This window comes from Shewanella sp. A22 (assembly GCF_053850585.1).
The window spans coordinates 1-115,343 of the sequence record NZ_JBSQBN010000001.1 but is presented as its reverse complement, the minus strand read 5'-3'; the positions used below and the strand labels follow the sequence as shown (position 1 = coordinate 115,343).

Genomic DNA, 115,343 nt, shown 5'->3' with positions numbered 1-115,343 from the left:
TTCTTTAATTACTTCAAGCCGCGCCCCGCTACCAGCTATTCCTTCACAAACTGCACAATTCACACAATAATCTTGATTTATCCAAACTCGTACTCGCCTACCATTTTCGTCAATTGTTACATCGCCACCTTCACGGGTGGTTATATAATAAGTAACAACTCCAGAAACTATGGAAGCAACAACCGTTACAATTATATCGATCCAAGCTTTTGCGTCTTTACTATACGTAAGGGTTAAAGGTAGTGTTGATATGGCAGCAATCGTAGCAGTTTGCTTAATAAACTTTCGTCTGCTTTTAAACAGATATTCTTCATGTGTAATTAATTCCATTTGTGTGTTCATTTAATTTCCTTTTAATTTAACCGTCAAAAAATTATATTCTGATTCTGTCAAAGGTAACTTTGACTGGTTAATATAGTCCAAAGCCATATTCCCATTTTTATCTGCAATAGAGATATCAGCACCATTTTTTAATAACAAATCTATATATGCTAAGTGTCGAAATTTTACCGCATACATTAATGGAGTTACTCCGGAAAAACCTTTTTGATTAATATTTTCACAATTTCTTAGTATTCGAAGTATATTTTCTTCAGACACATCTTTATTTAATGCAAGTGCATGAAGTGCACTAAAAAGACGCTCAGCAGAGCATAATTCTTTTATAACATTTTCGGAAATTGATGCAATTAATTCATCAGAGGCTCCATTCTTTATCATTAACTCAAGAATATTAAGTTTCTTGCCATTCTCTTCAATGGTTGATATTTGTGAAAGGAAGTTTTTATTTTTTTCTAAATGAGAGTTGAGTGACATTGTAGATATGAATTGGTCGTAGTCTGAGTTAAATCCTATGTTGATATTAGTAAGGTAGTCTAATATTTTGTTCCTGTCTTCTATGCTTTTGTTGTGAGAAGCCGCTTTCATAATATTGTTATTGGGATTCTCATCAAACCCCAAAGGAATCTCGACCCCAATTTGAATTAAATAAATAAAAAAATCAAAGCTAGAATATTGTGCTGCCTGAACTATAGGTAGAATTCCTTTTTCATTCTTTTGATTCAAATTTATCCCGGCGTCGATAAATGACCCAATCAGTGAGAATTCGTTTTTTGCTATCGCGTATTCAGAAAAGAGCAAGCCATTTTCTAACTTTAGGTTATAAATTAATTCAAAGGATACTATTTTCTTGAATTCATGCCATTGCGTTAAATTGATTTTTTCAGGTACAAAGCCCTTATCTTCTAAATCGCTGTATATAAATTGAGGAAAACTAAATATTGAAGTGTCTAAAGAGTTTTGCTTTGAATCGGGAACCTCTATTTTTGGTTCTACTTTCATGTTTTTGTGCGGTGTTATTTCCTCTGATCTCGGTGATTCATTCTTGCTAATATTGGGGGATATGCTTGACATAAAGTAACCACATAGAAAAGAAGTTATTACTGCTAACGTCAAGAATACAAAATATTTCATGATTGCATATTATCCTTAATCTTATTTGCTTTTCCATGCTATTTAACTGAAATTTTATTATTAAACAATTAACAATATCAACCATTTTTATGATAATTTACATAACTGCTTTTAAGTTTAATTGCGATAACCTTCTGCACTATTCAAATGTATAAATTGAATGGGAATTATCAACAAACTGAGCGCTAGATGGAAAGTGGTGAGCAAGGTGGCAAATCCAACACAGCACTAGTGGCTTGATTGATATCAAGCTGGCAATCAGGTTCTTTTTTAGTGTTAGTTCTAGTTTTGAAATTAAGCCTTAAGCACACAACCAGCGTTGGCAGTTTGATGCACCTTGTCGTCGCTTTCGCTCTAGATGTTGGCAATATTCCGTTAATGCAGGTAAAGACCCTACTGCACCTTTGAATAATAAACTAAACTCAGTAGTGATTTTTAGCCAGTTTTTAGCTGAAATATTGAGTCTATTGAGAATATCTTGGCTAGTTGAGCTAATTGCACCGCGTTTATCTTCTCGAATAATTCGCCCGGAATCTTCCACCAGCACAATATAGTCTTTAACGCTGAACATCAGTCCAATTAGGGTGTTTTAATAACCTATATCGTTAGATGTTCATATTTTTATCTTGCATGCAATTGGTGTGATTCAACTTTGAACTTGAGGACGCTGAAGAAAATAGCGTGAGCATGACATGGATGTCAGGCTAGCTTTCGCGGGGAAGGGACGCCCCATCGGAAGCGTTAGCATTTTCATTCTTTACCATAAAAAGGTGGCCGAGGCAGAATTCAAACGAAGCCAAAAGCTGGATCAATTTCCGTCGCGACTTTTTCGCTGTTTGAAAATGTTGCCGGAACGGCAGGGGTGATCCAAGAGGGGATTGCTGTTGATCCCCTCTTGGCCAGTGCAGGGTGGAACCTTGCGATCTCAATTCAAACGAAGTTTGAAATAGTCTGGTGTGGGCGAAGCGCCACGACCTTAGTGGCCGTAGGCCATTTCAAATAAAAATATACTACGGTTATTTACCGTCTTGTGCTCGACGCTTTTTAAAGTCTGAATCTTCAAGCCATTTTGGCCAGTCGTTGTTGTTGGCTAGCTTTTCAATAATATCGCTGATTAAGGCTAAGTCTTGCTCTACCCCGCCTAAATCCCAGCTTGCATCGTAGTCATCGGCAGCTTGGTGGTACTTATGGGCGATGTAGTCTGGGTCGGTGTCACCTAAGCTCATAAACATTAAGCCGGGTACGCCTTGTTGGGCTAAGGCAAAATGGTCTGAACGGAACATTAAACCATTTTGTGGACGAGGATCGGCTTTTACCGTACGACCTTGAGCTTTAGTAGCATCATCTAAATAGTTTTCAAGCTCTGACACGCCTTGGCCGTAACGCAAGATGTAATCCACGCCTTTGCCTACGTTCATGCCATCTATGTTTAAAAATGACACCAATTGCTTGGTCGGTACTGGTGGATGGGCGGCAAAGTATTGCGCGCCAATAAGGCCCGTTTCTTCAGCGGTAAAGGTTGCAAACAAAATAGAGCGTTTTGGTGCTTTGTTTTGCTGTTTAAAATGACGAGCAAGTTGTAATACCCCCGCAACACCGGAGGCATTGTCAACGGCACCGTTATAAATACGGGTCTTGCCATCTTGAACAGTTTTACCTAAATGATCCCAGTGGGCATGCATGACCACCCATTCATCGGCTTGAGTGGTACCAGGTAATAACCCGGCGACATTATATGAGGTGGCTAATTCTATGGTATTTTTCACCGCTAGATTAGCTTTAAGCTTTAAAGGAATAGACTTAAAGCCAGCCTTAGCCGCAGTTAATTTTACCTTGTCATAATCTAGCCCAGCTGCCTGAAACACCTTTTGTGCAGTTTGATGTTGAATCCACCCCATAACACCAATGTGTGATTGGTTTTTATGTTCATCAACTAAGGTGTACTTAGTATTGGTGTTGCTGTTTTCTACGACGTTCCAGCCATAAGCTGCTGGTGCGGTTTCATGCACAATAAACACCGCTTTAGCGCCCTGCCTTGCTGCTTCTTCGTACTTGTAAGTCCAACGCCCATAATAAGTCATGGCATTGCCTTTAAAGATGGCTGGGTCTTGGGTGGCAAATCCTGGGTCATTGACCAGCATGATCACTGTTTTGCCTTTTACATCGACATTGGCGTAGTCATTCCACTGATATTCTGGCGCATTAATACCATAGCCAACAAACACTACATCGCTGTTATCTAAACTGACTTGAGGTAACACTTGCTCTGTACGTGCGGTGAAATCAGTGCCGTTATTAAACACTATATCACCCATAGTCAGCTGCATTGTTTGATCGGCAGTAATTTTAGCCATCGGCACAGCTTGGCGATAACTGTCACCAAAACCAGGGGCAAGTCCCATCGCTTTGTATGCACTTTCTAAATACTCAACTGTCAGCTTTTCACCATGAGATAACGGTCCACGCCCTTCAAACTCATCGCTCGCGAGGGTTTGTACATCTTGACGGTAGGTTTTTTGATCAAATTGAAATGGCGTAGCATTTACGCTTGGTAGCAAAAACACACCAAACACGGCCAACAAACGAAAAGTATTCACAGACTACATCCTTTGTTAATAATTAGAAAAATCATTGTAACAGCAAGCTTACAAAGGGAAAGCAGCAAAATGTAACGGGATAATAAGCAAACGCTTTGCTCATGAAACAAACAATAAAGACCAGATATTAATACAGGCCCTAGGATGTTTTAAAAAGCGGAAAACTGACCCCTTGCTGCCCTGTTTGCGCTAAATAACGTTTGTCTATCCATAATCCGATGGCGGCAACGAGTATGTCATCATAAAAAACCAATGGGATTTGCTGGCGACGCCAAGGTGGGATATTGCATTCTTGCCACAGCTTTTTTAATTCACGCGGTTTTTGACGTTGTGATGAGGCAAATTGAGGCTGACATTTGATAGATCCCGCCGCGCCAAAACGTATGCTCACGGTTTTGTCATGAGGTAATGCGAGTAATAGCGCGTTATCGGTCGCCGTTTGCACGCTTACTGTGAATAACTTATGTCCAATGTTACACGTCATCTCAAGCTGTTCATTGTTAAGCAGAGAATCAAATGCTTGTTGAACACCTTTGGCATCAATATTACCTAACTCGTGACCACACAATACATAAGCGACGCCAGCGAAACGCTTAACATAATAATCGCTCCATTGAATCGACACATTTGCATCATCTTTAGCAGCCACTAGTTGTGATAAAATCTGCTGCAACTGCCCTTGCGAAGGTAAACTGACACCGCAATGACTCAAATACCCGCGAAACAATAATGCTTGCCACGCTGCCGTTAATTGCGCGAAGCCGGTTAATACAAAACCTGTGGATTCGGTTGTTAATGCTTTTGCATCGCTTGGTAATACTAACCATTGGGGTAAGCGATGACTGACTTCGTCATCGATAACCTGTTGCTGCTCAGCACATAATGCGGCGCTGCGGGCAGCAGTAGTGGCGATACTCGGCCAACGTTGCTTTAATCGTGGAATGATATCAAGACGTAAAAAATTTCTATCGAAGCTGTCGTCTTGGTTACTTTCATCCTCAATATGAGGGAGTTGTTTTTGTGCAGCAAATTGCTCTATCTGGTCGCGGCTGATGTCTAGCAATGGCCGCATTAGCCAAGCTTGTTGGTATACTTGCATTGCCCCCATTGCAGCTAGTCCTTTAGGGCCTTGGCCACGTTTTAGCGCTAATAATAGGGTTTCTAGTTGATCGTCTTGATGATGCGCAGTCAGTAAAATATCACCGGGGTTTAGATAACGATCAAACGCTTGGTAACGGGCATCGCGGGCTTGTGCTTCTAGACTTTGTCGCGGACCTTTTTCTACATTAACACGCTCAATTTGCAACGGTAACTGGTAATGATTAGCACGACGAATACAATGTTCAACCCAGTTATTCGCATTCAAACTTAAGCCATGATGAACATGGATCAATAAACACGCTATGTGTGGATATTTTTGTGCAAAAGCACTCACCCCATAAGCAAGTACTTCAGAATCGACCCCACCACTGTAAGCCAGTACTAACTTAGGTAAGCCATGACTTAGCGCTTGCTTCTGTTGATAAATCGGCAGAATGGCCTGTTCAAGTAAGCTTACTAGCTGTTCTGCTGTCATATTGAGCGCCTACCGTTAATTAAATACAATTTTAACGTTATTGGAACCGAGCATGCTTTCTAGCGATAGCATTAACTCATCGCTTGGATTTACCCGCCATTCATCCCCTAAAGTGAGCTTACCGCTTGCTTCAGGCTTTGAGTAATGAATCACTACGGGAACAGCACCGTTACGCCAAGGCGTCAGTGTTTGTTCAAAGGTTTCTAACCAATCTGATGTAATATCGTTGGCATGAATATTAATTTCAACGGCACGTGCAAAGTGGCTACGGGCTTCACCTATTTCAATGATATTTCGCGCATTCATGCGATTGCCACCAGAAAAATCATCAAAACTGACATCACCTTCACAAATAAGAATGCGATCTTTTTCAAGCATATGGCCAAACTTTTCAAACGGTTCGGTAAATAGCATGACTTCTAAGCGGGCACTTTTATCATCTAACGTGACTAAGCCCATTTTTGATCCACGTTTGGTGATCATCACTCGTGTAGCGACCACTAATCCAGCAACTTTCACCGTTTTACCACGCTCAGTAGGATGAATGTCTTTTAAGCGGCCATTAGTGTATTGCTTAAGTTCTTTTAAATATTGATTAATGGGATGACCCGTTAAGTAGAGCCCTAAGGTTTCACGCTCCCCTTCTAACCAAATTTTATCCGGCCATGGGGTACATTGTACAAAGTTTTGCTTACTGTCTTCTGGTTCACTGTTGAGCAAACCAAACATATCATGCTGACCAATGGCTTCTGCTTTTGCGTGTTGCGCAGCGGCGCTAATGGCCTCCGGTAGAGTGGCCATCATTGAGGCGCGGTGCGGGCCTAACGTGTCTAAAGCGCCTGCTAGAATCAGTTTTTCAATGACGCGTTTGTTGAGTTTTTTCAAATCAACACGGGCACAAAAGTCGAATAAATCAACAAAAGGTCCGTCATTACGAGCTTCTAAAATTGAGTCTACGGGGCCTTCACCCACGCCTTTAATTGCACCGATACCGTAAACAATATTAAGATCGTCATCGACAGTAAACTTAAATAAGCCCTTGTTCACATCTGGCGGAATTAACGGTAGCCCCATGCGTTCACATTCATCAACCAAGGTGACGATTTTATCGGTGTTATCCATGTCGGCTGACATTACCGCGGCCATAAACTGCGATGGGAAGTGAGTTTTCAACCACAAGGTTTGATACGACACTAGGGCATAAGCGGCTGAATGCGATTTGTTAAAACCGTAACCGGCAAATTTTTCTACCAAATCGAAGATTTTCATCGACAGGTCGCCGTCGATGCCGTTATTAATTGCGCCCTCTTTAAAGGTGCCACGCTGTTTGGCCATTTCTTCAGGTTTTTTCTTACCCATTGCACGACGCAGCATATCTGCGCCGCCTAGGGTGTAACCTGACAATACCTGAGCAATTTGCATCACCTGCTCTTGATACAAAATGATGCCATAGGTTGGTGATAGCAATTCTTTTAAAGATTCATGTTGGTACTGAGCGTCTGGATAAGACACTTCTTCACGTCCATGCTTACGCTCAATAAAGTTGTCAACCATGCCTGACTGCAAAGGCCCCGGGCGGAAAAGTGCCACCAATGCAATCATGTCTTCAAAACAGTCAGGTTGCAGACGTTTAATAAGGTCTTTCATACCACGAGATTCCAGCTGGAATACCGCGGTGGTTTCGTAGCGCTGCAGTAGTCTAAAACAAGCTGGATCAGCAAGTGGAATGGCTTCGATACGTACTGGTTCTTTTCCTTCTTTAATTTGGCGCGGATTAATCATCTGCAACGCCCAATCAATAATGGTTAAGGTACGTAAACCCAAGAAATCAAACTTAACCAAACCCGCCGTTTCTACGTCATTTTTATCAAACTGAGTAACGGGGTTTAAACCTTCTGCATCACAGTATAACGGTGCAAAATCGGTAATTCGTGTTGGTGCAATAACCACACCACCGGCATGTTTACCGGCGTTACGTGTCACGCCTTCTAAGCGGCGGCACATGTCGATTAGTTCTTTAACGTCTTCATCGCCGTCATAGGCTTCAGGAAGCGCCGGTTCAACTTCAAAAGCTTTAGCCAATGTCATCCCAGGTTCTGCGGGGATTAATTTGGTTAAACGTTCAACAAAGCCGTAAGGATGCCCCAATACGCGGCCGACATCACGCACCACGGCTTTAGCTGCCATGGTACCAAAGGTAATAATTTGTGATACCGCTTCTCGGCCATAAAGTTCAGCTACGTGGTCAATCACCTCGTCACGACGATCCATACAAAAGTCGACGTCAAAATCGGGCATGGAAACACGTTCAGGGTTCAAAAAACGTTCAAACAGTAAATCGTATTCGAGTGGGTCTAAGTCAGTAATTTTAAGCGCATAAGCGACTAACGATCCGGCGCCAGAACCTCGACCAGGACCGACGGGGATACCATTATCTTTACCCCATTGAATAAACTCCATCACGATAAGGAAGTAACCAGGGAACCCCATTTGGTTAATAACTTTAAGCTCAATCTCGAGGCGCTCATCATACTCTGGCCGTTTCTCAAGACGAACTTGTGGGTCTGGGAATAAAAATTCGAGACGTTCTTCTAAGCCTTTTTCTGAAGCGGCAACTAAAAAGTCTTCTATCGATAAATCGCCGGTCGGGAAATTAGGTAAAAAGTATTCATGTAAGCGGATGGTAACATTGCAACGTTTAGCAATTTCAACGGAGTTTTGGATCGCTGACGGAATATCAGCAAACAGTGCGATCATCTCGTCTTCGGTACGCAGGTATTGTTGATCGCTATATGTTTTAGGACGACGAGGATCGGCTAATGTAAAACCATCGTGAATAGCTACACGGATTTCATGGGCTTCAAAATCGTCTTGCTTTAAAAAAACCACTTGGTTAGTTGCTACAACAGGTAAACCCTTTATTGATGCTAACTCAACTGCCATGTGTAAATAGCGTTCTTCATCTGCTCGGCCTGTACGAATGAGCTCAAGATAATAGCGGTCTTCAAAGTGCTGTTGATAAAAAGCAATCAACGATTCGACTTGCTGTTGATTACCTTTTAATAAGGCCTTACCCACATCGCCATCTTTCGCGCCCGAGATAATGATCAAACCAGTGTTAAATTTGATTAACCAATCTTGATCAATCACAACTCGGTTATCAACATGACCTCGAAGATAGGCTTCACTGATCAATTGAGTGAGGTTTTGGTAACCTTCATTGTTCATCGCAATAATGGTTAAAGCACAAAATTCTTTTTCAAAACCAGGAGTTTGCACCCAAAAGTCGGCACCTACAATAGGCTTTATACCTGCACCATGACACCCACCATAAAACTTTACTAAACCACAAAAATTGTTTTGATCGGTTAGCGCTATCGCTGCCATCCCCTGACTTTCAGCCGTGGCAATAATAGGTTTGACTTTGGCAACGCCATCTGACATTGAAAAATCACTGTGAACGCGCAAATGAACAAAACGAGGATCGGACATAGATTATTTTTTCTTCGAAAAAGATGAATGTAATAACACGAAAAATGCGGAATTTAGACTACCAAACTAAGTCACTTTCGCCAATGGCTAAGTCTGTTAATCTATTATTTGCCTTGGAGTAAACGCTCTGCAACCGGTTTAAAACTTTTACGATGCTCGGGTAATACACCATGTAGGGTTAATGCTTCAAAATGTGCTTTAGTCGGGTAGCCTTTATGCTGAGCAAAACCATACTCTGGATATTGACTGTCTAACGTATCCATCTCGGCATCACGAGTCACTTTGGCAATAATGGATGCTGCACTAATCGCTGTCACTAAGCCGTCGCCTTTAATTATCGCATGACTAGCAATACCAAAATCCGGCACCCGATTACCATCAACGAGTACCCGTTCAGGCATAATAGACAAGCCCGCTACTGCACGTTGCATTGCTAGCATGGTGGCATGCAAAATATTTAACTCATCAATTTCTGCCGGACTGGCACGCCCGACACAGACAGATAACGCGTTTTCCATAATGTCTTGATATAAGGCATTACGGCGTTTTTCGCTGAGTTTTTTAGAGTCATTGAGTCCAGCAATGGGCTTGCTAGGATCGAGTATTACCGCCGCGGTAACCACATCACCAATAAGCGGACCACGCCCAACCTCATCAACACCAGCAACAACCCCTTGTGAAATAATGGCAACTTGTTCAGGCGTAATATTTTTTATCACAACGGGTAATGCGTTAAGAGAAGTCATTTATTTATCCTACGACACTAAGGTGTTTCAATAAGCGCCACTACAGCATCTGCAGCTCGCTCACTAGCATTGCACTTAAGCAGCTGGTGCAATTGTTCAAAGCGGGCTTTTAATGGGGAAAAATCTTGATTAAGTTGTTTGATAACGGCATCAGCAATAAGTTGTGGCTGGCAATTAGCTTGCATAAGTTCTGGTACGATGGTTTCGTTAGCTAATAAATTTGGTAACGAGTAATTGTTAATTTTCATCATACGGATTGCTATTGCATAGGTAATTGGACTGACACGATACGACACTACCATAGGTCGCTTAACCAGCATGGCTTCTAATGTCGCAGTGCCCGACGCTAACAAAATACAATCCGCAGCAGCCATAACTTCACGCGATTGGCCTTCAACAATAGTCACTTCTAAATCAGGAGCAAACGCTTCAAGTGCGGCAACAAACTGCTGTCGACGAGCATCATTCACTACAGGGGTAACAAATTTAATGTCTGGAAATGTTTGTTTAACTAACAAAGCCGCTTTGACAAACGGTTCAGCCAATTGCTTTAACTCTCCGCCTCTTGACCCTGGCAACACGGCTAAGTATTCAGCATTAGGATCTAACCCTAATTGCTCTCGGGCGGCAAGTTTATCACTGCACATAGGAATATCATCTGCCAGAGTATGCCCTACAAAGGTACAAGGTACTTGATGCGTATCGTAAAACGCTTTTTCAAATGGCAATAAAGACAACACCATATTTGTCGCTTTAGCAATCTTAAATATTCGCTTGGGACGCCAAGCCCATACTGACGGGCTGACATAGTGGACCGTTTTAATCCCTTTAGCTTTTAATTTAAGCTCAAGGCCAATATTAAAATCGGGCGCATCAATACCAATAAAACAGTCTGGCGCTAATGCGGTAATTTGTTGCACTAGGCTTGACCGAATATGCAGCAGTCTTGGGAGGCACGATAACACCTCAACTAACCCCATAACTGACAACTCTTCCATAGGGAATAAGCTTTCAAACCCAAGAGCTTGCATACGTGGGCCACCGATACCAATAAAACGCGCATCAGGATAGCGTTGTTTGAGCGATTGGACTAAACCAGCACCTAAAATATCGCCGGAGATTTCTCCGGCGACAATGGCAAATATTTTTGGGGAAGTGTGAGTCATTGTTTCCGTCTATCGAATAATGCCACGAGCTGAGTGGTTAATAAATGCCATAAATGCTTTTACATTGACGTCACTTTCGGCTACTTCAATAAGTTCCGCGTTGGCTTCTTCAATGGTTAAACTCTTACGGAAAACCGCTTTATATGCATTTAAAATCGAACGTTGATCCGCTTTACTAAATCCACGACGTTTTAAGCCTTCAAGGTTCAAGCCGCGTGGCGCTGCGGGAGAACCGGCTGCCATAACAAAGGGAGGCACATCTTGTAGAATAAGCGATGCTCCCGCCGTAAATGCGTGATCGCCAATATGAACAAATTGATGAACACCAGTCATGCCACCTAAAATAACCCAATCACCAATATGAACATGACCAGCAATAGAAGCGTTATTAGCCATAATAACGTTGTTACCGACAACACAATCGTGGGCAATATGAACATATGCCATCAACAAGCAGTTAGAGCCTATGCGTGTTTCACCCTTATCTTGCGTTGTGCCACGGTGAATGGTAACTGACTCACGAATTATATTGTTATCGCCAATAACTAAGCGAGTTTGTTCGCCTGCGTACTTCTTGTCTTGACACTCTTCGCCAACTGAAGCGAATTGAAAAATACGATTACCTTTACCAATAACGGTTGGGCCTTTCACGACGACATGAGAACTTATCCATGTATCATCACCAACCTCAACATTTTCACCAATATAAGTCCAAGGACCAATAGTGACATTATGACCAATTTTGGCTGTTGGGTGAACAAACGCTAATTTATCTATCACTTTTTAATCTCTCTACGTGCGCACATGATTTCTGCTGAACAAACCAATTCACCATCAACCAAAGCTTCACCAACAAACACACCAATACCACGGCGCTCTTTAATCATTTTCACGTGAAAATGTATTTGATCGCCCGGCTCAACAACGCGTTTAAAACGCGCTTTATCGATACCAGCAAAATAATACAACACCTCTGGAGATGGCTGAGTACTCATGGTTTTAAAAGCAAGCAAACCCGTTGCTTGCGCCATTGCTTCTAAAATTAATACGCCAGGCATAACCGGTTGTATAGGGAAGTGTCCCTGAAAAAAAGGTTCATTAATCGTAACATTCTTTATCGCATGTAATTGCTCACCTACGGTAAAATCTAAAACACGATCAATTAACAAAAATGGATATCTATGAGGTAGATATTGAAGGATCTCTTTAATATCCATGGTGTTTAGTTGGTTTGACACACTACATTCCTTAAATAAGGCAGAATTACAATTATTCTGTGCCTTTAGCACTTTTTTCGAGATGTTTAACTCGATTAAAAAGCTCATCTAATTGACGGAAACGTACAGTGTTTCGACGCCATAATTTATTTTCCATCGCAACAGTCGCCGACGAATACACGCCTTTGTAACGGATAAGGCTAGTGACATTTGTACCGCCGCTGACATGTACTCCGTCAGCAATGGTCAAGTGACCCGCTACTGCGCTATTACCGCCAATAATACAGTATTTTCCAATGCTCGTACTGCCAGCAACAATCGATCCACCTGCAATAGCAGTATGTTGGCCTATCACAGCATTGTGAGCAATTTGTACCTGGTTATCGATAATCACACCATCATGTATTTCGGTATGGGATAATGCACCACGATCAATACTAGTACATGCACCAATTTCGACATTGTTACCAATCCGAACACCGCCCGTTTGGGGGATTTTGATCCAATTACCACGATCATTGGCATAACCAAATCCATCGGACCCAATCACAGATCCTGAATGGATAATGCAATCATGGCCAATATGCACATTATGGTATACCGTCACATTTGCCCACAGACGCGAATTTGAACCAATAATACTGGTTTCACTCACGACACAGCCTGGACCAATTTGAACATTTTCACCCAAAATAACCTTGGCACCAATCACCGCATTTGCACCAATAGCCACACCGTCGCCAAGAATGGCTGATGGGGCTATTTGTGCGGAAGGATGAATACCCAGTGCTTCATTAGGGGTATTATCCAGTAACTGCGCCACACGAGCGAATCCAACATATGGATCAGCAACGATGAGGGCATTACCATCATAATGATTTGCATCTTTTTCGCTCAGCAATACCGCACTCGCTTGAGTTGCCTCAAGCTGAGTACGGTACTTACTGTTGGCTAGAAAAGAGAGTTGGCCTGAGGTTGCATCTTCAAGGGTCGCCACGCTTGTAATTTCCAGCGTTTCATCACCTTTAATCGTTGCGCCCAGCAATTGACCAAGCTCTTTTAAAGTCACTTTCTGCATACTTATTATTTGCCTTTGCTTAAGGCTTCTACCACTTTGCTGCTAATGTCAGCTTCTGGCTTCACAAAAATAACCGCGCCACGTTGTAGCACCATGTCATATTGTTCTTTCGCAGCAATAGTATTAATGGCTTTTTGAACTTGAACTAATAGTTTGTTTTGCTCTTCACCTTGACGACGACGCATGTCTTCATCTAATGCTTTGCCTTTTAACTGAAATTCAGATTTCAATGATTCCATTTTACGCACGAGTTCAGTCTTTTGTGTGTCGTTCATTAAGGCGCCATCACGCTGTTGCTTTTCAACCAAAGTACGCATTTCTTCCTGCATTTTTTGGACTTCAGCAACACGGTCACCAAACTCAGCTTTTAATGATTTAGAAATTTGTTCGCGCTGTGGCAGTTGCTCAAACACTTCACCCATATCAACTACAGCGAGTTTTTCCGCTTGAGCTAGCATAGGGGTTGCACAAAATGCCAATGTAATTAATGCGCGATTTACCATCTTTTTCAAAGTAGACTCCTTGTTAAACTTGTTGTTATCAGCAAAACTTGCCGAGTGTATTTGTTTTAGAACGTTTTGCCAATATTGAACGAGAAAATCTCTGTCTCGTCATCTTCATATTCTTTCAGTGGCCAAGCTAAACTGAACACCATAGGACCCATTGGAGATAACCACTGTACGCTCATACCCCATGAGGCACGTAAGCGTTCTGGATCGCTATAGTCTTCTAACTTAGAGAACTGATCTGCTGGCAGATATCGGTAAGAATCATAATCAAACTCGGTATCCCATACGTTACCTGCATCAACGAAGAAACTTGTACGAACTGAGTTAGTATAAGCTTCATCTAAAAATGGCGTAGGAACAATCATTTCGAAGCTTGCTGTCGCAATGGCATTACCACCAATTGAACGACCTTGACTAACTTCAATGGTATTCTGCTCACCAGGTAAGCTACAACCGTCACCCGAAACATCTGGAGAACACGGCTCGCTACCACGGTATAAATAGAACGACCTAGGGCCTACTGAATTAGACTTAAAGCCACGTAACGAACTGCTACCACCGGAATAATAGTTTTCCCAGAACGGCAAGATTTGATCGTTGTCGTTAAATTTACCATAACCGTTCGAATAACCTAAACGGGCACGTGCCAAAAACACAAACCCATGCTGACGTGATAAAGGAAAGTAAAAGTTGGTGTCGAAATCTGTTTTAAAATACTGTAAATCAGATCCTGGCACTGTCATTTTACCGCTTAAACGTTGTGACGAACCATCAGTCGGGAACGTACCGCGGTTAAGAGTACTGCGATACCAGCCTGCATTTAGCTCAAAGTTATCAAAGCTTAGGTCAGAGTTGGCATCATCGCTTTCACGATACACATTATAGAAACGCAATGCTTGTTCATAAGCAGAGATTTCTGAAATAGTATTATGACGATAACCAATACCACCGTTTAAACGGTTATCTTCGTTGATCGGAAACCCTGAATTTAATGCAACGCCATAAGATTTATTCTTATATCGTTCAAGGTTTGCCTCGTTTGCGTCAAACTCATTCCAGTAAATACTGCCACCTAAACTAACGCCATCTTTAGTAAAAAATGGATCGGTATATGACAAGTTAGCACTACGAGAATACTTGTTAGTATTGATGCTAATACCCGCTTGATTACCAGTACCAAGGAAGTTATTTTGCTCAACACCAAACTGCAAGCTCACGCCTGATTCGGTACCATAACCAACACCTGCGTTAAATGAACCAGATGCTTGTTCTTTTACTGTGATGGCCACATCAACTAAATCGTCGCTGCCTGGCACTTGAATCGTTTCAGCATCTACGGTTTCGAAGTAACCTAAACGGTTTAGGTATAATTTAGATTGCTCAACTTGAGCCGAATTTAACCATGCACCTTCCATTTGTCTAAGTTGGCGGCGCATAACTTCATCTTTAGTAACAGTATTACCCGTAAAGTTAATTGAGCGAACATAAACACGCTTACCCGGTTTGACATTGATGTTTAATACAACTTCTTTGTTTTCATCATCAATTTCAGGGTAGGTTTTCACTTCTGGATAAGCATAACCAAAGCGACCAAGGTATTTACTGTACATTTCTTCGGTGAATGTCACATCAGCACCGTTGTACATATTGCCTGCTTTAATTGGCAAAATAGCCTTCATTAACTCTTCACGACCCATAAGATCGCCCATTAAGTTAACTTCTTTGACCTTGTATTTTTCACCTTCGTTCACATTAATGGTGATGTACAAACCTTTGCGGTCTGGGGTCATCGCCACTTGTGTTGAGGTCACTTCAAAACGAATATACCCTTGGTTGTGGTAATAGGTTTTAATGGTTTCTAAATCGGCTTGTAACTTCTGCTTTTGATAGCGACGTTCACCAAATAAATCCCACCATGCTACATAATCTTTAAGCTCAAGCATGCTGATAAGCTCTGAATCACTAAACACAGTGTTACCCACCACGTTTATTTGGCGGATTTCAGCAGCTAACCCTTCAGTAAACTTAAATTTAAGCTCAACACGATTACGTGGTAAGTTGATGATTTGCGCTTCAACTTTGGCACCGTATTTACCCACACCATAATAGAAATCTTGTAGGCCTTTCTCAATGCCTGACAACATGGTTCTATCAAGTGATTCGCCCATTTTAACACCAGAACCATCAAGACTTTCTTGTAACTGTTCGTCTTTAATATCTTTATTACCTTCAAATGAGATAACACTGATAGTCGGACGCTCTTTAACCGTTACAAAAAGTATTCCGTCTTCATGACTGACACGAATGTTTTCAAAATTGGTTGAACCATAAAGGCTCTTAATCGCTTGCTGTAATTTAAGTTCATCTATTGTGTCACCTACTTTCACAGGTAAACTCAATAGTGCTGCACCGAGAGCAACTCGTTGCAAACCTTCTACTTGGATGTCGGTCACTTCAAAAGGTTGGAAAGACTCTGCCCAACCATTCCCTGAAAAAGACGCGCCGACGAATAACATCGAGGCAAAAATTTTATTAAATCTCATAGAGCACTTCTAATTATTTGTCTGTCCTTGCTCAGAGTCGGGCAAAATCGTTGAATAAGGCTACGCCCATCAACATTAGCAGCAAAGCTGCGCCAAACCTGAAACCTATTTCCTGTACCTTTTCGGGTACAGGCTTACCAGTAATCACTTCTATAAAGTAATACAGCAAGTGTCCACCATCGAGCACTGGCAGAGGCATTAAGTTAATAATGCCTAAGTTAACGCTGATGAGCGCGATAAACCCTAGAAAGTACACTAAGCCATAACTTGCACTGGCGCCTGCGCCTTGTGCAATCGAAATAGGACCACTAAGGTTTTTCACCGACACATCGCCGGTAAATAATTTTCCAATCATCTTAAAACTGACGTCAACAAGTTGCCATGTTTTGTCTGTTGCCGCGATAACCGAATCTACTATGCCATACTCAAGCTCAAAGCGCATATTATCAGGCCATGGCGCTTGGGTTGGACTAATTCCGACAATCCCAATAGTTTTACCATCAGGATTTTGTTGTGCTTTTGGCACCACATTAACATTGATGGATTCACCTTGGCGCATCAATGTCATATTAATATTTTTGTTGGCAGAGCTTTGTACCACATCAACAAACTCATTCCAATCGCTGTATTGAGTACCATTTATCTGGACGAGTTTATCACCGACTTTTATGCCTGCTTTTTCTGCAGCGCTGCCTACACTAACAGCAGCAATAGTGGGATCAATCCCTGGGCGGAAAATACCTAACCCCAGCGAGGTGATTGGTGATTCTTTTTCTGGATCAAATACCCAATTTTTCGTATCAAGTGTTACCGTTTTAGTCGGCATATCCATGCCAGATAATGTCGGCAATGGCGCTAAGGTTAACTCGATACTGTTGTTACCAATATGGCTAACTAAGGCTAAGTTTACTTCTTCCCAAGTGCGTACTTTCTGCCCTGATACAGCCATAATTTGTTGTGGCTCAGCCAACTGAATAACACTAGCAGGACTCCCTAGCTTAGTACTGTCAATAACCGGTTTAATCGATGGAGTACCTATCAGGTACATCACATACAAGGCTGCAATAGCAAAAATAAAATTAGCAATAGGGCCTGCTGACACAATCGCAATACGTTGCCATACCGTTTTACGGTTAAAAGCTTGGTCGACTAACTCGGCAGGGACGTCTTCAACCCGCTCATCAAGCATTTTAACGTAACCACCTAACGGGATCATTGCGACCACGTATTCGGTACCATCTTTACCCATTTTGCGCCAGATGGCTTTACCAAAACCAATAGAGAAGCGTTCAACTTTAACGCCACAACGACGCGCAACCCAAAAGTGGCCATATTCGTGTGCTGTTATTAAAATACCTAATGCAACAATAAAGGAACCTAAGCTCCAAAAAAAATCTATCATCATTCCCCTGAACTAATTAAGTGCGTTAATGGCAGAAATCGCTGTCATACGAGCTTGTGCATCTAACTGTAAAATATCATCTATACTCGCTAAACGAGTTTGTTGTACTCGGTCTAAACAACCTGCATTGATATCTGCTATATCGGTAAAGCGTATTTGTCCCTTTAAGAAAGCATCAACGGCAACTTCATTGGCTGCATTTAATACTGTAGTCGCCTCTTGTCCGTGTTCACATGCTTGCATGGCAAGACGTAAACATGGGAAACGGCCGAAATCAGGTTCACAAAAGCTTAATTGTCCGACTTTGAAAAAATCCAAAGGTTCAACGCCAGCGTTAATTCTTTGCGGATAGCTCATACAATGAGCAATAGGAGTACGCATATCAGGGTTGCCCATTTGCGCAATCACAGAACCGTCTCGGTACTGCACCATAGAATGAATCACACTTTGAGGATGTATTACAACTTTCAGTTGTTCTGCTTGAGTGTTAAACAACCAGCGGGCTTCAATATACTCTAAACCCTTATTCATCATAGTGGCTGAATCTACCGAAATTTTAGGTCCCATAGACCAATTGGGATGATTACATGCTTGAGCTGGCGTCATGGCACTCAATGTCGATAAGTCTGTTTGTAAAAATGGGCCACCAGAGCCAGTCAATAAAATATGAGCGATACCTGACGCGGCTAAATCGCAATAGCCTAATTGTGATTGAACATTGGTGGGTAAACATTGAAAAATAGCATTGTGCTCGCTGTCGACAGGTAACACTGTTGCACCAGATGTCTTTGCGGTGTGCATAAATAACTCACCCGACATCACTAATGCTTCTTTGTTGGCTAATAAAACCCGTTTACCCGCTTTAACAGCATCAAATGTCGGCACTAGACCAGCCGCACCGACAATAGCGGCCATAACGGTATTTGTAGCACTGTCGGTAACTAACCCATGTAACGCCTCAGCGCCTGTGGTTACCTGAGTCACGCAGTCTTGTGGTAATAACGCATTAAGTTGCTTAGCTGCAGATTCATCGACCATATGAGCATATTCGGGTTGATGGGTAATGCACAAGGCTAACATTTTGTCTACGCTGGCATTTGCCACCAATCCGTAGACCTTAAATTCCGTTGGGTTATTCGCAATCACACTTAACGTGCTTGCGCCAATAGAGCCTGTGGCTCCTAAAATCACCATATTTTGCATTGGCATCACATCCACATTGCAATGTAGATAAAAGTAAACACAGGTAATGCCGCAGTTAGACTATCTATGCGATCTAAAATTCCACCGTGTCCCGGTAAAATAGTACCAGAATCTTTAATGTTAGCAGCACGCTTAAACATACTTTCAGATAAATCACCAAACGCAGACGCTAACGCGGTAATTAATGTGACCACAATAAGCAAACCGAGCTCTTGTTCCGGAGCTACATACATAATACCAGCCACCACAATCATAGTGGTCACTAATCCACCAGCCAGACCTTCTAACGTTTTTGCAGGACTCACACTAGGCATTAGTTTATGTTTACCTAACTTACGACCCGCAAAATAAGCCCCCGTATCGGTAGCCCATACCACTAACAAAACCAAGAACACTAATGCGCCGCCATAATAAGGATGTACATTACTGCTTAAGGATTTAAGCGCAATCAAAGACGTAAAACACGGTATGAGGGTTAACTGTCCAAACATGGATTTTAGCATCGGGCTATTTTTCCATATTTTGGCGCTTTTAGGAAAACTAAACACCAAGGTAATGCTCACTATCCACCAAAATACACCGATAGTGATAATGGCAAGATACATAGGATGTAATTGCCCCTTAAACCACAACACATCGATAGGTACCGCGAGGTTAAGCGCTACCAGTAAAACACCTAATGTGGCCGTAAAAGACCATTGAGTAATATTGCAACTTGGGTCAATAAAACTGCCCCACTCTTTTGCTGCAATTAAAAAAACTGGCACTAACACCCATGCAAAATAATTTGCAGGTAGTAAAAATATTGCCCCGAGTACAATTGGGATTAACCACAATGCTGTTATTATTCGTTGTTTTAGCAAAAACTAACCCTCTTAATATTTATATTGCGCGTATTTCTTCAATTTGACTCCCAGTCAAACCAAAACGGCGCTGCCGACTGGCAAAAATGGCAATAGCATCACGAAATGCTTGCTCATCAAAGTCAGGCCACAGGGTGTCAGTAAACACCAACTCGGCATAAGCGGCCTGCCATAAAATAAAATTACTGATCCGGTAATCACCACCGGTTCGGATCATTAAATCAACTTCGCTCTGATTTTGCATGCACAAATGTTCATTTAATGCGTCTTCGGTCATCTGACTGCTGTTGATTTCACCACTTTTAACTTTTTCGGCTAATTTTTGTGCAGCTTGTAAGATATCCCAACGGCCACCGTAGTTTGCAGCCACATTCAAAATTAGACCAGTGTTGCTCATGGTTTTCTCTTGAGCGGTAGCAATCTGTTTTTGCAAACGAGTTGAAAAACGACTGGTATCACCAATAATATTGAGCTTAACTTGGTTTTTGTCGAGCAGTTTTAATTCTCGCTGTAACACAGTAAAAAACAATTCCATCAACAAGCTGACTTCTTTATCTGGTCGACGCCAGTTTTCACTGGAAAAGGCAAACAAGGTTAATGACTCAATACCAAGCTGACTGGCCGTACTCACAGCACGACGAACCGCTTTAACGCCGGCCTTATGACCAAATACACGCGCTTTACCCTGCAGTTGTGCCCAGCGGCCATTACCATCCATAATAATCGCAACATGCTTTGGCAAAGATTGTTTTACTACATCAGATAATTGTCCAGGCAACGATTGCGAAGTCATGTGCTCCGAATCGGCTTTAGGGTCTGATTCAAACTCAACTGTAGATGACATCTACGACAATCCTTTATAAAAACAAACGCCGTGTAGTATACCCTTACACGGCGTGTTAACTCTAGCGTCTAAGTTGACAGATTATACTTCCATCAACTCTTTTTCTTTTGCAGCGAGAATTTGATCAATGTTTTTAATCGCTGAGTCAGTGTGCTTTTGCACTTCATCTTCACTACGACGGACATCATCCTCTGTACATTCTTTGGCTTTTTCAAGCTTCTTCACTTCGCTGATAACATCACGACGCACGTTACGAATGGCGATACGCCCGTTTTCAGCTTCGTTACGAACAACTTTGATGAAGTCTTTACGGCGCTCTTCTGTTAATGCAGGGAGCGGAATACGTAACGTTGCACCAGCAGACATAGGGTTTAAACCTAGATCAGAACTCATAATGGCTTTTTCTACTGCTTGCACCATTGTTCTATCAAACACGTTAACCGTTAATGTACGCGAATCTTCCACGCCCACGTTTGCCACTTGCTTAAGTGGTGACATAGAACCGTAACAAGCAACTTGAATAGAATCTAATAAACTTGGATGAGCACGACCAGTACGAACTTTTGCCATTTGGTTCTTAGTCACATCTACGCATTTACCCATGCGCTCTTGCGCATCTAACATAATAGTATCAATCACAATAATTTCCTTTTTGTCACAAATTCACGTTTGTTTGAGCATTAGCCTAAGAATGACACATGCGATAAAACCGCTCAAACAGTTAAATTATATAATGTAAATATTTTCTGTGTCTGTGATTAAGCAGGTTGTTTACTGCTAATAATCGTACCTTCTTCTTCACCCATAATCACGCGGCGAAGTGCACCAGGCTTGTTCATATTAAATACAAGAATTGGTATATTGTGATCACGAGCCATAGTAAATGCAGCAAGGTCCATTACTTTTAATTCTGATTCAAGGACTTCGGCATAGCTTAGCGTGTCATATTTAACCGCTTCAGGATTTTTCATCGGGTCAGCAGAGTATACGCCGTCTACTTTAGTCCCTTTTAATACTACTTCTGCTTCAATTTCAATACCGCGTAAACACGCTGCTGAATCGGTTGTGCAAAAAGGATTACCTGTGCCCGCAGCAAAAATCACTACACGACCAGATTTTAATAAGCTAATCGCTTCGGCCCAATTATAGTCGTCACACACACCTTTAAGTGGGATTGCGGACATTAGACGAGCATTAACATATGCACGGTGCAACGCATCACGCATGGCTAAACCATTCATTACGGTTGCTAACATACCCATGTGATCGCCCACTACGCGGTTCATACCAGCTTTTGCTAAGCCTTCACCACGGAACAGATTGCCACCACCAATAACCACACCGACTTGAATGCCGAGTTCAACAAGCTCTTTTACTTCTTGTGCCATACGATCAAGTACTTTAGGGTCAATGCCGAAGCCTTCTTCACCCATTAATGCTTCACCGCTTAATTTAAGCAGAATACGTCTAAACGCTGGTTTTGGATTGGTGCTCATAATTTTCATCCTGATCATAACAAAACCGCAGCGGCTGCTGCGGTCTTAGGGTATTTAGAGAAAAGCGATTAGGCTTTTTTAGTAGCTGCGATTTGTGCTGCAACTTCGGCAGCAAAATCTTCTTCTTTCTTCTCGATACCTTCACCCACTTCTAAACGAATAAAGTTGGTCACTTTAGCGCCTTTCTCTTTAAGAATAGCACCAACAGTTTTCTTAGGTTCCATGATGAAAGCTTGACCAGTAAGAGAGATCTCACCAGTGAACTTCTTCATACGACCAACAACCATCTTTTCAGCGATTTCAGCAGGCTTGCCTTCATTCATCGCGATTTCGATTTGTAGCGCTTGCTCTCTTTCAACAAGATCAGCAGGCACATCTTCAGGGTTAACAAACTCTGGCTTAGATGCAGCTACATGCATTGCGATGTGCTTAAGTGTTTCTTCGTCAGCTTCGCCTGCAACAACAACACCAATACGCTCACCGTGACGGTAAGACGCAAGGTTTGAACCATCAATATATTCAACACGACGGATATTGATGTTTTCGCCAATTTTAGTCACAAGTGCAACACGTGTGTCTTCAAACTGTGCTTTTAAGTCTTCAATTGTCACTTTAGATGCTGCAGCAACATCTAACACTGCGTTAGCGAATGCTAAGAAGTTTGAATCTTTAGCAACGAAGTCAGTTTGACAGTTAACTTCTAAAAGTGCAGCGAAACCTTCGCCATTCTTGATTAGAATAGTACCGTCTGCAGCGATGTTACCTGCTTTCTTAGCAGCCTTTGCAGCACCGCTCTTACGCATGTTATCAATTGCTAGTTCGATGTCACCGTCAGTTTCTGTCAGTGCATTCTTACAGTCCATCATGCCAGCGCCAGTGCGGTCACGAAGTTCTTTAACTTGGGCAGCAGTAATTGCCATTGTTAAATCCTCTAATTTAATTCGTCTAATTTTGCATTTATAAAACAGGGGCCCAAAGGCCCCTGTTCACCAATTATCTTATTGGCAAATAAGGGGGATGCTGAGCATCACACCTTATTAAACAGCTTCTACGAAACCGTCTTGCTCAGCTTGAACAGCTAAATCTTGACCACGGCCAGCATTAGCAGCTGCAGCAACAGAAGAAGTGTACAAACGGATAGCACGCATCGCATCGTCGTTACCAGGAACGATGTAGTTAACACCGTCTGGAGCAGAGTTAGTATCAACAACTGCAACAACTGGGATACCTAGGTTGTTTGCTTCTTTAATAGCGATATGCTCATGGTCAGCACCGATAACGAATAATACGTCAGGTAAACCGCCCATGTTCTTGATTCCGCCTAAAGACTTTTCTAACTTGTCTAATTCGCGTGAACGCATTAACGCTTCTTTCTTAGTAAGCTTGTCGAAAGTACCGTCTACAGACTGGCTTTCTAGCTCTTTAAGACGCTTAATTGACTGACGAACAGTTTTCCAGTTGGTTAACATGCCGCCTAACCAACGGTGATCAACATAGTACTGATCACAAGAAAGTGCAGATTCTTTGATAGCTTCGCCAGCAGCGCGCTTTGTACCTACGAATAATACTTTACCTTTCTTAGAAGCAATATTGCTAATGAAAGCTAACGCTTCGTTGAACATTGGTACAGTGTGCTCAAGGTTGATAATGTGTACACCATTACGAGCACCGAAGATGAAAGGCTTCATCTTAGGATTCCAGTAACGAGTTTGGTGACCGAAGTGAACACCAGCTTGAAGCATGTCGCGCATTGAAACAGTAGTCATTGTATATACCTTTATGTATGTAAGGGGTTAGACCTCCACGCATCCCATGTTTCGACCCTCTAACTTCAATAAGAATTAGAAAGCACCCCGAAAAATGTGTCGATACGTGTGTGATTTAGTATTTAAGTTAATTGCCATGTATAATGGCCGCCATATTTTACGGTTTACCGAACTAACATGTGAATTCAGCCTTAAAAAGCGGTATCACACATTGAATTAACTCGAACCGTACAACAACGATCTTATACATAACGGCGCGCTTTATACCATAAACGGCAGCTAAATACAAATTTTTGCTATAACATCCTTGGGTAAAACGGGCCAATTTTGACCGCCAAAAGATAGAGAGTTTTCATGAGTATTGTGATTAAAAATGCAGACGAAATAGAAAAAATGCGTGTCGCTGGTAAGTTAGCAGCACAGGTATTGGAAATGATAGCCCCCCATGTGAAGGCTGGGGTCACCACAAATGAATTGAACGACCTTTGTGCCAAATACACTGAAGATCAAGGTGCTATTTCTGCACCACTCAATTATCACGGTTTTCCAAAGTCAATTTGCACCTCTGTTAACGAGGTGGTCTGTCATGGTATTCCTTGTGATTACGCCTTAAAAGATGGCGACATGATTAACCTAGATATTACGGTTATTAAAAACGGATATCATGGTGATACATCTAAAATGTTTTTAATTGGTGACGTTAGCCCAAAAGACAAACGTTTAAGTCGCATTGCTCAAGAAAGCTTATATTTAGCCATTCGTAAAGTGCGCCCTGGTTTAAAATTAGGCGAAATTGGTACGACCATCGAAAAATTCATCAAAGCCAGTAAAACAGGACTTGATAAGTACTCTATCGTGCAAGATTATTGTGGACATGGTATCGGCTCAGGTTTCCATGAAGAGCCACAAGTCGTACATTATAAAAATAACGACAAAACCATACTAAGACCTGGTATGTGCTTTACGATTGAGCCGATGATCAATGCGGGTCGACATACAACGGTTTTAGATAAAAACGATAATTGGACGGTGACCACATCAGACGGTAAAAATTCTGCACAATGGGAACACACGTTATTAGTGACCGAAACGGGTGTAGAAATCTTAACGTTACGTGATGAAGAAGATTTTCCACGTATCATAAACCACTAAATCTTTAAGAAGTAAATAAGGATATCAATGAATACTGCGTTGGCGGCTAAAAATGCATTAATTGACTTAAACCAGCGCTTAGTTGAGCAGTTCACAGCAAAACGTCCTATTGCTGATATTGTTAAACACCGTAGTCAATTTGTTGATTCCTTACTCTCCGAAACATGGCGCGATTTTGGCCTTAATAATGGCCATTTAACCTTGGTTGCTGTTGGTGGTTATGGTCGAGGCGAACTCCATCCTTATTCAGATATTGACTTGTTGTTTTTGGTAGACGATGAACCGCTATCAACAGAAACTGAAACTCAATTAAGCCAATTTATTACCTATCTTTGGGATACAGGCCTTGAAATAGGTCACAGTGTGCGCACAATTTCGCAAACCATTGAACAAGGTAAAGCAGACATCACCATTGCCACCAATCTTATTGAAGCAAGATTACTCACCGGCAATGAATATCTGTTTGACGAGCTATACGATGCCATTCGTCAACATGACTTTTGGCCTTCTTATGACTTTTATAATGCCAAAAAAGATGAGCAAACGGCTCGTCACAGTAAAGCCAGTGCCTTCGACTTGGAACCCAACATTAAAACCTGTCCTGGTGGATTACGCGATATCCAAACGATCGCATGGGTCGCGATGCGCCATTTCGACGCGGCCACACTTGAAGAGCTTGTTGAACACGAGTTTTTATCACCAGCAGAATTAGCAGAACTACTAGAATGTCAAAATTTTCTGTGGGAAATACGCTTTGCATTGCACATCACCGCTAACCGTAATGAAAATCGGTTACTATTTGATTTACAGCGCCAAATTGCCAGTCTACTCGGTTATGAAGATGCCACTCAGCTAGCCGTTGAACAAATGATGAAGCGATATTATCGTACAGTGCGCCGCGTGATGGAGCTTAATCAAATGCTACTGCAATTGTTTAAGCGCGCGACATTAGGTCACACTCAAGCATTAGAGATATACCCAATCAGTAATACTTATCAACGTCGCGGACGTTACATTGAAGTGTTAGATGATGATATATTCAGCCAACATAACGAAGAGATATTACGCTTATTTTTACTGGTGGCCAAAAACTCTAACATTCAAGAAATATACGCACCAACATTAAGATTATTGCGTAATACCCGTAGAGCGCTCACCTCCCCTTTGCAAGACAACCCCGCATGTCGAAAAGTGTTTATGGAGATCCTAAAGCATCCTCGTGGGATTGCTGCATTTTCTTTGATGCACCAACACGGTATTTTATCGTCTTACTTACCTGCTTGGCGCAAAATCGAAGGCCAAATGCAGTTTGATTTATTTCATGCCTATACCGTTGATGAACACACCCATAGATTACTGCTTAATATTGATCGATTTTCACAAGCTGAACAAAAAGATGAATTTCCACTAGGCGCCATTTTAATTAACCAATTACCAAAAAAAGGTTTATTAGTACTCGGGGCCATTTTTCATGATATCGCCAAAGGTCGTGGCGGTGATCACAGTAAATTAGGCTCAAAAGATGCCATCGATTTCTGTAAATTACATGGGATGAATGACCATGACGGTCGTTTGGTCGCTTGGTTAGTTGAAAATCACTTAGTCATGTCTGTCACTGCCCAACGCAGAGATATTTCTGATCCCGAAGTGGTAAGCCAGTTTGCAGAGAAAGTACACGATGCTGCGCACTTAAGTTATTTATATTGCCTCACGGTAGCTGACATTTGCGCCACTAATGAAAAAACGTGGAATAACTGGAAAGGCTCCTTGCTACGTGATTTGTATTTTTCAACCCAACGAGTATTGGCTCGGGGTAAAGAAAAACCGATTGATGTCAAAGCGCGTGTTAAAGAGATCCAAGCCAAAGCTAAAAAAGAGCTTATCCGGCGTGGTCTAAAAGAAAAAGATATGGATACACTCTGGTCTCGATTCAAGTCTGATTACTTTTTACGCCATCAGCCAGCCCAAGTTGCTTGGCACGCTGAAGCCATATTAAAACACCATCACGACGAACCATTAGTATTAATGTCTAAACATACAACGCGTGGTGGGACGGAGCTTTTTGTCTATAGCAAAGATAAACCCAAACTGTTTGCCACGGTAATGACCGTTTTAGACAATAAAAACATCAATGTTCATGATGCTAACATCATGACATCAAAAGATAATTACGCATTAGACACCTTTGTTATTTTGGAACAAGATGGCGAACCTATTATTCAATTATCACGTATTCAAAGTATTCGAAAAGCACTCGAAAAAGCCTTAGCCAGTGAAAATCCAAAACTGCCGAAGTTTAGAAAATTAGCACGGATCATGAAACCTTTTAATGTTGCGACTCATGTGAGTTTCTTACCTAGTGCCCGTCATGGTACAAGTATGATGGAATTAATTACTTTAGACACACCCGGCTTATTAGCCAAAGTAGGTGACACCTTTTATCGTTGTAATGTGACATTGTTAGCGGCCAAAATTACCACTATTGGCGAACGTGCAGAAGACTTTTTTATTTTACAAAACCAAAGTGGTGCGGCACTTAATGAGCCACAACAGCAACAATTAGCAGACGCGCTAACACTCGCATTAAAGTCATCTAATTAATGTTAATCTTGAAACACGCTACTTATAATCATTTAACACTGGGAGAAAACAATGGAGGCTTTACGCCAACGCATTGAAGCAGCATTTGAAACACGTCAAGACATCTCACCTTCAAGCGTCGAACCAAGTGTTCGCGCCGATGTTGAAACCGTCATCAATATGCTCGATAAAGGCCAAGCACGAGTTGCTGAAAAAATTGACGGTGAATGGCATGTTCATCAGTGGCTAAAAAAAGCGGTATTACTGTCTTTCCGCATTTTTGATAACGGTGTGATAGAAGGTGGTGACACTAAATATTTCGACAAAGTGCCACAAAAGTTTACCCAATATGACGAGGCTCGTTTTAAAGCTGAAGGCATTCGAGTTGTGCCACCAGCCACAGTTCGTAAAGGTTCATTTATTGGGAAAAATACCGTATTAATGCCATCTTACGTTAACCTAGGTGCCTATGTAGATGAAGGCACAATGGTTGATACATGGGCGACGGTTGGTTCATGTGCCCAGATTGGTAAAAACGTACACTTGTCTGGCGGTGTTGGTATTGGCGGCGTTTTAGAACCATTACAAGCAGGGCCAACCATTATTGAAGACAACTGCTTTATTGGCGCCCGCAGCGAAATCGTTGAAGGTGTGGTAGTTGAAGAAGGCAGTGTAATTTCAATGGGCGTGTACATTGGCCAAAGCACGCGAATTTTTGATCGTGAAACAGGCCAAGTACATTATGGCCGAGTTCCTGCCGGTTCGGTTGTCGTATCAGGTAACTTGCCATCAGCTTGCGGAACATACAGTTTATACGCAGCGATTATTGTTAAAAAGGTCGATGCTAAAACCCGTGGTAAAGTGGGTATTAATGAGTTATTACGTATCGTTGACTAATTTACTGTCAACGATAAAACAAAGAAAAGGCTCCTAGGAGCCTTTTTTTTGTCAAAAATATCGATGTAACACCAAATATGCAAAACAAAATAGGTGTTTTTTTACTACTATCATCTCTATCTATTTAGCAATGCATGCGCCAATATTTTCCACGTTAGCATACCAATGACCTGTTGCTTATCATTATGAACAATCATGTAATTAACATTGATTTTTTCCATCGCCAATTTAGCATCATTCAAAATGGTATGATCGGTAATCATATTGATTTTATGTTGCATCACTTGATGCACTCGCTTGTTAAGTAAGCTCCTATCCGCTGCACGTTCTGCTGCTGTATTTAAAAATGGGCTGTGCCAAAATGCTAAAATATTGTTGTCTATCACACCAATAGGACTACGGTTTCTTTCTGACAATACCACTGCAACATCCATTTGAGCTTTTTTCATCATCGACTCTGCGTGCTCAAGGGTGTGGTATTCCTCAAGAAACACCACTGGCGCTAATGACAAACCACTGACGTATTCCTCTTCCTTAAAATCTTCAACAGCCAAAATATCAAGACAAGTATCAACAATAACCTCATCGTACTCTTTGCCTCTGCCTTTAAGTAACTCTTGGGTTAACACTTCCATTCCAAGTGAAGGTCGATACGGTCGATGACTGAGAATAGAATCTGCAACGTCAGCCACTGCAATGATTTTAGCTTCAAGTATAATGTCATCAGCTTTTAATCCTTTGGGGTAACCAGAGCCATCTATGCGCTCATGATGTTGAAGGATCATTTGCTTGATAGGCCATGGGAACTCCACTTCATCAACGATTAATGCACCATGCTCTGGATGCTGCTTAATTAGACCAAATTCAGCATCACTTAATCTAGCTGGTTTGGATAAAATTTGGCTAGGAATAGCCAGTTTGCCAATATCATGGATTAACGAACCCAGTTTTAACCCTTCCAAAATCTCCGGTGCTAATCCCATTTTTTCGCCGATTAGATAACTTAACTGTGCTACTGACTTTTGATGCCCAGCGGTATACGCATCTTTGAGTTCAAGCGCTTCAGAAATGGCGCCAATGAGCTGAACCAAAATTAATGTCATCTTTTCTTTTTGGGATTTAATAATACTCGACTGCCTTGATACAGCTTTCATGGTGCGAGGCAGCTCTACGCTATGCCATAAAATAGTGGAAAATATCGTCAACGATTTGGCATCAACTTGAGTATAAGGTTTATCGCGATTGCCAACCCCAATAATACCAACCAATTTTTTTCGGTAATGAATGGGGATACATAAATGGTTTTTAAAAGCGAAAAAACCTTCTTTTTGAGTTTTATTGTTAATCAACTCAGTTAAGTCATTGTGAATAACCGCTTTGCGAGTGTTAATGGTTTCAGCCCATATCCCCGTATCAGCACGATATTCCTGCTGTTTAGGGATATCAAAATAATCAGCAACCGATTCATTCCAAGCCGTCTTGGTTATTTGGTTATTTTTTTCGTCAACAATATGTACATAACCGACTTTCGATTGCGTTAACGACAAACCTTGTTTTATCGCGGTAGCAAATACCATATTACCGCTAGCATTAATAACTTCTTCAATCTGATTAAGCCAATCATCACTTGATTGTATCGCTTGGTGATAATCAGGATGTAATTCGGTGAGCCAAGCTTTATCTAACTCGATTTCAACTACTGAAATACACCAGTGTTCATCACTTTCTTCTATTGGGATGATAGTGGCTTGTAACGCACGACCTTTATCATCCACAAAATTGAGAATATGACGACCTTGGCGTTCTTTAAAGTTTATATCGTCTAGTTTTAATGTGGAAAAAGTATTTGAAAGCGGTTGCCTTAAAATAGCAGAGATAGGTTTTTTAACGAATGTATAAAGTGATTCGCTCAGTTTAATCAACTCAAGCCTATTATTAAAAATCCCCCAGCACAGCCCAATACTTTTAGGTAGCTCTGATGGTTTTAAGAAAAAATTAGCTTTCTGTAACATCCTGTCCCCTATTCCCTACTTAAACAGACCGATAAATTCATACCAATTGAATAGAGTATTGGATGATGTCTAATATCGTCATACTGTCATTTACGGGTAATTAATAAAATTAATTTACCTTAAAAATAGCATCATCGGATGTTATATCAAATGATGCATTTCTGTGTTATTTAAAACACAACTGTTTTATTACCGTACACCACAACTTGTTCATTTAATACTAATTGAAGTGCTTTACTTAATACACTTTTTTCAACATCGCGACCATTGTGCGCTAATTCGGCAGCACTAAAGCTGTGATCTACCGAAATGACATCTTGCTTTATAATCGGTCCTTCATCCAAATGATTATTAACAAAATGGGCGGTTGCACCAATAATCTTCACGCCACGATCCCAGGCTTGCTTATAAGGTGAAGCGCCAATAAATGCAGGGAGGAATGAGTGATGAATATTGATAATTTTATCTGCAAATGCTGATACAAACTCAGGGGTTAACACGCGCATATACTTTGCTAATACTACAAAATCAGGATCATACGGTTTAATGACTTTTAGCATGGCTTGTTCGTGCTCTTGGCGATTTAAGCCTTCATGAGTCACATAGTGAAATGGTATGTCAAACTTTTCAGTTAATGGCTGTAATACATCGTAATTACCCACAACGGCAGCAATTTCAACATCAAGACCGCCATAATACGACTTCATTAAAATATCACCCAAGCAGTGGGCTTCTTTTGTCACCATGATCACGATACGTTTTTTACCCATATCGACTAGTTTCATATGATTTTTTGCCGGTAAGACATCACGAAGTTCACTTAACAAACGTTCATCATCAAATTGGCCCTCGAGTTCAGCACGCATAAAAAAGCGCCCTTGGGCATGGTCAACAAATTCAGTGTTTTTAATAATATTTAGCTGATTGGCAAAACACACGCTAGTAATTTTTGCGATTAATCCTTTGGCATCTGCACAATCGGTAATTAATACTTTGCGCTGCAGTTGCTTTGGGTTGGTTTCAATGGATTGATGACTCACGCTTACGACTCCTCTATAACGATTGTCTATTAGTGTGCCATTGAAAAGGAAATTTGGGTGATGTTTTTAATAAAAAATTATCATAAATGCCAAAAAGAGCACAGAGTTCTGGGGCGGTGTATCTTCTGCGGTCAAAACTCACTCAAAATATAGAGAGTGCAATCACTCTAGCGTGTAGTAACGGGTAAACAAACTCCCCTATCGACGTGAATCGAGATACTTTTGTAGCAATTTTCGTAATGATTCAGCTTTGGTGCCATAAACCACTTGAACACCTTTCCCCATAACGACAACACCTTTAGCGCCTAAACGCATCAGTCGCGCTTTATCAATTAAGTTAGCTTGATTAACACTGATACGTAAGCGGGTTAAACAAGCATTTATTTCGACAATATTATCTCGACCGCCTAAAGCTGAAATCATCGATATCAAGCTTTCTTTAGGTTCCGCAGGTGCATCGTTTTGTTCGATTCGCCCAGGCGTTTTTAAATTAAATGCCAAAATACTTGCCCTAAAAATTGCGTAATAAATAATGGCTGTCAGTGGACCCAAGATCCAAATCCAATGGGTGTTGGCAGAGCGGGAAAACAATAAACTGAAATCAACCAGACCATGTGAAAATACTATGCTGTGGTGCACTTCTAACAAAATACACACGCTATAGGCAATACCAGTCAATAATGCATGAACAATAAACAAAATAGGCGCAACAAACATAAATGCAAATTCAATGGGCTCCGTTACTCCCGTTAACCAACTTGCTGTTGCGGCGGAAAGCATAATACCTGCGACGCGATTGCGCTCAGATTTGTCAGTACAGCGCCAAATAGCTAATGCAGCAGCGGGTAACCCCCACATTTTAATAAGGTAGCCCCCAGCAAGATTCCCCGCCAGTGGATCCCCTGCTAAGTAGCGCGCAACCTCACCCCGAACAACTGTTTCTTGATTAATATATTGCCCCACTTCGAGATAAAATGGTGCGTTCCAAATATGATGTAGCCCCAATGGAATCAGCAAACGTTCGACCGTTCCATAAACCCCAAAGGCAATAGCTGGATCTTGATATACAGCCCAATCCGACAGATGTTCAATGATGGTCGACAATGGTGGCCAAACATGAACGAGTAAGTACGCCAACAACATAGACAAGGGGATAACAATTATAGGGGCACTACGACGACCTTCAAAGAATGAAAAAATAGCAGGAAATGTAATATGTTGGCTAATATTGACGGCTAAACATGTTATTGCGCCAACGAGCATTCCACCAGCAATTCCAGTATCAATGGTTTGCATTCCCCATAAAGGCCGAGAAACAAGACCATAAATATTCGTCAGCGCCCCCATCGTCGATAAGAACACCCCAAAACCAAATACGGCTGAAAATGCAGCGATACCTTGATCACGGCAAAAACCAATGGCTATCGCAACACTAAACAGTAAGGGCATCATGGTAAAAACCAGATTACCCACCGCAGACAACACAGTATTTAATTCTGTTGGAATAAAAGGTAACGGATTAACAGTTAACCCCAACATCACCCCTGCGGCAGGTAAAATAGCAATAGGAATAAGCAGAGCCTGACTTAGACGCTGGGCAAATTTAAACCACTGTTGCGAAAAATAACTTACGCTACGTCGACCGAGGTGACGGCTTTGTGCCAACTGGCTATCCATGATTTAGCATCTATTTCGGGCTCCATCGTTTCACAGGCATCAATCTCTAATCGTTCGGTAAGTGGTTGTGCACCTAACTCAATGAGTAATTCATCAAACTGCTTTATTGCTCCGCAAAAGGTTTCATAACTTGAATCGCCTAAGCCAATTAGGCTATATCGTAGTGAGGGTAAATAGGGAGCATTGGATTTAAGCTCATTAAACCATGGCGCGATATCGTCAGGTATATCGCCATGCCCTGTAGTCGATGACACGATAATCAAGAACTCATCTTGAGGAGGTACAAAACCTGATAATTCATTAGGTTGCCAAAGTTTAGCTGTAAAACCTAATTTTGCAATTGTCTTAGTCACTGTTTCTGCAGTAAATTGCGCACTACCATAAACGGTGCCAAAAACAATATTGACCTTTTTCATGGTATACTTTCCCCTTAATTGTAATACGATATAAAATACCTTGAGTCTTAGTAACTTACCTTACTGTATTCTTTTTGTCTCTCACAAGTATCTTTATTAAGTAATTTAAATCGATATGATCAACATCGGTTGATCCAAATAAAACAACGCAATAACGGAATCAAGACGATGCGACAAGTGAGCAGAAAGCGAAAACTAAAATTACAACACAAATTCGCCCACATTCGCCGCAACTATTACTTCCATATAGAACAACAGCAACACGACCCTTTACCTAGTATTCCTGAGTTTGAAAAACTAAAAGCATTGCTTATTAATCGAATGAATTAACATAATATTATACTTTCTTCCGATGATAATTGATCATCGTTCCAGCCAAATGCAGTGAAAACATCTAACCACTGCCGTTCTAATTCTGTTTCTATATGCATTGGTTGTTGAGTCACAGGATGAATAAACTGCAGACTTTTTGCAATCAACCACAAACGATTAATATTAAAATGTTCACGGAAAAACTTATTTTGCTTGCCATCGCCGTGAGTTGTGTCCCCAACGATTGGGTGGCGTAAATGGGCCATATGACGACGTAATTGATGTTTACGGCCAGTCTGAGGACTTAATCTTATCAGCGCATAACGGCTTGTTGGATAACGGCCAGAACTAAAAGGAATTTCGGTATTCAATAACGGTTGAAAGTCAGTCACCGCATCTTGCGCCGCTTTGTTAGGATCAACGTGTTTATCACCTAAATCATCAAACTCTTGCTTAAGAGCATAATCTAACGTGCCAGACTCATGCATGTTGCCTCGAACAATAGCCAAATACAGCTTTTTAATTTGATGTTCAGCAAACTGCTCGCAAAGTAGACGCGCCACTTCACTGGATTTAGCAAATAACAAAACCCCTGATGTAGGTCTATCTAAACGATGCACAGGGAAAACATGACAACCCACAATGTCACGGGTCATTTGCATCGCAAAAAAACGTTCTCTACGAGCAAGATAGCTACGATGAACTAATAAACCAGCAGGCTTATGAATTGCCACAATATGCTCGTCTTCGAATAACACCTCAATATGAGGCGGTTGTTCATCTGACACATGATTATGCTCTATATCTGTCACAGCCGTTTCAATATCGTCAACATTAAGTGGATCATACAACTCATCATTATCTAATGGATATTGTGCCTCGTTATCTTTTGATATCATGTTGTTATCGCTTTAGTTCTCTAGTATTAAAATAAGTTGATTACTGACCCATTGCTCGGGCTAAGAAATGGGTATACGTATGTAAAAATTTGATTAGCAAGCCTAATGCTGATTTAACAGCGAATCAAAACGTCGTAATAAACAAATCACGTCATGATAATGAGCCATATTTTGCCATACTTGCTCAGCCATTGGCGCAAGTGCCATATTCGTTGGTAAAGGATGCTCCTGAACAATTATCTCGGTCATCTTAGGAATAAAAATAAACTGTAACCATTGCTCGAACGCCATGGTATCGCAAGCAAAAGGGGCACTACTGGCTAACGCTAATGTCGTAGGCGGCTGTTCAGACCAAAGCTGACTATCTTTAAGTAGTTGTTCTAATTTAATTAAGTGATTTTGACTGGTTAAATAAAGCATAAACGTTAACGACAATATCGAGGCTATGTCGGAATATGATATCATTTACCCTCTTGAATACCCATCCAACTCGTTTGATTTAGTGAAGATACCATGACCGAAATAACCACCTTAAGCCAATTTCTAACCACAGCAAACACCCAATTTCAAATTTATGATTTAGGCCGTCGGGTTCAGCATATTGATATGTTGGCATTTCACCAAATCGATTCTTTATTGGCACCATATCCCTATCCTATTCAAGGGCATGCACAATTTGCCATCGTGTTTTGGCAACAACAGCAACAGCCGTATATTTGGTTTGTTAAATTACCTTTAGACGAGCAAGGTTTGTTGTCACCTGCGCCACGCACGCAATTTATAAAAATGATACTAGAAGCTCTGGGACGTGATCCAACTCAAGCATTAACTGAGCAACAGCAAGAACAATTGGCTAATCATCCTTTCAGCTTTAAACCCAGTCAACACAAGTTAGCGCTGTTTAATGCTCTCGTTAGATTGCAACTAGGTCAGCCAGCATCAAGTCAATATGAATTTGCTGCACAGTATTTGTCTGGTCAAGCTGCAACCGATTCATGGCCACAATTAGGCTTACAGGGATTAGCTGATATTTGCGTACGCGCACATCAATTTAATCATCTTGATGACATAATAAATGCTCTTGATAACACGCCTATTGAACTTAAAGCGGCACTTTGCCAGTGCTTAGAACACATTAACATTGAAGAACGACTTGCTAAGCAATTATTGAAACAATTCACACAAGCAGACGCCTCTATTAAAGTGATGTATTTAGCGGCATTAGCAGCTAATGTTCAATACAGCATGGCAGCAATTAAACTCTTAAATGAACAACAATTATTAAATGACAACGCACTGATAACCATTGCAGCACGCAACTGGTTAGCTTTAAAAGATGATGTCACTCGTAAACTTTATTTAGAAGCATTAGCAAAACAACCACAGCACTTCTTTAATCAAGTATTTGCTGATATCGTGGCAATACCTAGCTTACGTTCAGGATTGTTAGCAGATTTAAGGCATCCTGACAGAAGTGTACAATTAGCAACCGCTATTGGCGGATTATTCAGAGCAACCAGCCTATGATGAGTGATTTTTTATTAATTGTTGCTTTAGTCGTGGTAGCGGCTTTTTTTTGGCAACTCCGACAAATGGCAGAATTAAGCCGAACGCTTACCGAGCAAGCTTGTAAAAAACAAAACGTTCAACTGCTTGCCATAGCCATGGTCTCTGCACGCCCTAGTATTGGTGGTAATACCGGGATTTGCTGGAAAGCTAAATTTATGTTCGAATTTAGCACCGACGGTATCAACCAATATCGGGGCCATATTTTAATGCATGGTAATCGAGTCACAAAAATTGAATGGCCAATTTTTCCAGAACCAGAATGGATGGATGCCCCGATGGCCAGTGGTAAATTTGGTGGATGTGGCAGTAGTAAAAGTTGTGGTTCAGGCAAATGCCATTAAAGATCTGTATGAGGCTTAATACCAATCTCATTAAATATCTGGTCAGTTCAGATTCTCTCAGGTTTTTCAATTCAAGGCACATTGATGTAGAAATGGTTGTTCCCTTTTAAATCGATGTAACACAGAAGTGGAATACCTGAGAGATTCCATTCTGGCGGGTTTCAAAGTCCTTTATGCTTCGTTAGATGCTTTCAAAATACGACGGCATGGTCTATTTTTTTCCATAAAAAATAACACATTCCCACCATCCATGGCGGTCAGATGCTGGAGGTAGAGTAACGCAGGAGCTTGTTACCGAGGATCACTATTCGCTTCAATCATCTGCCTTGCCTACTGCACTTTGAACTCCCGCTGAAAGATCACATATTTAATAGGATTGGTATAAAAAGCACTGACACAGAAAAATGCCAAAAGAAAGGCCACGACAGTAACTGCCGTGGCCTCTTTTATCTCTTGTTAAGCTTTCCTGCTATAACTGTGCTCCCTGCACCATCCATGCGTATCGCTTGCTTCCTGCTCTATCCTTGTTCAATCCTTGATGTTCCATGTACAGTTAAGTACTTTCCTTCTTACTCGATTATCCTTTGACCGAGCCTGCTCCATCCTGAGCGTGTCCTTATATCATCCATGAAATTCTTAACAACATATCCTGTCGCAAGTCATTTGCGTAGAATCTTGCATCCATTGCACACTATCATCCTGATAATGTTATAAAACTCACTTAATCCGCTGTTGCGTCCATTGAGCAAGTTTAACGTTTCATCCTGAAACTCAATACTGTCCATTATGTCCATATACTCATGGTCATCCGAGACCTCTTTACTGCCTTGTTATGTTCCGTCCTAGGAACGAGATAAATAATAATTCATTTACCTCTACGTAAACAGGTACCTCTAAATGATTAAAAATGCCCACTAAAAACAGGAAATAAAATATACAATTAAATCAATAATTTATACGTGTCAGCGTAATATCCGCTGCCATTTAGGTGATTCGTCTCACACGCTTTGTGAGATATCTCTCACAAAAACGCAAGCTAAAAAGGTAAACAACAAGTTAACCATTAACATTCACGAAACAAATAAACATACTCAACTTACCAATAAGAGCATGTTTTTCCAATCCAACGAACAGCCTTAAAGGTTGGTATTATACCAATCTTATTAAATATGTGATCTTTCAGCGGGAGTTCAAAGTGCTGTAGGCAAGGCAGATGATTGAAGCGAATAGTGATTCTATTTTGAAAGCATCTAACGAAGCATAAAGGACTTTGAAACCCGCCAGAATGGAGTCTCTCAGGTATTCCACTTCTGTGTTAAATCGATTTAAAAGGGAACAACCATTTCTACATCAATGTGCCTTGAATTGAAAAACCTGAGAGACTCTGAACTGACCAGATATTTAATGGGATTGGTATTAACAATACTCTTGAAGATAGATAATGTTGTCACAAACTTTTTTAAGTTGTATTTCATCATGACTTATCAGAATGAGTGCACATTGTTTTTGACGAGCAGCGTTGACGAGTAATAACATAATCTGCTGTGCAGTGATGGGGTCAAGCCTAGACGTAGGCTCATCGGCAACCAGTAATTTGGGAGATAACAACATTGCTCTCAACAACGCTACCCGTTGAAGTTCACCCCCACTTACATCATGACTGCAACGACCTAAAAGCGCGTTAGATAAGTTCAATTGTTGTAACATTGGTGCAATATTTTTAGCGTCCACCCCATGAAGACGAATAACATCCTGAAGTAACGTTTGCAGTGGTACAGCAGAACTAAAACTACTTGGCGGATCTTGATAAAGCTTTAACTTTTGTTGTCGAGAAACCTCTTCATTCCAATGAATTACGCCAGAATGAGGCGCTAACAAGCCAAGTAGTGTATCTCCCAAGGTGCTTTTCCCACAACCGCTGTCACCGTAAAGCCCAATAATTTCACCTTGATGCAAAGTAAATGAAAGATCGCGAAACAGCATTTTACCATTACGTTGTTGTTCTAAATCCTTAACAACAAGTAATGGCTGTTTAACATCATTGTTACCCATGAAAGGCCAATGACAAGGAGATGCTGCAATTAATGCCTTAGTGTATTCTGTACGTGGAGCACCTAAAACCGCTACCGCCTCTCCCTGCTCTAATACCTGCCCATGACGCATCACGATAATTCGACCACCTAATTGCCGTGCTACATCGACATCATGGGTAATAGTGAGAAGGCCACCATCCTTTGTTTGTGCTTGAAGTAGCCGAACAATACTATCTCGTTGACGAGTGTCCAATCCTTTGGTTGGTTCATCAGCTATAATAATACTTGCACCTGCGGCAGTTGCAGCAGCAAAAGCAAGCCTTTGAGCCATGCCGCCGGACAGTTGTGATGGTAGTTTGTGCAACATATCAGTCAGTCCAAGCTTTTCTAACTGTTCCTGTGCAGCATCATTGGCTTGTTGAGAAGACAAGCCCAAAACGTCTTTGTGTACTTCAGCAACTTGTTCATGGCCTTTCATAACAGGATCAAGCGACTGCCAAGGCTCTTGCGGTAACATGGTCAAATAACGCCCCCAATATTGGCGTCGTTGAGAGGCGGTCATTGGTTGATGGTTAAGCGAAATAATGCCTTCATAACTCAAGCTGTGAGACAACGTGCCCATAATCGCATGTGCTAATAAACTTTTACCAGAGCCCGTTTCTCCCAGAATGGTCAAAGGTTCCCCGCGCACAAGCGTCAATGAAAGTGAATGCACCAAGGTATTTGATGCTGAAAAAATATTCAGGTCCTTAATAGTAATAAGTTCATTCATATTTTCTGTCCAGCGAGCAAATTAAAACCCAGCACCATCAACACCATCACACATAAAGGCTGTAACAATACCCATGTTGCTTGGGCAAAATAAGGGAACAGTTCGACAATCATCAATCCTAATTCAGATGTTGGCGGTTTGAGTCCTGCATAAACAAAGCCCGTTGAAGCCATCATTAAAATAGATGTCGCGGCACCAAATACCGCCAATGTCAGGACGTTACCTGAAATAGCTGGCCATATATGGCGGCGGAACAGATACCAACGGCCAAAACCTAACATCATAGAAGATTGCAGTTCAGGGCCATTAATCAAAGGTTGTACTGTTGCTCGTACCACTCGGAAATATTCCACCCAGAGCGTCATTGAAATACCAAGATAAAGCATTAAAAAAGATCCTGGAGACAAGCCTGCAACTAGCAGCACAAGAACTAACCCTGGCAACGACATTACAATGTTAGCAAAAAAATTGATTGTGGCATCAACCCGCGGACGACTCCATGCAGCAATAACCCCTAATGAAATACCCACAAAAGCGGCTGAGGCAACACAGAGAAAACTAAGTCCAAATGATAATCTAATTGCAGCAGCAAGCCGCGCTAGCATATCGCGACCAAACTGATCTGAACCGAATGGAAACTGTTTACTACTGTGAGCAAAGCTATGCTGTAGATGTTGAACATTAGGTTGATCATACCCCAACAAAGGCACAACCCATGCGCTAAGCAACAACATCAACAATATTGCACAGCCAACCCATTGGCTAAGACTAAGACGATTTACAAAATCTCTTATCATGTCGTCTTACTCCTAGGATCTAACAGATAACAACAACTATCTACCAGGGTATTGATCATCACAAATAGCATTCCACAAATCAGTGCGGTGCCCTGTAACATCGGAATATCACGGGAAAATACGGCATGAGAGAGCCCATGACCAATACCAGGCCAAGCAAACAAGCTTTCGACCATGATGACCCCTTCGATTAGCCCCACAAGCTGGATCCCCATAAAAGCGACTACAGGCAAGGCTATATTACGTATCCCATGTCGTTTAAATGCTTGCAGATTACTCAGCCCTTTTATCTTAGAAAATAAATAATAATCACTGCGGATCACGCTAAGCGTACTGTTTCTGATAACTCGACTTGAAAGTGCAGCAAGACTTAGTGCCAGCGTCAATGCCGGTAGCACAAGATGGGGAAATGAATCAAAACCAGCAACCGGAAACCAGTTCAATTTTAACGAAAACAATAAAATTAAAATAAGTCCAAGGCAGAAAACGGGTTGCGATCTGAGTAACGTTGAAAGAAATAATCCGCCGTGATCAATCCATTTATTAGCCTGAAAACCACAAGCAAGCCCCAGGGGTATTGCAATAAGCACTGACAATATTATGGCCGCAAACGCCAATAGTAAGGTATAGCCTAACTGGTGTTGTAGTTCAGTTATTATCGGATTACCGCTCACCAAGCTGGTCCCTAAATTGAATTGCAGCAATTCGCCTAACCAGTGAAAATATTGTAGCCAAGCGGAGTTATTTAATCCTAATTCTTGGCGAACCGCTGCCGCCGCAGAGGCTGTCACAGCGTCCTCTCCATAGCGCCCAGCTGCTATTCTATATCCCATATCACCAGGTAGCATGCGGCTTAACATAAAAGTGATTGTCCCGACACTCCATGCCATCATTAACAATTGAATAAGACGTTTAATTAAGATGTCTTTCACTGCTGCAATTCCATATCTGCGATGTGAAAAGAGCGTTCATATGGATCAAAACTAAATCCATTCACGCGCTTAGCAACTGCAGATTGCTGAACATAGTAGAGTACAGGGATCATCGGTAAGGCATCAGCAAGATGAAGACTCAATTGCTGGGCATCGCTAATGTAATCTGCATCTGCAACCTGTGTTGCATGATCTAGCAACTGAAAAAAAGCAGGATCATTCCAGTTCATTGGCCCCCAACCTCCGCCTTGAGGAGTACTAAAGTCTGCTAGCAGTACCGTCAAAGGATCTGGAATATTGGCAAAATTACGTGCCATTAATGCGGTTTGCAAAGAACCATCCGCATGACTAGAGGGAATCGCACTAGCATTTTCCATTTGCACATTAAGTGTCACACCAAGTTTGGCCCATTGTGCTTGTATTGCTGTAGCAATCACAATGAGCTCGGGTCTATTGGCATATGTCACCATATTGATGTTGAAGTGTTTTCCTTGTTTAAACAGCATCCCTTTACTGTCCAATTGCCACCCTTCATTAGCTAACAACATTTGTGCTTTAGCAATATTCTGATCAGGTACATCCAGAGTAGACACATGCCAATTCCCCATTGCGGGACCAAAAATTTGATTAGCTTCCGAGCCAGGAAGATGCATGATGCCCTCTGCAATGCCTTTACGGTCAATGGACAAGCTTAGCGCTTGGCGTACTTGTGGTGAACACAACAACGGATCGGCAATATTCAACTTAATAAGAATGGTTCTAGGTATTGCCGTTGAATTAACGTTAACCTCAGGTGCATTTTTTAATAACTGAACACTAGCTGGGTCCAAGTTGTAAACAACATCAGCGCTCCCCCCTTGCACCATCAATGCCCGACTTTCAGAACGATGGCCAGTAATATAATTAACGAAAGGAATATGCGCTTTGGTCCCGTAATATTGCTCAAAGCGACTCACATTGGTCATATGAGGCGGCTCAAATTCGCTCATCATATAGGGCCCAGTTCCGAGTAAGTGAATAATCTGATCATTCTCATCGAATGACGCTGGCGCCAAAATTGCGGTGGTATAATTGGTCAGTACCGCAGCAAAAGGACGGTAGGTATGTTTTAGTTTAAATTCAACGGTATGAGGATCGATAGCTGATACTTCTGCGACAAGATGAGTATCAAATGGTGCAGGTTTACTGAGGCCTATTTGCAAACTTTTCACCACTGCGGAAGCATCCATAGGCGTTCCGTCATGAAACACAACATCTTTCCTGAGGAAAAAACGCCATACGTTTGCTTCTTTGTTACTTTCCCAAGCACTGGCTAGCCCAGGTTTCAGCTCACCACTATTGCTCACATCAACTAGGGTTTCAGTAATTTGCAAACGGCTAAAAATATACCCTGCTTTAGCCAAATCCAGGCTAATAGGTTCAAATGGACCACTAATTGTCAGCAAGTCTTGTCTAGGTGGTTGTGTGCATCCATATATAGAGGACAAAAGGACAAAGGAAAGTACGATAAAAGCAATCTTGTTGAGTAAATACTTAATTATGAGCCCCGGGGAAAAGCTAAATTGAATGTCGCTCATTTTTTCCTAAAGCGCATAAAATTACTGCCAAAGAGGTCACATTATTTTGAAATTAGTTAAACAACTCATGTATTTCCACTGTCCATGAGCCATACCCCCTCTCTCACAGAACTTTTTAGACTATGGTTTTAGGCCGAGTTTTAACCTATTTATTGACAAATGTATATTCCATACTCACACCCACACATCATTACTCGCTTTAAGGTCGCTGTCTGCATTCCCCGTATTAACAACCCCCTTTGGCTCAATAATCATAATTTTACATTCATGATCAGCGACAGGTTTATGCTCTTTCCCCATTGGAATAACAAACATTTCACCCGATTCTAACGTGACTTTTCCGTCTCGAAACTCAATCTCTAAAATACCTTCAATGACAATAAATACTTCATCTGTATCAGGGTGATGATGCCAAACAAACTCTCCTGCCACTTTGACTAATTTAAACTGATAATCATTCATTTCTGCAATGACACGAGGGGACCAATGCTCGGTAAATTTAGAAAATTTATCTTTAAAATTAATAGTTTCGAACTGCATGTCAACTCCATATCTTGATTTGTCACTAACAATCCTAAACAATTTAAAAATATAAAGACAGTCTTTATACGCGCACGCTTCTTTATTAGTCTTTTTTGACGTAGAGAACGTATGCCTTCAAAAACAGCCTCAAATAACATTTCCGCTAAAAACAAAAAAGCACAACCTTAAATGATTAAGGTTGTGCCCGTAACGCTTTTGTCAGCAATCCTACTGAAAATTTGCTCCCTGCATCATCCTTGTAAAGATGCTTCCTGCGGTCCTTTCCCTGTGCTCATTTCCCTGATGCTATATTAAACCAAGCTTCTTATGAGTTTAACTCCATTGAACAGTCTATCCATTAACTGAGTGGCCAAACGAGTCCATCCATTGACTTATCCATTCTGCATCCAGCAGTCATTTCCATTTTTCCTTGTGTTGACAAATTAATGTCTTCACTCATCCTTGATTCGGCTATCCATTTACCGAGCTTATGCCCTACACCATGGGCGTGTCCTAGTATCATCCTTGATATTCTTAAGCACCATAATTCTTATTTCTCATCCTAAGAAAACCAAATAATGAAGCGCTTTCGATAACAATATAGTAACTCAAACCTGAAGCCAGAAAAGCCACAAAATGGAACAGATATAATTATTTTACCTATCTAAAAAAACAGCATAAACTTAACACTTTGATTTTAAATAATTAATACACGACAATTTTGCTAAACACTGACAACTTGAGATAAAATACCTTACAGGCTTGTAAGAGATGGCTTACAAAAGTAAGAGCAAGTTAATACTGAGGATTTATTTTCGCCATAAGCGCGATATCATTTGCCCAAACATGACCCAATCGGCTAATAAACTGTATAACGGATAAGTAAATGTGGCAGGTCTGTTTTTTTCAAACATAAAATGCCCTACCCACGCAAAGCCATATCCAACAACAGGTAACCACAGTAGCTGCCACCAATGTTGGTTTATCAGAGTATTGACGACAATCACTAAAATAATACTACTGCCAACGTAGTGTAATCTTCGACATATAGGATCTTGATGTTGCGATAAATAAAATGGATAAAACTCTGCAAATGAAGAATAACGCTTAGATTCCATTACTCACTCCTTGTTAATAACCCCAGCCAATAAATCAACTTGTTGGGTAAGAGGTTATTCTATTATTAGATTATGGATTACTATAAAACAAAATTTCTCCGTCAACGTTACCAATACTAACGGTCGAAATACTGTTAAAACCTTGCTTTGTAAACGCTTGATGATGCAGAGAATTACTAACAAAAACGCCTATTCCATCTAATCCTGGTTGTTCATCACACCAACTCAATACAGCTTGAATTAACTTTGCTCCGAAGCCTTTCTTCTGTTCATTGGGTGATAACGCAATAAATTGTAAAATGCCGCATTTTTGAGATGGCAGATGTTCTAAAATACGTGTTTCTTTTTGCATTAACCCTTGAGTTGATTTCCAACCCGTTCCCATCATCATTTTAAAACGCCAATGCCAATAACGCTCTTCTCCTAAAGGTACTTGTTGGGTAATAACGCACACAACACCAATCAGACGACCATCATCAAATAGGCCTATCAAAGGCTGTTCTTGTTGCCACAATTCATTTAATTCTTCACGAATTGCAGCCCGTAATTTTTGTTCATATTGTTGGTTATCATCTTGTCCAAGTATTTCCATAAAATATGGATCATCATGATAAGCGTTATAAAGAATAGAAGCCGCTACGCGCAAGTCTTCGGCTGTCAGGTACACTGCTCGTAAAGATTCCAAGGTGTTATTATCCATTTTTATTCCTTGTTTATTAACTCTCCAAACTTAACTTAACAAGTTTGAAACATTCTACAAGTTTTGTTTACGCATTAAGCCCATTAAAGGGGTTATCAATTTGAGTCGTTTGCAATTTATCCCGCCAAGACTGATACTAAAATTGTTTATATATTCATCAAGAGGAATACACCGAATGGACACTACATCAAATGATCTAAGCCACTTATTTCAACAATTGGGTTTACCTCATCATCAAGAAAACATTGAAGACTTTGTTAACAAAAATAAACTTGAAAAACACACGCTGATGATTGATGCAGATTGCTGGAATCCAAGCCAAAAAGCATTTTTGAAAGAAGCATTACTAGAAGACGCCCAATGGTCAGAAGTGATTGACCAATTGGACGTAATGATGCGGACTTAAATGTGAGCACTAGGTGACACAACTCGAGACTTAAATTTGTTTGTAGGCAGTGTCACCCCACCCGATTAAAGCATCATCACTAAATACAATTGGCGTACATTCATCTTTGGTTGTTTTACCATCACCTTCTGCCCACTGTGTTCGATAAAATAATACTTTAATGGACTGTTCGCCATGGTGTTGAGTTGACTGAGTATAGGCTTCATTAAAATCAGCACGGCCCATTAGCGTTGTCACTTGATCGCTGCTCATCCCCATAGAAAGTTTAGTTAAAAAGTCACGATTTCTATCTTGTTTTACTTGCCAGTAATCTGCATTTTTACCCAATTCATGATCACCAACACTAATAACACAACCGCTTAAACCTAGTGATGTTGTGGCGATTAATCCTGCTGCGATAAGTTTTAATTTCATATTGCATCCTTTTTGTTAAAATATAATCCACACTGTATTTACAAATTAGTTAAGCTAAAATCGTGCCAAACATTAACACTATGATTTATATGGACTTATATTTTACTGCGACGATAATTAGTGAATTTCACCCTCTATAATTAAGGAATTAAGCCAACAATGAGTCCAATTGAACAAGTACTTGCGGCAGCTAAGTCAATTGCCAACAATGGGCATTCCCCTAGCTTGGCACTGATAAAAGGTCGTTTAGGTAATAGCATTCCAATGCCAGTCCTAATCCAAGGATTACAACAATTTAAAGCACTGCCGAAGTCTGAGTGGCAAAATATACCTGAATTAAGCGATATCCCTTCTACTGAAAATTTTCCAGCAGAACATTTGGATCCTGTTATGGAATTACAGCAGCAAGTGAGCGATATGCAGCAACTTATTGTGCAACTCACTCACAGAGTCCACGAACTTGAACAACAAGCCAGCAAAATGAATCATAAGGCTAAATAATCCATGTTTGTTTTTGAACTGCGCTTTGAATGTTTTGCAGATACCACCATTGAGGCAGCAGAAAAAGCTATTAATGGTTTACTTGAGGCTTTGCGTGCCAACGGACAAATATTGGGTCGTGAACTTGCGGTAGCTTTCAACGAAGGCGAATTTAGAGTTCGCTTGTTATTACCTGAAAAAACCAGCCTCGCTAATCGTTATAATAGCCCGTGGGTAAAAATGACATTAGCAGGCTTAACAGCGGCTAAACTATTGGCTCCTAGAGAAAAATTTATCGGCCAAGACATTAATTCTGAAGCCAGCAACAATGACTCTCCTTCGTGGCAAGTCTTGTATACCAGCTATGTGCATATGTGTTCACCGCTTCGTAATGGTGACAACCTGTTACCTATTCCTTTGTATCAACTGCCCGCGACGTTTAATGGCGATCATAAACGCATCATAAAATGGCAAACAGAATGGCAAGCTTGTGATGAACTGCAAATGGCTGCAGCCACTAAAGCAGAGTTTGCAGCATTAGATGAAATCACCCGAGCTGACAGTGACCTATTTAGACGTGGTTGGGATTTACGTGGCAGGATAGAATATTTAACTAAAATACCCACTTACTATTATTTGTATCGCGTAGGTGGTGAGTCTTTAGAAAGCGAACTGAACCGAGCTTGTCCACGTTGCGGTTCACATGATTGGAAACTCGAACAGCCACTTTTGGATATGTTTCATTTTCGCTGTGAGCCCTGCCGAATTGTGTCAAATTTATCGTGGGATCATCAATGATCCCAATAAGCATTCAATAGCCGCATAGCTCAACGTCATTGAGAGATGCGGATTATGGCTATCATTATTTGTTTCCACGCAATGATTGCCACATGCTATTGATCCGCAGCCAGATCCCAGGATGATCGGTAACCGTAGTGGTATCTTCGACAGGTTTAACCGGTGGTTTGATCACCGGTGACAACTGTTCGATAAATTGGCTTAATGATGCTGCAATGTGAGTGCCTTGCTTCTGGCCAGGTATTTCTATCCACACGCTGCCGTCGTCATTATTCACTGTCAGCATTTCATCACCATCACCTAACACACCAATAAACCACGTCAGTGGCTGTTTGAGTTTTTGCTTCATGATTAAGTGACCAATTACATTTTGTTGCAAATTTTCAAAGTCGTCTTGATTCCATGCTTGGAGTAATTCACCGTCACCAAATGATGCTGTAAACGGTAATGGCGCTGAAAAATATTGGCCATAAAATGCATGAATATCTTGGTGTAACTGAATATTTAATGCATTTTCAACATTACTAAAATCAGCTTTATCATCACGCGCTACAGGTTGCCAGAATACGATTTCATCACTATTTGCATCAAAAGGCCCTTGAATACATATTGATGCCTCTCCCAAGGGATAATAGCGAGGAAATTCAGATAAAGTTCCTTGATATGAATGAAGATAATTTTTTATAAAGCAATCTAACGCAGATGAACAAGACACTTAAGCCACTCGTGGTTTATAATAAAACCATATTTTGACACGGAAACCGATTCGATGACACACAATCACGACCCTTATAGTGATGCTGCAGAATTAAAAGGCCTTACTTTAGGCTATGCAACAGCTTATCAAGCTGAATATGACGCGTCACTGCTACAAGGGGTTCCACGCAAGCTAAACCGTGATGCGATTGCATTAAGTGGTGAGCTACCTTTTCATGGCACCGATATCTGGACCGGATACGAATTGTCTTGGCTTAATGCTAAAGGCAAGCCGATGGTGGCCATTTTGGAAGTTCAGTTAGACATCAACAGTGCCAATTTGATTGAATCGAAATCGTTTAAATTGTACTTAAACAGCTTTAATCAAACAAAATTCGACAGTGTTGAAGCAGTGCAAGACATATTAACCCAAGATTTGAGCCTCTGCGCTCATGGTGAGGTGACAGTAAACGTTATCGAACCAAAACATTTTAATCTTGAACGTATTGTCGATTTACCAGGTACTTGTATCGATGACCTAGACATTGAAGTCAACGAATACGCGTTTAATCCAGATCACTTATTAGAAAGTACTGACTCAGATAAAAATGTTGCAGAAACACTAAACTCTAACTTATTAAAGTCGAACTGTTTAATTACTGCTCAACCTGATTGGGGCAGTGTGATGATCCGCTATCAAGGCCCTAAAATTGATCGTGAAAAACTGCTTCGCTATTTAATCTCTTTCCGCCAACATAATGAATTTCACGAGCAGTGTGTTGAACGTATTTTTGTCGATCTAAAGAAATACTGCCAGTGCGCTAAGCTAACGGTATACGCTCGTTATACTCGTCGTGGTGGCTTAGACATCAATCCGTATCGCAGTGACTTTGAAAATCCACCAGAATCAAACCGCTTAGCGAGACAATAATCGCTATCACCAATCGCGATATTAACTAAAAAGCCAATCTCTAAGATTGGCTTTTTGATTTATGCTCCCTGCATGATTAAAAATCATATGCATCATGCATCAGTTTTTCAATCATTTCTCTTAACCAAATACATGACTTATCTTGTTCATGTTTACTCGGCCAAATACTAAATAACTCAATAGGTCGAGTTTCAAACGGCAATTCAAGTAAATTAAGGTTAAATAATTGTGCATAATTTTTACTAAATGCGTAAGGCGCAATACCAATGGCATTTGATTTACTGATCAACGACAACATACTCAATATCGACGACTGTTCACAATATAACGTCCGTTGCGGTAATGGTTCATTGGAAATAATGTCAGCGACACGCATGTTGTCGCGATGAAAACGATACATGACATGTTCTGCAGCAAAGTAATCTTCACGACTCACACTATTATGTATTTGAGGATGCTGTTGACGTACAACACAGATAATTCGTTCTTGTGCGACCTTTTGAAAACGAAAAGTTTTGAGTTTTGGCGGCACAATATCAATTAATAAATCAACTTTTTGCATTTGTAAGTCTTGATATTGATCGTCCTCAAGCACGGGCGAATTTCGAAAGACCACTCTCACCGTTAAATTAGCTAACGCCTTATCCAAGTGCGGTTGCAGTAAATCAATCACAGCTTCATTAGCATATAGGGTAAATACCCGTGAAGAAGTATAAGGATCAAACTCGCTGATCCCCATCAATGTTTGTTCAATAGCATCAAGCATAGGTTGCACCGAATTAAAGATATGCAACCCTGTCGCAGTAGGTTCAATACCACGACCAATCCGAATAAATAACTCACAATCTAATGCGATTTTAAGACGATTTATCGCATTACTCACAGAAGACTGGGTTAAGGCTAATTGTTCAGCAGCACGAGTAATCGACGATTGCTGACAAACCACACAAAACACCCGTAATAAATTTAAATCTAAAGTTGATAATTTATGGCCCAATTCAACATTCATGTGCTTACCTTTATCATCAATACATTTACATTGTGAATATATTATAACCATTTAGCCATAGTTATCTTTTGGTGTTTATTCCTTAAGATAGGTTAATCAAGTTTAAAACCTATATTTTAATTTAACGAGGAATACCACTATGAACAAATCAATCATCGCACTATCAATGATAACAACACTTTCACTGAATGCATTTGCAGCACAACACGAACACGATCATCTAACGGTCGATTATCACGGCAAAGCAGCAACAGCTGCAACTGTTGCTCATAATGCTGCCTTAGCAAAAAGCCTTAATTTTGATGACAAAGTCGCTTTTGAGCGTTTTAGTAAAAACCAAATTGCTGAGTTCGACCAAGCTACCGCTGACATTTTACGTGCAGAATTTAGCTTTATCAGTGAACAATTCCCTGACTCGGTTAATCCATCACTTTATCGCCAAGCACAACTTAATATGGTACCCAACGGTTTATATAAAGTGACTGACGGTATCTACCAAGTTCGTGGCACTGACTTATCTAATATGACCTTGATTCGAGGTGAAACAGGCTGGATTGTTTATGATGTACTGTTAACAAAAGAAGCCGCAGAGCAATCACTAAAATTTGCTTTTGAACACTTACCAGAAGGCAACAACTTACCCATTGTAGCAATGATTTATTCCCACAGTCATGCAGATCACTTTGGTGGAGCGCGCGGGGTTCAAAACTTATATCCTGACGTAAAAGTGTACGGTTCAAATAATATTACCACCGAAGTTGTAGATGAAAATGTACTGGCTGGTAACGCGATGAGCCGCCGAGCAAGTTATCAATATGGCGCCACATTGGGTAAACACGATCATGGTATTGTTGATGCAGCCTTGGCAAAAGGCTTATCAAAAGGTGAAATTACTTATGTGAAACCAGACTATGAACTCAACCAACAAGACAAATGGGAAACGTTAACGATCGACGGGCTTGAAATGGTATTTATGGATGCATCAGGCACTGAAGCGGCCAGTGAAATGGTGACTTATATTCCGTCGATGAAAGCGTTATGGACAGGTGAACTCACCTATGACGGTATGCATAACATTTATACATTACGCGGTGCCAAAGTACGTGATGCCTTAAAGTGGTCAAAAGACATCAACCAAATGGTCAATGCATTTGGTCAAGATGTTGAAGTATTATTTGCATCACATTCAGCACCGGTATGGGGTAATGGTGAAATTAATCAATATCTTAAAATGCAACGTGACAATTATGGTTTAGTGCATAACCAATCATTACGATTAGCCAACCAAGGCGTTGTGATACAAGATATTGGCGATGCAATCATGGACACTATTCCGCAACAGGTCAAAGACAGCTGGTACACCAATGGTTATCACGGCACATACAGCCACAACGCCAAAGCGGTTTACAACATGTATTTGGGTTACTTTGACATGAATCCAGCCAACTTAAACCCACTACCCACTCAACAAGAGGCAAGTAAATTTGTCGAATATATGGGTGGAGCCAATAATATCGTGAAAAAGGCTAAAGCAGACTTTAGCGAGGGTGATTACCGCTTTGTGGCTACGGCACTCAACAAAGTGGTGATGGCAGACCCAAATAATCAACCTGCCCGAGACTTATTGGCTGACACTTATGAACAACTTGGTTATCAAGCAGAAGGTGCAGGCTGGAGAAATATTTACCTTACTGGAGCCCAAGAGTTACGTATTGGTATTCAGCCTGGCGCACCAAAATCAGCGTCACCAGATGTATTGAGCGAAATGGACATGACAACATTGTTTGATTTTCTAGCCGTTAAAGTAGACAGTATTGCAGCAAATAAATTAGGGAATATTAGTTTAAATGTGGAAACTAAAGCAGCCAAAGGCGAGCCAGCTAACACAGTATTTGTAGAGCTAAGTAATGGTAACTTAAACAATATCATTGTCGAAAAAGCTAAAGCGGCAGACGCAACCTTAACGATTGCAAAATCGGATGTTGTTGATATTTTATTAGGTCAAACAACGCTAAAGCAGTTGCTTGAGCAAGGTAATGCCACCATGACTGGCGACCAAGATGCTTTTAGTAAAATAGCTTCAACGTTAGTCCAATTTGACGAAAATTTTGAAATCGTTCCATTACGTTAACTCTAAGCTAGCTCAACTAAACATAATTCAGCCGAAGCTTTGCTTCGGCTGAATTGTTTGTACCGACTCGAATTAACTTTTCTGCTTAACATCTGATTTTAGAAAGTCGTTTTTGGCTTTAAACAAGTAGATCTGCCAGCGACAATTGGTAAATATTCAATGAATGATCAATGGACTCTACTCTTAATGAATGTTGATCATTTACTTGCTTAGTTAAGCCAAAGGTTATTGCAAAACGATATTGCTGATCAAACCGACCAAATACTGTTTGCCACACCATTGTGGTGGCAATGTCTTCATCCTCTGTAAAATCAAGCTTAACACCTTGCTGTAACTCAATCGTTTGGTGTGATTTATCAGCGAGCTGCACATTTACATTCCCTTGCGTTATTAAGCCAAAATCAACAGAAAATGATTTAAGTGACAATGCTAAGCCTAAACCACGGGCTTTAATGTAAGACTCTTTTACCGCCCATAAATCAAAAAATCGCTGTCGCTGCAATGATGGCGGCAATTGTAATAAAGTGTCGGTTTCAGCTTGGGTAAAGTAGTGGTTAAGAATAGGTACAATATCGGTACTGCTACGTTCACGCTCAATATCAACCCCAAAACACAGGTCAGCATCAGCGTAATGATCAGCTTTTAACGCATGTCCGCCCATCACTATCCCAATCATTAACCACTCACCACTGTGACTTAAATTAAAATGCAGCCCCGTTTTCGCCAACAAATCAGGTGTTAGTGCTGGTTTACCTTTCGCACCGTAATTAAAACGCCACTCGTTGGGCTTTAGTTCACTATGAAGTGATAACACAGCCCGAAGCCCTAAGCGTACTTGTAAACCATTATTGCGTGCCGACACGCTCCTATAACGGCTCACTTTAGCGACCTCGTCATCAGTTAACCAACCTAAGGCTAAACCCGCTTCATAATCAGCAGGAGAGAGCGCCCCATTAAGCGGCACAAAATAAACATAGGGCTGAGAAAACCCGGTAGATCGATTGGCTGATTGAACAGCTAATGGTGTCGTTGATTGAGTTGCTGAGGACATGACCGACATTAAAAATACATAACACTCTATTAAACGATAATACGGCTAAATTACCTCAATAAGACCGATGCCGCGAGAGTTTTTGTCAAATAGAACCCATATAGCGAGTAGTGCAAATAAGCACTTTTAGCATCAAAAAAGATATTTTTACTTTTACTTTTACTTTTACTTTTACTGTTGATGATTGACGCTAATTCATCAACAATCACAACTATCATCACAACATCGAAAGCTTATACCTTCATGCGCATAGTCAGTTTAGTCATCATGCTATTTTTCTCACTACTCAGCTCAAACGCTGCGTTTGCTCAATGGCATCATGAGTTAATCTTGCCACCCATTTTTATGATAATTAAGGGTTAATTATAAGAGTTAATCTTGCCACCCAATTTTATGATAATTAACATAACTGCTTTTAGGTTTGATAACGATAATATTCTGTAAGAGTTAATCTTGCCATATATGGACGCGCCCATGCAGCCACCAGCTCATAAGTTTCTTATCTCACCCGTTGAGCTCTAACCAATCTGATTTTACACCCTAGCTATTAGTGATTATCCAGTACCATAAAGCCAGTTTAACAAAAGAAAAATGCTAGCCGCCAAAGAGTCGCAACTTTACAGGCAGCACATTGATCCTCATAACCTTAAAGAGACGATGCTTGTCATTCCTCATATTCCTTAGGTAAATATTTTTTTACAACTAAGATATTGTTTTTAGTCTCGGGTGATTGTATCGGAGTGAAACCTCAGGTAATGTGCTTTATCTCGATGAGCGTTAATAATATTTGAACTCACTCAAGTGAGTTTGAGTCAGTAAAGTCCCAATAGATTATTTGGAATTTCTGTCTACATGACAAAAAAGATAACAACACATACAGAATCCAGTCTATTTGAAGGCAAACATCGTCAAGAATCGGTTAAACATCGTAACGCGACGACAACGCCAGAGATGCGCCAATTTATTCAGCAATCCGAATACAGCGTCAGTCAATTATCAAAAATCCTAAATATTAGTGAAGCCACAGTACGTAAATGGCGTAAACGCGACTCAGTTAATAACACACCCAATACTCCACACCATTTAAATACCACCTTAACGCCAATGCAAGAATACGTGGTGATAGGGCTTCGTTATCAACTTAAAATGCCGCTAGACAGACTGCTCAACGCGACTCAAAAATTTATCAATCCTAATGTGTCACGCTCGGGCTTAGCAAGATGCTTAAAGCGTTACGGCGTATCAAAACTAGATGAATTTGATAGCCCATTTGTACCCGAAAAATATTTTAATCAATTACCGGTCACCCAAGGATCTGACATAGCAACGTACACGGTTAATCCACAAACATTAGCCGATACGTTAGCTTTACCCAGTTCAGACAATGTCGTCCAAGTAGTGTCGTTAAGCCTTCCGCCTCAATTTACCCAACAACAAACCTACTCAGTCTTACTGGGTGTCGACTTCAAAACTAATTGGGTATATTTAGATATTTATCAAGACAGCCATACCCAAGCGAGTAACCGCTACATGGCTTATGTGCTCAAGCACGGACCATTTCATTTACGTAAATTATTGGTTCGGAACTATCACACTTTTCTTGCTCGATTTCCTGGAGCAGGTCAACCAGCCGCAGTATCCACTAGCACCATTGATGCAGCTGGATCCCAACACCAGATAACTGAACCTCAGTTATCAAACGGAGACTCATATGAGCCAATCCAGTAATATAGATAAGCGTTTAAACAAACGCTTAAAAGACATGCCCGTCGCAATTGTCGGCATGGCAAGTATTTTTGCTAACTCACGTTACCTAAACAAATTTTGGGATTTAATCAGCGAAAAAATTGATGCGATTATCGACGTTCCAGAAACCCATTGGAATGCTGAAGATTACTACAATGCCGATAAATCAATGGCCGATAAAAGCTATTGTAAGCGCGGTGGTTTTTTACCGGAAGTCGATTTCAATCCAATGGAATTTGGCCTGCCACCTAATATCCTCGAACTAACAGACACCTCACAACTTTTATCGTTAGTGGTCGCCAAAGAAGTGCTAGCAGATGCAGGTATTGATGCACAGTACGATACCGATCGCATCGGTATTACACTAGGCGTCGGCGGTGGTCAAAAAATCAATCATAGCCTCAGCGGTCGCTTACAGTACCCAATACTCAAAAAAGTATTTAAAAATAGTGGTCTAAGTGATGAAGACACTGAGATGTTGATCAAAAAGTTTCAAGATCAATATATTCACTGGGAAGAGAACTCATTTCCAGGCTCACTCGGCAATGTGATTGCAGGGCGTATCGCTAACCGCTTTGATCTAGGCGGCATGAATTGCGTGGTTGACGCCGCTTGTGCAGGTTCTTTAGCGGCAATGCGCATGGCGATTACAGAGTTAGTTGAAGGCCGCAGTGACATGATGCTCACTGGTGGTGTGTGTACCGATAACTCGCCTTCTATGTACATGAGCTTTTCAAAAACACCGGCATTTACCACCAACGACACCATTCAACCTTTTGACATTGATTCAAAAGGCATGATGATAGGTGAAGGTATTGGCATGATGGCGCTTAAACGTCTTGATGATGCCGAACGAGATGGTGACCGAATTTATGCTGTTATCAAAGGTATTGGCTCATCATCAGATGGTAAGTTTAAAAGTATTTATGCACCGCGCCCTGAAGGCCAAGCTAAAGCACTTCGACGCGCTTATGATGATGCAGGTTTTGCGCCGCAAACTGTTGGCTTAATTGAGGCCCATGGTACTGGTACTGCAGCAGGTGATGTTGCGGAGTTCAATGGCCTAAAATCGGTGTTTGCCGACGGTAATGACACTCAACAGCATATTGCTCTTGGGTCTGTTAAATCGCAAGTTGGCCACACTAAATCGACAGCCGGAACCGCTGGAGTGATTAAAGCGGCTCTGGCTTTGCATCATAAAGTGTTGCCGCCGACCATTAACGTCAGTAAACCGAATCCCAATTTAAACATTCAAGATTCGCCATTTTATTTAAACACCGAAACCCGCCCTTGGTTACCTCGTGCAGACAATACGCCGCGCCGCGCGGGTATTAGTGCCTTTGGTTTTGGTGGCACCAACTTCCACATTGTGTTGGAAGAATATCGTCAAGAACATGTTCGAGGCGATAAGTATCGTCAACGTTCAGTGCCACAGAGTCTATTGATCCATGCTGAAAATAAAGCCGCATTACAGGCTCAATTAACCGCACTGCAAAGTGAAATTAATGCTGTTGATACTACACAGCAAAATCGCCAAGAAATTGTATTAGCCGATTTTGGTAAACGTTTTGCGTTGAATACCATCGCCCCTAATGCGGCACGTGTAGGCTTAGTGGTTGCTTCATTAGCAGACTTAACCATTCAGCTGACTCAGGCCCTAGCGCAGTTAAGCTCAAATACTGCCGACAGCTGGCAGTTGCCTTCTGGTACCAGTTATCGCGCAGCAGCATTGATTCATCCTGAAGCGGCAAGCCATAAAGTGGCAGCACTATTTGCTGGGCAAGGGGCACAATATCTGAACATGGGCGCCGATTTAGCCTGTTTGTATCCAGAAATGCGTCAGCAACTGATGCAAGCAGACAAGGTATTTGCGCAACATAAACAAACACCACTATCGCAAATTATGTACCCAAATCCTGCTTTTGAAGCCGAAGATATTGCCGCGCAACAGGCAGCATTAACCAATACAGCCAATGCCCAGAGTGCTATTGGCGCGGTCAGCATGGGCCAATATGCATTATTGACTCAAGCAGGTTTTAAAGCCGATATGGTTGCTGGCCATAGTTTTGGTGAACTGTCAGCATTATGTGCTGCAGGCGTCATTAGCCAAGCTGATTATTACCAATTGGCCTTTGCTCGTGGCCAAGCAATGGCGGCGACACCTAAAGATCAAGACGCAGGCGTAATGTACGCCATTATTGTCCCAGCTCAATTTGTTGACAACGGAGTTGAAAAGCTTGAACAGTGCATTAGTGCATTTGAAGGCGTTAAGGTGGCTAATTACAATGCACCAACCCAACTGGTTATTGCAGGCCCAACAGCGTCATGTACCTTAGCGGCACAAGCTATCACCACCGAACTTGGTTTTAAAGCAATCGCCCTGCCGGTTTCTGGTGCTTTCCACACTCCATTAGTGGCGCATGCGCAGCAGCCATTTGCTGCGGCAATCAATAAGATTAAATTTGCTAAGCCAAAACTAAGCCTTTATGCCAATGGCACAGGTAAAGCACATCCTAACGATGCTAAAGCAATCCAAGCAGCATTTAGTGAACATATGCTGCAATCGGTTCGTTTTAGCGAGCAACTAAACGCCATGTATGATGCTGGTGCTCGTGTATTTGTTGAGTTTGGTCCTAAAAACATCCTCCAAAAATTGGTGGAGGCTACCCTAGGCAATAAAGCAGAATCAGTCAGTGTAGTGAGCTTGAACCCAAATCCTAAAGGCAATAGTGACACTCAACTACGCCAAGCGGCTTGTCAGCTTGCAGTATTAGGGGTGGCATTAACCGAGGTTGATCCATATCAAGCGCCTATCGCAGAGCTTGCAAAAGTGTCACCGATGAACGTTAAGTTGACCGCGAGTAATTATATTAGTCCGGCCACTCAAGCCAAAATGCAAAAATCATTGCAAACTGGCACCGTTACCAGCCAGACAGTGGAAGTGCCTGTCGAAAAAGTTGTGGAAAAGATTGTGGAAAAAGAAGTCATTAAAACTGAATACATTGAAGTGCCTGCAGCACAAGCTCAAGCCTCTGTAGTAGCCGCACCTTTAGCGGCAACGACTCCTGTAGCTAAAGCTCAAGCAGTTAGCTCAAGTGTGCCAGCCTCGGCCGATAGTATTGGTGCATTTTTTGCTGCGCAGCAACAAACAGCTGAATTACATCAGCAGTTTTTAGCCATACCACAGCAATATGGCGACACCTTTGCTCACCTGATGACAGCCCAAGCACAAATGGCGTCATCGGGATTAGCCATTCCAGAAAGCTTGCAACGTTCGATGGAGATGTTCCACCAGCACCAAGCACAAACATTGCAAAGTCATACCCAATTTTTAACGCAGCAAGCACAAGCAAACCAAGCCGCATTAGCCATGTTGCAAGGGCAAACGGTAACACCTTCAATACAAGCAACAGTATCTGTACCTGCTCCATCAGTACAGCCTGCGTTTGTACAGCTAAACCAAGTTGCTCAAGCCACAACGACACCTTCGCCAGTGGTAGCACCTATTGCTCCAGCTCCGGTTCAAACAGCTCAAGCGGTTCAATCTCAACCGACAGCCAGTCAACCTATTCAAGCTCCTGTCGCTCAGCAAGTTAGCTCAGCAGCGGTTTCTGCACCAACAGCCGGACTTACACAGCAACAAGTGTTAGACACTATGCTCAATGTGGTTGCCGATAAAACCGGTTACCCAACAGAAATGCTTGAACTTGGCATGGACATGGAAGCCGACCTTGGTATCGACTCCATCAAGCGGGTGGAAATTTTAGGCACAGTACAAGATGAGCTTCCAGGTTTACCTGAACTGAGCCCAGAAGATTTAGCCGAGTGTCGCACCTTGGGCGAAATCGTTAGCTATATGCAAACCAAATTGCCAGCGGCGAACACGGTTGCTGTAGCGTCAACAGGATCAACATCGGTAGATGCTGTTGCACCAGCATCAACAAGCTTAACGGCTGAAAACGTCCAACGTACCATGTTAGCTGTGGTTGCCGATAAAACCGGTTATCCAACTGAAATGCTTGAACTTGGTATGGACATGGAAGCAGACCTTGGTATCGACTCCATCAAGCGTGTGGAAATTTTAGGCACAGTACAAGATGAGCTTCCAGGCTTACCTGAACTGAGCCCAGAAGATTTAGCTGAGTGTCGCACCTTGGGTGAAATCGTTAGCTACATGCAAACTAAACTGCCTGCTGCCAGCACAGTGGCTGCAGCACCAATTGCATCTGCAGCGCCAGCAACAGGCTTAAGTGCAGAAAGCGTCCAGCGTACTATGTTAGCAGTAGTTGCCGATAAAACCGGTTACCCAACTGAAATGCTTGAACTAGGCATGGACATGGAAGCCGACCTTGGTATCGACTCAATTAAACGCGTCGAAATTCTCGGCACAGTGCAAGACGAACTCCCAGGTTTACCTGAGCTGAACCCAGAAGATTTAGCCGAGTGTCGTACCTTAGGCGAAATTGTCAGCTACATGCAGACTAAACTGCCAGCAGTCAGCACTGCGGCTCCAGCATCAGCCGAATCCTCATCTGCCGCGCCAACAACGGGCTTGAGTGCTGATACAGTATTAAGCACCATGATGTCAGTGGTGGCCGACAAAACCGGTTACCCTGCAGAAATGCTTGAACTGAGCATGGACATGGAAGCCGACCTTGGTATCGACTCAATCAAACGTGTTGAAATTTTAGGCACAGTGCAAGACGAACTACCCGGTTTGCCTGAGCTGAACCCAGAAGATTTAGCCGAGTGTCGTACCTTGGGCGAAATTGTCAGTTATATGCAGACTAAACTGCCTGCAGTCAGCACTGCGGCTCCAGTAGCAACTGTATCTGCAACGTCAACAACAGGATTAAGTGCTGATACCGTTTTAAGCACCATGATGTCAGTGGTAGCCGACAAAACCGGTTACCCTGCAGAAATGCTTGAACTGAGCATGGACATGGAAGCCGATTTAGGCATCGACTCAATCAAACGCGTCGAGATTTTAGGTACTGTGCAAGATGAGCTTCCAGGCTTACCTGAGTTGAACCCAGAAGATTTAGCCGAATGTCGCACCCTAGGTGAAATCGTTAGCTACATGCAAACCAAATTGCCTACAACAACCAATATTGCGGCGGTCGCACCAGCATCAACTGCAAACAAGGTTGACGTTAACACCGCAGCATTGCCTCCACACAGCGAGGTAGCGCTAAAAAAGTTACCAGCGGCGGATAAACTCGCAGAATGCTTTTCAACAGACTCTTGTATTGTCATCACAGACGATGGCCACAATGCAGGTTTACTGGCTGAAAAGCTAAATGCAAAGGGATTAACCGTCGCCGTTATTCGTAACCCACAAACCATTACCGTGGCACATTCACCCTTAAGCAGTGATATTAAAAGCTACACCTTGAGCAGCATTGATGATGCCCAAATTGCACAAGTGATTGCCGATATTAAGGCTGACTTGGGCGCTGAACATGCCATTGCGGGCTTTATTCATTTACAGCCGCAAGCTACCGCTAACAGCAGCGAATTAATGTCGTGCACTGTTGCAGCAAAAGCCGCTGTCGACAACGCGTTTTTATGGGCTAAGCATCTTCACGCTGAGTTTGCCAAACCAACTCAAGGTTCGCGTTTATGCTACTTTACCGTGAGCCGTTTAGACGGTGGATTTGGTTATCTTGATAATACTCAGCTAGCAACAGCTGAGCTTAACCAAGCAGCCTTGTCTGGTTTGAGCAAAACCCTAAGCCATGAATGGCCACAGGTGTTTTGCCGCGCATTAGACATTGCCAACAATATTGATACTACAAGCTTTGCCGATGCCATCGTTGCAGAGTTATTTGATACCGATGGTGCCAATACTAGCGCGGATCGCATTAATGAAGTGGGGATCAGTAACCAAGGTCGAGTAACCTTAGTTGCCGGCAATGCCAGCGAACAGTTCGCACCAGCAAGCTTAAATAAAAATGACACGATTTTGGTCACTGGCGGCGCAAAAGGCGTAACGTTTGAATGCGCCCTCACCTTAGCCAAACAATGCCAATCACATTTTGTGTTAGCGGGTCGTAGCCAACATTTTGGCAAAGACTTACCTGCTTGGGCGCAAGGGAAAAAAGCCTCTGAGTTAAAAGCCGCAGCCATCGCTTATATTCAATCTCAAGGCAACAAACCGACGCCAAAACAGATTGATGCACTCGTATGGCCAATAAGCAGCAGCCTAGAAATAGATGCTGCGTTAAACGCGTTCAGCAAGGTTGGCGCCAGTGCTCAGTATGTTTCGATGGATGTCAGCAATGCCACCGCGGTAGCTGCCAGCCTTAAAAGTCTGACTAATGCCAAGGGCGACTCATTAATCATTAATGGGGTTATTCACGGTGCGGGCGTATTAGCCGATAAGCACATTCAATATAAAACCTTGGATGAACTTAACCGCGTATACCACACCAAAGTAACTGGGCTTGCTAGCATTATTAATGCACTCGACCCACAACAAATTAAGCTTATTGCGCTATTTTCATCGGCTGCCGGTTTTTACGGTAATACTGGTCAGAGTGATTACGCTATGTCGAATGAAATCCTTAATAAAACCGCACTGAAACTAGCGCACACTTTACCGCAAGCTAAAGTGATGAGTTTTAATTGGGGCCCTTGGGATGGTGGTATGGTCAGTTCAGCATTAAAGAAAATGTTTGTTGAACGTGGCGTTTACGTTATTCCGCTACAAGCAGGTGCCGAGTTATTTGCCCACAGTTTATTAAGCCAACAAGGAGCACAACTGCTCATTGGCTCTGATATGCAAGGTTCATCAGAACAGAACAACGCTGTAAAAAAGCTTAATGCGGACGCTTTGCTTATTGCCAAGGGTTCGCTGACATTTGCTACTAATACACTTGTGACTAAAGCATTTACGGCTAACGCAGTTACGACTAAGGCAGTTACGACTGAGTCATCAGCTACTGATATTATCAGTCAGAGGGTGACTAGAGTATTAACCCCGGCTGAAATGCCTTTTGTTAGCGATCATTGCATTGCTGGCAATCCGGTATTACCGACGGTATGCGCCATGCAATGGATGCGTGATGCGGCAGAAACCTTATGTCATGTGCCTGTCAGTATTGCTGAATACAAATTGCTTAAAGGGGTTATTTTTGACACCAATGAGCCACATTTGTTGCAACTGGAACTAACGCAAACTGACGCAGGGATCAGCGCGCTGATCTCCTCTCGTTTGTTAAACGATCCTAGCGCAACCATGAAACCGCAATACCAAGCTCAATTGGTGATCAATAAAGCGATATTGGCAGCAGATGTTGCCAAACCGACTGTTGGCGACAGCATCTTGGCTCAATGGGCTAACATGTCACCATTGTATTCAGGTGCTGAACTGTACCAAAATGGAACCTTGTTTCATGGTCCGCGTTTGCAAGGCATTGCTCAAGTGTTGGCGTTTGATGATGCTCAACTATTGTGTCAGGTTCAATTGCCGAACATTAATGCTAGCGATTGCCAAGGTTTTAAACCGTCATCGACATTAGGTGGTAGCCAAATTTTCGCTGAAGATTTGCTACTACAAGCCATGTTGGTATGGGCAAGACTAAAATACGATGCCGCAAGTTTACCGTCAACAACCGGTGAGAGTGTTACAGCTTGGCCATTTGCAAATGGTGATAAAGGTTATATTCAACTTGATGTGGTTAAACACAGTGGCAGAATGCTAGTGGCTAACGTGAGTTTATATCATCAAGACGGCCGCCTGAGTTGCCAAATGCTCAATGCTAAAGTGACCATTAGTAAGAGTTTGAATGGGGCATTTATTCCACATCAAGCTTCTGCAGAACTATCACACAAGGACACTGTGTGACAGCCACAGATAACATGACGCTAAAATCTATTAGTGAGCGTATTTTGCAGCAACAAACCAAGCCAATGCGCTTGGCTTTGTTGCTGAGCAAACCCAATATCGACTCGGTTAATGAGCACTACGTTGCGATTGATACTCAGCATAGCGACGGTTTTGAACTGGCGTTATTACACAGCATAGAGCGGCTATCATCCACTACAGATGAAATGATCAATATTGCCGATCGGTTGTGGATAATGCCGGGGTTACTTGCCGCGAAAAATAGCGTCAATGCACACGCTTATCTCAATGGTGTTGCACTTGGTAGCAATCAGGCTGAAGCAATAACACTGGCGCTGAATCATGCAAAACGTTTACATACTCAACCGCAGATTGTCGCGTTAGATGGCAGCGTAAAATCCAATACTGATAATAATGCAAAAAATGCATTGGCCGCAATGACCACCCTAGTAGAGTCTATCGCCAGTCGTTGTATACCAACACAGGACAAGGTCAACAGCCAGTATTGGTTTAGCCCACTTCATCAAAGCAGAGTTGCAGCGTTATGTTACCCAAGTGCCAACGGTGTTCAGGCAATGATCTTGACCCAAGGACGTGCATTAGTCGCCTCAAAGCAATTGGTTAATCCCCAACGTTTATGGCTGCCATTATGTGCCACTTCATTGGTGCAACTGCACACTAAACTGATGGCCTTCTCTGCGCAGGTCAATTCGGCGACAGACGATGTCAGCTTACTAAAACTTATCAAAAGTACATTGGCCGATTATCAAACGGATGCGCCCCTAGCTTTAGTGTTAATGGCGCAGGATCGTAACGGATTAATCATAGAAATTAATGCGATGTTGGCAACAATGTCGACTCACCTTCAGCCAGACATTAACGATAAGCCGCCGATAGAATATAAAACCCCTGCTGGCAGTTGTTTCTATTCTGCGCCGCTGGGTGATCATGGCTTAAGTTTTGTTTATCCTGGCGTCGGTACTGTGTATCCAAACATGCTCAGTCAAATGGGCTTGGTTTTCCCCAATGTGTATGCTGAACTCGAAAACCAAGGTGACATGCAATCGATGTTACAAACCGAGTTTATTTACGCGGCAGATAAAAACCGTACCGCACAAATGAGTTTGAGCCAATTAGCCATTGCCGGTGTGGGCGCCAGTTATGTGTTAACCAAACTGTTGCAGCAAGAATTTGCCATTGAACCTAAGTTTGCCTTGGGTTACTCCATGGGCGAAGCGGCCATGTGGGCGAGTCTAGATGTTTGGCAAGCACCACACACTATGATTGAGGCAACCCAAAACAGCAGTATCTTTACCCAAGATATTTCAGGCGAGCTTCGCTGCGTTCGTCAACAATGGCAATTAGCCGATGACGAAACCATTGTGTGGAACAGCTTTGTGACTCGAGCCAGTATTGACGAACTCACGCCCCATTTAGCGGATTACCCGCGTGCTTATATTGCCATCATCCAAGGCGATACTTGTGTTATCGCAGGTTGTGAATCCAGTTGTAAAGCATTGTTAAAACAAGCAGGTAAACGAGGTATTGCAGCCAATCGAATTACGGCAATGCATACACCAGCCGCACTAAATATTACCGACCATGTACGTCAGTTTTATCTGCAACCGCTGTTGGCAAACTTACCCGAACATTTACAGTTTATCTCGGCGGCTCAAGTTGCGCCTGTTACGTTAGACTCACACGCTATTGCACAATCGATTGCCGATACTTTTTGTCATCAGCTGGATTTTACTCAATTAATCCACAATGCTCGAGATCAAGGCTGTCGATTATTTGTTGAAGTCGGAGCCGATAGACAAACCACCACCTTAATTGACAAAATCAATGCTCAAAGTAACAACACGTCCCCAGCAATGGCCGTTGCCGTTAATGCCAAAGGCGGCGATGATGTCAGCAGTTTACTCAAGTGTCTGGGACAACTAATGGCGCATCGCGTGCCGATGTCATTAACCCCCTTTATTCGCAGCCTTGACGATGCAATTAACTCATTATCTCAGCAGACGGCAATAGCCGGCGGCTCACCACTGTCTCGTTGCAGTGAAACATCATTAGAAGGAGAACCTCATTGAGTTCTCAAGCCACCCCTAAAATAGCAATTGTCGGTTTAGCCAATCAGTATCCCGACGCGGATACTCCCGCTAAATTTTGGCAAAACTTATTAGACAAAAAAGATTCACGCAGCCAAATCAGTGCTAGCAAACTCAATGCCTCACCGAGTGACTACTTGGGTGTACAAGGCGAGTCGGACCGTTTTTATTGTGATAAAGGCGGCTACATTCAAGACTTTCAATTTAACCCTCAAGGTTATTGTATTGAGCCCGACGCATTTACAGGTTTGGATGACAGTTTCTTGTGGGCAACCGACACCGCACGAAATGCGTTAACTGACGCGGGTATAGACCTTAGCAATAACGTGCTGCAACGCACCGGCATTGTCATGGGCACTTTATCGTTCCCTACAGCCAAGTCTAACGAGCTATTTGTGCCGCTTTATCACAGCGCGGTCGAAAAAGCCTTACAGACTAAACTCCAGCAGCCAAACTTTAATCTGCAATCGTTTAATCAAGCATCGCAAAGCAATACCGCAGAAAATGGCAATAACAATAATAATGTAGCGCCTAAAACGGTTAACTTGCGTAATGGTGCCATTGCCCATAACGCCTCTAAAATCGTTGCCGATGCTTTGGGATTAGGTGGTACGCAACTGAGTTTAGATGCTGCCTGTGCCAGTTCAGTTTACGCATTAAAATTAGCCTGCGACTACTTGCATACCGGCAAAGCAGACATGATGCTGGCTGGCGCGGTGTCGGGAGCCGATCCGTTTTTTATCAATATGGGCTTTTCGATATTTCATGCTTACCCAGACCACGGTATTTCAGCTCCGTTTGATCAAAACAGTAAAGGCTTGTTCGCTGGTGAAGGTGCTGGAGTATTAGTGCTCAAACGCCTTGAAGATGCCGAGCGTGATGGCGACCATATTTATGCTTTGGTCAGTGGTATTGGCTTATCAAACGATGGTAAAGGCCAGTTTGTATTAAGCCCAAACATTAAAGGCCAAGTACAAGCATTCGAGCGCGCTTATCTTGATGCCGCCGCAATTGACCCTAACATTACGCCTGCCAGTATTGAAGTGATTGAATGTCACGCCACCGGGACACCATTAGGCGACAAAGTTGAATTAGCTTCAATGGAACGTTTTTTTGAAGACAAACTTGAAGGCAGTGCCACGCCATTAATTGGTTCCGCAAAATCAAATTTAGGCCATTTACTCACCGCGGCAGGCATGCCGGGGATCATGAAAATGATTTTTGCTATGCGTGAAGGCGTGTTGCCACCGAGTATTAATATCAGTGCCCCTATCGCCTCACCTAATGGCTTATTTGGCCAAGCGACTTTGCCAAATGCTGTGCTACCTTGGCCCGATAAAGTTGGCAATAAAGCCCGTCATGCAGGTTTATCGGTATTTGGTTTTGGCGGTTGTAACGCCCATTTATTACTTGAGTCGTATCAAGCTAAAGCCGTCGCTGACAAGACGCTGAACAATCATTCTCAAAATAATAATACTCAGAACAAAAACGCTCAAACTCGCAGCACAGTGTTAGTTGATGCAGAAACGCCAATGCACATTACCGGCATGGCGGCGCATTTTGGTCAATGCAGCAGTATTGATGCACTGGCGAAAAAAATCATCGCCAAACAAGTCATCTTTAGCCCGCTACCCACTCAGCGCTGGAAAGGCTTAGACAAACATCCTGAACTATTAGCCCAATATGGCATCACCCAAGTGCCGCAAGGCGCGTATATCGATCAATTCGATTTTGATTTTTTGCGTTTTAAAGTGCCACCCAATGAAGATGATCGCCTGATCTCACAACAACTACTGTTGATCAAAGTCGCCGATGAAGCTATCGCCGATGCCAAGCTAACACCAGGCAGCAAAGTCGCGGTGTTAGTCGCCATGGAAACCGAACTTGAACTTCATCAATTCCGCGGTCGAGTTAACTTACACAGCCAAATAGCCCAAAGCCTTAACGCTCAAGGTATTCAATTATCGACAGCAGAATATGACAGCCTTGAAACCATTGCGATGGACAGTGTGCTCGACGCCGCTAAGCTTAACCAATACACCAGTTTTATTGGCAATATTATGGCGTCGCGGATAGCCTCATTATGGGATTTCAACGGCCCAGCATTTACGATTTCTGCGGGCGAACAGTCAGTTAACCGCTGTATAGATGTGGCGCAAAACCTGTTTGCGTTAGGGTCGTTACAAGAACCATTAGATGCCATTATTATTGCCGCGGTTGACCTGTCTGGCAGTATTGAAAATATGTTGTTCAATACCGCCAAGCTTAACGCCAAAGGATTGCGTTCAACCGATTGGTTAGTGGGTGAAGGGGCTGGTGCGCTAGTGCTGCAACAAACCAGTGCTGTACACTCTCAGCTTGACAGCTACGCCAGTATCGACAGCGTTAACTTTACGCCATTGTCACAATTACCAACACAACTGCCAACACAATTACCAACTGAGTTATCGGCAGACATTGTTGAGTTAAACCAATCGCCGGAATGTATATTATCGACTCAAGGTCTACAGTTTGCCCAAGGATTAACTGATGCTGCTACAGCGGTCAGCTCAGCGCCGTTATTGAGTAAAGCCCATGATATTCTCGGTCATACATTTGCCGCTTCAGGCATGGCCAGTTTGCTGCACGGTTTAGTGCAAACTCGCCACATCGACAAACCGTCTATTAATGCCAGTGTATTCACCAGTAGCGACAATCAATACTCACAAGTTAATCTGTCGGTTTCTGCGGCGCAACAACACGCATTGCACGCTCGACTGGGTAATAATTTAACTCAACAACTGGCCACGGGCAGTAAGTTAAGTTTAATTAAACAAGTCAGTTTAGGTGGTCGCGATATTTACCAACACATTATCGATAGCCCACTTGATACCCTCGACAGTATTATCAATCAATGTGCTGATATCGCCCCTAGTGCGGTCAGTTCCACTGAAAGTAAGCAAGCAACTATTGGTGATAATAGCCCTCTTAGCGTCAATAATAGCGAGAATATCGCCGAGCCTCTTATGTCAGAAAATATGCCCGATAAAACGACTCCAAAGCAGCCAAGGGTTGCCAGTATGACAAATCATACGATTCCACCAGCACATTTAACGGCATTCCAACAAAATCAGTGGTTAGTACAACAAGCACATTTAGCTTATTTAGCCAGCCGTGATGCAGGCTTGAAAGTGGCAGACAGTTTATTACGATCTCAATTAGCTGGTTTGAGCCATCAGCCAACCGCGACTCAAGTCGCGTCTCCGGCGGCTAATACTTATGCGGTTAATGCTGCGGTTCAAACAGCGGTTAAGAGTGAAGCAATTAACCCCGCTAGGTTAATCCAACCTAATCATGCTTGTGTGCCAGCTTACACTGCGCCTATTCCAGCGGATAAACCGTGTATTTGGAATTATGCTGATTTAGTTGAATATGCCGAAGGCGATATCGCTAAGGTTTTTGGCCCAGATTACGCCATTATCGACAGTTACTCGCGCCGAGTTCGCCTACCGACCACAGATTATTTATTAGTGTCGCGTGTGACCAAACTAGATGCCACCATGAATCAATACAAACCTTGTTCAATGACCACAGAATACGACATCCCCGTCGATGCGCCGTATTTAGTGGATGGTCAAATTCCTTGGGCTGTAGCGGTAGAATCGGGTCAGTGCGATTTAATGTTGATCAGTTATTTAGGTATCGACTTTGAAAACAAAGGCGAACGAGTTTATCGCTTATTAGATTGTACTTTGACCTTCTTAGCCGATTTACCTCGTGGCGGCGACACACTGCGTTACGACATTAAAATCAATAACTTTGCCAGCAATGGCGACACGTTATTATTCTTTTTCTCTTACGAGTGTTTCGTAGGCGACAAGATGATCCTAAAAATGGATGGTGGCTGTGCAGGCTTCTTTACCGACCAAGAGCTGGCCGATGGTAAAGGGGTTATTCAAACTGAAGATGAAATAAAACATCGTCAACAAGTGCTCAACAATCCAAATAAGCCGACCTTCACTCCATTATTACACTGTAGCCAAACGGCATTTGATTATGGTCAAATTCATCATTTACTGACCGGCGATATTGGCAGCTGTTTTGGCGGCGAACATGTTGCGCACCAACTGCAAACTGGAATACAAAAATCGCTTTGTTTTGCCTCAGAAAAATTCTTAATGATTGAGCGAGTGAGCCAGTTACAAACACAAGGTGGTGCGTGGGGCTTAGGCTTACTCGAAGGTCATAAACACATTGCGCCAGACCATTGGTATTTCCCTTGTCATTTCCAAGGCGACCAAGTGATGGCAGGCTCGTTAATGGCCGAAGGTTGTGGCCAGCTATTACAGTTCTTTATGATCCACATTGGCATGCATACTCTAGTAGAAAATGGCCGATTCCAACCGTTGGAAAATGCTTCGCAAAAAGTTCGTTGTCGTGGCCAAGTGTTACCACAAACGGCTGAGCTGACTTATCGCATGGAAGTGACTGAAATCGGTATTCATCCCCGCCCTTATGCCAAAGCCAATATTGATATTTTACTCAATGGAAAAGTCGTGGTCGATTTCCAAAACTTGGGTGTGATGATTAAAGAAGATGCCGAATGTACTCGTTATCCGCTTGTCTCGTTAGACGCTAGCCCTGCCGTTGATTCAAACGCTAGCAGTAAAGTGATTGCTAACAAAGCGCCATTAATGGCGCAAATTCCAGATTTAAACGCCCCGACTAACAAAGGCGTTATTCCGCTAAAACACGTTGAAGCACCCATAGTCAGTGCCGATTCAAAGTACGCTAATCGCGTGCCTGATACCGTGCCATTTACCCCATACCATATGTTTGAGTTTGCTACTGGCGATATCGAAAAATGCTTTGGCCCTGACTTTAGTATTTACCGCGGACTTATCCCACCGCGCACACCTTGTGGCGACTTACAGTTAACCACTCGCGTGGTTGAAATTAACGGTAAACGCGGCGAATTGAAAAAGCCATCATCGTGTATAGCAGAATACGAAGTGCCGGCAGATGCTTGGTACTTTGCTAAAAACAGCCATCAAGCGGTAATGCCTTATTCGGTGTTAATGGAAATTTCATTACAACCCAATGGCTTTATTTCTGGCTACATGGGCACCACCCTAGGTTTTCCTGGGCAAGAGCTATTTTTCCGTAACTTAGACGGTGGCGGAAAATTATTACGTCATGTGGATTTACGCGGTAAAACTATCGTCAATGATTCAAAGCTATTATCAACAGTCATTGCTGGCAGTAACATTATTCAAAGCTTCACCTTTGAGTTAAGTGTCGATAACGAGCCTTTTTACACGGGTAGCGCGGTATTTGGTTACTTTAAAGGTGATGCGCTTAAGAACCAGTTAGGCATAGATAACGGCAAAATAACTCAACCATGGCATGTTGATAACAATGTCGCGGCAGACATTAGCGTTAATTTACTGGATAAACAGTCACGGGTGTTTAATCCGCCAACTAGCCAACCGCATTATTGTTTAGCGGGTGGCCAGCTTAACTTTATCGACAAAGCAGAAATTGTTGAAGCAGGCGGCAAATACGGTAAAGGCTATCTTGCTGCGTCACGCACTATTGACCCTAGTGATTGGTTCTTCCAATTCCACTTCCATCAAGATCCGGTAATGCCAGGTTCATTAGGTGTTGAAGCCGTGATCGAGTTGATGCAAACTTACGCCATCAGCACAGACCTAGGTAAAGGTTTCACTAATCCAAAATTCGGCCAAATATTGTCGGATATTAAATGGAAATATCGCGGTCAAATTAACCCACTGAACAAACAAATGTCACTTGATGTACATATCAGTGCAGTAAAAGATGAAGACGGTAAACGCATCATAATAGGCGACGCAAATCTCAGTAAAGATGGTCTGCGCATTTATGAAGTCAAAGATATCGCCATCTGTATTGAAGAAGCTTAGGCCAAAAAGGAATAATAATGACAACTCAAGTGCACAACGAAAAGCTTTCTCCTTGGCCATGGCAAGTTAGCCAGCAACACGTCAGTTTTGACTCTACTGGCATGGACAAAAAGCTTAAAGATTTATCACAAGCGTGTTATGTGGTTAACGACACACAACAAGGCTTAGGGGTTGCTCAGCAAGCCCAAGTCGTAACTGATGCTATTACTGCAGCAAATGCTCTGCCGGTCAGCGCATTTGCCCCTGCCCTTGGTACACAAAGCTTAGGCGACAGTAATTTCCGCCGCGTTCACGGGGTAAAGTTCGCTTATTATGCTGGTGCGATGGCCAATGGTATTTCTTCTGAAGAACTGGTTATTGCGTTAGGTCAGGCTGGTATTTTATGCTCGTTTGGCGCAGCTGGGTTAATTCCATCTCGAGTTGAACAAGCCATTAACCGTATTCAAACGGCATTACCAAATGGTCCATACGCATTTAATTTAATTCATAGCCCAAGTGAACCCGCGCTAGAGCGTGGCAGTGTAGAGCTGTTTTTGAAGCATAAAGTACGCACTGTTGAGGCCTCAGCCTTTTTAGGCTTAACACCACAGATTGTCTATTACCGCGCAGCGGGCTTAAGCCGTGATGCAAACGGTGATGTGCAAATAGACAATAAAGTGATTGCGAAAATCAGCCGTACTGAAGTGGCGATTAAATTCATGCAGCCTGCACCCGTAAAAATACTGCAACAGTTGCTTGATGAAGGTCTTATCAGCGCAGAGCAAATGGAGTTGGCTCAGCTGGTGCCTATGGCTGATGATATTACTGCTGAAGCAGACTCAGGCGGTCATACCGACAATCGACCATTAGTCACTTTACTGCCCACTATTTTGGCATTAAAAGATCAAGTGCAAGCACAGTACAAGTATAAGACCCCTATTCGTGTTGGTGCCGGTGGGGGTGTTGGCACGCCTGACGCCGCACTGGCGACATTTCATATGGGCGCAGCTTATATTGTTACCGGTTCAATCAACCAAGCCTGTGTCGAAGCCGGAGCCAGTGAGCATACTCGTAAATTACTGGCCACCACAGAAATGGCCGATGTGACCATGGCACCTGCTGCCGATATGTTCGAAATGGGCGTTAAGCTGCAAGTGGTAAAGCGCGGTACCTTATTCCCAATGCGTGCCAACAAGTTATATGAAATTTATACCCGCTATGACTCGATTGAAGCCATTCCAAGCGAGGAACGTGAAAAGCTTGAAAAACAAGTATTCCGCTCAAGCCTGGATGATATTTGGGCAGGCACGGTAGCGCATTTTAATGAGCGCGACCCGAAACAAATTGAGCGCGCTAAAGATAACCCTAAGCGTAAAATGGCGTTAATTTTCCGTTGGTATTTAGGTTTATCAAGCCGTTGGTCAAACACCGGTGAGCTTGGTCGCGAGATGGATTATCAAATCTGGGCAGGTCCGGCACTCGGCGCCTTTAACGCATGGGCTAAAGGCAGTTATTTAGATGACTACACCCAGCGTCATGCAGTAGACTTAGCCAAACACTTAATGCATGGCGCAGCTTATTTGGCCCGAGTTAATTTATTAACGGCACAAGGTGTTAGCCTTCCGGTAGCATTACAACGATGGCGTCCAATTGACCAAGTAAAGTGATCGACCAAATGAAATAGATTGATCTCGCTTTATTGCGAGATCAGCTAGAAAGATAGGAACCGACATGAGCGATACACAGAAACTCGATTTTTCAGCGATTAATGACCCAACATTGGCATCCTTTAATCAACAAAAAAATCTGATAAAACGCATGCTCAAAGGTAACAGCGCAACTTGCAGCGACTGTAGTAAACCGCTGACGCTGCAATTACCGCCTAACACTAAAAAGGCACCAAAAAGTGCTAAAGCCCCAGGGATTTATTGCGCCAAAGGTTGCACCGACATCGAGCTAGACATGGAAGCCGTAGCGTTAATGAAATAGCATTAATACCAATTTAATGCCTTCATAAAAAAATGACCCTCTTTAGTAAGAGGGTCATTTTTTTTCGAGTATTCTTTATTTCACGACCTAGCGTTACTTAGCCTGCCATTGCTTAACGATTTCAGGGTTACCACAAAGCTGTTCAATCGGTTTATCGCCGGACAGTGCAGCTTCAAATACAGTAAATGGCACATTAGCCCATAAGCTCAACTCAAAAGTAGTATTTTCTGTCACCACACCTACGCCTTTGGGTGTCCCTGTCATGACAATGTCACCATCGTTTAAGGTCATAAACTCACTGACGGCGTTATAAATAGCTTGTGGCTGGTACATCATTGATTGCTGATGACCTAATTGCGTCACGACATTATCAATGGTTAATTGAAAGCACCAATCTTTGATGTCTGCGGTTATAGCAATAAATTCGCTGAATAACGCCGAACCATCGAAAGCTTTAGAACGCTCCCACGGTAAGCCTTTGGTTTTTAACTTGGTTTGCAGCTCACGCTTGGTCATATCAAGCCCAACACCAACCGCACTAAACTGACCATTATTCACCATAAAGCACAACTCGGCCTCATAATGTAAAGGCTCACCTAAGTGACTACATAAGGTGTTAGTAATGGCTGAGTTTGGTTTAAGAAACACTACCATATCATCAGGAATGTCATTACCGAGTTCGTGAATATGCTCGGCATAATTACGCCCAATACAAATGATTTTTGATGGGGAGATTAATTGATGATCGTCTTGTTGTTTTAGTTCTACCGTTTGTAAACCCACATTAACCTCGAATAATTGAAAGCACTAAAAGCGTCTTTGTACTAACCATAAAGCGACCTTATACAGCAATAGCACAACTCCATTTTGTAGAGCATACCTAAAGCCTTACCCTTTACCTCATTAGGTTGTAAATAGCGCAATATTATAGTCATAAATATTAAATAGCTGGTACATATGTTCAATATAAATTTGAATGTAAAAAGTGAAATATAGCTATTAAAACAAAGCTATATTTCTATTCCTTTGCAACTACCATTTACATTCCGTTAACAAGGCTCTACTCTAGAGTTTGCCGTATTTTGACCACATCGGTGCTTCATTACCTAATTAAAACTGTAACAGAGCTTGTTCTAAAAATAATAACTAGAGATTGCTAATGACAATATTCGAATTGACAATTAAACAAAAAGTAGCGTTAGGATTTGCCTCAATTGGTTTATTACTACTTGCTGGAAGTAGCTTTTTTTATCACTCTCTAAATCAGATTCAAACTGCAAACAATAATATTGAAACCTTAGCGGTGCCAGTAAAGAATCAATCAAATGCATTGCAATTGACCTTATTAAAAATGGCAAAAACAAACAGTTTAGCGTATTCACAAACAGGTAATGACAATATCAACCTCAGCTTTAAACAATTTAATCAATTACAGCAAGAATTCAATAATGTACTAACAACACTACTTGTAAAGGTAACTGACCAACCAAGGATGCGACAGTCATTAATTGAGGCACAAAATGCTTATCAGCAGTATGTACAGCAATCACGTGTTATGTTCAGCGCCAAGCTTGCTATAGAACAAGCCCGCACAGATTTCACCAAATTGAAGCAGCAATTTGATAATGTACGGATAAACGCTAGTAATAATATGATTGACTTAGAATTAATTGAAGTGCCTGCAAATGAAGCGACATTATTAGAAGAAGTCATTGGCGGCGGAGTTCGCATCGATGACATGCTGTATACACTAGGCAATACCATGACAGAACTTGGTCGATTAACCTCTGTTGATGCAGTCAATATTCATAAGCAAGATGTTGCTATGTTACTGGGTAATATTACAGTTAATGGTAACTACTTAACCCAACAAGCTGAACCGTTAATGGCAACCACCTTATTTGCCGATTTTCACGCTAACGTCAAGTCAATCAAACAATTTTGCGATGTTCCAGGAACCCTATATATTGCACAAACAAATGTTGTCAATCAGCAACGGTCAGCAGAAAAAAGTCACCTACAAGCCGACACTTATTTTGATGCGACCAATCATCAACTAGACCAACTGGTGAAACTCGCTAATGAAAGGTTTCGCGAGCTGCAAATGGTCGCCATTGATGATGTAAGTACCGCACAAACATTGGCTATTCTGATGGCTGTAGTGTTTGTCTTAATGGCGACTTTTATCTATTACTTTACGTCTAAAGCAATGTTGGGTCCTCTCCAAGCCATTAACAAAGCATTATCACGTATTGCCAGTGGAGATTTGTCACAACGATTAACCAAACAAAATAATGATGAATTTGGAGAGTTAATGGATAACATTAATAAGTTGTCTGATGATCTGACTCAACTATTGCAAGCCATTGACCGTGATGCACATTTACTGGATGACTCCGCCATCCAGTCGCAAACGCAAAGTGAGGCAATATCCCGTTCAGCCTCAGGACAAATTAGTCATATTAGTCAAGCAAAGCTGCTTGCAGAACAGATATATCACAGTTCAAATAAAGTAAATGAACAAGCCTCTGAATCAGAACAATATATAAAATCAGCCTCATTGCAAGGTGTTCAGATAAAAAGCATTGCAGATGATAATCGTATCCGTATTGAAACCTTATCCACTAGCTTGCAAGACTCCGTTGAGACCATGACAAAACTGAGTTTACACAGCAATAACATTGGCGGCATTTTAACCACCATCAGTGCGATAGCTGATCAAACTAATTTGTTAGCCTTAAATGCTGCTATTGAAGCAGCAAGAGCGGGTGAACATGGTCGCGGTTTTGCTGTTGTTGCAGATGAAGTTCGTTCATTAGCATCGAGAACACAGTCATCAACAGCCGAAATTCAAACCATGATAGATGCCTTACAACAAGAAACCTCCCATGCCGTTAATGCAATTTTACAAGGACAAACACAAGCTAGTGAATGTGTAGAACAAAGTAAGTCATTACATGATGCTATTGAAAAAATAGAAACGGCATTAAACACCATAAATGGTATGAGCCAAAGTATTACTCAAGCCGCTAACGAGCAGGTAAATCATAGTAAACAAATTGCACAAACAATGAATCAAACGGCAGACTCTGCCGAAAAGAATGCACAAGAGTCAACAACTATGACCGAACGAAGCCAACAATTAAACCAACTGGCACATTCACTCACCACCTCAGTTGAACGATTTACACTCTAAACATGAAAGGACAGGAAATTAACGTAAAAAGATTTGAGTGCGCTATGTAATCAGAAAACTCAACATGATAAATGGCAACCAAATTTAGATCATATAATTCGGCTGTAAATCGACAAACATTGACCCTGAGTAATGAGACCATTGTGGCCACACTACTCAATTTAACCAAAGCAGAATAAAGCAATGGCGATAATAGACTAGCAGTGATATTGAACACTCATACATATATTCAATATCGCAAGTATTAAACGTCTCGCACCACGGCCGATAATACCTTAAGCATATTCTTGCATAAAGTCGTCAAGATTATCATTAATGACTTCTATCTCATCACCGCTAAATTGGGCAACATGAAACAATGCTTCACCTTCATTGGTCACTGGAATATTACTGTTACCAATAATAATCCCGTCAGTAGGAGCCAAAAGTGGTGATGGTTCACCGCCCAAAGGGTTAACGATATTGGCTAAGACTTGGCCTTTAGATACCCGCTCGCCCAGCTTGAGCTTAATATTAACTAAGCCATCGGACTCACTGCGAACCCAATAACTGCGGCTAGCATTAACACTATTAGTTTGGGTTTTAATTTTGCCTTTAGTCATACTTAAGCAGCGCATCACATTGATAACACCATTAACACCAGACTTAATCGACATATCACTAAAACGCAGTGCTTCGCCCGCTTCATACAAAATACACGGAATATTTAAGCTGTTAGCGTAACCACGCATTGAGCCATCTCGGGCTTTAGATGACATAATCACCGGCGCCCCAAAAGCATTCGCCATTTCAAGCATGACTTCATTATCGGTATCACAACGGATCTGCGGTAAATTATCACGGTGAATTGCGCCTGTATGCAAATCCACAATATGCGTTGCACGTTTAACGAGAATACTACTAAACAAGTGAGCTAAACGGCTTGCTAACGCACCTTTAGCCGACCCAGGAAAGCAACGATTTAAGTCGCGACGATCTGGCAGATAACGAGATTGTTGAATAAAACCAAACACGTTAACGATAGGGACAACTAACAAGGTCCCCGTTAAGGTTTTAGCATTAACACGACCGAGCAAGCGTCGACATATTTCAATGCCATTTAACTCATCACCATGAATTGCTGCACAGACCAATAAAACGGGTCCCGCTTTTGTGCCATGAAACACTTCAACGTGCAGATCCATCGGTGTATCGTTATACAGTTTTGCTGCGGGCAATTTGACACTTAGTTGAGTGCCTGCCGATACGCTAACGTCACCGATAACAAACGGTTCGTGCTTTCTTGCCATTAACCAACTCCTTTCGTTTTTGCGCTAGTAGGTTTAACGTTTTTTTCGATAAACTGAATAATTTTTTCAGCGACATCTATACCGGTGGCCTTTTCGATACCTTCAAGACCCGGTGATGAGTTTACTTCCATCACTAATGGACCGTGTTTAGAACGCAAAATATCAACGCCTGCAACATTTAGCCCCATCGTTTTAGCAGCACGTAATGCCGTTGAACGTTCTTCTGGAGTTAATTTTACAATGCTAGCAGAACCACCTCGGTGTAAATTAGAGCGGAATTCGCCTGGCAATGCTTGGCGTTTCATCGCAGCAATCACTTTATCACCAATTACGAAACAACGAATATCAGCACCACCGGCTTCAGCGATATATTCTTGCACCATAATGTTGGCTTTCAAGCCCATAAACGCTTCAATAACAGACTCAGCCGCTTTACGCGTTTCAGCTAAGACAACCCCAATCCCTTGAGTACCTTCAAGTAACTTAATCACACAAGGGGCACCACCAACCATGTCTAATAAATCGGGAATATCTGCTGGTTTGTTGGCAAACCCTGTCACGGGTAAACCAATGTTCTTACGTGACAATAGTTGTAGTGAACGTAACTTATCGCGAGAGCGGGTAATCGCAACGGACTCGTTCAATGGATGCGTCCCCATCATCTCAAATTGACGCAATACCGCTGTACCGTAAAAAGTAACAGACGCACCAATACGCGGAATTACCGCATCAAATTTAGGTAACTCTTCACCGCGTACATGGATACTTGGCGCATTCATGTTGATGTTCATATAACACTTTAGCGGGTCTACAATTTTTATAACATGACCACGCGCTTCTGCAGCTTCTTTTAAACGGCTAGTCGAATATAAATTCTTATTTCTCGACATTATTGCAATATGCATTTGTTACTCTCCTGCTAGATATGACTCTGCTGAATTAACCAAAAAACGCCCTTCTAATGCCCTGCGTCCTAATAACATCCTAAATTTCATGTTATCTCTGTTGGTTAACGTCAATTCGATGTCGAAAAGTTGTTCACCAATAAGGATTGGCGTTTTTATCACGAAACGGTTAGTGACATGACCACCAGAATCACTGACTTCCCGACGATCGAATATAGGAAATTCGCACATGACTTCGCGATCCGAATCTTGATCAGGATGAAGCCAGACTCGAACCCATTTTTGTTTATTTTTTTGAAACGGTTTTATTTTAAACGCATGTAAACAGGATGTTTTTGCGCCTGTATCCACTTTGATTTTGACTCTTTCGTTGCCAATCTCAGGAAAAGTACCCCATTCGCGCCAACCCACAATACCGAGGGAATGTTCAGTCATGGTCAATCCTTTCATATAGAGGAATTATTCATTCCAAGTGTAATATTTCAATAAAATCAATCTTTAGCAGATATCATAATCAACAAAAAACTTGCGTGATTAAATAAATATATATTGCTTACTCGATGCTAGTAACGAGCTTTACACCAACAAAAATAGCTTTAACAACAATTTTAACACCAACACTTTATTTATATCAAACTAACATTAACGCAATAGTAAAAAAAAATCTTTATGTCAGTTAGTTACAACAACAAATCAGACACTTTAAAATCACTGAAATATTATATTAACTATGCATTTTAAAACATAAATTACACAATTAATATAAAAGTGTTCAAATAACATCCACGTTATTAATGCCTTAAATAAACCTTAGCTATTTCACTCATGGCATACATTGTTTAACATGTGAGAAAGCTATCACATCACTCTTAGGAGCGGTTGATCTTTCAAGGTTGGTTTGGCAGTGAATTATTGGTCATTACTTAAACATGAGCTATAAGGTAGAGACTTTGTGGTGTAGTTATTCTACATAAAAAGTCGATAACGCAGTAAAAATGCCCCTAAAACGCTGTCAGAAGAGGTCTGCTAAAAACGTTTTGCTCTTTGTTGAGCGATTCTTTGCTAAGCGCGTGGTGCTTAGATTACTAGGCAGCAATCCACTCGCCTCGATTAACACGTTTTTATCTCGAACAACATTCAACCAGCAAAAGTCAACAGACCCTAACACCACTATTGCTAAAAAGGGATTACCATGTTCAGCCAACTCAGCTTCGACTTTTTAAATAGGTTATCTATCAACAATGATAGAGAATGGTTTAAAGCCAACCAGCAACAATACGAAGACCAAGTGAGAACACCTGCATTGCAATTTATAGAAGCGATGCAAGGTCCCATATTAACAATGTCACCACGTTTTACCGCTGTCGCTAAAAAAGTAGGGGGTAGCTTAATGCGCCCACAGCGTGACAGCCGCTTTAGTAAAGATAAAACACCGTATAAAACTAATGTTGGTATTCAGTTTAGACACTTTCAAGCTAAAGATGTCCATGCACCAGGTTTTTATGTTCACATAGCTAATGATGAATGTTTTATTGCTGCCGGAATTTGGCACCCAGAGTCTAAAGCACTCAACGCAATTCGGCATTGTATCGATGAAAATCCTAATGCCTACCAAAAAGCGTTAAAACAATTAACTCAAGCGGGATTCGAACTCACAGGTGATAGTCTATCTAGACCGCCTAGGGGATTTGATAAACATCACTCAATGATTGATGAACTAAAGCGAAAAGATTTTATTGCTATCAAGCCCATTAGCTCACAACAAGTTTGCCAAGATAATTTTGTCGAATTTTGTACCCAAGAATACCAACATACACGTGCATTAATGGCTTATTTATGCTTTGCATTAGATTTGGACTTTTAGGATGCAAATCATCACACCTTCACAGCGACTGTATCGTCTCGGTTATGCTTAATATTACACGAATAAAACAAAATTTCAGAAAAGCGGCACATTATCAGATTGTCGTAAATGTTAAAGATCTTTGATTACGGCATTATAGTTTTAGCTCATCATTTAGAGAAGCCGTGTTAAACTAACCCAAATAGTCCCCAGTACAGCGCACTTAACGATGCTGTCTAGTAACCTCAGGTCAATTCATGAGCCCTAACAGTCCAGCCATGTCTAACGAAATAACATCAGACGAAACGCATTCACATAACATCACTGCTGCGACGCCAGCACAAAAGCGAGCACTAAGTTACTCAACAACCATTGAAATGTTGTTTAATCAAGTTTTAAGCACAAACATGCCTGCAGATAGGATCATAGGTCAATATTTCCGCGAGCATAAAAAGCACGGTTCCAAAGACAGGCGAGTGATACGTGAGAGTCTGTTTGGTCTGTTTCGTTGGTGGGGGTGGTTAAAGCAATTAGAGTCAGGCCACAAACACACAACATGGTTTCAGCAACTAAGCACCTGTGCGATGTTAGAGCAACATCAGTGGAGTGACATAATCATTGCTTGGAATGAATTTGCACAATGGCCTCAAACTCGCGCGGACCCAATACAACTAGAACACGAAGCATCTTTAAATGACAAATTGAGCGCATTTGCGACATTAAGCGGCATTACTACCAGCCAAATCACCCAACTGTTACCACAATGGTTTTGGCAGCTTTGTCCTGTCGTAGAAGCCGAACAATATGCTGTTGTTAACGCAATGAGCAGTCGACCACCAATATGGGCTCGTGCACAAACACTGTCGGCAGCAAAAGTGATTGAGTCTCTTAGACAAGTGGGTGTTGAAGCAGAAGCTAGCCGTTACTTTTCAGATGCCATAAGTTTGGGCCATAAAAGTATTAACCTAAATGAGATAAGTCTTTATAAGCAAGGTCATATTGAAATTCAAGATTTAGCCTCGCAAGTCATTGGCCAAATTTGCCAACCAAGTAGCCATGAAAAATGGTGGGATGCTTGCAGTGGTGCTGGTGGTAAAACCCTGCAGTTATACTCATTAATGTCACAACAAAATGTCCCCATCACTGGCAACATTATTGCATCTGACATTCGCCGCAAACCATTAGAAGAACTACGCAAACGCGCCAATCGCGCAGGTTTTGAGAATATCAGTGTTGTACCTTGGAAGGGCGATGAATTACCAGTAGATACTAATGCCTTTGATGGTGTTTTAGTCGATGCCCCATGCAGCTGTACGGGTACTTGGCGTAGAAACCCTGATATGCGTTGGTTAGATAATGCAACGGCAATCACCGACAAACCGATACTTCAACTCGATATATTGCGTCGCAGCGCAGCAGCAGTCAAATCTGGCGGTAAGTTGATATATGCCACGTGTTCTTTATCACCTAGTGAAAATGAACAAATTGTACAAGACTTCTTAGTTGAAACAACAGAGTTTGAGCTAGAACCCGTCATCCATCCTTTTACCGGACAGCAATGTGACATGTTGACCATTTGGCCTCAGCAAGCCAATAGTGATGGAATGTTTGTCGCGAAGATGCGGCGCAAGTAAGATCAACTTAAGCATAGCCACTAAAAAGCCATCATATCGATGGCTTTTTATTAATTAAATCAACCAGTTAATTCAGCTACTTACGGTGTAAACGTAATATTAATTCAGCTTCTGCTTTAGGCAATTCACACTCTTGCATCAACTCTTCAATTCCAGCGCCGAGTCCCACCATTTTGACAGCCCGAGAATATAATTTAGCTTGCGGATCTTGCTGGCTAGCTTCCTCGAGCATATCAGTCTGTTTAGACAGTTTTTTCTCTAATTCGACAACGCGTCTACCAACACCAATAGTACCACTGCGTAACTCATGTAATTCACGTTTAAAAGCTTCCCGCTGACGATCGCTTTCTTTTACTAAGACTGTCAGAGCATCCACTTTTGTCTTTAATTTACTGGACTGTTTTTGTAAATAAAGTACTAAACCAAGACACGCAATCACATATATTAAAGCCGCAATAAGAAATTCATCACCCATTAACATACCTTTGTTGCCATTATCTAAAAACATAAAGCAAAAGCCAAAACAAAAAGCCAACAGTTATTCGGTTGGCTTATTTGAGCAAAATGCTATTAGAGCTGTGTTAGTTCAACCCACTCTTCATCAGATAATAACTTGTCTAAGTCGACTAAAATTAATAATTCATTGTCGCGATTACTTACACCCTGAATATACTTAGCACTTTCTTCAGTACCAACATTAGGTGCATTATCAATTTCTGAACGGCGTAAGTAAACGACTTCAGCTACGCTATCAACCAGAATACCAATAACTTGCTTTTCAGCCTCAATGATCACCACTCGAGTTGAATCATCTAATTCAGCAGATGGCAAACCAAAACGTGAACGAGTATCAATAACCGTAACCACGTTACCGCGCAAGTTAATGATCCCTAATACATAATCAGGTGCACCTGGAACAGGAGCTATTTCGGTATAGCGTAATATCTCTTGAACTTGCATTACGTTAATACCATAGGTTTCATTATCTAGCTTAAATATCACCCATTGTAATACTACATCGTCTTTACCGGCAGTAGCCGCTGCTACACTTCTAGAATCGCTCATAGTTAACCTCGGTCAATCGAATCCTGACAACCTAAACCTGCATCAAGCATTTTGATTAAAGCTTGAACATGTATAATGCCACACATTTGTTGTTTTACTACCCCAGCAAGCCAAGGACGCTTACCCGGCTTTTCACGCCAATTGACGTGTGATTTATCTATTTTAACGGAGTTAACTAACGACTCACATGTTAATCCCCACTGACTATCTTCTAGCATAACAAGATATTGATAATTTACTGTTTGCGCTAGTTCCGAAGAATATTTCTCAGGCATCACCCATGCACAGGTATCAACCACATTAATTTTACTGTCTCGATGGGTTTGCACCCCCATAAACCAAGAAGGTCGCCCAATAAGATGGTTTATCTTCTCAATTTTAATTATCCCGCCTAAGCTCACTAACGGCACTGCAAGTGTTAGCCCTGCAACATTAAAAAATAACACCTGAAATTCATCATCAAGTACTTCTTGTAAATCATGAGTAACACTAGGCGGTTGAAAACCAACTTGTGTTTGTGGTGCTGTGTTATCTTGCACCACAACACTTTCCACTAGCTGATCATGTTTAATAATAGCGTCTTTTACATCAGCAAGTGAACTTTCGTCGTTTTTTATATCGACTAACGGTTTGATTTCTTTATCCGTTAACGGTATTTGTTGTGTCTTAGTTTGATTAATTGCTATTTCGGGTTCAATATGCGTGATGGCCTGACGAACACGCTCAGCACTGGCTTTAATCTTTTGTGATAAATCGGTTTCAACTTTAGGCTTAGATACCGCTGACAATAATTTTTCAAGTGCGAGTTTATCTACACTTGTTGTCGGTTCTGCATATTGTCGTTGGCTAGCCGTTACAGGAGTAACCTTAGTTGATGTAAGTTGCGCATAATGTTTAGATAGCGCAATGTCTACCGCTGTGCCTGTAGGTTTATCCTCGGTAATATTTGGCCTTTTTTTGCCTAAATCATCAACGTGATCTGCAGAGTCACTTTGTTTTACCTCAACGCTTTGTTCAGAAATCGCTTTCGACGGTTCCTGTAATAAAAGACTGAAATAATCAAAAACAGTTTCATCAACCGATTTTGACATGAGTAAACTCCTGAGAATATAAGAAATCTAGCAGACGATTATATGCTTTTACACCTCGGCTACTGGCTGAATAATGCGATGCTGGTAAATGAGCCAGGCTTGCATCTCTAAATTTAGTATCAACAGGGATCATGTCATTAGGCCAAAGTGTTGGGCCATATTTATCCTGCAAAAATTGCAATGCGATTGGAGAAGCTTTGGTTCGCTTGTCATACATTGTCGGTAATACTGTATAGCTATAGCGTGTTTTCTTTGAGCGCCCCATAATTTCCATGGTTTTTACCATTCGTTCAAGCCCTTTTATGGCTAAAAACTCGGTCTGAACAGGAATAATAATGTGTTGACTTGCTGCTAAGGCATTCACCATTAACACCCCTAACACGGGCGGACAATCAATAATAGCAACATCATATTTATCTTCGAGTAACGATAATAAATTACGTAGTACTAACCCCATTCCTTCTTGATGACCTAATGATCTATCAAGTGTTGCCAATGCCATATTAGCCGGAATAATATCGAGCCCTTCAATTTGAGTTGAAATTACATTTTGCATAATCAACTCTTGAGTCAACGACTGATGATTCAAAAATACATTATAAAGAGAGCCAGATACTTCATCCGAGTCAATACCCAAATAATAGCCCAATGAAGCATGGGGATCCGTGTCGATCATCAACACGCGTTGACCACGTTTAACCAGAGAACCGGCCAAACTGGCTACTGTGGTGGTTTTACCAACGCCACCTTTTTGGTTAGCTACCGTCCATACTTTCAAAAAAGCCTCTCAACTCATTATATGATGCTGTTATGGAATATTGACTATTGTTTGTCTTGCTTCTCATCGCGGGTTGTCACACGAATACCGCCACTAGGTAAACGGATAACCTTAACCCCTTGATCATTTTCAGATATAACAACCTCTTGCTTTTTCTGCATAGAGGGATCATTGATACTGTCGTTCACCTTATCAATGTCAGTGAACGGGGAATTAGCCATCACGCCAGGTCCTAATAACACACTTTTCGATTGATTGTCAGCAGAGGCTATTATTGTTTGAGTTTGCTCTGGATGTTGAGTTAACCAATTAGCAATATTATCAGCTTGATCTTCTGGTACCATTAACAATACTTGAGATGCAGTTAAACGTTCAACATTTTGTTCTAATAGTGTGACTTTACGTTGAGCTTCTATATATAATCCAGCTAATACGATGATAATAATGAAGGATATAAACAATCCCAGCATTTGCTTAGTCTGTATAGAATACTCAGACTTAGCCACGGCTAGACTCTTTTAAAATAGCTTCAGCCATATTATCTAACGAAATAGAGTGAGTCGAAATACCAGATGAAGCAATAGCTTGAGGCATACCATATACCACACAACTTGCTTCATCTTGTGCCCAAATAGTAGCACCAGCAGATTTTAACATTCTGGCACCTTCCCTACCATCTGCGCCCATTCCGGTCAACACGACAGCTAACACATCACCACCAAAAGCTTTAGATGCTGAAGCAAAAGTAATATCGACTGAAGGTTTATAGTTCATCTCGTGGGTGCCGGGGATCACTTTTAACCTTCCGGTCATGCCATTACGTTCAATCATAAGCTGCATGCCTCCAGGTGCTAAATAAGCACACCCTGGACGCATAACATCACCATTTTGCGCCTCTTTGACTTCAATATTACACAAGCTATTAAGACGTGCAGCAAATGCAGGGGTAAATGCCGCAGGCATATGCTGGATTAAAACAATCGGATGTGGGTAATTAGATGGAAATGCAGTGAGTACTTTCTGTAATGCGACAGGCCCGCCGGTCGATGTACCAATCAATAACGCTTTGTATTGCTTCCCGCTAGCTCGAATTGACGATACTGATGATACCGCAGGACTCGTTGCTTGGCGCTCAACAGGAACCGCTATCACACTAGAGCGAGAGGCCTTAGGAGGCGCAGTTGAAGCTAAACGACTGCTAAGTGGGCGAGTAGAGGTTGTTGATGTATCTTGCTCGAGTGTCGTTGTTCGGCGACTTTGCGGCACTGAAGATAACGAACTTGAACGATATATCCGACGTCGACCCAACGCTTTGATTCGTTGCTGTAATAAAAGAATGGCATCATCTTTATTAGTCGCAATATCTTCAAAACGTTTAGGTAAAAAGTCTAATGCGCCCGCTTCTAACGCATCAAGTGTCGCTTTGGCACCATCATGGGTTAATGATGAAAACATCAAAATAGGTGTAGGGTTACTGGCCATAATTTCACGGACAGCACTAATACCGTCCATCACAGGCATTTCAATATCCATAGTAATGACTTGAGGTTTAAACTTTGCAGTCATATCAACAGCTTCTTTGCCATTTATTGCAACAGCAACAACCTCGAGATCGGGATCTTGATTAACAATTTCACTGACTCGACGTCGAAAAAAGCTAGAATCATCTACAACTAGTACTTTTATGGTCATTTAATGCCTTAAATAATGGAACTTTTATTATTTTTTGCTTTTTGCATAATGTTTCAACAATCCAGGTACATCTAGAATAAGTGCAATACCACCATCAGATGTAATTGTCGCGCCCGCCATACCAGGAGTACCTTGTAACATACTTCCAAGCGGTTTAATGACAACTTCTTCTTGTCCTATCAACGCATCAACAACAAACCCAATTTGCATCGTACCAAGTTGAACAATCACAACATGACCTTGTTTTTTATCACCATGTTTAAAGGTCGATTTGTTGCTGTGCAGCCAATGCTCTAAATAAAATAATGGTACGGCTTTATTTCGGAAAATTACCGTCAATTGGCCGTCAACAATGTTGGTCTTAGTTAAATCTAAATTAAAGATTTCATTCACACTTGATAATGGTAGTGCAAATACTTGATTAGACACATCAACCATTAATGTTGGCATAATTGCTAACGTTAATGGCACTTTAATTTCAAGTATGGTGCCCTTGCCTTTCATTGAATCGATAAAAACAGTTCCGTTAAGTTGGTTAATGCGGGTTTTCACCACATCCATACCCACACCACGGCCTGAGATATCTGAAATTTCAACTTTCGTCGAGAAACCAGGAGCAAAAATAAGGTTAAACGCTTCGTTATCGGTCATTCTTGCTGCGGCATCTTCATCTAACACGCCACGACTGATTGCAATTTGTTTTAACTTCTCAGGATCCATTCCTGCGCCATCATCCTCAATTTTGAGCAGGATATGGTCACCTTCTTGACTAGCCGACAAGGTAATAGTACCGGTACGTGGTTTACCGCTCGCTTCACGCGTAATCGGCATTTCTATACCATGATCGACTGAGTTACGCACCAAGTGAACTAAAGGATCCGCTAATGCTTCGACTAAATTCTTATCTAGATCGGTGTCTTCACCAATCATTATCAGATCAATTTCTTTATTTAAAGTACGCGCCATATCTCGAACAACGCGAGGGAAACGACCAAATACTTTCTTGATGGGTTGCATGCGAGTCTTCATTACCGCGCCTTGTAAATCAGCGGTAACTAAATCAAGATTTGCAAGCGCCTTTGACATGTCTTCGTCTTCACGGTTCACACCTAAGCTAACCAAACGATTTCGTACTAAAACCAACTCACCAACCATGTTCATGATTTCATCTAAACGAGCAGTATCTACACGAACAGTTGTTTCACCCTGAGGAACAGAAGGCGCTTTCACAGGTGCTTTATCTTTAACGAGTTCAGCTTTTGGTGCTGCGACAGGGGGCGTGGCGGTGACTGGTTTTGCGACAGGCTTAGCGGTTGGAGTCACTGCAGGTTTAGCAGTTGGAGTAACATGTTTTTGAGCTGTTGCAGGCGTTGGTTGCGGCTTAACGTCGGCAGGAGAACTACCTTTTCCGTGTAATTCATCTAAAAGGCGTTCGAACTCATCATCTGTAATTTCATCAGAATCAACAAGTGGCTCAACAACTGGAGTACTCGCAGGTGGTTTCGCTGACGCTACGGGGGCAGATGTCTCTTTGAATGAACCAGAACCGTGCAGTTCATCTAATAATGCTTCGAACTCATCATCGGTAATTTCGTCGCTATTATTCGCAGTTGGAGTTTTTGGAGCCTCGGAGCCTTGATTAGTATCAGATACTTGAGGTGCTACTGGACCTTTACCACCGCCATGCAATGCATCAAGTAGCGCTTCAAATTCCGATTCGTCAATCTCATCAATACTGCCAGAATTAGAGATCTCTTCTGATTGAGTATTAAGATCTTCAATGTACTCAGGTTCGCTTGACTCAACAACACTCTCGATAGGTTCAGGCTCTTCAGCTGCCATTTCTGAAGGTAATGGTGCACCTGAACTTAATAATTTAAGCTTCGCAAGCAATTCAGGATCTGCAGGGTCTTGGGTTTCCCCCTGTTGAGTTTGAGCAAACATGGAATTAATGGCGTCGACAGCTTGCAAAATGATATCCATTAATTCTGCATTTACGCCACGTTTACCAGTGCGCAATAAGTCAAACGTATTTTCGGCTTCGTGACATACGTCAACCATGGGTTTTAGGCTTAAAAAACCTGCTCCACCCTTAACGGTATGGAATCCACGGAAAATAGCATTAAGTAAATCACTGTCATCAGGATTATTTTCAAGGGCAACTAGTTGCTCTTGTAGAAGCTCTAAAATCTCACCAGCTTCGATTAAAAAGTCCTGGAGTATCTCTTCATCAACATCAAAGGACATTAAATTGACTCCTAATTAGAAACCCAGACTTGATAGCAGATCGTCAACTTCATCCTGACCAGTCACAACATCTTCACGCAATTCTGCATGCATGATTGGACCTTCTGCTTCTATCTTATTATCGTTTATAGCTGGCGATGATTCGGTAACATGATCTCCAAACACAGTTAACATTGAGACCAAATTACTTTCTACTTCACGAACTAAATCTATTACTCGGCGGATCATTTGACCCGTTAAGTCTTGGAAGTCTTGCGCCATCAAAATTTGATTTAATAGCTCACGTAGACGATTAGAATCATGTTCGCTATGCGACATAAACTGCTGAACATCATGACAAAGTGATTTAAACTCACTTAATTGTATATCACGACGCATCAGCTTATCCCACATGGGCGTCACAGATTGTATATTACTAATGATGGTATCGGCCAAAGGTAGGCATTCTTCAACCGCATCCATAGTTTTATTTGCAGCTTGTTCTGTCATATCGATAACATAATTCAATCTTTCTTTAGCATCCGGTATTTCGGTATTAGCTAATTCAGATAAACGGTTATCGACTTGAAAATCTCTTAGTGCACTATGGAGTTGTCGAGTTAACTTACCGACTTCTTCAAAAAGCTCACGCTGTAATGGCGCAGCAAGCTCCCTGATTGCGTCATCTGCTTTGTCTTGCTTACCAGAAGTAAGCAATTCAACAAGTTCTTGGGCCTGTTCGAGAGTGATTAACCCCGATATTGATGCCTGCATGACTTATCCTTGCTTATGCGAGTCGTTCAAAGATTTTATCTAACTTTTCTTTTAACGTTGCTGCGGTGAAAGGTTTTACCACATAACCATTAACACCGGCTTGCGCTGCTGCAATAATCTGTTCACGCTTAGCCTCTGCGGTTACCATCAATACCGGTAAATGTTTTAATGAATCATCTGCACGAATTGCTTTAAGTAAATCAATACCTTGCATTCCCGGCATATTCCAATCTGTTACCACGAAATCAAAGTCGCCTTTTTGTAACATAGGTAGGGCTGTTGAGCCATCATCTGCTTCTTGGGTATTATTAAATCCCAAATCTCGCAACAAGTTCTTAATGATACGCCTCATTGTTGAAAAATCGTCAACAATGAGAATCTTCATATTCTTGTCCAAGGTTTCCTCCGGTGAGCTGACACTCGTTTGCTCTAAATAAGTTATTATTCTTGTGTCCAATGCTTGAGCTTAGCTTTTAATCTGAGCATTGCCTGACTTAATATCTGGCTTACTCGCGATTCGCTAACCTCAAGGATGGCACCAATTTCTTTTAAATTTAATGCTTCGTCATAATATAACGATAATACTAACGCATCTCTTTCTGGCAATGTTTTAATTGCTTCAACCAGTGCAGATTGGAATTGAACTTCAGCAAGTGAGTCAAAGGTTTCATCTGGTGATTCGTTGTCTGTAATTAACACATCTTGCGAAACACCAAGATCTTCTATGCCTATGATTTTACCAACAGAAACATCATTTAAGATATGATGGTACTCATCGAGCGACATATCAAGTTTTTCGGCAATTTCTGTATCATGAGCATCTCGTCCAAGCTGTTGCCCTAATTCATCAATCACCTGTGCAACGCGACGATTATTTCGGTGAACAGAGCGTGGAACCCAGTCACCACGGCGAATTTCATCAATCATTGCACCACGAATTCTGATCCCTGCAAAGGTTTCAAACTTAGCGCCTTTGCTACAATCAAATTTAGATGAAGCTTCAAGTAACCCCATCATTCCAGCTTGTAATAAATCATCAAGTTGCACCGATGCTGGCAATCTTGCCAGCATATGATGGGCAATTCGCTTTACCAACGGTGCATACTGTTCAACAATAGACGTTTTGTTATCGAACTGAGTATACGCAGCGGCTTTATTCACTCGTCCTTCCTTCTTCTTGTATCGGCTTACGTTGTACAAGACGTTCAACAAAGAACTCTAAATGACCACCTGGCTGTTGTGGAACAGGCCAAGTCATAATTTTATTGGCTAACCCGTGATAAGCAATCGCTGAAGGTGATTTAGGATAAGCTTCAACCACTAACTTTTGCTTACGAACAGACTTCCGTAAATTTTCATCAAATGGAACTGTTGCCACCAATTCTAGAGCAACATCTAAAAATCTGTCAGTCACTTTACTTAGTTTAGCAAATAATTCCATACCTTCACGTAAACTACGCACCATATTTGCCACAATTTTGAAGTGGAACACACCATGCTCACGACTTAAAATCTTAATTAATGCATAGGCATCTGTAATTGACGTTGGTTCGTCGCACACCACAATCAGCACATCTTGTGATGCACGAGAAAAACTCAGCACCATATCAGATATGCCAGCAGCAGTATCAACAATTAAAATATCAAACTGAGTACGCATTTCACTAAATGCACGGATAAGTCCAGCATGTTGTGCTTGTGTTAACTCCACCATCGCTTGTGAACCCGAGGTAGCAGGAACAATACCAATACCTTTAGGGCCTCGTACAATGATGTCATCTAATTCGGCATCTCCGGACAAAACATGAGATAAATTTTTCTCTGCACGTATCCCAAGCATGACATCGACGTTGGCTAAGCCTAAATCGGCATCGAGTACTAATACGCGTTTGCCCTTTTCGGCTAATGCAACGGCGGTATTAATTGATACGCTTGTTTTGCCCACTCCGCCTTTGCCGCCGGACACGGCAATGACTTTAACTTTATCGTTATTTGGTTGATTCATCATACGTAAACCACTTGCTTGATCCCGACTCATATCTTTACTCAAATGCATAGGCTGTGTCATTAGACCACACCGTGTCTTGTGACGTTTGTTGTTCTTTTTCGTTTAATGCAGCTAGCGCTTGCTTCGCTAATGCTAATGTATCAGCCACTTTCATGTCCTCAGGAACACGTTGACCGTCAGTTACATAACTCAATGGTAACTCATTTTGAATCAATACGCTCAATGCACCAGCAATTGATATTGACTCATCCAATTTGGTGAGAATCGCACCGGACAATGGAATACGCTTAAAATGTTCTACAGCATCTTGCAATACACGACGTTGGCCCGTCGCTGACAAGACTAAGTAACTCCGGATGGGGATCCTACTATTTGCTGTCAAATTATCAAGTTGTTGATATAGACGCATGTCACGTTGTCCCATACCAGCGGTGTCAATTAACACTAACTTACGATTTCTGAACTGATACAGTATTTGTTCTAATTCGGTTAAATCATGTGCTTGCTTAACTGGACAGCCCATTATTTTGCCATAAGTCGCTAATTGCTCATAAGCACCAATACGGTAATGGTCAGTAGTAATTAATGCAACTTGCTCAGGTCCATGATGTGCGGCAAAACGAGCAGCAATTTTAGCTAAAGATGTTGTTTTACCAACACCGGTAGGACCAACAAATGCTACAACTCCACCGCGTTTGACAATATCATCGCCTTGATTGTCAAGTAAATTAGCTAAGCTTTGCGGTAATGCACGTACTAAATCAGCTGGAGTATAATGTTGACTCAATCCTGCTAGTTTAGCAGCTACTGCAGGAGAAAACTCTGCCGCAATCAATTTACTTTCTAACATAGCACCAACAGGATCTGTACGCTTTTTTTGATCTTTCATCAATGATGAAACTTGATGAGTTAATAAACTGCGTAATGAGGCCATCTCTTCACGCAACTCATCCATATCAGAAGATTGATTTTTACTGGTTTTTTTAGGATGTTCCGATGTTACTTTTGATTGAAAATCTGTTGCTGGTTTAGCTGATTTTACACCTTCTAATTGACGAGCCCATTCAGGCAATTCTGGCTCGTCTTGGTGAACTGACATTTGTTGTGTCATGCGGTTATGCTGTTTTTCAAGTAAAGCCTGTAGGGAGTCTGCTGCAGGAGGCGGATTCACTTTTGTTTGTGCTTTCATCGTGGGTTTAACACCTAATGACACACGATCTTCACTAACGTCCATAAAGCTGGTCGTTGGCGCTTGTGAAGCTATCGCCGCTTTCGGTTCGTCATAATCCACGGCAGCGACAATTTCGATTCCGCCAGTGACTTTTTTGTTCGACATAATGACAGCGTCAGACCCTAAAGTTTCTTTTACTTGAGCCAATGCAGCGCGCATATCTTTGGCAAAAAATCGTTTAATTTTCACTTATGCACCTCTATAAACTGACGTTATCACTATTGACCTACAGCCGAAACAATTCTTATTTGTTTCTCATCTGGTATTTCTTGATAAGAAATCACCCGTAAATTAGGAATAGTGTATTTAACAAATCGTGACAGGGTTGACCTAAGCATGCCAGATGTCAATAAAATGGCCGGTTGTCCTACCATTTCTTGCTTCTGAGCAGCGTCTAATAATGACTGCTGCATACGTTCTGCGAGACCAGGTTCAATATTAGGCCCTTCACCGCCTGTCGCCTGCATAGACTTATGCAACATTTGTTCCAACTCTGGTGCCAATGTAATGACAGGTATTTCAAGTTCTGGCCCAGAGATTTCTTGTACTATCATACGTTTTAGGGCAATACGCACTGCAGCCGTTAATACCTCGGTATCATTACTCTTAGAGCCATATTCTAACAACGTCTGCACTATGGTGCGTAAATCACGTACTGATACACCTTCATTTAGTAAGTTTTGCATGACTTTAACAACCGAACCTAGAGGCATAACATCAGGAATAAAGCCATCCACTAATTTAGGTGAGTTTTTAGCAAGCATATCCATTAATTGTTGCACTTCTTCATAACCTAATAGCTTCGAAGCATTATTGCTCAGTAGCTGACTAATATGGGTCGCAACAACTGTTGCAGTGTCAACAACAGTATAACCTAATGTTTGTGCGTGCTCTCGTTGCTCTGGCGCTATCCATACTGCCTCTAAACCAAAAGCAGGGTCGTGCGTATCAATACCATCAAGTTTACCGTAAACTTGACCAGGATTAATCGCCAGTTCACAATCATGTCTAACTTCTGCTTCACCAACCACCACGCCCATTAACGATATCCGATATGCATTAGGCGATAAATCCAAATTGTCACGAATATGTACCGCTGGCACCAAAAAGCCTAATTCTTGTGAGAGCTTTTTACGTACCCCTTTGATCCTGCCCAATAATTCTCCACCTTGAGACTTATCAACCAATGGGATTAAGCGGTAACCAACTTCAAGTCCAATAGTATCAACATGGCGTACATCATCCCAACTTAAATCTTTAGGTTCTTTCTCTTTATTTTCAACAGGGCCTTTTGTCGCCAGTGTGAGGGCCGCTTGTTTTTTGTCAATATTACGCTTGTATACAAAGTACGCTGCACCTGCGGTAATAAAAGCAAAAGTCAAAAAAGCAACATGAGGCATACCCGGCACAATGCCCATAATAAAGAGTAACCCAGCTGCAATAGCTAATGATTTGTGACTGTCAAACATCTGACTAAACATCATTTGGCCCATATCACCAGACTCATTTTGACGAGTCACCAATAATGCTGCTGCAATTGATAAGAGTAAGCCGGGAATTTGTGCGACCAAACCATCACCGATGGTTAATAGTGTATAAATTTCTACCGCACTCGAAAAGTCTAAATCATGTTGAACAATACCAATAACAAAGCCACCTAAGATATTGATGACCAAAATCATAATGCCGGCAATAGCATCACCTTTTACAAATTTTGAAGCACCGTCCATTGCACCATAAAAGTCTGCTTCTCTGGTGACTTCAGCGCGGCGAATACGAGCCTGATCTTGGGTCAGTGTGCCAGCATTTAAATCCGCATCAATAGCCATTTGCTTACCCGGCATGGCGTCTAAGGTAAAGCGAGCGCTCACCTCAGAAATACGACCAGCACCTTTGGTCACAACTGCAAAATTAATGATGATCAAAATAAGAAAGACCACTAAACCGACAGCATAGTTACCACCAATAACTACAGAACCGAATGCCTCAATTACCTTACCAGCTGCATCCCCACCATTATGCCCTTCGAGTAATACAATACGAGTCGAAGCAACGTTAAGTCCAAGCCTTAATAAAGTCGCCACAAGTAACACGGTAGGAAATGCTGCAAAATCCAGAGGTCTATCAGTATAAATAGTTACAAGCAGCACGATTAATGCTAACGCAATATTGAATGAAAAAAGGATATCGAGCAGAAAAGCCGGCATCGGTAACACAACCATTCCCAGTGCAGCAAGCACTAATAAAGGCGTACCAATGCCTTTAAATGTCGACGGTCTTATTTGTTTAAATTGCCCGAAAGCCGCTTTTGCATCCATTGAGGAGAACCCTTTGTAAAGTCTACTGCGAAATAATGTACTGTTATTTGACGCTAATAAACCTATAAAGCAAAAAACAAGCCAAAACTAGACAAAAATAAACACAACAATTTAAATGGTCATTAATGCTTCAAATCATTTGGGATTGGTTGATTAATGGGGATCGGTTTAGGTCGACGACCTTTACCTTTTTGATATTGGCGCAGTTGGAATACATACGCCAAGACTTGTGCCACAGCGGTAAACAAACCTTCAGGTACTTGTTGGTCAATTTTAGTGGTGTGATAAATTGCACGAGCTAGCGGTGGAGCAGAAACAATAGCAACATTATGTTCACGGGCAATTTCACGTATTTTAAAGGCGACATCATCAACGCCTTTAGCGAGTAAAAAAGGGGCTGACGAACGGCTCACATCATATTTTACTGCTACCGCATAATGCTCAGGGTTAACAACGATAACATCAGCATTAGGTACTTCTGTCATCATACGTCGTTGCGCCATTTCATGTTGCAACTGTCTTATTCGACCTTTAACTTCAGGCTTACCTTCAGTATCTTTATACTCATCTTTTATTTCCTGCTTGGTCATTTTAAGTTGTTTATTATGGTTCCAAATTTGAAATGGCACATCAATAATAACAATCAACAACATGGAACTGCATAATAAGATAAACATCCAAATGAGCAAATCTAGTGCATGGTATATGTTGCCTGGCAGATGATCGTTCGATAGCGTTAAAATATCAAAAAAGTAAAAACTCAGTAGAAAGTAAGCGGATAATGCTACTACCGAAAATTTGGCGATTCCTTTGGCAAGTTCAACTAATGCTTGGGTACCAAACATGCGTTTAAAGCCATTCATAGGGTTTAACTTACTGCCTTTAGGCATAAAGGCTTTAACTGAAAAAGATATTCCACCCAACACAATATTGCCAAGAAACGACACAAATGCCAAAAAGGCAATAAAACTCACTAACGGCCATGCAAGCTCGCTTCCCACAACCCCCCATACTCGAAACATGGAATTAGTATCAAATATTTGATCGCGTTCCATTGAAAATATCTGCTTCATAATGGCATAAAGACTTTTGGCAATAGCCGGGCCTGTCATCGAAAACCCAACAGATGCAGCAAGCAGGACAGCAGCGGTGCCTAGCTCTTTCGAACGAGCTACTTGCCCCTTTTCACGAGCTTGTTCAAGTCGTTTCCCTGTGGGGTCTTCTGTGCGCTCTTGACTGCTATCATTTTCTGCCATCTGCGTTTCCTAGAATACTACAGAGCCATCAAGTTGACATTGAAGCTGCAAAATATCACAAATAAGTAGTTGGGCCGCAGACCAGACTTCATCAAAATGCGCCATAATTGGTCCCAATGTTAACCATAAAATCAATAACCCGCTCACCATCGTGACCGGAAAACCAATAGAAAAAATATTTAATTGAGGTGATGCTCGCGTCATCACCCCAAAAGATAAATTAATTAATAACAATGCAACAATCGCCGAAATTGACATCGTTAACGCTGAGCCAAACATGAAGCTTCCCCATTCGGCTAAGGCACGATAGTTAGCAATGGATATACCTTGATTTGAAATTGGAATAGATTCAAAACTGGCCACCAGCATTCTAAACATCAATAAATGCCCATCTACGGCTAAAAAAATTAATGTCGAGAGTAATAAAAAAAAGTTACTCACGACAGGCGTTTGCGCGCCAGAGCCTGGGTCAACCATTGAGGCAAAACCTAAGCTGGTCTGCATGCCTATAATTTGTCCCGTTAACACAAATGTTTGCATAACCATTAAGGTCACAAACCCCATGGTGACACCTATTAAGATTTGCTGTGCAATAACAAAAAAAGAACTTAAAGCCAGCAACTCGATATTGTCAATCGGCGGAAGAATTGGTGCAACGGCCATCGTTATCGCAACGGATAACATCAGTCTAACTCTGGTCGGGGTGGTATTGGCGCCAAATACCACCATCACCATCAACATGGATGAGATACGGAAAAATGGCAAAAGATATGCAGCAATTGTTTGACTGATTTCATCAAACAAAATATCCATGACTTATCCTATCACTTGTGGAATGCGATTAACCATTTCGATAAAAAAGTCCATCATAGTTTGCACTAACCAATGGCCTAGAAACATCAACGCAAACAACGTTACTAACAAACGAGGTAAAAAGCTTAATGTTTGCTCGTTAATAGATGTCGCAGCCTGAAATACAGCCACAATTAAACCGATAAATAAACCGGGCAAAATAATTGCAGACACAATCAACACAATAACTGACAGTGCTTCTCGGAAAATATCGATTAGCGATTCTGGAGACATTATTTAAGCGCCTTATATTCCAAAGCTGTTCGCTAAAGTCCCCATCACAAGACCCCAACCATCAACAAGTACAAATAACATAATTTTAAACGGCAGCGATACGATCATCGGCGACAACATCATCATACCCATTGCCATTAAAATACTGGCTACAACCAAATCAAGTACTAAAAAGGGAACAAATAACATAAAACCAATTTGAAACGCGGTTTTAAGCTCACTAGTAATAAAGGCCGGAATAACAACACTCATCGGCGTTTGCTCTGGAGATTGAATATCTTTATAGCCGGATATTTCAATAAACGTCTGTAAATCAGTGGTTCTGACTTGAGATAACATGAATTTTTTTATAGGTTCTTTTCCAACATCATATGCTTGAGTCAATGTTAACGTTTCATTGATATATGGTTCGACAGCTTCAGCGTAAATTTTATCAAATACTGGGGCCATGATAAAAAATGTCATAAACAGACTAATACCAATAAGCACTTGATTTGAAGGAGTTTGCTGCAAACCTAATGCCTGCCTCAATATCGATAACACCACAATGATGCGAGTAAAAGAAGTCAGCATAATAACCATTGCAGGGATAAAGCTCATTGCTGTCATTAGCAATAAAATCTGCATTGTTACCGAATATTCAGTAGCACCATCGGCTCCAGTGGTCACCGTTAGCGCGGGTAATACACCATCTTGAGCAAATGCAGTGGGTGATAATATCATTGCCATTAGCGCCACAATAACTAATGTGAACACTGTAGTGCACTTATTCATTATGCTGTTCCTTTGCGTATTTTAGACGACTGGCAAACGAAGATGTTGGAACGTCGACAGGGTTAGCTAATTTATCAATGAGGTTAATCTGTTGTGAAGTCACGCCAAGTAAATACTGTTGTCCGTCTACTTCAACTAAAACCACTTTTTCTCGTTGTCCAATTGCCGTCACAGCAACTGTTTTTATTACACCACCATGTGATGGTACTAATTTAAGACGTTTTACAATATAAGCTAACAAAAATATTAGCGCTAATACCACAATCAAGCCACCAACCATATTGGCTAATGTGGCGACATTTGACACTTCATTAGTCTGCGCTACGGTATTATTGGCCAGTGAATTTGACACTTCAGGAGCGCTCAAAGCCCCACTCATGATGCTGGAGATAAATATCATATTCGCCACGACGATTCCTTGATATATGGAACTCACATAGCAAAGCGGAGTATTACCTGCGCTATGCGATGCTAATATGTGTGGTTATTTAAGCTTTTTAATTCGTTCGGTCTGACTAATTACATCAGTTAAACGGATACCAAACTTATCATTCACCACCACGACTTCACCATGGGCAATCAATGTACCGTTAACCATTACGTCTAGAGGCTCACCCGCTACACGGTCAAGCTCAACTACCGACCCTTGGTTTAACTGAAGTAGATTACGAATACTAATAAAACTGCGCCCTACTTCCATAGAAATAGTCACAGGAATATCTAAAATACCATCTAACTTTGCAGCTTCTTCTTTAGTAATGGGTTTAGAGTCATCGACTAATTCGTCAAGTTCAACCTGCTCCGCTTCTTCAATCGCCTGCTCAGCCATTGCTGCAGCCCAGTCATCACCTGTATCTTCTGTGCTCATTTATTTCACCTTATAAATCTGAAATATCACGTGACTTGCCTTTACGTGTCACTAATTGTAGCTCTGACTTGACCGTTTCGGGTCGCGGAATTTTTTCACTGATTTTCAATGCCAAATTATCGCGGGATCGGCCCATTTTACATCGATAAGTGGGTAAATCCTCGATTCTCATCATAATATGTTCAGGTAATTCAATAGGAATAATATCACCCGCTTTGAATTCCATCACATCACGAAGTGTTACTTCATGCTCAACAACATTGACGTCGAAACCAACTTGCACGTCCATAATTTCATCACGTAACGCTTGCGACCAGCGCATATCAGTATCTTGTTTATCACTTTGCACACCGGCATCGAGTAATTCGCGAATGGGCTCAATCATTGAATAAGGCATGGTGATATGGAAATCACCGCCACCACCATCAACTTCAATATGAAACGAATTAATGACCACCACTTCTGTTGGGCTCACAATATTTGCCATAGCCGGATTCACTTCTGAATCCAGATATTCAAACTCAACATCCATAACAGGTGCCCATGCATCCTTGTAATCTTCAAAGATAATTTTGAGCAGCAATTGAACAATTCGACGTTCTGTTGGCGTAAATTCACGGCCTTCAATTTTGGCATGAAAACGGCCATCACCGCCAAAGAAATTATCCACCAAGATGAAAACTAACCTTGCTTCCATCGTGATTAACGCAGTGCCTTTGAGTGGGCTAAAGCGCACCATATTTAAGCTAGTTGGCACAAATAAAGTGTGTACATATTCGCCAAACTTAAGCATTTGTACACCGTTAATTGACACTTCCGCAGCACGACGCATCATGTTAAACATACTGATGCGTAAATGTCGTGCAAACCGTTCATTAACGATTTCGAGCGTAGGCATTCGGCCACGCACAATTCGATCTTGTGATGAGAAATCATAAGAACGTGCATCAGCACTATCCTCCTGTATTTCATCATCATCGACATCATCGACACCATGTAATAGCGCATCAATCTCATCTTGGCTTAATAAATCACTCACATCATCGCCTTAGCAGTTAATGCTTTTGGTTATTGCATTACAAAACCCGTAAACAGGACTTTCTCAACGACCGTTCGTCCTGTTATTGATTGCAACGTATTTTGTACATTAAGTAACGCCAATTGACGAAGCTCATCTTTACCCGCTTGCGTACTCAGCTTTTGCACATCAGCAGCACTAAAGGTGGTTAATAATGCATCTTCAATTAATGGAATATGTTTTTTGATCAATACACTATCATCATCGCCACGCACCATGAGTTGAACTTTAATTTCAACAAGTCGTGCTCTATCAACTCCAGGTAAATTAAATAAAAAAGGTCTTGGCATACCAACATATTCAGCTTCAGCAATAACAGTAGAATCGGGTTGTGATTCGGTTGTTTCAGCACCATCCGAAACGGGTTCGTCCGTTCCCATAAAAAACCAAACCCCTCCCCCCACTAACAAAGCAAGTACAATACCAAGGCCACCAAAGAGAACCAATTTATTGATTTTCTTACCGCCTTTAGGGGCTTCTTCATTTAATTCTAATTCTTGTTCTTGCTCTTGTTCAGCCATAGTTGCGGCTCCTAATCAACATAGTGATTAACATTGAGACTTAACTAAATAACCCGTTGTTATTAAGAAGCCATATTATTGCTATAGGTTACCTGCTTAAGCATAATAATCTATAGCAGAATGTAAACTACTTGATGGATTTGTCACCAAGCTGGCCTCTTGTGCTGAAATTTCATCCAATTGGCTATCGCCACTACCTTGACCACTCGATTGTTCTTGCTGCTGATCACGTCCGTCACCACCTTGAGAAACATGGCTATCGGTTAATTGTAACCCTTCTTGTGAGAGCATATCTCGTAATCTCGGCATAGCTTGTTCAACAATATCACGGGTTTGCGATTGGGCAACATGAAACTGAACCTGAGTTTGATCGCCTTGGATCTGAATTTTAACCGTAAGGTGGCCTAGCTCAGGCGGATCGAGACGAATTTCAGCTTGTTGAATACCATTACTGACCATTGTGATTAACTGTTGTTTCATCACCGGAGAGAAACGCTGGATCATCTCCTGCATTTGGCCACCGGCTTCGCCTTGTGGTCTTAATGATAACTGAAATTGAGGTACTTCACTTTTATGTGCAGGAGTTAGACTACTCTGATTCTGTAGTGACCTACTATCTGTGTCACCAACTCCCGCCATGGCATCCAATCCCATACTTGCTTGATTGACACTTGCTGTAGTATCACTAGAGGTACGTTTTGTCGCTATGGTGTCGAGTACAACAGCAAAATCAGCTTTCGCTAATACTTTGGGATCTTTGGGCTCATTGGCATTTAATTGAATATTGCCATCAACGCGAGTTTTATCACCTAAAATGGTTTTGGGATCAACAGATGCCTCTGCAGAGCCAATAGGACGAGTCATGTCTGATTTCACATTCACTGAGTTTGCTTCTGTAACTGTCTCTGTTCTAGGTATTGCCACACTTGCAACAACTGACTTATCAGTCTCACTTTTTCCGTCTGCCACCGCTATCTGGCCAGAAGATTGAGCTCTATCATTGGCATTATCTTTGATGTTTACGTTGTCTATGATGCCTAGATTGTCATCAGCATTATCGCTTGTGATAACAATACTCGGCTCACCGGCAGCGAGTTGGTGTAAATTAAACTCCCCCATTAACTCACTGAAAGCTTGACTATCTAAAGCTTGGAGTTCTTTTAACGATAAATCGGAAAACGCCATTATTTTACTTAGCTCCTCCGGACTTAACGTAGCAAGAGTTTCTGAGACTGTAGATGTATGTTCTGATGCATCGACGATATCGCTATCAGAGGTATTATCTTCGAATGCCAACGAAACTGTCACGTCAAAATATCCCTCAGATTGCTCTTCTAGCGGCAACTCTTTTCCGTCAACGGAGTGACTTTTATTTAGAACATCTGCCATATTCAATTGAGCAAAAATCATTTCAGCATCGGCATTTTCGTCTCCCGATACCTCACCGTCGATTGTTACATTCACGCTTTGAGCTTCAATACCATATGAAGACTGCAGCGTTTTGCCACTTTCCTTTGAGACAAGTTCTGATTCACTTGCTTGATTAAAAGCAGATAAGAACGATGTATTTTCAACATCTTGCATATTCCCTTTCGAACCTGCATCCGCAGCTTTATTGCTACTGCCAAGTAAGATATTGCTTATCTGTTGCATAATCTGCTCCACTCAATCAAACAAAGGTAGGTTATTTTTCGCCTAGTAAACCGCACTCTCATTTCACCTTGTACTCTTCGAATTGCTGTTAGGTTTATATGTATAAGTGTGTTGTAAAATCCACTAATGAGATATTTACTGTCGCTTCACTGACGATTTTTATTTACATCAATAACATTAAGCAATTTAAATGCCAATATCTATTCCGCGAATCATTTTTTAAATAAACACATCTATATTGTTGGCTAAAGCAAATACATGGCGTTATCGATATGAAGATAAATGGTATTCAGAAATGGAAAGCAAGCAGATAAAGTAAAATGCACACAAATCACGTCTTCCAAACTCGTCATTTTACTCAAAGCCAATTAGTCAGATGACATCGCTAGTGCCTATGACAAATAAACTCAACATAATGAGGAAGGCAATACGTGGTTTAATACCCTTTGTTTAGGTCGAACCGAGGCTATTTATTTTTTTGACGGAAATATTGTTGCATAGCGAACTCATCAGACATTTTTTGTTCGCGTTTGGCTTCTACCGCTAATGCTTTACTGGCTTTTTGAGCTAATAACATATCTACCGCCTTACGCTTTTGTTGCTTTTCTTGCCAATGAACTTGACGGTAGCCAACTTGTTTTTCGGCATCTTGAACTGCGGCAACTTGTTGTGCAATTGCACTGTCTACCTGTCTTATAAACTGGTGAAATTGATGATATTGATTTGCGCGTAACGTCGTTCCAGTATGCCCTTCCATCTGCTTCATATAATCTAATCGATAATTATTTAATGCATCTAGCTGACCTTGGCGTTTTTGTTTTTCAAATTGAGCAGATTTTAACTGTAGCGCAGCTTGCTCTTCGGCGGATGTCGCTAGCTTCAATACCGTTAATAGTGGGTCCGGTCGAGTCATTTACTTTACCCCTGACACTGTGCCGCTATTTGAGTCAACATCACTCGGCTATCTTCAAACGTTACGGGCTCTTTAAACCCCTGGCGTAAAAAAGCATTCATTGCTGGTTGTAAACGTATTGCATTATCAATTCGAGGATCGCTCCCCTGAGCGTAAGCACCAATAGAAATAAGGTCGCGATTCTGCTGATATAAAGAATACATCTGCTTAACTTTACGCATCGCTTCTAGATGCTCGCCACTTATTACCATAGGTGCGACACGACTAATCGATGCTTCAACATCTATAGCAGGGTAATGCCCAGAATCAGCAAGTTGACGAGATAACACAATGTGACCATCTAAAATGGCCCTTGAAGCATCTGCAATAGGATCTTGTTGATCATCACCTTCGGTCAAAACTGTATAAAAAGCAGTAATAGAACCTTGCCCAGCGCCGCCATTACCAGCACGTTCAACCAAACGTGGAAGCTTTGCGAATACTGAAGGTGGATACCCTTTAGTGGCAGGCGGTTCTCCTACCGCTAATGCCACTTCACGCTGCGCTTGCGCATAGCGGGTCAGACTATCCATTAATAATAAAACATCATAACCTAAATCTCTAAAATACTCTGCGATACGCGTGGAGGTTTCACAAGCCCGTAAACGCATTAATGGTGAAGTATCAGCTGGAGCGGCAACAACAACAGAGCGCGCTCTACCTTCTTCACCCAAAATTTCTTCAATAAACTCTTTAACTTCTCGGCCACGTTCGCCCACTAACCCAACCACGATAATGTCGGCTTTCGAACCTCGTGTCATCATGCCAAGCAGCACACTTTTACCCACACCAGAACCAGCAAATAACCCCATACGCTGACCTTTGCCAACCGTTAACATTGAATTAATAGCACGAACGCCAACATCTAATGGTTCAGTAATTGCGCGTCGAGATAATGGGTTAATATAAGGACCATGACGTGCAGCATGTTGATCTGTATTAAGCGGACCTAGAGCATCTAAAGGCACACCACTACCGTCTAAAACCCTACCAAGTAATGATAAACCAACATTCAATCCAGATTGCTCACCAAGAGGTTGAACACGAGCACCAGGTAACACCCCCCTCAACTCCTCAATAGGCATTAAATACAGTAGCTTGTCATCAAAACCTATCACTTCCGCGACCAATTCACCTACCATTGTTTCAATAGAGCATAAACTCCCAACGGGTGCACGACAGCCAGTAGCCTCTAATGTTAATCCAACCACCCGCACCAATTGCCCACTCGCAACGGGGCGCAGCGGTAGCACTTTTTTGTGATGAACGGTCAGTTTATTAAGTAGTTGATGTCGACGGGTGCTCATCGGTATTTCCTTGAGAGATGTCTTTCATCTGTGGTTGATTATTCTCTGAATGATCAACTTGTGCAGCACTGGTCTCATCGGCACTTTTGTCTGCTGGAGCGTTGATATCGACAGCGGTTGAAGAAGCATCAATTGGATTGCTCATCACATCATCAGATTCAGTAATGTTGGTTTGAACATTACTGTTGTTATGGGAACTATCAGTATGGTTTGAAACGTCGATATTATCTGTAGTTGATGGCGTGAGTTGATACTCACTCAATTTATCGACCGAGGTTGTTTGATATTGTGATTGAGTGGACTTTTGTTGCTGCACACTTTTCGTCAATTGATTCGACTGAGCATCTAATTCACTAAACACTTGATTGATACGTTGCTCAACACGTAAATCGACAGATGAACGCACACTTTCAATCATGCAATCACCATTTGATAATGACGGATCGATATCAATTTGCCACTGATTTTTTTGTAATTGCTCTGTACTGTAAAATTGATTTACCAGTTCAGCATCGGCTTGATTTAAACGCAATTTAACCAACTGCTCTTTTAACGGCAAAGAGTCAACACCTTGACGTAATGCCGTTAAAATATGCTCAGGATGTGTTTTAAGCTCATGACCAATAACCGCCTTAGCCAAGCTTATCGTCATGGCAAGCAGTTCGGCTTCAATTTCATTATCCAATATTAATAAAGGCTGTTCAAATTGACTCATAATTTGGCTAAGTTGCGCAACAAGTTCATTTGCTTTTGTTTGGCCAGCCTCTAAACCTTGTTGTTCTCCTTGGGTAAAACCTTCTTGATGGCCTTGTTCCAACCCTTCTAAGCGTCCTTGTTCTACCCCTTGTTGATACCCATCTTGCTTTCCTTGCTCGAACCCCTCTTGTTCAGCTGCGGCACGAATATCTTCGATTTGCGCCATCGTAGGCGGAGCCATAGGTTTGTCACTGGTTGTAGTTGTGGCAGTCGTAGGCGTATGAGCAGTAAATTTGCCAAATAAATTTGAAGGATCTTGGCTGCTATCTTTTGTAATATCAGGTAACTGCCAATGACTAAATTCATGCTCAGCATCCGCATTGAGTATATTTTTAGGCGATTTTGATTCTGGCATATTTTATCACTTGTGTTATTGAAATCATGATGTCGAAGCAAACAACTGGAATCACATGATATTACGAATTCAAAGGCAAACGTACACAACAAATAGCCAATATTGAATCCCAGAGTGATTGTGGCTTACAAGAACTCGTCACCACCACCGCCACCCAACATGATTTCACCACTATCACTAAGACGACGTGCGATAGAGAGAATCTCTTTTTGTGCCACTTCAACTTCACTAATTCGAATCGGCCCCATGGCTTCTAAGTCATCACGTAGTAATTCTGCTGCACGCTTAGACATGTTACCCAGAATCTTCTCTTTCAATGCATCATCTGCACCTTTGAGCGCTTTCATCAGGATATCTTGCTGCACTTCACGTAACAAGGCCTGAATACCTCGGTCGTCGACATCAATAAGGTTTTCAAACACAAACATCAGATCTTGAATTTGCTGCGCCATTTCTTCGTCAGAGTCTCGCATCGTTTCCATGATCTGACTTTCAACCCCAGTATCAAGATAGTTCATAATATTGGCAGCGGCTTTTAAGCCACCCATTTTCGCTGCTTGAGCGCCACCTTGGCCAGCAAACTGTTTCTCCATAATGTCATTCAGCTCTTGCAATGCTGCGGGTTGAACTTCTTCAAGATTAGCAATACGCATCATTAAATCTAAACGGGTATTTTCAGGAAACTGACTAAAAATCTCCGCTGCTTGATCAGGCTCTAAATATGACAACACAATGGTTTGAATTTGCGGATGTTCATTTTGGATAATGGTTGCTACTTGGCGGGCATCCATCCATTTTAATGAATCCAGTCCTTTTGCACCACTACCCATAATAATTTGTTCAATTAAATTACCGGCTTTATCCTCGCCCAACGCTGCAGTTAACGCTTTACGAACAAATTCTTCGCTATTAAAACCAATCGATGAAAACTTTTGGATATCATCTAGAAATAATTTATGAACGCCGATGACTTTTTCTTGACCAAACTCCTCCATGGCCGCCATCGCCATACCCACTTTTTGCACTTGTTTAGGTTCGAGGTGTTTTAAAATTGACGCCGCATCAGCTTCGCTCAAACTCAATAGTAAAATTGCAGTTTTTTCAACGCCTGTCACAGATTCCGGATCGAATGCTGCAGGTTTTACAGCTTTATCTTTTTCATTAGCCATTGTCTTGTAACCAGTTTTTAATCACTTGAGTGGAAAGCTCTGGCTCATTGGCCACGAGTGCTCTAATTGCTTTAATCATATCATCATCTTTATGCAAATTAGGTATATGAATTGACCCATCATCCGCATAACTGTATTCCGCTTCCTTAGTGTTAAGCATACCTAAAGTATCTGCTGCATATTGATCTTCAATTTCTGCTAGCTCATGCCCAGGACGAACATCATCAGGCATATCAACCCCATTCGGATTGGTTAGCTTTTTTAGCATAGGTCTAACAACTGCTAAAATTAACACTAAAATAACAATTGCACCCAACGCCAATTTAATGGCACGCCAGAACCAAGGTTGCTCCCACATATCTGGCTCAGGCATTGGCTCAATCAACTGATCCATAAAGGGAACAGTCACAACTTCAAGCGCATCACCACGTTGGGTACTAAACCCTACAGCGCCTTCTAATAAGCGACGAATATTGGTTAACTCTTGCTCTGTTCTTGGTACTCGAGAGACTTGTCCTTCCTCATCGACTTGCCCTGGTTTAAAGTTAATCGCGACTGACACACTTACCCTGCGCACCACACCAATTTGTTGACGAGTATGGCTTATCGTAGTGTCTAATTCATAGTTACGAGTCGCTTCTTTTGAAGAATCACCTGACACTGTTGTGCTTGTTGCCTCACCAGCCACCTGCGGGATATCTGATTCTGCTGGCGGTTGATTACTTAGCGCGCCAGGAATGCCCCCAGAACTTTGACCAGACGAATTACGCTCAATGGTCATCTCACTTCGAATTGCAGGTAAATCAGGTGAAAAACGTTTTGCCGTTTGCTCCACTGCAGTAAAGTTCATATTAACATCTACTTGAGATGTAAAATTCTCTGGGCCTAATATAGGCATTAAGATGGATTCTATTTTATTACGATATTCGGCTTCTTTTTGTTGAACGATTTCTAACTCTCGACGCGCACGTGCAGAAGTTCCATCCTGGCTACCTGAATTAAGCAAACGACCATTTGAATCCGTGACGGTTACACGCGAAGGTGTAAGCCCTTGCACTGCAGAACCAACGATATCAACAATTGCATCGATCTCTTCCTGACCTAAGCCCCCACGGCGAACACTCACCACCACGGTCGCACTAGGTTTAGAAGCATTACGAGCAAACACGTTTTCTTTTGGTAACGCTAAAATCACTTTTGCACGACTAATACTTTTTAATTCTTCAATGGCTCGCGCTAAATTTAATTCTTGGCTTTGTTTTAAGCGAGCTTGCTCCATACGTTGGCTTACACCAAAACCACTGTCTTGGCTCAAAAAGTCATTTGCTTGCGTACTACTTTGAATACCAGCACGGCTAAGCAGAAGTTTAACTTCTTGATATTTATCTTCAGGTACTTTCACCACATCAACATTTATTTGATAACCGATTTGGTTTTTATCAAGTACATCTAAAACTTGGATCATCTCAGCCGTTTCCATTTTGCCAAGAGGACGATAATCAGGCTCCTGCGCCCACATCATCACAAAAACAGCCAAAGCAAGACATATTGCCAACGCGAGAATCATGATCACTTGACGCATCATATCGGCGCCACCCACGCTGCCCATCAATCCAGACTTATTCTCTTGCTGGACACCGGCATCAACTGTTGAATCTAAACCTACCATTATGTCTGTGCTCACAATACGTACCTGCTATATCTGATGTTGTTATGCTATCTCTTGTTTATCACTGTGCGTGACTATACAGGCATACTCATAATTTCTTTATAAGCATCAACCAGTTTATTACGTACCTGAACCGTTGCTTCAAAAGCAATGCTGGCTTTCTCACGCGCGATAACCGTATCAGACAAAGTAACAGTAGTGTCGCCCATATCTAAACGAGTAGCTAAACTTGACGATGACTGTTGCAGTTCATTAACACTACCCACCGCTTGAGACAATAACTGACTAAAATCAGCCCCCGTAGTGTTATTCACTTGCTGGGTTAAGTTCGGACGAATAGATGAGCCAATAGAAGGAGCTATTTCGCCACGAAGCGACTGCATCTCTTGCATTAATGGATTTGCGTTAATCTGCATGATGTAACTCCCTTTCGTCGACTTTTTGACGACTGCAATAAACTGATAAGGAGTTAAAGCAATATAGATGCCAATAATTAAATTAGCGAAGAATTGATACAACAAAATAACCTATCCACTAAATGAAATAGGTTATATCATTATAAATAAGCAATTAAATTAAACAATTAACTAACATGATAATGCTTGCTAAGCAGGTAGTTGGATTCCCATATCACGCATTTTTGCCATTTTATAGCGTAATGTCCGAGCACTAATACCCAGTTTTTCAGCGACCATTTTCCGACTCCCTTGGCATTGAGTAAGGGTTTCTAAAATAATCACATGTTCTTGAGCTTTTAACTCGTCACCTAAGCCATCAACTTCAACAGGTTTATCACTTTCAACACATTCAGCAGACACTAGCGAGACATCCGTCGAATCAAGAATTATATCGTTGACACCAATATCGTCATTAACCCTGAGTATCAGTGCTCGCTGGATAACATTATCCAACTCTCGCACATTACCCGGCCATCGGTGAGTCAATAGACGCCGAGTCGCAGCATCATCAAGCTCTGGTACCGTTGCCATATTGAGCGCTTGTGTGTGTTTTTTTAACAAATGACGTGCTAACGGTAAAATATCTGCAGGACGCTGATTCAATGCTGGCCAGGTTAATGGAAAAACATTGATTCGGTAATACAAATCCTCTCTAAACTCGCCAGAAACAGCCAAGGCCTTTAAATCCCTGTTAGATGTTGCCAAAACACGCACATCGAGCTTAATGGTTTTGCGACCACCCAATCGTTCTACTTCGCGTTCCTGTAACACTCGCAATAACTTTGCTTGCAAACCAAGTTCCATTTCAGATATTTCATCAAGCAACAGCGTACCACCTTGAGCTTGCTCAAACTTACCAGGACACGCTTGATAGGCCCCCGTAAAAGCACCTTTTTCATAACCAAACAATGTTGCTTCCAACATGTTTTCAGGTATTGCGGCACAATTAATCGCAATAAACGGTTGGTCATTGCGCTGGCTGTGTTGATGAATATAACGCGCCAACACCTCTTTACCTGAACCGCTCGGACCCATTATCATCACAGATGCATCTGACACAGCGACTCGCTGAGCTAATGACAATAGTGCCAAACTTTTCTCATCTGCCACCACAGGCCTATCGTGGTTTTGTTTTAGCGGTAAATAACGCGATACCTGATTCAATAACACTTCAGGTGCAAATGGTTTTGCAAGATAATCCACGGCCCCTAACTTCATCGCACTCACGGCACTATTAATGGTGGCATACGCAGTCATTAACAGTACGGGTAACTTAGGTTGATGTTGCTGTAAATAACTCAATAACCCCATCCCGCCAATACCATCCATTTGAATATCACTAATGACCATATCAAAATGGTTAGCTTTCAAGGTCAAAATAGCCTCTTCAGCATTAGCAACATCCACACAATCATAATGAGCAAGCATTAAGGTATCGAGCAATGCTTCACGTAAATCAGCATCATCTTCGACTAATAAAATATTTGCTTCAGCCACGGTTCACCTCCTGATCACTCGTTTTTTTCATGTGCGGAAAGCTCAAACGAATATGGCAACCCATACCGGGCTTACACGATAACTGAATTTGCCCTCCATGATTACGCACAACCGACTGTACAACCGCCAATCCCAAACCCGTACCTTGGCTTTTAGTGGTAAAAAAAGGTTCTAATATTTGTTGCTGCATTGACGGCTCAAGCCCCTTGCCATTGTCAATAACATCTAATAATAGTCCATCAGAAGTTTCACTTGCACAAACTTTTATTTTTGTGGCCCCAGCTTCAAGACTATTCATCACCAAATTATTAACCGCTGAACTCAGTGCATTGGCATTGGCAAGCATAAAAGAGTGAGAGCTATCTTCAACAACAAGCTGACACTGTTTTTTAGCTGCGATTGGCTCGCAATTTGCCATCACTTGGCCAATAATCTCATCCATTGAAACCGATTCAGCCATACCTTCTTGACGGCCTTTGGCCATCAACAACATGTCATTTACTTGACGTTCCAGCTCATTTAATCGATCAACTAACTTAGATTGAAACTTTGTCCGAGCTGAATCTGATAATTTAGGACTGGCAAGATTCGATGCATAAAGCAAGGCTGCTGATAAAGGAGTACGCACCTGATGTGCCAATGTCGCCACCATCTTACCTAAAGCAGATAGACGTTGTAAGTGAGACAGGTTTTTCTGTAATAGACGGGTTTCAGTCAAGTCGGTTAACACAATCAATTGACCAGGCTCCGGAGATAATGGAGTAATAGCCAGCTTTACACGCCGACCATTTTTAAGCGAAACCTCATGCCCATCATCATCCTGAGGCGCAAACGCACGATGAATAATATCAAACCAGCGCGCGCCTTGAAGTGGTCGACCGAGCAATTCGGTTGCAACAGGATTCGCTAGCGTCACCACTCCATCGCCATCTATAATGACGACACCAGATGGCATGGCTTGAAGAATATGCGCCATTTGATTTGACATGTTGGCGGCCTTACTAGAATAAGTACTGACTATAGGAGCCGTAACCGGTGAGTTTGAATGAACAGCACCGTGACGTAATTGATCCACTTTTTGTGGCAGAACGGATTTAGCCCCATCACTTAGCGGTTGACTCTGTAAATCAGTCGTTGTCATAGACGAAGCAGATCCAGGTAATTCAAAGTCTGAATCATCTGAGTATGATAACGCTCGTGCTGTATACATGGCCGCTCCGTCAAAAGAATAACATTTGACTAACCGAATGCATTTACTATGCCAAACAATTTTAATTGAGGATGAAACGTAGCTTTATGGTGTTCAATCACCATAAAAAAACACACCCGAGGGTGTGTTCATTATGTATGGTAAATAACTTAGTCTTTACCTAACCCATATTTACGCATTTTTTCGACGAGTGTTGTTCTACGAATACCTAACATTTCAGCAGCCCTTGCCACGACATTATCTTGCAGTTCAAGTGCTTGGCGTATCATGTCAATCTCCAACTCCGAGAGCAAATCTTTTAAGTTAACACCTTCTGGCGGTAATTCACTAGGAAAACGGGTTTCAGGAATTTCGACCGGCTCTTCATCACTGAAGATAGAGGCTAGAGCGTCGCGCTCTTGTTGCTCTTCACTCACATCGACACAATATTCAGGCACATCAATATAACGGTACTTATGGGGTAAATCATTTACGTCGACCAGTCCACCTGGAAACAAAATGGTTAAGCGCTCAACTAAGTTAGATAATTCACGCACATTACCAGACCAAGGATGTTCTTTTAACGATTCAATGGCTCGCTGGGTAAAACGAACTTTACCACGCCCTTCATTAAACACTCGGTTAACTAATTCATGAAGTAATAACGGCACATCATCGCGACGCTCACTTAATCCAGGCATTTCAATAGGGAACACATTAAGTCGATAATAGAGATCTTCACGAAAATCATTTTCAGTGATCATGGTTTCTAAATCGCGGTGAGTGGCGGCCACAATACGTACATCTGTTGCAATGGTTTTACTGCCACCGACACGTTCAAATACTCTCTCTTGTAATACACGCAACAACTTAACTTGCATTTGCAGCGGCATATCACCAATTTCATCTAAAAATAACGTACCACCTTCTGCCAATTCAAAACGGCCTTTACGAGAAGATATTGCCCCAGTGAAAGAGCCTTTTTCATGGCCAAATAATTCACTTTCAAGTAACTCAGGAGGAATTGCGCCACAATTGACCGGAATAAACGGCCCATCACGTCGTTCAGATAAATAATGAATATTACGGGCGACCACTTCTTTACCCGTTCCAGATTGCCCCAACACTAATACCGTTGCATCAGAGCTTGAAACTTGATTAATTAAGTGGCGAACTTTGGCAATACCTTCACTGCGTCCGACTAAACTACGGAATAATTTAGTTTGGTTTCCACTCGTTAAAGTATGCTCTCTTTTCGCTTGTCCGAATACCTGGCAGAAATGTAACAGTTCCGTGAGTTGCGGATAACTCAATGGCTCTTCAATGTGTCCAAGTGCATTTGAAACGGTCACATCTGACTCGCCAAACAACAAGATCGGTTGCCATGGTGCGATTGCAGCAATATTTTTGATGCTCTCTTCAGCGATATTCTCAGTAACAATGACAACGGCACGAAACCGAGAGGACTCAATTAACGCTAATAAAGATTCATTAGAGACAATCTCGCATTGCTCACCTAAGAATTCGAAAATGCAGCACAAACGAGACACGCGCTCTGATGGGGTACCGACAATTAAAATTCTTTGTTCTATTTGCATCATTCAGAAGGCCAAAATCTCTTGTTATAGGTATTTATTCGGGATGGTTTGCACATAACACCACAAAACCAAAGTATATTGTAACCAAAAAACTGACAACATAGATGATATTTTAGCATTATTCCTAAAATAGGGCCATTAATCAGTTAATTACAGAGGTAATGAATACAATGATAAATCAATTCAATCATAAATACTGTATTATCGGCTCGCCATAAGCAAGTAGCGGTGACATTTTATCTACATCAAACCATAATTTTATTGGCTAACGCTGTATTTTTACACAAAAAAGTACCCTATTCATAAAACGGTTGCTTAACTTCAAGTTGCTGTGCAAATTGTCGCAGAATGTACAGTGCTCTTAATTTGTATCATTGCCTTCTTTAAAGTAATTTACAGAATTAACGCTCTAAAAAGATTGACGTAGCTGCAAAACTGCTAAAAAAACCTAAAAGCTTCTTCAACTTTGCTCTTATGAATAAAAAACATAAGTAAACATGGATAAGATTTTGCATATAAACTAATTTATATTTAGGTCATTAGGGGTTTATAGACATAATGAATAAACAAAAAATCAATGTAATGACGCCAAAGTTTGCAAGCGACTTTGTTTGTGTCGGTTCCAACTGTGAGGCGCATTGCTGTAACTCTTGGAATATACCAATAAATAAACAATCATACAAAGCACTGAAGAAATTTGGAGATATTGAAATTCGTCAATTAGTTACCTCAAATTTCAAACTCACCAGGCAGTCCGAAAACAACTATGCACACATCAAGATGTCTGAGAATGGTGATTGTGCAATGCTAGATGAAGTCAACTTATGTAAAATTCATAAGAAATGTGGCCCCAAACTACTACCGGATACATGTCAAGATTACCCTAGAAAGCCACACTGGTTTGGTAATCAGGCAGAAATGAGTATGGCGCTCTCCTGTCCAGAGGTCGTTAAAAGTGTTTTATACGATCCTGATGCCATGATGATTACATCCATAGAACAATATGAGCATCAGTTAAACCATGGCAATATAGATGGATTCAAACCTACCGAAGGCCCAAGTTACCTACCGCTAGTTCGAGACTTCTGTTTTAGTGTCGCATTAAATTCAGCACTCAGCTTTGAACAAAAACTCTTTATTATTGGCCTTTATTTAAAACAATCTGACGCCCATTTAAACAACCTTGAAAGACTGTCTCAATTAGCCGATAGTTTTCATACTATGATTAATGATGACACGCTAATAAAGCATTATGAAACATTACCGTCAACACCAGCCATGAAATGGAACTTTTTTGCAACTCAAGATTTTCACTTAGTTACAACCCTGTACCGCTCACAAACGGTTTCTTTTTCAAAGATAAAGAAATTCGATGCCTTTATTGAGTGTCAACAAATGCTAATGGATTGCCTCAACACAAGCCAAGATGCAGGCACATCAGAAAAAGAGAACTCTTTTACAGTTGCTAATCCTGAACGTGAACATTTTAAATATACTGAAATACTGAGTTCATCAGAACAGTATCTAACGGAACATTTCAATCAACACCCTCAAATTTTAATCAACTTCTTATTGTATAGTCTTTATAACGACCAATTAATGACCAACTTAGGCAAAAGACCTTATGATTATTTTAAATTTTTGACTATTGATGTGTTAATGCTAAAAAGTTATTTATCAGGAATTGCATTTCAACAAAAAGGGCTGACTAAAGATTGGGTTGTTAAACTTTTTCACAGTTATTTCAGACGTAGACAGCATAATTTAGGGCTTGTAAACCAAATAAATGCCAATATAGAAAAAGCAGAAGAGCAAAGTGAGTATATTATCTTCTCGTTACTTAAAGATTGATTGTAATTTACATGAAACCAAAATGACAACATGCGTCTCAGGCCGCTGACAAAGCTCGAGGCCTTCGTCTAAGCTTGAAATAGAAGTCTCACTTTTTAACATCAAAAGTGTACAATATCGACGTAATACCAATCCTTATTAGAATATGATCTATTTTAGGCTGCGCCACTAGATCCAGTACAATGAAAATGACTGTAGGTGTCGTCTTCTATATCAAAGTCATTTGAAGCAGTAATGGGGGGTGTGACACAGTCCCAAAGGGCGAGTTTTCTTTGTTAGCCTTTCTTAACGTACGACGGTATGGATGCAGTCGTATTTTGAAAGCATCTAACGAAGCATAAAGGACTTTGAAACCCGCCAGAATGGAGTCTCTCAGGTATTCCACTTCTGTGTTACATCGATTTAAAAGGCAACAACCATTTCTACATCAA

The 115,343-nt window shown here is 41.6% G+C and carries 94 protein-coding genes and 1 pseudogene (1 of these 95 running past the window's edge); 21 read left to right on the top strand and 74 right to left on the bottom strand.

Annotation, left to right across the window (positions count from 1 at the left end; genetic code table 11):
* The 21 genes and pseudogenes from ACWXWT_RS00475 to rpsB form a co-directional block, all read right to left on the bottom strand.
* Nucleotides 1-342, bottom strand: the 5' portion of a protein-coding gene (locus ACWXWT_RS00475; protein ID WP_456039650.1) for a hypothetical protein. 39 nt of this gene lie to the left of the window's left edge; only the first 342 of its 381 coding nucleotides appear in the window; it begins with the start codon at nt 340-342; the stop codon falls past the left edge of the window.
* Entirely contained in the window at nt 343-1,473 is a 1,131-nt protein-coding gene (locus ACWXWT_RS00470; protein WP_456039649.1) for an ankyrin repeat domain-containing protein, read from the bottom strand. It abuts the gene before it with no gap.
* A gap of 301 nt (nt 1,474-1,774) precedes the next feature.
* Nucleotides 1,775-2,050, bottom strand: a pseudogene (locus tag ACWXWT_RS00465) (transposase); the annotation flags it as partial.
* A gap of 439 nt (nt 2,051-2,489) precedes the next feature.
* Nucleotides 2,490-4,037, bottom strand: a complete 1,548-nt coding sequence (locus ACWXWT_RS00460; RefSeq protein WP_456039682.1) for a M28 family metallopeptidase — start codon at nt 4,035-4,037, stop codon at nt 2,490-2,492.
* Between the two features lie 172 nt (nt 4,038-4,209).
* A complete protein-coding gene (tilS, locus tag ACWXWT_RS00455) occupies nt 4,210-5,646 on the bottom strand; it encodes a tRNA lysidine(34) synthetase TilS (RefSeq protein ID WP_456039648.1) in 1,437 nt (478 codons plus the stop codon).
* Between the two features lie 15 nt (nt 5,647-5,661).
* A complete protein-coding gene (gene dnaE / locus ACWXWT_RS00450) occupies nt 5,662-9,138 on the bottom strand; it encodes a DNA polymerase III subunit alpha (RefSeq protein WP_456039647.1) in 3,477 nt (1,158 codons plus the stop codon).
* Nucleotides 9,139-9,242: 104 nt separating this feature from the next.
* Nucleotides 9,243-9,884 (bottom strand): ribonuclease HII, encoded by a 642-nt coding sequence (gene rnhB / locus ACWXWT_RS00445; RefSeq protein WP_456039646.1) that lies wholly within the window; start codon nt 9,882-9,884, stop codon nt 9,243-9,245.
* A gap of 17 nt (nt 9,885-9,901) precedes the next feature.
* Nucleotides 9,902-11,050, bottom strand: coding sequence for a lipid-A-disaccharide synthase (lpxB, locus tag ACWXWT_RS00440; protein WP_456039645.1), 1,149 nt, complete (start codon nt 11,048-11,050; stop codon nt 9,902-9,904).
* Between the two features lie 9 nt (nt 11,051-11,059).
* Nucleotides 11,060-11,830, bottom strand: coding sequence for an acyl-ACP--UDP-N-acetylglucosamine O-acyltransferase (gene lpxA / locus ACWXWT_RS00435; protein WP_456039644.1), 771 nt, complete (start codon nt 11,828-11,830; stop codon nt 11,060-11,062).
* Nucleotides 11,827-12,288 carry a 3-hydroxyacyl-ACP dehydratase FabZ gene (gene fabZ, locus ACWXWT_RS00430; protein ID WP_456039643.1) on the bottom strand — a complete coding sequence of 154 codons (462 nt, stop codon included), beginning with the start codon at nt 12,286-12,288 and terminating at the stop codon, nt 11,827-11,829. Before fabZ ends, lpxA begins: the two co-directional genes overlap by 4 nt.
* A gap of 31 nt (nt 12,289-12,319) precedes the next feature.
* Nucleotides 12,320-13,345, bottom strand: a complete 1,026-nt coding sequence (lpxD, locus tag ACWXWT_RS00425; protein WP_456039642.1) for a UDP-3-O-(3-hydroxymyristoyl)glucosamine N-acyltransferase — start codon at nt 13,343-13,345, stop codon at nt 12,320-12,322.
* 5 nt (nt 13,346-13,350) lie between these two features.
* Nucleotides 13,351-13,848 carry an OmpH family outer membrane protein gene (locus tag ACWXWT_RS00420; protein WP_456039681.1) on the bottom strand — a complete coding sequence of 166 codons (498 nt, stop codon included), beginning with the start codon at nt 13,846-13,848 and terminating at the stop codon, nt 13,351-13,353.
* Between the two features lie 65 nt (nt 13,849-13,913).
* Complete coding sequence (bamA, locus tag ACWXWT_RS00415) at nt 13,914-16,397, bottom strand: outer membrane protein assembly factor BamA (protein WP_456039641.1); 2,484 nt, start codon at nt 16,395-16,397, stop codon at nt 13,914-13,916.
* Between the two features lie 31 nt (nt 16,398-16,428).
* Nucleotides 16,429-17,799 (bottom strand): sigma E protease regulator RseP, encoded by a 1,371-nt coding sequence (rseP, locus tag ACWXWT_RS00410; protein WP_456039680.1) that lies wholly within the window; start codon nt 17,797-17,799, stop codon nt 16,429-16,431.
* Nucleotides 17,800-17,811: 12 nt separating this feature from the next.
* A complete protein-coding gene (gene ispC, locus ACWXWT_RS00405; protein WP_456039679.1) occupies nt 17,812-19,002 on the bottom strand; it encodes a 1-deoxy-D-xylulose-5-phosphate reductoisomerase in 1,191 nt (396 codons plus the stop codon).
* Nucleotides 19,003-19,007: 5 nt separating this feature from the next.
* A complete protein-coding gene (locus tag ACWXWT_RS00400; protein ID WP_456039640.1) occupies nt 19,008-19,865 on the bottom strand; it encodes a phosphatidate cytidylyltransferase in 858 nt (285 codons plus the stop codon).
* Nucleotides 19,866-19,884: 19 nt separating this feature from the next.
* The gene (gene uppS, locus ACWXWT_RS00395) at nt 19,885-20,709 is read right to left on the bottom strand and encodes a polyprenyl diphosphate synthase (RefSeq protein ID WP_456039639.1); all 825 of its coding nucleotides are present in this window, start codon (nt 20,707-20,709) and stop codon (nt 19,885-19,887) included.
* 81 nt (nt 20,710-20,790) lie between these two features.
* Nucleotides 20,791-21,333 (bottom strand): ribosome recycling factor, encoded by a 543-nt coding sequence (gene frr / locus ACWXWT_RS00390; protein ID WP_456039678.1) that lies wholly within the window; start codon nt 21,331-21,333, stop codon nt 20,791-20,793.
* Nucleotides 21,334-21,467: 134 nt separating this feature from the next.
* Complete coding sequence (gene pyrH / locus ACWXWT_RS00385) at nt 21,468-22,205, bottom strand: UMP kinase (RefSeq protein ID WP_456039638.1); 738 nt, start codon at nt 22,203-22,205, stop codon at nt 21,468-21,470.
* A gap of 68 nt (nt 22,206-22,273) precedes the next feature.
* Complete coding sequence (tsf, locus tag ACWXWT_RS00380) at nt 22,274-23,125, bottom strand: translation elongation factor Ts (RefSeq protein WP_456039637.1); 852 nt, start codon at nt 23,123-23,125, stop codon at nt 22,274-22,276.
* 117 nt (nt 23,126-23,242) lie between these two features.
* Complete coding sequence (gene rpsB / locus ACWXWT_RS00375) at nt 23,243-23,971, bottom strand: 30S ribosomal protein S2 (RefSeq protein ID WP_456039636.1); 729 nt, start codon at nt 23,969-23,971, stop codon at nt 23,243-23,245.
* 354 nt (nt 23,972-24,325) lie between these two features.
* Here rpsB and map point away from each other — a divergent pair, with 354 nt between their 5' ends.
* The 3 genes from map to dapD are packed head-to-tail and all read left to right on the top strand — an operon-like array spanning nt 24,326 to nt 28,600.
* Complete coding sequence (map, locus tag ACWXWT_RS00370) at nt 24,326-25,123, top strand: type I methionyl aminopeptidase (protein ID WP_456039635.1); 798 nt, start codon at nt 24,326-24,328, stop codon at nt 25,121-25,123.
* Between the two features lie 27 nt (nt 25,124-25,150).
* Entirely contained in the window at nt 25,151-27,724 is a 2,574-nt protein-coding gene (glnD, locus tag ACWXWT_RS00365) for a bifunctional uridylyltransferase/uridylyl-removing protein GlnD (protein ID WP_456039634.1), read from the top strand.
* 51 nt (nt 27,725-27,775) lie between these two features.
* A complete protein-coding gene (dapD, locus tag ACWXWT_RS00360) occupies nt 27,776-28,600 on the top strand; it encodes a 2,3,4,5-tetrahydropyridine-2,6-dicarboxylate N-succinyltransferase (protein WP_456039633.1) in 825 nt (274 codons plus the stop codon).
* Between the two features lie 116 nt (nt 28,601-28,716).
* On the opposite strand, the gene ACWXWT_RS00355 is transcribed toward dapD, so the two are convergent.
* The 4 genes from ACWXWT_RS00355 to ACWXWT_RS00340 all read right to left on the bottom strand — a co-directional run bounded on the left by ACWXWT_RS00355 (nt 28,717) and on the right by ACWXWT_RS00340 (nt 33,745).
* Nucleotides 28,717-30,612 carry an HD domain-containing phosphohydrolase gene (locus ACWXWT_RS00355; RefSeq protein WP_456039632.1) on the bottom strand — a complete coding sequence of 632 codons (1,896 nt, stop codon included), beginning with the start codon at nt 30,610-30,612 and terminating at the stop codon, nt 28,717-28,719.
* Nucleotides 30,613-30,782: 170 nt separating this feature from the next.
* On the bottom strand, nt 30,783-31,616 hold the full coding sequence (gene purU, locus ACWXWT_RS00350) for a formyltetrahydrofolate deformylase (RefSeq protein WP_456039677.1): 834 nt from the start codon (nt 31,614-31,616) through the stop codon (nt 30,783-30,785).
* A gap of 234 nt (nt 31,617-31,850) precedes the next feature.
* A complete protein-coding gene (locus ACWXWT_RS00345) occupies nt 31,851-33,329 on the bottom strand; it encodes a PTS transporter subunit EIIC (protein WP_456039631.1) in 1,479 nt (492 codons plus the stop codon).
* Nucleotides 33,281-33,745, bottom strand: coding sequence for a flavodoxin (locus ACWXWT_RS00340; RefSeq protein WP_456039630.1), 465 nt, complete (start codon nt 33,743-33,745; stop codon nt 33,281-33,283). Before ACWXWT_RS00340 ends, ACWXWT_RS00345 begins: the two co-directional genes overlap by 49 nt.
* Nucleotides 33,746-33,913: 168 nt before the next feature.
* Between ACWXWT_RS00340 and ACWXWT_RS00335 the strand changes: the two genes are divergently transcribed.
* Nucleotides 33,914-34,075, top strand: a complete 162-nt coding sequence (locus tag ACWXWT_RS00335; protein WP_456039629.1) for a hypothetical protein — start codon at nt 33,914-33,916, stop codon at nt 34,073-34,075.
* Here the strand turns inward: ACWXWT_RS00335 and truC are convergent.
* Both truC and ACWXWT_RS00325 read right to left on the bottom strand, forming a co-directional pair.
* Nucleotides 34,072-34,956, bottom strand: coding sequence for a tRNA pseudouridine(65) synthase TruC (truC, locus tag ACWXWT_RS00330; RefSeq protein ID WP_456039628.1), 885 nt, complete (start codon nt 34,954-34,956; stop codon nt 34,072-34,074). The two genes, ACWXWT_RS00335 and truC, sit on opposite strands and share 4 nt — an antisense overlap.
* A 102-nt stretch (nt 34,957-35,058) precedes the next feature.
* Complete coding sequence (locus ACWXWT_RS00325) at nt 35,059-35,421, bottom strand: YqcC family protein (protein ID WP_456039627.1); 363 nt, start codon at nt 35,419-35,421, stop codon at nt 35,059-35,061.
* A 48-nt stretch (nt 35,422-35,469) separates the two neighbouring features.
* On the opposite strand from ACWXWT_RS00325, the gene ACWXWT_RS00320 reads away from it, so the two are divergent.
* Both ACWXWT_RS00320 and ACWXWT_RS00315 read left to right on the top strand, forming a co-directional pair.
* A complete protein-coding gene (locus ACWXWT_RS00320) occupies nt 35,470-36,483 on the top strand; it encodes a DUF3549 family protein (RefSeq protein WP_456039626.1) in 1,014 nt (337 codons plus the stop codon).
* The gene (locus tag ACWXWT_RS00315) at nt 36,480-36,866 is read left to right on the top strand and encodes a DUF3301 domain-containing protein (RefSeq protein ID WP_456039625.1); all 387 of its coding nucleotides are present in this window, start codon (nt 36,480-36,482) and stop codon (nt 36,864-36,866) included. The genes ACWXWT_RS00320 and ACWXWT_RS00315 overlap by 4 nt, the downstream gene beginning before the upstream one ends.
* Nucleotides 36,867-38,282: 1,416 nt before the next feature.
* Here ACWXWT_RS00315 and ACWXWT_RS00310 read toward each other — a convergent pair.
* From ACWXWT_RS00310 to ACWXWT_RS00275, 8 genes are all read right to left on the bottom strand, one after another.
* Nucleotides 38,283-39,671 carry an ABC transporter ATP-binding protein gene (locus ACWXWT_RS00310; protein ID WP_456039624.1) on the bottom strand — a complete coding sequence of 463 codons (1,389 nt, stop codon included), beginning with the start codon at nt 39,669-39,671 and terminating at the stop codon, nt 38,283-38,285.
* Nucleotides 39,668-40,468, bottom strand: coding sequence for an ABC transporter permease (locus ACWXWT_RS00305; RefSeq protein ID WP_456039623.1), 801 nt, complete (start codon nt 40,466-40,468; stop codon nt 39,668-39,670). The genes ACWXWT_RS00310 and ACWXWT_RS00305 overlap by 4 nt, the downstream gene beginning before the upstream one ends.
* Complete coding sequence (locus ACWXWT_RS00300; RefSeq protein ID WP_456039622.1) at nt 40,465-41,400, bottom strand: ABC transporter permease; 936 nt, start codon at nt 41,398-41,400, stop codon at nt 40,465-40,467. The genes ACWXWT_RS00305 and ACWXWT_RS00300 overlap by 4 nt, the downstream gene beginning before the upstream one ends.
* The gene (locus tag ACWXWT_RS00295; protein WP_456039621.1) at nt 41,397-42,845 is read right to left on the bottom strand and encodes an ABC transporter substrate-binding protein; all 1,449 of its coding nucleotides are present in this window, start codon (nt 42,843-42,845) and stop codon (nt 41,397-41,399) included. The genes ACWXWT_RS00300 and ACWXWT_RS00295 overlap by 4 nt, the downstream gene beginning before the upstream one ends.
* 306 nt (nt 42,846-43,151) lie before the next feature.
* Nucleotides 43,152-43,517, bottom strand: coding sequence for a cupin domain-containing protein (locus ACWXWT_RS00290; protein ID WP_456039620.1), 366 nt, complete (start codon nt 43,515-43,517; stop codon nt 43,152-43,154).
* A 340-nt stretch (nt 43,518-43,857) separates the two neighbouring features.
* On the bottom strand, nt 43,858-44,022 hold the full coding sequence (locus ACWXWT_RS00285) for a hypothetical protein (RefSeq protein WP_456039619.1): 165 nt from the start codon (nt 44,020-44,022) through the stop codon (nt 43,858-43,860).
* A 286-nt stretch (nt 44,023-44,308) separates the two neighbouring features.
* Complete coding sequence (locus ACWXWT_RS00280) at nt 44,309-44,617, bottom strand: Mpo1-like protein (RefSeq protein WP_456039618.1); 309 nt, start codon at nt 44,615-44,617, stop codon at nt 44,309-44,311.
* A gap of 70 nt (nt 44,618-44,687) precedes the next feature.
* On the bottom strand, nt 44,688-45,317 hold the full coding sequence (locus tag ACWXWT_RS00275) for a GNAT family N-acetyltransferase (protein WP_456039617.1): 630 nt from the start codon (nt 45,315-45,317) through the stop codon (nt 44,688-44,690).
* A 175-nt stretch (nt 45,318-45,492) separates the two neighbouring features.
* Here ACWXWT_RS00275 and ACWXWT_RS00270 point away from each other — a divergent pair, with 175 nt between their 5' ends.
* Complete coding sequence (locus ACWXWT_RS00270; protein WP_456039616.1) at nt 45,493-45,723, top strand: DUF2789 domain-containing protein; 231 nt, start codon at nt 45,493-45,495, stop codon at nt 45,721-45,723.
* Nucleotides 45,724-45,753: 30 nt separating this feature from the next.
* On the opposite strand, the gene ACWXWT_RS00265 is transcribed toward ACWXWT_RS00270, so the two are convergent.
* Nucleotides 45,754-46,137 carry a DUF3192 domain-containing protein gene (locus tag ACWXWT_RS00265; protein WP_456039615.1) on the bottom strand — a complete coding sequence of 128 codons (384 nt, stop codon included), beginning with the start codon at nt 46,135-46,137 and terminating at the stop codon, nt 45,754-45,756.
* Between the two features lie 159 nt (nt 46,138-46,296).
* On the opposite strand from ACWXWT_RS00265, the gene ACWXWT_RS00260 reads away from it, so the two are divergent.
* Nucleotides 46,297-46,638, top strand: a complete 342-nt coding sequence (locus ACWXWT_RS00260) for a hypothetical protein (protein ID WP_456039614.1) — start codon at nt 46,297-46,299, stop codon at nt 46,636-46,638.
* Between the two features lie 3 nt (nt 46,639-46,641).
* The gene (locus ACWXWT_RS00255; protein WP_456039613.1) at nt 46,642-47,415 is read left to right on the top strand and encodes a Zn-ribbon-containing protein; all 774 of its coding nucleotides are present in this window, start codon (nt 46,642-46,644) and stop codon (nt 47,413-47,415) included.
* Nucleotides 47,416-47,479: 64 nt separating this feature from the next.
* Here the strand turns inward: ACWXWT_RS00255 and syd are convergent, their stop codons facing one another.
* The gene (gene syd, locus ACWXWT_RS00250) at nt 47,480-48,130 is read right to left on the bottom strand and encodes a SecY-interacting protein (protein WP_456039612.1); all 651 of its coding nucleotides are present in this window, start codon (nt 48,128-48,130) and stop codon (nt 47,480-47,482) included.
* A gap of 54 nt (nt 48,131-48,184) precedes the next feature.
* Here syd and queF point away from each other — a divergent pair, with 54 nt between their 5' ends.
* A complete protein-coding gene (gene queF, locus ACWXWT_RS00245) occupies nt 48,185-49,042 on the top strand; it encodes an NADPH-dependent 7-cyano-7-deazaguanine reductase QueF (RefSeq protein ID WP_456039611.1) in 858 nt (285 codons plus the stop codon).
* Between the two features lie 76 nt (nt 49,043-49,118).
* On the opposite strand, the gene ACWXWT_RS00240 is transcribed toward queF, so the two are convergent.
* Entirely contained in the window at nt 49,119-50,051 is a 933-nt protein-coding gene (locus ACWXWT_RS00240; protein WP_456039610.1) for a LysR family transcriptional regulator, read from the bottom strand.
* 139 nt (nt 50,052-50,190) lie between these two features.
* Here ACWXWT_RS00240 and ACWXWT_RS00235 point away from each other — a divergent pair, with 139 nt between their 5' ends.
* Nucleotides 50,191-52,182, top strand: coding sequence for an alkyl/aryl-sulfatase (locus tag ACWXWT_RS00235; protein WP_456039609.1), 1,992 nt, complete (start codon nt 50,191-50,193; stop codon nt 52,180-52,182).
* Nucleotides 52,183-52,300: 118 nt separating this feature from the next.
* Here the strand turns inward: ACWXWT_RS00235 and ACWXWT_RS00230 are convergent, their stop codons facing one another.
* Complete coding sequence (locus ACWXWT_RS00230; protein WP_456039608.1) at nt 52,301-53,233, bottom strand: 4'-phosphopantetheinyl transferase family protein; 933 nt, start codon at nt 53,231-53,233, stop codon at nt 52,301-52,303.
* 852 nt (nt 53,234-54,085) lie between these two features.
* Here ACWXWT_RS00230 and ACWXWT_RS00225 point away from each other — a divergent pair.
* The 6 genes from ACWXWT_RS00225 (at nt 54,086) to ACWXWT_RS00200 (ending at nt 72,825) form a co-directional block, all read left to right on the top strand.
* Nucleotides 54,086-54,961, top strand: a complete 876-nt coding sequence (locus tag ACWXWT_RS00225) for a transcriptional regulator (protein WP_456039607.1) — start codon at nt 54,086-54,088, stop codon at nt 54,959-54,961.
* Nucleotides 54,945-62,828 (top strand): beta-ketoacyl synthase N-terminal-like domain-containing protein, encoded by a 7,884-nt coding sequence (locus tag ACWXWT_RS00220; RefSeq protein ID WP_456039606.1) that lies wholly within the window; start codon nt 54,945-54,947, stop codon nt 62,826-62,828. Before ACWXWT_RS00225 ends, ACWXWT_RS00220 begins: the two co-directional genes overlap by 17 nt.
* Complete coding sequence (locus ACWXWT_RS00215; RefSeq protein ID WP_456039605.1) at nt 62,825-64,918, top strand: PfaB family protein; 2,094 nt, start codon at nt 62,825-62,827, stop codon at nt 64,916-64,918. Before ACWXWT_RS00220 ends, ACWXWT_RS00215 begins: the two co-directional genes overlap by 4 nt.
* Nucleotides 64,915-70,857: a hotdog fold thioesterase gene (locus ACWXWT_RS00210; RefSeq protein WP_456039604.1), complete on the top strand. Its 5,943-nt coding sequence runs from the start codon at nt 64,915-64,917 to the stop codon at nt 70,855-70,857. The genes ACWXWT_RS00215 and ACWXWT_RS00210 overlap by 4 nt, the downstream gene beginning before the upstream one ends.
* A gap of 17 nt (nt 70,858-70,874) precedes the next feature.
* Nucleotides 70,875-72,503, top strand: a complete 1,629-nt coding sequence (pfaD, locus tag ACWXWT_RS00205; protein WP_456039603.1) for an eicosapentaenoate synthase subunit PfaD — start codon at nt 70,875-70,877, stop codon at nt 72,501-72,503.
* A gap of 64 nt (nt 72,504-72,567) precedes the next feature.
* The gene (locus tag ACWXWT_RS00200) at nt 72,568-72,825 is read left to right on the top strand and encodes a hypothetical protein (protein WP_059747937.1); all 258 of its coding nucleotides are present in this window, start codon (nt 72,568-72,570) and stop codon (nt 72,823-72,825) included.
* Nucleotides 72,826-72,918: 93 nt separating this feature from the next.
* Here ACWXWT_RS00200 and ACWXWT_RS00195 read toward each other — a convergent pair whose 3' ends face one another.
* Complete coding sequence (locus ACWXWT_RS00195) at nt 72,919-73,608, bottom strand: fumarylacetoacetate hydrolase family protein (protein ID WP_456039602.1); 690 nt, start codon at nt 73,606-73,608, stop codon at nt 72,919-72,921.
* Between the two features lie 376 nt (nt 73,609-73,984).
* Between ACWXWT_RS00195 and ACWXWT_RS00190 the strand changes: the two genes are divergently transcribed.
* On the top strand, nt 73,985-76,021 hold the full coding sequence (locus ACWXWT_RS00190; protein WP_456039601.1) for a methyl-accepting chemotaxis protein: 2,037 nt from the start codon (nt 73,985-73,987) through the stop codon (nt 76,019-76,021).
* 275 nt (nt 76,022-76,296) lie between these two features.
* On the opposite strand, the gene ACWXWT_RS00185 is transcribed toward ACWXWT_RS00190, so the two are convergent.
* From ACWXWT_RS00185 to ACWXWT_RS00175, 3 genes are read right to left on the bottom strand one after another with little or no spacing between them, the layout of a single operon-like run.
* Entirely contained in the window at nt 76,297-77,310 is a 1,014-nt protein-coding gene (locus ACWXWT_RS00185) for a succinylglutamate desuccinylase/aspartoacylase family protein (RefSeq protein ID WP_456039600.1), read from the bottom strand.
* Nucleotides 77,310-78,215 carry a 30S ribosomal protein S6--L-glutamate ligase gene (gene rimK / locus ACWXWT_RS00180; RefSeq protein WP_456039599.1) on the bottom strand — a complete coding sequence of 302 codons (906 nt, stop codon included), beginning with the start codon at nt 78,213-78,215 and terminating at the stop codon, nt 77,310-77,312. Before rimK ends, ACWXWT_RS00185 begins: the two co-directional genes overlap by 1 nt.
* Nucleotides 78,216-78,218: 3 nt before the next feature.
* Entirely contained in the window at nt 78,219-78,650 is a 432-nt protein-coding gene (locus ACWXWT_RS00175; RefSeq protein WP_456039598.1) for an ATP-dependent zinc protease family protein, read from the bottom strand.
* Nucleotides 78,651-79,407: 757 nt separating this feature from the next.
* On the opposite strand from ACWXWT_RS00175, the gene ACWXWT_RS00170 reads away from it, so the two are divergent.
* The gene (locus tag ACWXWT_RS00170; protein ID WP_456039597.1) at nt 79,408-80,079 is read left to right on the top strand and encodes a DUF2461 domain-containing protein; all 672 of its coding nucleotides are present in this window, start codon (nt 79,408-79,410) and stop codon (nt 80,077-80,079) included.
* Nucleotides 80,080-80,315: 236 nt separating this feature from the next.
* The gene (locus ACWXWT_RS00165) at nt 80,316-81,692 is read left to right on the top strand and encodes an RsmB/NOP family class I SAM-dependent RNA methyltransferase (RefSeq protein WP_456039596.1); all 1,377 of its coding nucleotides are present in this window, start codon (nt 80,316-80,318) and stop codon (nt 81,690-81,692) included.
* Nucleotides 81,693-81,768: 76 nt separating this feature from the next.
* Here ACWXWT_RS00165 and ACWXWT_RS00160 read toward each other — a convergent pair whose 3' ends face one another.
* The 31 genes from ACWXWT_RS00160 to ACWXWT_RS00010 form a co-directional block, all read right to left on the bottom strand.
* On the bottom strand, nt 81,769-82,167 hold the full coding sequence (locus ACWXWT_RS00160) for a DUF2802 domain-containing protein (RefSeq protein ID WP_456039676.1): 399 nt from the start codon (nt 82,165-82,167) through the stop codon (nt 81,769-81,771).
* A gap of 95 nt (nt 82,168-82,262) precedes the next feature.
* Nucleotides 82,263-82,757: a chemotaxis protein CheW gene (locus ACWXWT_RS00155; protein WP_456039595.1), complete on the bottom strand. Its 495-nt coding sequence runs from the start codon at nt 82,755-82,757 to the stop codon at nt 82,263-82,265.
* 2 nt (nt 82,758-82,759) lie between these two features.
* Complete coding sequence (locus tag ACWXWT_RS00150) at nt 82,760-83,848, bottom strand: chemotaxis protein CheW (RefSeq protein ID WP_456039594.1); 1,089 nt, start codon at nt 83,846-83,848, stop codon at nt 82,760-82,762.
* Nucleotides 83,832-84,626, bottom strand: coding sequence for a ParA family protein (locus ACWXWT_RS00145; RefSeq protein ID WP_456039593.1), 795 nt, complete (start codon nt 84,624-84,626; stop codon nt 83,832-83,834). The genes ACWXWT_RS00150 and ACWXWT_RS00145 overlap by 17 nt, the downstream gene beginning before the upstream one ends.
* Before the next feature lie 44 nt (nt 84,627-84,670).
* Complete coding sequence (locus ACWXWT_RS00140; RefSeq protein ID WP_456039592.1) at nt 84,671-85,132, bottom strand: hypothetical protein; 462 nt, start codon at nt 85,130-85,132, stop codon at nt 84,671-84,673.
* Entirely contained in the window at nt 85,125-86,318 is a 1,194-nt protein-coding gene (locus ACWXWT_RS00135; protein WP_456039591.1) for a protein-glutamate methylesterase/protein-glutamine glutaminase, read from the bottom strand. The genes ACWXWT_RS00140 and ACWXWT_RS00135 overlap by 8 nt, the downstream gene beginning before the upstream one ends.
* Before the next feature lie 27 nt (nt 86,319-86,345).
* Nucleotides 86,346-88,565 carry a chemotaxis protein CheA gene (locus tag ACWXWT_RS00130; RefSeq protein ID WP_456039590.1) on the bottom strand — a complete coding sequence of 740 codons (2,220 nt, stop codon included), beginning with the start codon at nt 88,563-88,565 and terminating at the stop codon, nt 86,346-86,348.
* A gap of 15 nt (nt 88,566-88,580) precedes the next feature.
* Nucleotides 88,581-89,318 (bottom strand): protein phosphatase CheZ, encoded by a 738-nt coding sequence (locus ACWXWT_RS00125; protein ID WP_456039589.1) that lies wholly within the window; start codon nt 89,316-89,318, stop codon nt 88,581-88,583.
* Between the two features lie 13 nt (nt 89,319-89,331).
* Nucleotides 89,332-89,715: a chemotaxis response regulator CheY gene (cheY, locus tag ACWXWT_RS00120; protein WP_007649667.1), complete on the bottom strand. Its 384-nt coding sequence runs from the start codon at nt 89,713-89,715 to the stop codon at nt 89,332-89,334.
* Nucleotides 89,716-89,759: 44 nt separating this feature from the next.
* A complete protein-coding gene (locus ACWXWT_RS00115; protein ID WP_456039588.1) occupies nt 89,760-90,479 on the bottom strand; it encodes an RNA polymerase sigma factor FliA in 720 nt (239 codons plus the stop codon).
* Nucleotides 90,472-91,356 (bottom strand): MinD/ParA family protein, encoded by an 885-nt coding sequence (locus ACWXWT_RS00110; protein WP_456039675.1) that lies wholly within the window; start codon nt 91,354-91,356, stop codon nt 90,472-90,474. The genes ACWXWT_RS00115 and ACWXWT_RS00110 overlap by 8 nt, the downstream gene beginning before the upstream one ends.
* Nucleotides 91,357-91,360: 4 nt before the next feature.
* On the bottom strand, nt 91,361-92,746 hold the full coding sequence (gene flhF / locus ACWXWT_RS00105) for a flagellar biosynthesis protein FlhF (RefSeq protein WP_456039587.1): 1,386 nt from the start codon (nt 92,744-92,746) through the stop codon (nt 91,361-91,363).
* A 29-nt stretch (nt 92,747-92,775) separates the two neighbouring features.
* The gene (flhA, locus tag ACWXWT_RS00100; protein ID WP_456039586.1) at nt 92,776-94,875 is read right to left on the bottom strand and encodes a flagellar biosynthesis protein FlhA; all 2,100 of its coding nucleotides are present in this window, start codon (nt 94,873-94,875) and stop codon (nt 92,776-92,778) included.
* Between the two features lie 122 nt (nt 94,876-94,997).
* A complete protein-coding gene (flhB, locus tag ACWXWT_RS00095) occupies nt 94,998-96,131 on the bottom strand; it encodes a flagellar biosynthesis protein FlhB (protein WP_456039585.1) in 1,134 nt (377 codons plus the stop codon).
* 9 nt (nt 96,132-96,140) lie between these two features.
* Nucleotides 96,141-96,944 (bottom strand): flagellar biosynthetic protein FliR, encoded by an 804-nt coding sequence (gene fliR / locus ACWXWT_RS00090; protein ID WP_456039584.1) that lies wholly within the window; start codon nt 96,942-96,944, stop codon nt 96,141-96,143.
* Between the two features lie 3 nt (nt 96,945-96,947).
* Nucleotides 96,948-97,217 carry a flagellar biosynthesis protein FliQ gene (gene fliQ / locus ACWXWT_RS00085; RefSeq protein ID WP_456039583.1) on the bottom strand — a complete coding sequence of 90 codons (270 nt, stop codon included), beginning with the start codon at nt 97,215-97,217 and terminating at the stop codon, nt 96,948-96,950.
* A 12-nt stretch (nt 97,218-97,229) separates the two neighbouring features.
* Nucleotides 97,230-97,946 carry a flagellar type III secretion system pore protein FliP gene (gene fliP, locus ACWXWT_RS00080; protein WP_456039674.1) on the bottom strand — a complete coding sequence of 239 codons (717 nt, stop codon included), beginning with the start codon at nt 97,944-97,946 and terminating at the stop codon, nt 97,230-97,232.
* Between the two features lie 37 nt (nt 97,947-97,983).
* Complete coding sequence (gene fliO, locus ACWXWT_RS00075) at nt 97,984-98,391, bottom strand: flagellar biosynthetic protein FliO (protein ID WP_456039673.1); 408 nt, start codon at nt 98,389-98,391, stop codon at nt 97,984-97,986.
* A gap of 84 nt (nt 98,392-98,475) precedes the next feature.
* A complete protein-coding gene (gene fliN / locus ACWXWT_RS00070) occupies nt 98,476-98,859 on the bottom strand; it encodes a flagellar motor switch protein FliN (protein WP_140234674.1) in 384 nt (127 codons plus the stop codon).
* A 10-nt stretch (nt 98,860-98,869) separates the two neighbouring features.
* Nucleotides 98,870-99,898 carry a flagellar motor switch protein FliM gene (fliM, locus tag ACWXWT_RS00065; RefSeq protein WP_456039582.1) on the bottom strand — a complete coding sequence of 343 codons (1,029 nt, stop codon included), beginning with the start codon at nt 99,896-99,898 and terminating at the stop codon, nt 98,870-98,872.
* 29 nt (nt 99,899-99,927) lie between these two features.
* Nucleotides 99,928-100,458 (bottom strand): flagellar basal body-associated protein FliL, encoded by a 531-nt coding sequence (gene fliL / locus ACWXWT_RS00060; RefSeq protein ID WP_456039581.1) that lies wholly within the window; start codon nt 100,456-100,458, stop codon nt 99,928-99,930.
* Nucleotides 100,459-100,554: 96 nt separating this feature from the next.
* The gene (locus ACWXWT_RS00055; RefSeq protein ID WP_456039580.1) at nt 100,555-102,111 is read right to left on the bottom strand and encodes a flagellar hook-length control protein FliK; all 1,557 of its coding nucleotides are present in this window, start codon (nt 102,109-102,111) and stop codon (nt 100,555-100,557) included.
* 466 nt (nt 102,112-102,577) lie between these two features.
* The gene (gene fliJ, locus ACWXWT_RS00050) at nt 102,578-103,024 is read right to left on the bottom strand and encodes a flagellar export protein FliJ (RefSeq protein WP_456039579.1); all 447 of its coding nucleotides are present in this window, start codon (nt 103,022-103,024) and stop codon (nt 102,578-102,580) included.
* A gap of 5 nt (nt 103,025-103,029) precedes the next feature.
* The gene (gene fliI / locus ACWXWT_RS00045) at nt 103,030-104,370 is read right to left on the bottom strand and encodes a flagellar protein export ATPase FliI (RefSeq protein ID WP_456039578.1); all 1,341 of its coding nucleotides are present in this window, start codon (nt 104,368-104,370) and stop codon (nt 103,030-103,032) included.
* Complete coding sequence (gene fliH, locus ACWXWT_RS00040; protein ID WP_456039577.1) at nt 104,342-105,481, bottom strand: flagellar assembly protein FliH; 1,140 nt, start codon at nt 105,479-105,481, stop codon at nt 104,342-104,344. The genes fliI and fliH overlap by 29 nt, the downstream gene beginning before the upstream one ends.
* A 125-nt stretch (nt 105,482-105,606) precedes the next feature.
* Nucleotides 105,607-106,650 (bottom strand): flagellar motor switch protein FliG, encoded by a 1,044-nt coding sequence (gene fliG, locus ACWXWT_RS00035; protein WP_456039576.1) that lies wholly within the window; start codon nt 106,648-106,650, stop codon nt 105,607-105,609.
* Nucleotides 106,643-108,319: a flagellar basal-body MS-ring/collar protein FliF gene (fliF, locus tag ACWXWT_RS00030; protein WP_456039672.1), complete on the bottom strand. Its 1,677-nt coding sequence runs from the start codon at nt 108,317-108,319 to the stop codon at nt 106,643-106,645. Before fliF ends, fliG begins: the two co-directional genes overlap by 8 nt.
* A 74-nt stretch (nt 108,320-108,393) precedes the next feature.
* Entirely contained in the window at nt 108,394-108,735 is a 342-nt protein-coding gene (gene fliE / locus ACWXWT_RS00025) for a flagellar hook-basal body complex protein FliE (RefSeq protein WP_456039575.1), read from the bottom strand.
* A gap of 189 nt (nt 108,736-108,924) precedes the next feature.
* Entirely contained in the window at nt 108,925-110,274 is a 1,350-nt protein-coding gene (locus ACWXWT_RS00020; RefSeq protein WP_456039574.1) for a sigma-54-dependent transcriptional regulator, read from the bottom strand.
* A complete protein-coding gene (locus ACWXWT_RS00015; RefSeq protein WP_456039573.1) occupies nt 110,267-111,484 on the bottom strand; it encodes a sensor histidine kinase in 1,218 nt (405 codons plus the stop codon). Before ACWXWT_RS00015 ends, ACWXWT_RS00020 begins: the two co-directional genes overlap by 8 nt.
* Nucleotides 111,485-111,633: 149 nt before the next feature.
* Nucleotides 111,634-113,064 carry a sigma-54 dependent transcriptional regulator gene (locus tag ACWXWT_RS00010; RefSeq protein ID WP_456039572.1) on the bottom strand — a complete coding sequence of 477 codons (1,431 nt, stop codon included), beginning with the start codon at nt 113,062-113,064 and terminating at the stop codon, nt 111,634-111,636.
* A gap of 555 nt (nt 113,065-113,619) precedes the next feature.
* On the opposite strand from ACWXWT_RS00010, the gene fliB reads away from it, so the two are divergent.
* Nucleotides 113,620-114,912: a flagellin lysine-N-methylase gene (gene fliB / locus ACWXWT_RS00005; protein WP_456039571.1), complete on the top strand. Its 1,293-nt coding sequence runs from the start codon at nt 113,620-113,622 to the stop codon at nt 114,910-114,912.
* Nucleotides 114,913-115,343 lie beyond the last annotated feature (431 nt).

Bases quoted from the DNA above. Each gene is read 5' to 3' on its own strand.
- ACWXWT_RS00230 (WP_456039608.1), bottom strand. From the start codon at position 53,233: ATGTCCTCAGCAACTCAATCAACGACACCATTAGCTGTTCAATCAGCC.
- map (WP_456039635.1), top strand. From the start codon at position 24,326: ATGAGTATTGTGATTAAAAATGCAGACGAAATAGAAAAAATGCGTGTC.
- fliE (WP_456039575.1), bottom strand. From the start codon at position 108,735: ATGCAGATTAACGCAAATCCATTAATGCAAGAGATGCAGTCGCTTCGT.
- ACWXWT_RS00420 (WP_456039681.1), bottom strand. From the start codon at position 13,848: ATGGTAAATCGCGCATTAATTACATTGGCATTTTGTGCAACCCCTATG.
- ACWXWT_RS00290 (WP_456039620.1), bottom strand. From the start codon at position 43,517: ATGCAGTTCGAAACTATTAATTTTAAAGATAAATTTTCTAAATTTACC.
- queF (WP_456039611.1), top strand. From the start codon at position 48,185: ATGACACACAATCACGACCCTTATAGTGATGCTGCAGAATTAAAAGGC.
- ACWXWT_RS00285 (WP_456039619.1), bottom strand. From the start codon at position 44,022: ATGATACTAGGACACGCCCATGGTGTAGGGCATAAGCTCGGTAAATGG.
- ACWXWT_RS00015 (WP_456039573.1), bottom strand. From the start codon at position 111,484: ATGTATACAGCACGAGCGTTATCATACTCAGATGATTCAGACTTTGAA.
- ACWXWT_RS00200 (WP_059747937.1), top strand. From the start codon at position 72,568: ATGAGCGATACACAGAAACTCGATTTTTCAGCGATTAATGACCCAACA.
- ACWXWT_RS00175 (WP_456039598.1), bottom strand. From the start codon at position 78,650: ATGACTGAACATTCCCTCGGTATTGTGGGTTGGCGCGAATGGGGTACT.
- glnD (WP_456039634.1), top strand. From the start codon at position 25,151: ATGAATACTGCGTTGGCGGCTAAAAATGCATTAATTGACTTAAACCAG.
- fliO (WP_456039673.1), bottom strand. From the start codon at position 98,391: ATGATATTTATCTCCAGCATCATGAGTGGGGCTTTGAGCGCTCCTGAA.
- ACWXWT_RS00220 (WP_456039606.1), top strand. From the start codon at position 54,945: ATGAGCCAATCCAGTAATATAGATAAGCGTTTAAACAAACGCTTAAAA.
- ACWXWT_RS00155 (WP_456039595.1), bottom strand. From the start codon at position 82,757: ATGAGCGATTCTAGAAGTGTAGCAGCGGCTACTGCCGGTAAAGACGAT.
- ACWXWT_RS00340 (WP_456039630.1), bottom strand. From the start codon at position 33,745: ATGAAAAAGGTCAATATTGTTTTTGGCACCGTTTATGGTAGTGCGCAA.
- fliR (WP_456039584.1), bottom strand. From the start codon at position 96,944: ATGGATATTTTGTTTGATGAAATCAGTCAAACAATTGCTGCATATCTT.
- fliI (WP_456039578.1), bottom strand. From the start codon at position 104,370: ATGAGCACCCGTCGACATCAACTACTTAATAAACTGACCGTTCATCAC.
- flhA (WP_456039586.1), bottom strand. From the start codon at position 94,875: ATGGATGCAAAAGCGGCTTTCGGGCAATTTAAACAAATAAGACCGTCG.
- frr (WP_456039678.1), bottom strand. From the start codon at position 21,333: ATGTTAGATGCGCAAGAGCGCATGGGTAAATGCGTAGATGTGACTAAG.
- tsf (WP_456039637.1), bottom strand. From the start codon at position 23,125: ATGGCAATTACTGCTGCCCAAGTTAAAGAACTTCGTGACCGCACTGGC.
- ACWXWT_RS00260 (WP_456039614.1), top strand. From the start codon at position 46,297: ATGAGTCCAATTGAACAAGTACTTGCGGCAGCTAAGTCAATTGCCAAC.
- rseP (WP_456039680.1), bottom strand. From the start codon at position 17,799: ATGATAGATTTTTTTTGGAGCTTAGGTTCCTTTATTGTTGCATTAGGT.
- ACWXWT_RS00150 (WP_456039594.1), bottom strand. From the start codon at position 83,848: ATGTCAAAATCGGTTGATGAAACTGTTTTTGATTATTTCAGTCTTTTA.
- fliG (WP_456039576.1), bottom strand. From the start codon at position 106,650: ATGGCTAATGAAAAAGATAAAGCTGTAAAACCTGCAGCATTCGATCCG.
- fliQ (WP_456039583.1), bottom strand. From the start codon at position 97,217: ATGTCTCCAGAATCGCTAATCGATATTTTCCGAGAAGCACTGTCAGTT.
- ACWXWT_RS00240 (WP_456039610.1), bottom strand. From the start codon at position 50,051: ATGAATGTTGAATTGGGCCATAAATTATCAACTTTAGATTTAAATTTA.
- ACWXWT_RS00125 (WP_456039589.1), bottom strand. From the start codon at position 89,318: ATGCAGGCATCAATATCGGGGTTAATCACTCTCGAACAGGCCCAAGAA.
- ACWXWT_RS00470 (WP_456039649.1), bottom strand. From the start codon at position 1,473: ATGAAATATTTTGTATTCTTGACGTTAGCAGTAATAACTTCTTTTCTA.
- ACWXWT_RS00190 (WP_456039601.1), top strand. From the start codon at position 73,985: ATGACAATATTCGAATTGACAATTAAACAAAAAGTAGCGTTAGGATTT.
- ACWXWT_RS00160 (WP_456039676.1), bottom strand. From the start codon at position 82,167: ATGGGTGATGAATTTCTTATTGCGGCTTTAATATATGTGATTGCGTGT.
- rpsB (WP_456039636.1), bottom strand. From the start codon at position 23,971: ATGACTACTGTTTCAATGCGCGACATGCTTCAAGCTGGTGTTCACTTC.
- pfaD (WP_456039603.1), top strand. From the start codon at position 70,875: ATGACAACTCAAGTGCACAACGAAAAGCTTTCTCCTTGGCCATGGCAA.
- ACWXWT_RS00110 (WP_456039675.1), bottom strand. From the start codon at position 91,356: ATGAGTCGGGATCAAGCAAGTGGTTTACGTATGATGAATCAACCAAAT.
- fliB (WP_456039571.1), top strand. From the start codon at position 113,620: ATGAATAAACAAAAAATCAATGTAATGACGCCAAAGTTTGCAAGCGAC.
- ACWXWT_RS00270 (WP_456039616.1), top strand. From the start codon at position 45,493: ATGGACACTACATCAAATGATCTAAGCCACTTATTTCAACAATTGGGT.
- ACWXWT_RS00320 (WP_456039626.1), top strand. From the start codon at position 35,470: ATGACCGAAATAACCACCTTAAGCCAATTTCTAACCACAGCAAACACC.
- ACWXWT_RS00170 (WP_456039597.1), top strand. From the start codon at position 79,408: ATGTTCAGCCAACTCAGCTTCGACTTTTTAAATAGGTTATCTATCAAC.
- ACWXWT_RS00265 (WP_456039615.1), bottom strand. From the start codon at position 46,137: ATGAAATTAAAACTTATCGCAGCAGGATTAATCGCCACAACATCACTA.
- dnaE (WP_456039647.1), bottom strand. From the start codon at position 9,138: ATGTCCGATCCTCGTTTTGTTCATTTGCGCGTTCACAGTGATTTTTCA.
- ACWXWT_RS00235 (WP_456039609.1), top strand. From the start codon at position 50,191: ATGAACAAATCAATCATCGCACTATCAATGATAACAACACTTTCACTG.
- ispC (WP_456039679.1), bottom strand. From the start codon at position 19,002: ATGCAAAATATGGTGATTTTAGGAGCCACAGGCTCTATTGGCGCAAGC.
- ACWXWT_RS00275 (WP_456039617.1), bottom strand. From the start codon at position 45,317: ATGGATAATAACACCTTGGAATCTTTACGAGCAGTGTACCTGACAGCC.
- pyrH (WP_456039638.1), bottom strand. From the start codon at position 22,205: ATGAGCACCAATCCAAAACCAGCGTTTAGACGTATTCTGCTTAAATTA.
- truC (WP_456039628.1), bottom strand. From the start codon at position 34,956: ATGATATCAAAAGATAACGAGGCACAATATCCATTAGATAATGATGAG.
- fliH (WP_456039577.1), bottom strand. From the start codon at position 105,481: ATGCCAGAATCAAAATCGCCTAAAAATATACTCAATGCGGATGCTGAG.
- fliP (WP_456039674.1), bottom strand. From the start codon at position 97,946: ATGGCAATGATATTATCACCCACTGCATTTGCTCAAGATGGTGTATTA.
- ACWXWT_RS00280 (WP_456039618.1), bottom strand. From the start codon at position 44,617: ATGGAATCTAAGCGTTATTCTTCATTTGCAGAGTTTTATCCATTTTAT.
- ACWXWT_RS00255 (WP_456039613.1), top strand. From the start codon at position 46,642: ATGTTTGTTTTTGAACTGCGCTTTGAATGTTTTGCAGATACCACCATT.
- dapD (WP_456039633.1), top strand. From the start codon at position 27,776: ATGGAGGCTTTACGCCAACGCATTGAAGCAGCATTTGAAACACGTCAA.
- rimK (WP_456039599.1), bottom strand. From the start codon at position 78,215: ATGCATATTGCAATAATGTCGAGAAATAAGAATTTATATTCGACTAGC.
- flhB (WP_456039585.1), bottom strand. From the start codon at position 96,131: ATGGCAGAAAATGATAGCAGTCAAGAGCGCACAGAAGACCCCACAGGG.
- ACWXWT_RS00135 (WP_456039591.1), bottom strand. From the start codon at position 86,318: ATGACCATAAAAGTACTAGTTGTAGATGATTCTAGCTTTTTTCGACGT.
- bamA (WP_456039641.1), bottom strand. From the start codon at position 16,397: ATGAGATTTAATAAAATTTTTGCCTCGATGTTATTCGTCGGCGCGTCT.
- ACWXWT_RS00010 (WP_456039572.1), bottom strand. From the start codon at position 113,064: ATGATGCAAATAGAACAAAGAATTTTAATTGTCGGTACCCCATCAGAG.
- fliJ (WP_456039579.1), bottom strand. From the start codon at position 103,024: ATGACTCGACCGGACCCACTATTAACGGTATTGAAGCTAGCGACATCC.
- lpxB (WP_456039645.1), bottom strand. From the start codon at position 11,050: ATGACTCACACTTCCCCAAAAATATTTGCCATTGTCGCCGGAGAAATC.
- rnhB (WP_456039646.1), bottom strand. From the start codon at position 9,884: ATGACTTCTCTTAACGCATTACCCGTTGTGATAAAAAATATTACGCCT.
- ACWXWT_RS00315 (WP_456039625.1), top strand. From the start codon at position 36,480: ATGATGAGTGATTTTTTATTAATTGTTGCTTTAGTCGTGGTAGCGGCT.
- uppS (WP_456039639.1), bottom strand. From the start codon at position 20,709: ATGTCATCTACAGTTGAGTTTGAATCAGACCCTAAAGCCGATTCGGAG.
- ACWXWT_RS00345 (WP_456039631.1), bottom strand. From the start codon at position 33,329: ATGGATAGCCAGTTGGCACAAAGCCGTCACCTCGGTCGACGTAGCGTA.
- lpxD (WP_456039642.1), bottom strand. From the start codon at position 13,345: ATGCAGAAAGTGACTTTAAAAGAGCTTGGTCAATTGCTGGGCGCAACG.
- ACWXWT_RS00310 (WP_456039624.1), bottom strand. From the start codon at position 39,671: ATGAATGAACTTATTACTATTAAGGACCTGAATATTTTTTCAGCATCA.
- tilS (WP_456039648.1), bottom strand. From the start codon at position 5,646: ATGACAGCAGAACAGCTAGTAAGCTTACTTGAACAGGCCATTCTGCCG.
- fliL (WP_456039581.1), bottom strand. From the start codon at position 100,458: ATGGCTGAACAAGAGCAAGAACAAGAATTAGAATTAAATGAAGAAGCC.
- ACWXWT_RS00130 (WP_456039590.1), bottom strand. From the start codon at position 88,565: ATGTCCTTTGATGTTGATGAAGAGATACTCCAGGACTTTTTAATCGAA.
- ACWXWT_RS00355 (WP_456039632.1), bottom strand. From the start codon at position 30,612: ATGTTACAGAAAGCTAATTTTTTCTTAAAACCATCAGAGCTACCTAAA.
- ACWXWT_RS00325 (WP_456039627.1), bottom strand. From the start codon at position 35,421: ATGATATCATATTCCGACATAGCCTCGATATTGTCGTTAACGTTTATG.
- ACWXWT_RS00225 (WP_456039607.1), top strand. From the start codon at position 54,086: ATGACAAAAAAGATAACAACACATACAGAATCCAGTCTATTTGAAGGC.
- ACWXWT_RS00305 (WP_456039623.1), bottom strand. From the start codon at position 40,468: ATGATAAGAGATTTTGTAAATCGTCTTAGTCTTAGCCAATGGGTTGGC.
- ACWXWT_RS00335 (WP_456039629.1), top strand. From the start codon at position 33,914: ATGCGACAAGTGAGCAGAAAGCGAAAACTAAAATTACAACACAAATTC.
- ACWXWT_RS00185 (WP_456039600.1), bottom strand. From the start codon at position 77,310: ATGGCAAGAAAGCACGAACCGTTTGTTATCGGTGACGTTAGCGTATCG.
- fliF (WP_456039672.1), bottom strand. From the start codon at position 108,319: ATGGTAGGTTTAGATTCAACAGTTGATGCCGGTGTCCAGCAAGAGAAT.
- ACWXWT_RS00055 (WP_456039580.1), bottom strand. From the start codon at position 102,111: ATGCAACAGATAAGCAATATCTTACTTGGCAGTAGCAATAAAGCTGCG.
- fliN (WP_140234674.1), bottom strand. From the start codon at position 98,859: ATGAGCACAGAAGATACAGGTGATGACTGGGCTGCAGCAATGGCTGAG.
- ACWXWT_RS00165 (WP_456039596.1), top strand. From the start codon at position 80,316: ATGAGCCCTAACAGTCCAGCCATGTCTAACGAAATAACATCAGACGAA.